This window comes from Rhodanobacter sp. KK11, assembly GCF_033345435.1.
GTDB lineage: Bacteria > Pseudomonadota > Gammaproteobacteria > Xanthomonadales > Rhodanobacteraceae > Rhodanobacter.
In genome coordinates, this window is record NZ_JAWPMI010000005.1 from 113,521 (window position 1) to 228,863 (window position 115,343).

The 115,343-nt window shown below is 66.5% G+C and carries 97 protein-coding genes, 1 pseudogene and 1 riboswitch (2 of these 99 only partly in view); of the genes and pseudogenes, 52 read left to right on the forward strand and 46 right to left on the reverse strand.

Annotated elements, in window-relative coordinates:
* Positions 1-292: the 3' end of a GTP-binding protein gene (locus tag R5H19_RS14010; protein WP_318159641.1), read on the forward strand. 1,073 nt of this gene lie to the left of the window's left edge; the window shows 292 of its 1,365 coding nt (coding positions 1,074-1,365); the start codon falls outside the window, past its left edge; it ends in the stop codon at positions 290-292.
* A gap of 118 nt (positions 293-410) precedes the next feature.
* Here the strand turns inward: R5H19_RS14010 and R5H19_RS14015 are convergent, their stop codons facing one another.
* Entirely contained in the window at positions 411-641 is a 231-nt protein-coding gene (locus tag R5H19_RS14015; protein ID WP_318159642.1) for a glutaredoxin family protein, read from the reverse strand.
* A 77-nt stretch (positions 642-718) separates the two neighbouring features.
* Here R5H19_RS14015 and R5H19_RS14020 point away from each other — a divergent pair, with 77 nt between their 5' ends.
* The 8 genes from R5H19_RS14020 (at position 719) to R5H19_RS14055 (ending at position 11,139) form a co-directional block, all read left to right on the forward strand.
* On the forward strand, positions 719-2,101 hold the full coding sequence (locus R5H19_RS14020) for an L-serine ammonia-lyase (RefSeq protein ID WP_318159643.1): 1,383 nt from the start codon (positions 719-721) through the stop codon (positions 2,099-2,101).
* A 118-nt stretch (positions 2,102-2,219) separates the two neighbouring features.
* Positions 2,220-5,315, forward strand: coding sequence for a type I restriction endonuclease (locus R5H19_RS14025; RefSeq protein ID WP_318159644.1), 3,096 nt, complete (start codon positions 2,220-2,222; stop codon positions 5,313-5,315).
* Between the two features lie 73 nt (positions 5,316-5,388).
* Complete coding sequence (locus tag R5H19_RS14030; RefSeq protein WP_318159645.1) at positions 5,389-5,658, forward strand: YlcI/YnfO family protein; 270 nt, start codon at positions 5,389-5,391, stop codon at positions 5,656-5,658.
* The gene (locus R5H19_RS14035; protein WP_318159646.1) at positions 5,655-5,954 is read left to right on the forward strand and encodes a type II toxin-antitoxin system RelE/ParE family toxin; all 300 of its coding nucleotides are present in this window, start codon (positions 5,655-5,657) and stop codon (positions 5,952-5,954) included. The genes R5H19_RS14030 and R5H19_RS14035 overlap by 4 nt, the downstream gene beginning before the upstream one ends.
* Before the next feature lie 28 nt (positions 5,955-5,982).
* Positions 5,983-7,635 (forward strand): class I SAM-dependent DNA methyltransferase, encoded by a 1,653-nt coding sequence (locus tag R5H19_RS14040; protein ID WP_318159647.1) that lies wholly within the window; start codon positions 5,983-5,985, stop codon positions 7,633-7,635.
* Complete coding sequence (locus R5H19_RS14045) at positions 7,628-8,800, forward strand: restriction endonuclease subunit S (RefSeq protein WP_318159648.1); 1,173 nt, start codon at positions 7,628-7,630, stop codon at positions 8,798-8,800. Before R5H19_RS14040 ends, R5H19_RS14045 begins: the two co-directional genes overlap by 8 nt.
* Entirely contained in the window at positions 8,797-9,354 is a 558-nt protein-coding gene (locus tag R5H19_RS14050) for a hypothetical protein (protein WP_318159649.1), read from the forward strand. Before R5H19_RS14045 ends, R5H19_RS14050 begins: the two co-directional genes overlap by 4 nt.
* 120 nt (positions 9,355-9,474) lie before the next feature.
* Positions 9,475-11,139: an APC family permease gene (locus tag R5H19_RS14055; RefSeq protein ID WP_318159650.1), complete on the forward strand. Its 1,665-nt coding sequence runs from the start codon at positions 9,475-9,477 to the stop codon at positions 11,137-11,139.
* Positions 11,140-11,193: 54 nt separating this feature from the next.
* On the opposite strand, the gene R5H19_RS14060 is transcribed toward R5H19_RS14055, so the two are convergent.
* Positions 11,194-12,783 (reverse strand): hypothetical protein, encoded by a 1,590-nt coding sequence (locus R5H19_RS14060; RefSeq protein WP_318159651.1) that lies wholly within the window; start codon positions 12,781-12,783, stop codon positions 11,194-11,196.
* 34 nt (positions 12,784-12,817) lie between these two features.
* Entirely contained in the window at positions 12,818-13,267 is a 450-nt protein-coding gene (locus R5H19_RS14065) for a DUF3574 domain-containing protein (RefSeq protein ID WP_318159652.1), read from the reverse strand.
* 294 nt (positions 13,268-13,561) lie between these two features.
* Between R5H19_RS14065 and R5H19_RS14070 the strand changes: the two genes are divergently transcribed.
* Positions 13,562-16,021, forward strand: a complete 2,460-nt coding sequence (locus R5H19_RS14070) for a TonB-dependent receptor (RefSeq protein ID WP_318159653.1) — start codon at positions 13,562-13,564, stop codon at positions 16,019-16,021.
* 196 nt (positions 16,022-16,217) lie between these two features.
* Positions 16,218-16,823, forward strand: coding sequence for a YceI family protein (locus tag R5H19_RS14075; RefSeq protein WP_318159654.1), 606 nt, complete (start codon positions 16,218-16,220; stop codon positions 16,821-16,823).
* 108 nt (positions 16,824-16,931) lie between these two features.
* On the opposite strand, the gene R5H19_RS14080 is transcribed toward R5H19_RS14075, so the two are convergent.
* The 3 genes from R5H19_RS14080 to R5H19_RS14090 form a co-directional block, all read right to left on the reverse strand.
* The gene (locus tag R5H19_RS14080; protein WP_318159655.1) at positions 16,932-18,014 is read right to left on the reverse strand and encodes a homoserine dehydrogenase; all 1,083 of its coding nucleotides are present in this window, start codon (positions 18,012-18,014) and stop codon (positions 16,932-16,934) included.
* Positions 18,011-19,204, reverse strand: a complete 1,194-nt coding sequence (gene metB / locus R5H19_RS14085; protein WP_318160199.1) for a cystathionine gamma-synthase — start codon at positions 19,202-19,204, stop codon at positions 18,011-18,013. The genes R5H19_RS14080 and metB overlap by 4 nt, the downstream gene beginning before the upstream one ends.
* Before the next feature lie 133 nt (positions 19,205-19,337).
* Positions 19,338-20,366, reverse strand: a complete 1,029-nt coding sequence (locus tag R5H19_RS14090) for a homoserine O-succinyltransferase (RefSeq protein WP_318159656.1) — start codon at positions 20,364-20,366, stop codon at positions 19,338-19,340.
* An 88-nt stretch (positions 20,367-20,454) separates the two neighbouring features.
* Positions 20,455-20,570: riboswitch (SAM riboswitch) on the reverse strand.
* A gap of 352 nt (positions 20,571-20,922) precedes the next feature.
* Here R5H19_RS14090 and R5H19_RS14095 point away from each other — a divergent pair.
* From R5H19_RS14095 to R5H19_RS14115, 5 genes are all read left to right on the forward strand, one after another.
* Entirely contained in the window at positions 20,923-21,642 is a 720-nt protein-coding gene (locus R5H19_RS14095) for a 2OG-Fe dioxygenase family protein (protein WP_318159657.1), read from the forward strand.
* Positions 21,643-21,685: 43 nt separating this feature from the next.
* On the forward strand, positions 21,686-22,048 hold the full coding sequence (locus tag R5H19_RS14100; RefSeq protein WP_318159658.1) for a DUF1304 domain-containing protein: 363 nt from the start codon (positions 21,686-21,688) through the stop codon (positions 22,046-22,048).
* Positions 22,049-22,062: 14 nt separating this feature from the next.
* On the forward strand, positions 22,063-22,737 hold the full coding sequence (locus tag R5H19_RS14105; RefSeq protein WP_318159659.1) for a M24 family metallopeptidase: 675 nt from the start codon (positions 22,063-22,065) through the stop codon (positions 22,735-22,737).
* A 72-nt stretch (positions 22,738-22,809) separates the two neighbouring features.
* Positions 22,810-24,939 carry an elongation factor G gene (gene fusA / locus R5H19_RS14110; protein ID WP_318159661.1) on the forward strand — a complete coding sequence of 710 codons (2,130 nt, stop codon included), beginning with the start codon at positions 22,810-22,812 and terminating at the stop codon, positions 24,937-24,939.
* Between the two features lie 181 nt (positions 24,940-25,120).
* A complete protein-coding gene (locus R5H19_RS14115; RefSeq protein ID WP_318159662.1) occupies positions 25,121-28,045 on the forward strand; it encodes a TonB-dependent receptor in 2,925 nt (974 codons plus the stop codon).
* A 67-nt stretch (positions 28,046-28,112) separates the two neighbouring features.
* On the opposite strand, the gene R5H19_RS14120 is transcribed toward R5H19_RS14115, so the two are convergent.
* On the reverse strand, positions 28,113-28,679 hold the full coding sequence (locus tag R5H19_RS14120; protein ID WP_318159663.1) for a manganese efflux pump MntP family protein: 567 nt from the start codon (positions 28,677-28,679) through the stop codon (positions 28,113-28,115).
* Positions 28,680-28,983: 304 nt separating this feature from the next.
* Here R5H19_RS14120 and R5H19_RS14125 point away from each other — a divergent pair, with 304 nt between their 5' ends.
* The 8 genes from R5H19_RS14125 to R5H19_RS14160 all read left to right on the forward strand — a co-directional run bounded on the left by R5H19_RS14125 (position 28,984) and on the right by R5H19_RS14160 (position 38,556).
* On the forward strand, positions 28,984-30,381 hold the full coding sequence (locus R5H19_RS14125; protein ID WP_318159664.1) for a M20/M25/M40 family metallo-hydrolase: 1,398 nt from the start codon (positions 28,984-28,986) through the stop codon (positions 30,379-30,381).
* A gap of 152 nt (positions 30,382-30,533) precedes the next feature.
* Complete coding sequence (locus tag R5H19_RS14130) at positions 30,534-30,899, forward strand: DUF6516 family protein (protein WP_318159665.1); 366 nt, start codon at positions 30,534-30,536, stop codon at positions 30,897-30,899.
* Complete coding sequence (locus R5H19_RS14135) at positions 30,896-31,246, forward strand: helix-turn-helix domain-containing protein (RefSeq protein WP_318159666.1); 351 nt, start codon at positions 30,896-30,898, stop codon at positions 31,244-31,246. The genes R5H19_RS14130 and R5H19_RS14135 overlap by 4 nt, the downstream gene beginning before the upstream one ends.
* Positions 31,247-31,405: 159 nt before the next feature.
* Complete coding sequence (locus R5H19_RS14140) at positions 31,406-31,903, forward strand: hypothetical protein (RefSeq protein ID WP_318159667.1); 498 nt, start codon at positions 31,406-31,408, stop codon at positions 31,901-31,903.
* Positions 31,904-32,044: 141 nt separating this feature from the next.
* Complete coding sequence (locus R5H19_RS14145; RefSeq protein WP_318159668.1) at positions 32,045-33,646, forward strand: peptide chain release factor 3; 1,602 nt, start codon at positions 32,045-32,047, stop codon at positions 33,644-33,646.
* A gap of 51 nt (positions 33,647-33,697) precedes the next feature.
* On the forward strand, positions 33,698-34,600 hold the full coding sequence (locus R5H19_RS14150; protein WP_318159669.1) for a type II CAAX endopeptidase family protein: 903 nt from the start codon (positions 33,698-33,700) through the stop codon (positions 34,598-34,600).
* A gap of 54 nt (positions 34,601-34,654) precedes the next feature.
* The gene (locus R5H19_RS14155) at positions 34,655-37,489 is read left to right on the forward strand and encodes a response regulator (RefSeq protein WP_318159670.1); all 2,835 of its coding nucleotides are present in this window, start codon (positions 34,655-34,657) and stop codon (positions 37,487-37,489) included.
* 74 nt (positions 37,490-37,563) lie between these two features.
* Positions 37,564-38,556 carry a diguanylate cyclase gene (locus R5H19_RS14160; RefSeq protein ID WP_318159671.1) on the forward strand — a complete coding sequence of 331 codons (993 nt, stop codon included), beginning with the start codon at positions 37,564-37,566 and terminating at the stop codon, positions 38,554-38,556.
* Positions 38,557-38,575: 19 nt separating this feature from the next.
* Here R5H19_RS14160 and R5H19_RS14165 read toward each other — a convergent pair whose 3' ends face one another.
* Genes R5H19_RS14165 through R5H19_RS14175 form a run of 3 tightly spaced genes read right to left on the reverse strand, consistent with a single transcriptional unit; the run spans position 38,576 to position 42,472 of the window.
* Positions 38,576-39,049, reverse strand: coding sequence for a hotdog fold domain-containing protein (locus R5H19_RS14165; RefSeq protein WP_318159672.1), 474 nt, complete (start codon positions 39,047-39,049; stop codon positions 38,576-38,578).
* A 57-nt stretch (positions 39,050-39,106) separates the two neighbouring features.
* A complete protein-coding gene (locus tag R5H19_RS14170) occupies positions 39,107-41,557 on the reverse strand; it encodes an acyl-CoA dehydrogenase (RefSeq protein ID WP_318159673.1) in 2,451 nt (816 codons plus the stop codon).
* Positions 41,558-41,566: 9 nt separating this feature from the next.
* Positions 41,567-42,472, reverse strand: a complete 906-nt coding sequence (locus R5H19_RS14175) for an alpha/beta hydrolase (protein WP_318159674.1) — start codon at positions 42,470-42,472, stop codon at positions 41,567-41,569.
* A gap of 140 nt (positions 42,473-42,612) precedes the next feature.
* Here R5H19_RS14175 and R5H19_RS14180 point away from each other — a divergent pair, with 140 nt between their 5' ends.
* The 5 genes from R5H19_RS14180 to R5H19_RS14200 all read left to right on the forward strand — a co-directional run bounded on the left by R5H19_RS14180 (position 42,613) and on the right by R5H19_RS14200 (position 47,157).
* Positions 42,613-43,191, forward strand: a complete 579-nt coding sequence (locus tag R5H19_RS14180; protein WP_318159675.1) for a helix-turn-helix domain-containing protein — start codon at positions 42,613-42,615, stop codon at positions 43,189-43,191.
* 61 nt (positions 43,192-43,252) lie between these two features.
* Entirely contained in the window at positions 43,253-45,103 is a 1,851-nt protein-coding gene (locus tag R5H19_RS14185) for a phosphoenolpyruvate carboxykinase (GTP) (protein ID WP_318160200.1), read from the forward strand.
* A 139-nt stretch (positions 45,104-45,242) separates the two neighbouring features.
* Complete coding sequence (locus tag R5H19_RS14190) at positions 45,243-45,788, forward strand: RNA polymerase sigma factor (protein WP_318159677.1); 546 nt, start codon at positions 45,243-45,245, stop codon at positions 45,786-45,788.
* Positions 45,785-46,237, forward strand: a complete 453-nt coding sequence (locus R5H19_RS14195) for a hypothetical protein (protein ID WP_318159678.1) — start codon at positions 45,785-45,787, stop codon at positions 46,235-46,237. Before R5H19_RS14190 ends, R5H19_RS14195 begins: the two co-directional genes overlap by 4 nt.
* 17 nt (positions 46,238-46,254) lie before the next feature.
* A complete protein-coding gene (locus R5H19_RS14200) occupies positions 46,255-47,157 on the forward strand; it encodes a DUF4097 family beta strand repeat-containing protein (protein WP_318159679.1) in 903 nt (300 codons plus the stop codon).
* 72 nt (positions 47,158-47,229) lie between these two features.
* Here the strand turns inward: R5H19_RS14200 and R5H19_RS14205 are convergent, their stop codons facing one another.
* Positions 47,230-48,141, reverse strand: coding sequence for a hypothetical protein (locus tag R5H19_RS14205; RefSeq protein ID WP_318159680.1), 912 nt, complete (start codon positions 48,139-48,141; stop codon positions 47,230-47,232).
* Positions 48,142-48,396: 255 nt separating this feature from the next.
* Between R5H19_RS14205 and R5H19_RS14210 the strand changes: the two genes are divergently transcribed.
* Positions 48,397-51,294, forward strand: a complete 2,898-nt coding sequence (locus tag R5H19_RS14210) for an EAL domain-containing protein (RefSeq protein WP_318159681.1) — start codon at positions 48,397-48,399, stop codon at positions 51,292-51,294.
* 6 nt (positions 51,295-51,300) lie between these two features.
* Here the strand turns inward: R5H19_RS14210 and R5H19_RS14215 are convergent, their stop codons facing one another.
* Positions 51,301-52,203 (reverse strand): Hsp33 family molecular chaperone HslO, encoded by a 903-nt coding sequence (locus tag R5H19_RS14215; protein ID WP_318159682.1) that lies wholly within the window; start codon positions 52,201-52,203, stop codon positions 51,301-51,303.
* Positions 52,204-52,301: 98 nt separating this feature from the next.
* On the opposite strand from R5H19_RS14215, the gene mtgA reads away from it, so the two are divergent.
* Positions 52,302-53,045, forward strand: coding sequence for a monofunctional biosynthetic peptidoglycan transglycosylase (gene mtgA / locus R5H19_RS14220; RefSeq protein ID WP_318159683.1), 744 nt, complete (start codon positions 52,302-52,304; stop codon positions 53,043-53,045).
* Positions 53,046-53,143: 98 nt separating this feature from the next.
* Positions 53,144-53,572 carry a CBS domain-containing protein gene (locus tag R5H19_RS14225; RefSeq protein ID WP_318159684.1) on the forward strand — a complete coding sequence of 143 codons (429 nt, stop codon included), beginning with the start codon at positions 53,144-53,146 and terminating at the stop codon, positions 53,570-53,572.
* Between the two features lie 26 nt (positions 53,573-53,598).
* Here R5H19_RS14225 and R5H19_RS14230 read toward each other — a convergent pair whose 3' ends face one another.
* Positions 53,599-54,861 (reverse strand): MFS transporter, encoded by a 1,263-nt coding sequence (locus R5H19_RS14230; protein ID WP_318160201.1) that lies wholly within the window; start codon positions 54,859-54,861, stop codon positions 53,599-53,601.
* A 117-nt stretch (positions 54,862-54,978) separates the two neighbouring features.
* Here R5H19_RS14230 and R5H19_RS14235 point away from each other — a divergent pair, with 117 nt between their 5' ends.
* Positions 54,979-56,577: a choline dehydrogenase gene (locus R5H19_RS14235; RefSeq protein ID WP_318159686.1), complete on the forward strand. Its 1,599-nt coding sequence runs from the start codon at positions 54,979-54,981 to the stop codon at positions 56,575-56,577.
* An 88-nt stretch (positions 56,578-56,665) separates the two neighbouring features.
* Here R5H19_RS14235 and R5H19_RS14240 read toward each other — a convergent pair whose 3' ends face one another.
* The gene (locus tag R5H19_RS14240; protein ID WP_318159688.1) at positions 56,666-58,558 is read right to left on the reverse strand and encodes a M48 family metallopeptidase; all 1,893 of its coding nucleotides are present in this window, start codon (positions 58,556-58,558) and stop codon (positions 56,666-56,668) included.
* Positions 58,559-58,605: 47 nt separating this feature from the next.
* A complete protein-coding gene (locus R5H19_RS14245) occupies positions 58,606-59,193 on the reverse strand; it encodes a LemA family protein (protein ID WP_318159689.1) in 588 nt (195 codons plus the stop codon).
* Between the two features lie 55 nt (positions 59,194-59,248).
* Between R5H19_RS14245 and R5H19_RS14250 the strand changes: the two genes are divergently transcribed.
* Positions 59,249-60,559 carry a serine hydrolase domain-containing protein gene (locus R5H19_RS14250; RefSeq protein ID WP_318159690.1) on the forward strand — a complete coding sequence of 437 codons (1,311 nt, stop codon included), beginning with the start codon at positions 59,249-59,251 and terminating at the stop codon, positions 60,557-60,559.
* A gap of 71 nt (positions 60,560-60,630) precedes the next feature.
* On the opposite strand, the gene R5H19_RS14255 is transcribed toward R5H19_RS14250, so the two are convergent.
* The 7 genes from R5H19_RS14255 to R5H19_RS14285 form a co-directional block, all read right to left on the reverse strand.
* Positions 60,631-61,677 (reverse strand): energy transducer TonB, encoded by a 1,047-nt coding sequence (locus R5H19_RS14255; protein WP_318159691.1) that lies wholly within the window; start codon positions 61,675-61,677, stop codon positions 60,631-60,633.
* Between the two features lie 369 nt (positions 61,678-62,046).
* On the reverse strand, positions 62,047-62,583 hold the full coding sequence (gene metJ / locus R5H19_RS14260) for a met regulon transcriptional regulator MetJ (RefSeq protein WP_318159692.1): 537 nt from the start codon (positions 62,581-62,583) through the stop codon (positions 62,047-62,049).
* A gap of 691 nt (positions 62,584-63,274) precedes the next feature.
* The gene (gene gcvH / locus R5H19_RS14265; RefSeq protein ID WP_318159693.1) at positions 63,275-63,670 is read right to left on the reverse strand and encodes a glycine cleavage system protein GcvH; all 396 of its coding nucleotides are present in this window, start codon (positions 63,668-63,670) and stop codon (positions 63,275-63,277) included.
* A gap of 91 nt (positions 63,671-63,761) precedes the next feature.
* Positions 63,762-64,862, reverse strand: coding sequence for a glycine cleavage system aminomethyltransferase GcvT (gcvT, locus tag R5H19_RS14270; protein WP_318159694.1), 1,101 nt, complete (start codon positions 64,860-64,862; stop codon positions 63,762-63,764).
* A 75-nt stretch (positions 64,863-64,937) separates the two neighbouring features.
* Complete coding sequence (cysC, locus tag R5H19_RS14275; RefSeq protein WP_318159695.1) at positions 64,938-66,803, reverse strand: adenylyl-sulfate kinase; 1,866 nt, start codon at positions 66,801-66,803, stop codon at positions 64,938-64,940.
* A complete protein-coding gene (gene cysD, locus R5H19_RS14280; protein WP_318159696.1) occupies positions 66,803-67,720 on the reverse strand; it encodes a sulfate adenylyltransferase subunit CysD in 918 nt (305 codons plus the stop codon). Before cysD ends, cysC begins: the two co-directional genes overlap by 1 nt.
* 175 nt (positions 67,721-67,895) lie before the next feature.
* Positions 67,896-69,293 carry an amidase gene (locus R5H19_RS14285; protein ID WP_318159697.1) on the reverse strand — a complete coding sequence of 466 codons (1,398 nt, stop codon included), beginning with the start codon at positions 69,291-69,293 and terminating at the stop codon, positions 67,896-67,898.
* Positions 69,294-69,461: 168 nt separating this feature from the next.
* Between R5H19_RS14285 and R5H19_RS14290 the strand changes: the two genes are divergently transcribed.
* Positions 69,462-71,072: an electron transfer flavoprotein-ubiquinone oxidoreductase gene (locus tag R5H19_RS14290; protein ID WP_318159698.1), complete on the forward strand. Its 1,611-nt coding sequence runs from the start codon at positions 69,462-69,464 to the stop codon at positions 71,070-71,072.
* A gap of 18 nt (positions 71,073-71,090) precedes the next feature.
* On the opposite strand, the gene R5H19_RS14295 is transcribed toward R5H19_RS14290, so the two are convergent.
* Together R5H19_RS14295 and R5H19_RS14300 are read right to left on the reverse strand one after the other, a co-directional pair.
* Entirely contained in the window at positions 71,091-72,089 is a 999-nt protein-coding gene (locus R5H19_RS14295) for a glycosyltransferase family 2 protein (protein WP_318159699.1), read from the reverse strand.
* Positions 72,022-73,008: a glycosyltransferase gene (locus R5H19_RS14300; RefSeq protein ID WP_318159700.1), complete on the reverse strand. Its 987-nt coding sequence runs from the start codon at positions 73,006-73,008 to the stop codon at positions 72,022-72,024. The genes R5H19_RS14295 and R5H19_RS14300 overlap by 68 nt, the downstream gene beginning before the upstream one ends.
* A 292-nt stretch (positions 73,009-73,300) precedes the next feature.
* Between R5H19_RS14300 and R5H19_RS14305 the strand changes: the two genes are divergently transcribed.
* Both R5H19_RS14305 and R5H19_RS14310 read left to right on the forward strand, forming a co-directional pair.
* On the forward strand, positions 73,301-74,047 hold the full coding sequence (locus R5H19_RS14305; protein WP_318159702.1) for an electron transfer flavoprotein subunit beta/FixA family protein: 747 nt from the start codon (positions 73,301-73,303) through the stop codon (positions 74,045-74,047).
* 79 nt (positions 74,048-74,126) lie between these two features.
* Positions 74,127-75,071 carry an FAD-binding protein gene (locus tag R5H19_RS14310; RefSeq protein WP_318159704.1) on the forward strand — a complete coding sequence of 315 codons (945 nt, stop codon included), beginning with the start codon at positions 74,127-74,129 and terminating at the stop codon, positions 75,069-75,071.
* 88 nt (positions 75,072-75,159) lie between these two features.
* Here R5H19_RS14310 and R5H19_RS14315 read toward each other — a convergent pair whose 3' ends face one another.
* The 8 genes from R5H19_RS14315 to R5H19_RS14350 form a co-directional block, all read right to left on the reverse strand.
* Positions 75,160-77,295, reverse strand: a complete 2,136-nt coding sequence (locus tag R5H19_RS14315; RefSeq protein WP_318159705.1) for an LTA synthase family protein — start codon at positions 77,293-77,295, stop codon at positions 75,160-75,162.
* Between the two features lie 331 nt (positions 77,296-77,626).
* Positions 77,627-78,898 (reverse strand): glycosyltransferase, encoded by a 1,272-nt coding sequence (locus R5H19_RS14320; protein WP_318159706.1) that lies wholly within the window; start codon positions 78,896-78,898, stop codon positions 77,627-77,629.
* A 72-nt stretch (positions 78,899-78,970) separates the two neighbouring features.
* Positions 78,971-82,585, reverse strand: a complete 3,615-nt coding sequence (locus R5H19_RS14325) for a polysaccharide pyruvyl transferase family protein (protein WP_318159707.1) — start codon at positions 82,583-82,585, stop codon at positions 78,971-78,973.
* The gene (locus R5H19_RS14330; protein ID WP_318159708.1) at positions 82,582-83,931 is read right to left on the reverse strand and encodes an ABC transporter ATP-binding protein; all 1,350 of its coding nucleotides are present in this window, start codon (positions 83,929-83,931) and stop codon (positions 82,582-82,584) included. Before R5H19_RS14330 ends, R5H19_RS14325 begins: the two co-directional genes overlap by 4 nt.
* A complete protein-coding gene (locus tag R5H19_RS14335; protein ID WP_318159709.1) occupies positions 83,931-85,175 on the reverse strand; it encodes a glycosyltransferase in 1,245 nt (414 codons plus the stop codon). Before R5H19_RS14335 ends, R5H19_RS14330 begins: the two co-directional genes overlap by 1 nt.
* Positions 85,159-85,728: an acyltransferase gene (locus R5H19_RS14340; RefSeq protein ID WP_318159710.1), complete on the reverse strand. Its 570-nt coding sequence runs from the start codon at positions 85,726-85,728 to the stop codon at positions 85,159-85,161. The genes R5H19_RS14335 and R5H19_RS14340 overlap by 17 nt, the downstream gene beginning before the upstream one ends.
* Positions 85,729-85,776: 48 nt before the next feature.
* Entirely contained in the window at positions 85,777-86,553 is a 777-nt protein-coding gene (locus R5H19_RS14345) for an ABC transporter permease (RefSeq protein ID WP_318159711.1), read from the reverse strand.
* Positions 86,554-86,602: 49 nt separating this feature from the next.
* Positions 86,603-87,769: a cystathionine gamma-synthase gene (locus tag R5H19_RS14350; RefSeq protein WP_318159712.1), complete on the reverse strand. Its 1,167-nt coding sequence runs from the start codon at positions 87,767-87,769 to the stop codon at positions 86,603-86,605.
* Between the two features lie 179 nt (positions 87,770-87,948).
* Here R5H19_RS14350 and rfbB point away from each other — a divergent pair, with 179 nt between their 5' ends.
* The 5 genes from rfbB to R5H19_RS14375 are packed head-to-tail and all read left to right on the forward strand — an operon-like array spanning position 87,949 to position 92,806.
* Positions 87,949-88,998, forward strand: a complete 1,050-nt coding sequence (rfbB, locus tag R5H19_RS14355) for a dTDP-glucose 4,6-dehydratase (RefSeq protein WP_318159713.1) — start codon at positions 87,949-87,951, stop codon at positions 88,996-88,998.
* Positions 88,995-89,891, forward strand: coding sequence for a glucose-1-phosphate thymidylyltransferase RfbA (rfbA, locus tag R5H19_RS14360; protein ID WP_318159714.1), 897 nt, complete (start codon positions 88,995-88,997; stop codon positions 89,889-89,891). The genes rfbB and rfbA overlap by 4 nt, the downstream gene beginning before the upstream one ends.
* Positions 89,888-90,445: a dTDP-4-dehydrorhamnose 3,5-epimerase gene (gene rfbC / locus R5H19_RS14365; RefSeq protein ID WP_318159715.1), complete on the forward strand. Its 558-nt coding sequence runs from the start codon at positions 89,888-89,890 to the stop codon at positions 90,443-90,445. The genes rfbA and rfbC overlap by 4 nt, the downstream gene beginning before the upstream one ends.
* Positions 90,442-91,383 carry a dTDP-4-dehydrorhamnose reductase gene (gene rfbD, locus R5H19_RS14370; RefSeq protein ID WP_318159716.1) on the forward strand — a complete coding sequence of 314 codons (942 nt, stop codon included), beginning with the start codon at positions 90,442-90,444 and terminating at the stop codon, positions 91,381-91,383. Before rfbC ends, rfbD begins: the two co-directional genes overlap by 4 nt.
* Positions 91,384-91,393: 10 nt before the next feature.
* Complete coding sequence (locus R5H19_RS14375; protein ID WP_318159717.1) at positions 91,394-92,806, forward strand: mannose-1-phosphate guanylyltransferase/mannose-6-phosphate isomerase; 1,413 nt, start codon at positions 91,394-91,396, stop codon at positions 92,804-92,806.
* 98 nt (positions 92,807-92,904) lie between these two features.
* Here R5H19_RS14375 and R5H19_RS14380 read toward each other — a convergent pair whose 3' ends face one another.
* A complete protein-coding gene (locus tag R5H19_RS14380) occupies positions 92,905-93,888 on the reverse strand; it encodes a methyltransferase domain-containing protein (protein ID WP_318159718.1) in 984 nt (327 codons plus the stop codon).
* Between the two features lie 138 nt (positions 93,889-94,026).
* Here R5H19_RS14380 and R5H19_RS14385 point away from each other — a divergent pair.
* Positions 94,027-94,367 (forward strand): annotated as a pseudogene (locus tag R5H19_RS14385) (cupin domain-containing protein); the annotation flags it as partial.
* A gap of 176 nt (positions 94,368-94,543) precedes the next feature.
* Here R5H19_RS14385 and glmS read toward each other — a convergent pair.
* From glmS to R5H19_RS14410, 5 genes are all read right to left on the reverse strand, one after another.
* Complete coding sequence (gene glmS / locus R5H19_RS14390) at positions 94,544-96,373, reverse strand: glutamine--fructose-6-phosphate transaminase (isomerizing) (protein ID WP_318159719.1); 1,830 nt, start codon at positions 96,371-96,373, stop codon at positions 94,544-94,546.
* A gap of 129 nt (positions 96,374-96,502) precedes the next feature.
* Positions 96,503-97,873: a pyridoxal-phosphate dependent enzyme gene (locus R5H19_RS14395; protein WP_318159720.1), complete on the reverse strand. Its 1,371-nt coding sequence runs from the start codon at positions 97,871-97,873 to the stop codon at positions 96,503-96,505.
* 160 nt (positions 97,874-98,033) lie between these two features.
* Positions 98,034-98,261 (reverse strand): YdcH family protein, encoded by a 228-nt coding sequence (locus R5H19_RS14400; RefSeq protein ID WP_068095161.1) that lies wholly within the window; start codon positions 98,259-98,261, stop codon positions 98,034-98,036.
* A gap of 353 nt (positions 98,262-98,614) precedes the next feature.
* On the reverse strand, positions 98,615-99,256 hold the full coding sequence (locus R5H19_RS14405; RefSeq protein ID WP_318159721.1) for a hypothetical protein: 642 nt from the start codon (positions 99,254-99,256) through the stop codon (positions 98,615-98,617).
* Positions 99,253-99,813 carry a DUF4398 domain-containing protein gene (locus R5H19_RS14410; RefSeq protein WP_318159723.1) on the reverse strand — a complete coding sequence of 187 codons (561 nt, stop codon included), beginning with the start codon at positions 99,811-99,813 and terminating at the stop codon, positions 99,253-99,255. Before R5H19_RS14410 ends, R5H19_RS14405 begins: the two co-directional genes overlap by 4 nt.
* A gap of 85 nt (positions 99,814-99,898) precedes the next feature.
* Between R5H19_RS14410 and R5H19_RS14415 the strand changes: the two genes are divergently transcribed.
* Positions 99,899-101,011 carry a PilT/PilU family type 4a pilus ATPase gene (locus R5H19_RS14415; protein ID WP_318159724.1) on the forward strand — a complete coding sequence of 371 codons (1,113 nt, stop codon included), beginning with the start codon at positions 99,899-99,901 and terminating at the stop codon, positions 101,009-101,011.
* 91 nt (positions 101,012-101,102) lie between these two features.
* Here the strand turns inward: R5H19_RS14415 and maiA are convergent, their stop codons facing one another.
* Positions 101,103-101,777 (reverse strand): maleylacetoacetate isomerase, encoded by a 675-nt coding sequence (gene maiA, locus R5H19_RS14420; protein WP_318159725.1) that lies wholly within the window; start codon positions 101,775-101,777, stop codon positions 101,103-101,105.
* 172 nt (positions 101,778-101,949) lie between these two features.
* Between maiA and R5H19_RS14425 the strand changes: the two genes are divergently transcribed.
* Both R5H19_RS14425 and R5H19_RS14430 read left to right on the forward strand, forming a co-directional pair.
* Positions 101,950-103,134: a phosphoglycerate kinase gene (locus tag R5H19_RS14425; RefSeq protein ID WP_318159726.1), complete on the forward strand. Its 1,185-nt coding sequence runs from the start codon at positions 101,950-101,952 to the stop codon at positions 103,132-103,134.
* Positions 103,134-103,772 (forward strand): HAD hydrolase-like protein, encoded by a 639-nt coding sequence (locus tag R5H19_RS14430; RefSeq protein ID WP_318159727.1) that lies wholly within the window; start codon positions 103,134-103,136, stop codon positions 103,770-103,772. The genes R5H19_RS14425 and R5H19_RS14430 overlap by 1 nt, the downstream gene beginning before the upstream one ends.
* Before the next feature lie 99 nt (positions 103,773-103,871).
* Here the strand turns inward: R5H19_RS14430 and tkt are convergent, their stop codons facing one another.
* Positions 103,872-105,881, reverse strand: coding sequence for a transketolase (tkt, locus tag R5H19_RS14435; protein ID WP_318159729.1), 2,010 nt, complete (start codon positions 105,879-105,881; stop codon positions 103,872-103,874).
* A 224-nt stretch (positions 105,882-106,105) separates the two neighbouring features.
* Here tkt and R5H19_RS14440 point away from each other — a divergent pair, with 224 nt between their 5' ends.
* From R5H19_RS14440 to R5H19_RS14450, 3 genes are all read left to right on the forward strand, one after another.
* Positions 106,106-106,738 carry a porin family protein gene (locus R5H19_RS14440; protein WP_318159730.1) on the forward strand — a complete coding sequence of 211 codons (633 nt, stop codon included), beginning with the start codon at positions 106,106-106,108 and terminating at the stop codon, positions 106,736-106,738.
* A 173-nt stretch (positions 106,739-106,911) separates the two neighbouring features.
* Positions 106,912-107,511: a porin family protein gene (locus R5H19_RS14445; protein ID WP_318159731.1), complete on the forward strand. Its 600-nt coding sequence runs from the start codon at positions 106,912-106,914 to the stop codon at positions 107,509-107,511.
* A 178-nt stretch (positions 107,512-107,689) separates the two neighbouring features.
* Entirely contained in the window at positions 107,690-108,268 is a 579-nt protein-coding gene (locus R5H19_RS14450) for an outer membrane beta-barrel protein (RefSeq protein WP_318159732.1), read from the forward strand.
* An 85-nt stretch (positions 108,269-108,353) separates the two neighbouring features.
* Here R5H19_RS14450 and R5H19_RS14455 read toward each other — a convergent pair whose 3' ends face one another.
* The 4 genes from R5H19_RS14455 to R5H19_RS14470 form a co-directional block, all read right to left on the reverse strand.
* Complete coding sequence (locus tag R5H19_RS14455; RefSeq protein WP_318159733.1) at positions 108,354-109,358, reverse strand: class I fructose-bisphosphate aldolase; 1,005 nt, start codon at positions 109,356-109,358, stop codon at positions 108,354-108,356.
* Positions 109,359-109,495: 137 nt separating this feature from the next.
* Complete coding sequence (locus R5H19_RS14460) at positions 109,496-109,936, reverse strand: energy transducer TonB (protein ID WP_318159734.1); 441 nt, start codon at positions 109,934-109,936, stop codon at positions 109,496-109,498.
* 116 nt (positions 109,937-110,052) lie between these two features.
* Positions 110,053-111,525: a pyruvate kinase gene (gene pyk / locus R5H19_RS14465; protein WP_318159736.1), complete on the reverse strand. Its 1,473-nt coding sequence runs from the start codon at positions 111,523-111,525 to the stop codon at positions 110,053-110,055.
* An 86-nt stretch (positions 111,526-111,611) separates the two neighbouring features.
* Positions 111,612-112,430 carry a S1/P1 nuclease gene (locus R5H19_RS14470; protein WP_318159737.1) on the reverse strand — a complete coding sequence of 273 codons (819 nt, stop codon included), beginning with the start codon at positions 112,428-112,430 and terminating at the stop codon, positions 111,612-111,614.
* A 163-nt stretch (positions 112,431-112,593) separates the two neighbouring features.
* Between R5H19_RS14470 and gap the strand changes: the two genes are divergently transcribed.
* Positions 112,594-113,601, forward strand: coding sequence for a type I glyceraldehyde-3-phosphate dehydrogenase (gene gap, locus R5H19_RS14475; RefSeq protein WP_318159739.1), 1,008 nt, complete (start codon positions 112,594-112,596; stop codon positions 113,599-113,601).
* 153 nt (positions 113,602-113,754) lie between these two features.
* On the opposite strand, the gene fdxA is transcribed toward gap, so the two are convergent.
* On the reverse strand, positions 113,755-114,078 hold the full coding sequence (gene fdxA / locus R5H19_RS14480) for a ferredoxin FdxA (RefSeq protein WP_318159740.1): 324 nt from the start codon (positions 114,076-114,078) through the stop codon (positions 113,755-113,757).
* 142 nt (positions 114,079-114,220) lie between these two features.
* On the opposite strand from fdxA, the gene azu reads away from it, so the two are divergent.
* Positions 114,221-114,667 (forward strand): azurin, encoded by a 447-nt coding sequence (azu, locus tag R5H19_RS14485; protein ID WP_318159741.1) that lies wholly within the window; start codon positions 114,221-114,223, stop codon positions 114,665-114,667.
* A 103-nt stretch (positions 114,668-114,770) separates the two neighbouring features.
* On the forward strand, positions 114,771-115,178 hold the full coding sequence (locus R5H19_RS14490; RefSeq protein ID WP_318160202.1) for a group III truncated hemoglobin: 408 nt from the start codon (positions 114,771-114,773) through the stop codon (positions 115,176-115,178).
* 53 nt (positions 115,179-115,231) lie between these two features.
* Here the strand turns inward: R5H19_RS14490 and tpx are convergent, their stop codons facing one another.
* Positions 115,232-115,343, reverse strand: partial view of a thiol peroxidase gene (tpx, locus tag R5H19_RS14495; RefSeq protein WP_318159742.1) — the 3' portion only. 389 nt of this gene lie beyond the right edge of the window; the window shows 112 of its 501 coding nt (coding positions 390-501); the start codon falls outside the window, past its right edge; its stop codon occupies positions 115,232-115,234.

Below are 115,343 nucleotides of genomic sequence, written 5' to 3' on the forward strand. Positions count from 1 at the left end.
GGCCGCGCTGATGGGCGCGATCTGGGGCATGCAACTGGTCGCCTCGGCATTGAAGGGCATCAGCGCCGGCCTGTCCGTCGTAGTCACCGCCGCCGCGCAGGGCGCGCTGGGCTGGTACGCCACCGTGCTGATCGGCCGCGCCGCCGAACGCTACCTGGTCGGCGGCAAGTCCTGGGGCGAAGCCGGCGCCAAGCGCGCCGTCGCCGACATCGTCGCCGGCCTCGACCGCGACTCGATCCTGCGCGAGGCGCGCGAGGAAATCCTCAAGCGGCTGAAGTCGCGCCGCGCATAGCTCCATGTCCTCCCCCTGCTCGCAGGGGGAGGGCAGGAGGGGGTAAGGCTGTTGACCTTCAATCAAGATCAAGAGCGAACCCCACCCCGGCCCTCCCCTGCTGCGCAGGGGAGGGAGTTCATTTTCCCAGGAACGCGCGCACCGCCGCGGCGTCGAACGGCCAATCCAGTTCGCGCCCGTCGCGGACATCGCGCAGCACCGGCACGCGCGTGCCGTAGCGCTGCTCCAGTTCGTCCGCATCGTCCACCCACACGCTGTCGAACTCCGGCGCGCGCGCCTCGGCCATCACGGCCAGCGCGAGATCGCACAGGTGGCAGTAGTCGCGCTGGTACAGGATCAGGTCGGACATGCGCTTGCGAATGGACTGCCAAAGACAAGGGTGCCGCGTAGAATAACCGGTTCGTCTCCTTCCCCAGCAGTGCAGCCATGGCCGTCAGCGTATTCGACCTGTTCAAGATCGGCATCGGGCCGTCTTCCTCGCACACGGTGGGGCCGATGCGCGCCGCCGCGCGTTTCGCCGAACACTGGCTGGAGGAGAAGGGCGTACTGGAGCGCGTGGCCCGCGTGCGCGCCGAGCTGTACGGCTCGCTGGCGATGACCGGCCGCGGCCACGGCACCGACAAGGCGGTGCTGCTGGGCTTCGAGGGCCAGCATCCGGACACGGTCGACCCCGACGCGATTCCCGCCACGCTCGAACGCATCCGCGGCACGGGGCGCGTCCGCCTGCTGGGCAAGCACGAGATCGCCTTCGACGAGAAGGTCGACCTGGTGTTCAACAAGCGCCAGAAGCTGCCGTTCCACACCAACGGCATGCGCTTCACCGCCTACGACGCTGACGGCAACGAACTGGCCAGCCGCGATTACTACTCGGTCGGCGGCGGCTTCGTGGTCAACAACGACGAGGCCGCAGAGGACCGCATCGTCGCCGACACCACCGTGCAGCCCTACCCGTTCACCACCGGCGACGAGCTGCTGGCGCTGTGCGAGAAACACGGCCTCAGCATCGCCCAGGTGATGCTGGCCAACGAGTCGGTGTGGCGCCCCGAGGCGGAAACGCGCGCCGGCCTGCTCACCATCTGGAAGGCCATGGCCGACTGCGTGAGCCGCGGCCTGCGCTCGCCCGGCACCCTGCCCGGCGGCCTGCACGTGCAGCGCCGCGCCCCGGCGATGGCCGAGGAACTGCGCAACCAGCCCGAAGCGGCGCTGAAGGACCCGCTGACCATCCTCGACTGGGTGAACCTGTACGCGCTGGCGGTGAACGAGGAAAACGCCGCCGGCGGCCGCGTGGTCACCGCCCCCACCAACGGCGCCGCCGGCATCGTGCCCGCGGTCGGCCACTACTACCTGCGCTTCTGCCCCAAGGCGGACGAGAACGGCATCATCGACTACCTGCTCACCGCCGCCGCCATCGGCATCCTGTACAAGGAAAACGCCTCGATCTCCGGCGCCGAAGTCGGCTGCCAGGGCGAAGTCGGCGTGGCCTGCTCGATGGCCGCCGGCGGCCTCACCGCCGCGCTCGGCGGCAATGTGCTGCAGGTGGAGAACGCCGCCGAGATCGGCATGGAACACAACCTCGGCCTCACCTGCGACCCGATCGGCGGCCTCGTGCAGATCCCCTGCATCGAACGCAACGCGATGGGCTCGGTCAAGGCGATCAACGCCAGCCGCATGGCATTGAAGAGCGACGGCAAGCACCGCGTCAGCCTCGACAAGGTGATCAAGACCATGCGCGACACCGGCCGCGACATGAAGGACAAGTACAAGGAAACCTCGCGCGGCGGCCTCGCGGTCAACGTCATCGAGTGCTGATGCGGGTCGCGGGGTTTGCGCTGACGGAAGCACTTGGGGCATAAACTGTCGGGGACGCACGCCGCAGCGACGTCTCCACCGATGATCGCAACGATCCGTCCCAGGGCAGGAACCGGTCTTGACCACGTTCAACGAAGATTCGCGAGTCAAGATTCCGGCTCTGCTGCATCTGTCTCGGCTGGGCTACGACTACCTGTCGCTGAAGCAGGCGCGTCGCGATGAGCGCAGCAATATTTTTCCAGAGATTCTCGAAGCAGCCCTGCTGCGCATCAACCCCGACCTGCACCGCCAGGACCTGTCCAGCCTGCTCGATGAAATCCGCCTGGACCTGCAGAACGAAGACCTCGGCAAGGCGTTCCACAAGCGCCTCGCCGCACGCTCGGGTGTACGCCTGATCGACTTCGACAACCTCGACAACAACAGCTGGCACGCCGTCACCGAACTGCCGTTCGAGAACGGCGAGGACAACTTCCGCCCTGACATCACCCTGCTGGTCAATGGCCTGCCGCTGGCCATCATCGAGGTGAAGAAGCGCATGAATCCCGGCGGCGTGCTCGAGGAGCGCCGGCGCATGGATCGCCGCCACGCCAACCGCAAGTTCCGCCACTTCTTCAACCTGATCCAGCTGCAGGCGTTCTCCAACAACATGGAGTACGACGAAACGCAGGTTGATCCGGTGCAGGGCGCGTTCTACGCCGCGTCCACCTACGGCGAAGCGCACTTCAACTACTTCCGCGAGGAACGTGCGGCGGAACTGGCTCCTTCGGTAGGCCCGCTGGACGGAGTCGTCGAGAATTTCGTCCTCACCGACACCAACCTGGTCAGCATCAGGGGCACGCCGGAGTTCGAGCGCAACAAGGCCGCCGACACGCCGACCCACCGCCTGCTCACCTCGCTGTTCAGCCGCCAGCGACTCGCCTTCGTCCTGCAATACGCCTTCGCCTGGCTGGACGAGGAAGAGGGCATCCAGAAACACGTGATGCGCTACCCGCAGCTGTTCGCCACGCTGGCCATCGCCGAGCGTCTTGCGGCGGGCGTGCGCAAGGGCATCGTCTGGCACACCCAGGGCAGCGGCAAGACCGCGCTTGCCTATTACAACGTCCACTTTCTCACTGACTGGTTCCAGCGGCGCGGCCAGGTGCCGCGCTTCTATTTCATCGTCGACCGGCTCGATCTGCTCAGGCAGGCGCGCGACGAATTCCGCCTGCGCGGCCTCACCGTGCACGTGATCGACAGCCGCGACGCGTTCGCCCGCGACATCAAACAGAGCGGAGCCGCCCGCAACGACCGTGGCACCGCCGAGATCACCGTGGTCAACATCCAGAAGTTCAAGGACGATCCGGACGTCGCCGCCGCGCAGGACTACAACCTCGCCGTGCAGCGCGTGTACTTCCTCGACGAGGTGCACCGCAGCTACAACCCCAAAGGCAGCTTCCTCGCCAACCTGGAACAGTCCGATCGCAGCGCGATCAAGATCGGCCTCACCGGCACGCCGCTGATCGGCGAGCAGCTGCAGTCCAAGGCGCTGTTCGGCGATTACATCCACAAGTACTACTACAACGCTTCCATCGCTGACGGCTACACCCTGCGCCTGATCCGCGAGGAAATCGCCACCCGCTACAAGATGCAGCTGCAACAGGCACTGGCGGCGATCGAAGTGCAACAGGGCGGCATCGAGCGCAAGGCGCTGTACGCCCACAAGCACTTCGTCGGCGCCATGCTCGACTACATCCTGCGTGACTTCATGCAGTCCCGGATCACCTTCGGCGACGACAGCATCGGCGGCATGGTGATCTGCGACAGCGCCGAGCAGGCGCGCGAGCTGCACCGCCAGTTCCAGCAGCTCATGCAGCAGGAGGCACGGCCCAGCGTGGCCGAGCCGGCCAACGACGCGGCCTACCGGCAGGATCGCGTGGCCGAGGATGCCGCCCGTTACGCCAGGCAGCCGCTCAGCGCCGCGCTGATCCTGCACGACGAAGGCGACAAGCAGTCGCGCGAGGACCAGGTCAAGGCCTACAAGAAGGGCCGGATCGACCTGCTGTTCGTCTACAACATGCTGCTCACCGGCTTCGACGCGCCGCGGCTCAAGAAACTCTACTTCGGCCGCGTCATCAAGAACCACAACCTGCTGCAGGCACTCACCCGGGTCAACCGCCGCTACGGCCAGTTCCGCTACGGCTACGTGGTGGACTTCGCCGACATCCAGGCCGAATTCGACAAGGCCAACCGCGACTACTACGACGAGCTCACCGCCGAACTGGGCGACGAGATCGAGCACTACAGCCAGCTGTTCATGAGCGAGGCCGAGATCCGCGCCAGTGTCGAGGCCATCCGCGAGGCACTGTTCGCCTTTTCGCTGGACGACGCCGAGCTGTTCTCGCAGCAGGTCGGCCAGATCCATGACCGCCGGCAACTGCTCGCCATCGTCAAGGCGCTCACCCAGGCACGCGAGCTGTACAACCTGATCCGCCTCGGCGGCCACGGGGAACTCGCCGGCCTGCTCGACTTCCGCAAGCTGCGCCAGCTGCACATCGAGGCGCAGAACGCGCTGGCCGCGCTCAATCTCAAGCACCAGCTGGAACATGCCGATGACACCACCGGCCTGCTCAACCAGGCGCTGGAGGACGTGATCTTCAAGTTCGAGAAAATCGGCGAGGCAGAACTGAAGCTGGCCGACGAGCTGAAGGACATCCTGCGCCGCACCCGCGAAACCCTGGCTTCCACCCAAGACCCGCAGGACCCGGCGTGGATCAGCCTCAAGGACGAACTGGAGCGCCTGTTCAAGGCCAAGAAACTCAGCGAAGTGAGCCAGCAGGAGATGCAGGCGAACATCACTGCGCTGCGCGACATCGAACAGCACGCCCGCGCACTCAACCAGGCCAACGCCAACCTGGCCGCCCGTTACGGCGGCGACGGCAAGCTGATGCGCGTGCACAAGCGCCTGCTGGATTCGCACCGCCTGGGCGACAACCAGACCCGCCTGCACGCTGCGCTGGTCGGCATCAAGCGCGACATGGACGGCGCGGTGCTGGGCAACCGCGAACTGCTGGGCAACCCGGCGTTTTTCGAGCGCAGCGTGATGCCCATCGTGATGCGTCACTTCCAGGACAAACCGCCCGAGCCGGATGCCGATACCCGCCGCCTGATCCAGCGGCTGCTGGTGGGCGAATACCTGGGCGAATCCCAAGGACGGCTGCCGTTCGAGCGGGGATGAGTCCCCTTTGCTGGCGGCCCGGCGCTGACCGTGCTAGCGTTGCATCGCAAATGCTATGCAAGAGGATGCCACCATGAAAACCGCCACCTTGCCGCCCCTGCGTGTCGCTCCCGAGCTGCGCCAGGCGGCCGAATCCGTGCTGCGCGAGGGCGAGACCTTGTCCAGTTTCATGGAACAGTCCCTGCGCGACGAGGTGAATCGCCGCCACATGCAAGCCGAGTTCATCGCCCGCGGCCTGGCCGCGCGGGAAGACGCCAAGCACACAGGCGTGTACTTGACGGTCAATGAATCGCTCGCGGGCCTGGACGCCATTCTCGCCAAGCACAAGCCTGACGCCCGGTGAGTTTCCGGGTCCGGATCAGCCAGGCCGCGCAGCACGATCTCGAACGCCTGCTGGATTTCCTCGCACCCGTGGACTACCCCGCGGCCTTGCGCGCACGCGCGGCGATCGAGCGCGGCTACGCGTTTCTGGCGGACACGCCGTTTTCCTGCCGCAAGGTGGACGACGCCAACCCCTTCCTGCGCGAGCTGGTCATCCCTTTCGGCCGCGCCGGCTACGTCGCCTTGTTCGACATCGAAGACGAGCACACCCTCACCATCCTCGCCGTCCGCCACCAGCGCGAAGACGACTACCACTGAAACCGAACCTTCGACATTCCCGGACCCGATGAACCCGCCCAGCTACCAGCAGCAAACCCGCGACCTGATCGACGGCCTCAAGGCCGTGTGCGCCAGCGCCGGCCTCGGCAACGACGGCAACGAATACAAGATCATCGTGCAGACCTTCCTGTACAAGCTGCTGTGCGACAAGTTCGCCTACGAGATGAAGCGCGCTTGCCCGGCGCTGGCCGGCGTGGATGACTGGATCGTCGGTTGGCAGGCACTGCCCGAAGAGGCGCAGCAAGACCTGCAAGACATGCTGCCTGCGGAAACGCCACGCCTCACCGTCGACCAGTTGATCCCCAGCCTGTTCAACCGCCAGAGCGAACCCGGCTTCGCGCGGCTGTGGGATGACACCCTGATCGCCATCGCCGTGGCCAACAACGAGATCTTCGCGGTGCAGACCGACGACGGCGAGAAGGTGCCGCTGTTCGACCGCCTCAGCGAATACGTCACCGGCAGCCTGGAGAAGCGCGACGGCTTCGTGCGTGCGCTGTTCAACAAGCTGGTGGGGGTGAGCTTCGAGCGCCTGTTCGAGCAGAAGTACGACTTCTACGCCGCCCTGTTCGAATACCTGATCAAGGACTACAACAAGGACAACGGCGGCAAGTACGCCGAGTACTACACCCCGCACGCGGTGGCCACCATCATGGCCGACATCCTGGTGCCCGAGGATCAGCGCGGCACGGTGAAAAACGCCGCCTGCTACGACCCGGCCTCGGGCTCGGGCACCTTGCTGATGGCGCTGGCCCATGCCATCGGCGAAGACCATTGCAGCATCTGGTCGCAGGATATCTCGCAGAAATCCTCCAGCCTGCTGCGCCTGAACCTGGTGCTCAACAAGCTGGTGCACTCCATTCCGCACATCACCCAGGGCAACACCATCCTGCACCCGGTGCACAAGGTCGGAAAGTCGCTGCGCCAGTTCGACTACATCGTCTCCAATCCGCCGTTCAAGATGGATTTTTCCGATTTCCGCGACGACCTGGAGAGCGACGCCAACGCCACGCGCTTCTTCGCCGGCATCCCCAAGGTGCCGAACAAGGCCAAGGACAAGATGGCGATCTACCTCTTGTTCATCCAGCACATCATCGCCAGCCTCAAACCCGGCGGCAAAGCCGCCGTGGTCGTGCCCACCGGTTTCATCACCGCCGCCAGCGGCATCGAGCTGCGCATCCGCCAGAAGCTGGTGGACGAGCAGATGATCGCCGGCGTGGTCTCCATGCCCAGCAACATCTTCGCCACCACCGGTACCAACGTGTCGATCCTTTTTCTTGACAGGCCCGCACTGGACACCACGAACCGCGACGGCGTGGTGCTGATCGACGCCTCTGCGCTGGGTGAGAAGGTCAAGGAAGGCAAGAACCAGAAGACCCTGCTGAGCCACGCCGAGGAACAACGCATCGTGGCCACCTTCAACGCCCGCGAGGCGGTGGAGGATTTCTCGGTGGTGGTCGATCACGCGGCGATCGCGGCGAAGAATTATTCGCTGAGCGCGGGGCAGTATTTTGAGGTGAGGGTCGAGTACAGCGACCTGACGCAGGAGCAGTTTGCTGCAAAGGTTGCTGCGTATCAGACGAACCTGACAGAAATGTTCGCGGAGTCACGGAAGCTGGAGCAGAGCATGGCTTCCCAGCTGGAGGGATTACGCATTGGCTGACGTAACGACTCTCGCCGAAGCTTGTCGAATATCGACAGGCAAGCTCGATGCGAACGCGGCAGTGCATGGCGGAAGCTATCCGTTCTTCACTTGTGCTGAAACGCCGTCAAGAATTGATAGCTACGCTTACGACGGCTGCGTAATTTTAGTTGCTGGCAACAACGCTCAAGGTAGGTTTCACGTTAGTCGATACGACGGCAAGTTCAATGCATATCAGCGAACTTACATTCTTGAACCACGTTCGGGTTTTGAGCGCGATTACCTGTACTACTCATTGAAATTGGCACTAACGGGGCTACGCGGTAGCGCACAGGGTTCGCAGACAAAGTTTCTGACGATGCCAATACTCACCAGTCTCGCTGTAGCAAAAAGAAATTTGACTGAACAGCGCCGCGCTGTTGCGATCCTCTCGGCCCTCGACGCCAAGATCGACCTCAACCACCGCATCAACGCCGAGCTGGAGGCGCTGGCGAAGACGATCTACGACTACTGGTTCGTGCAGTTCGACTTCCCCGACGCCCACGGCCGCCCCTACAAGTCCAGCGGCGGCGCGATGGTCTGGAACGACACCCTCAAGCGCGAGATTCCGGCGGGGTGGGAGGCTGCTCCTTTGAGTCGCCTTGTCGAGGAGGTCAAAGACGGCGTTACCCCAAATGCTTTCGACACCACGACGCCGTACATCGGACTTGAGCACATCGCGAGAAAAAGCATTGTGCTGTCAGCCTGGGCAACCGCCGACAGGGCAACTAGCAACAAAATCACATTCCGCAAGGGCGATATTCTGTTCGGCAAGATTCGGCCGTATTTCCACAAGGTGGCGCTGGCCATGATGGAGGGCATCGTATCCACGGATGCCATCGTTATGCGGCCGCGGCAACGCGGGCTAGCTGCCTTTGCGCTAGAAACTATTTTTTCGGATCGCTTCGTGGAAACTGCTACAGCGTCAAGCACCGGCTCGAAAATGCCCCGCGCAGACTGGAAGGTGATGCGTAACTACGGCGTCGCGATTCCGGGAAAGTCATCGTCGGTTGCAGACGGCTATCAGAAACTGTTCGATGGAATCGCGAGCAAGATCGAGAACAATGTCCGGCAAAATCGCGAACTCACCCAACTCCGCGACTGGCTCCTCCCCCTGCTGATGAACGGCCAGGTGCGCGTGGCATGACCGTACTGCGCTGCACCGCCAAGCTGCTCAAGCGCCTGAAGCAGCCGGCCAAGCCAGCGGAACCCGCGCCCGGGGCGAACCCGCTGGGCGAGTGGTATGCGGACATCGAGGTCTGGCGCCGGCAGCCGTTCGTGGTGCTGCTCAACGCCGCCACCGGCGCGCTGCTGGCGCTGCCGGGCAACGCGGCGAACCTGCGCGTGCTGCACGAGCGCGCGCTGCTGCAGTTCGCTGCCATCGCCGAGCATCACGGCCTGCGTGGGCCGGGCGTGGATGCGGAGCTGCACGGCTTCAACGCCGGCTTCGCCTTCGCCGCTACCCGCGACCGCAGCCTGGTTTCCTCGCTCAACCAGCGCAAGTTCGAGCTGTGGATGACGCTGGAACACAGCGACCGCTCCCTGCCCGAAGCCACCGCGCGCGACTGGAACGGCCTGTTCAAGCACCCCGCGCTGGGCCGCAACACGCGCCATGACATGGCATACCACCGCCCGCTCGACCTGCTGCGCCAGCGCCTGCTGCCGGCCGCGCAGATACTTCCCTTCGACCGCGCGTCCTGAGCGACAGGGCCAAGGAGTGCCCACCAGGTCTCCATGACCGCCGGCAGGTGACAGCCGCGGCCCGATTCTGCAACCATCGGCCCCTTCACGGCGCGCTCCGCGCCGATACGGGAACCCTCCATGACCCAAGAACGCGCGATCCGCCGCGACGTCGGCCCGTTCGCCCTGATGCTCACCGGCCTGGGCTCGATCATCGGTTCCGGCTGGCTGTTCGGCGCCTGGCGCGCGGCGCAGATCGCCGGCCCGGGCGCGATCTGGGCGTGGGTGATCGGCGCGGCGGTGATCATGGCGATCGCGCTGACCTACGCCGAGCTGGGCGCGATGTTCCCCGAGTCCGGCGGCATGGTGCGCTACGGCCACTACTCGCACGGGTCGCTGGTGGGCTTCATCGCGGCATGGGCGAACTGGATCGCGATCGTCTCGGTGATCTCGGTGGAAGCCGAAGCCTCGGCGCAGTACATGTCGTCGTGGAAGTGGGCGTGGGCGAAGGACCTCTACCATCAGGCGCCCGGCGGCCACGGCGAGCTGAGCACGCTCGGCCTGGCCATTGCCGCCGCGCTGGTGATCATCTACTTCCTGCTGAACTTCTGGAGCGTGAAGCTGTTCGCGCGCTCGAACACCGCGATCACCCTGTTCAAGCTGGTGATCCCCGCGCTCACCGCGGTGCTGCTGATGATGAGCGGCTTCCATCCGGAAAACTTCAGCGTCGGCATCCACGGCGAGGCGCACTCGACCGATTTCGCCTCGGTGCTCACCGCGGTGGCGATCGCCGGCATCGTGTTCAGCTTCAACGGCTTCCAGAGCCCGGTGAACCTCGCCGGCGAGGCGCGCAACCCCGGCAAGAGCATCCCGTTCGCGATCGTCTGCTCGATCGCGCTGGCCACGGTGATCTACGTGCTGCTGCAGGTGTCGTTCATCGGCGCGGTGCCGCGCGAGATGCTGGCCAACGTGGGCTGGCACGGCATCAACTTCAGCTCGCCGTTCGCCGACCTGGCGATCATCCTCGGCCTGCAGTGGCTGGCCACGCTGCTGTTCATCGACGCGGTGATCAGCCCCAGCGGCACCGGCATGACCTATACCGCCACCACCGCGCGCATGCTCTACGGCATGGAGCGCAACGGCACGCTGCCGGCGATCCTCGGCCGCGTGCACCCGAAGTGGGGCGTGCCGCGCCCGGCGATGTGGGTGAACCTGGTGGTGTCGTTCCTGTTCCTGTTCTTCTTCCGCGGCTGGGGCACGCTGGCGGCGGTGATCTCGGTGGCCACGATCATCTCCTACCTGACCGGCCCGGTCAGCGTGATGACCCTGCGCCGCACCGCGCCGGGCCTGCACCGCCCGCTGCGTCTGGCCGGCCTGCCGCTGCTCGCCGGCGTCGCCTTCGTGATGTCCACCGAGCTGCTGTACTGGGCCAAGTGGCCGCTGACCGGCGAGATCATCCTGCTGATGGTGGTGGCGCTGCCGGTGTACTTCTACTACCAGGCCAAGGCCGGCTGGCACGACTTCGGCCGCCAGATGAAGGGCGCCTGGTGGCTGATCGCCTACCTGCCGACGATCGCCTTCGTGTCCTGGGCCGGCAGCACCACCTTCGGCGGCAAGGGTTACCTGCCCTACGGCTGGGACCTCGTGGTGGTCGGCGTGATCGGGCTGGTGTTCTACCTGTGGGGCGTGCGCTCGGGCTGGCGCACGCCGTCGGTGGAAGCGGCCGAGCTGGAAGCGGGCGCGCATCCGGACTCGCCGCTGGTGCCGCCGGACGAGGAGATCGCCGAGCGCATCACCGGGCGTTGAGCCGTCGGCGCCGATGCCATGAAACGCGCGGCGACGAGCCGCGCGTTTTTGTTTTCAGCCAACGGCCGCCCGCTCGCGACCGCCCAGCGACAGCAGCGCCAGCACCATCGCCAGCACCGCGTAGGCCCCGGCGAACTGCCACACGATGTGGCGCGAGACGGCATCGAGCAGCCACGGCAGGTAGATGCCGCCGGAGGGCTCGACCGAGTGGATCACCCCGAACAGGCTGAGCGCGCCGCCCAGCAGCAGGATCAGCGCGGCGCGGCGCGGGCGGTGGTCGATCAGCGCCACCACGAAGCTGGCCCAGACCATCGCGGTGATGATGAAGCCGTTGCCCAGCACGGTGATCACCGCCAGTTCGGAAATGCCGTGCGTGCCGTCGTTGAACAGCTGCGCGAAATGCTCGGGTGACACGTACGCCGGATCGCTCAGCTTGATCGTGAGCATCCGCGCGATCGCCGGAAAGAAACTGAACACCACCGCCGCCGCGTAGCGCATCGGCGTTGCCTCGAACGCCTGCACGGTGATGCCGATCGCCACGAACACCAGGATTGGCGCCAGCACCGGCAGCGGCAGCAGCTCGACCAGATTGGACAGATAACCGAACACGCCGCCCAGCCCGACCACGATGCCGGTGAGCAGGGTGTAGCCGCTGCGCGCGCCCATCGCCTTGTACGACGGCTGGCCGATGTACGGCGTGGTCTGCGCCACACCGCCGCAGAAACCGGCCGCCAGCGTGGCCAGCGCCTCGACCAGCAGGATGTCGCGGGTGGAATAGTCGTCGCCGGCGGCGCGTGCGCTCTCGGTGACGTTGATGCCGCCGACCACCATCAACAGGCCAAACGGCAGGATCAGCGGCAGGTACGGCACGATGTGCGCCAGCCCGTCGACCCATTGCAGGGTCGGCCACGGCAACGCGAAGCGCCATTGCCACGCCGCCGGCGCGTGGTAGCCCGCACCCAGTCCGCCCAGCGGACCGAGCCCGTAGTACAGCAGCGCGCCGACCACGAACGCCACCAGCACGCCGGGCAGGCCGAACGGCATGCGCGCGTGCGCGACCAGCGCGTACAGCACCACGCCGAGCCCGGCGAAACCCACCACCGGCAGCTTGAGGATCTCCACCAGCGGCAGGAAACCCATCAGCACCAGCGCGATGCCGGCGATCGAGCCGAGCAGGCCGGCGCGCGGCACGTGCCGCTGCACCATCGCGCCGAAGAACGACAGCACGAACTTCAGCACGCCCATCACCACCAGCGCGGCCATGCCCAGCTGCCAGGTGGCGATCGCCGCAGCGTGCGGGTCCATGCCGTCCTGCTTGAAGCCGAGGAAGGCGGGCCCAAGCACCAGCAGCGCCATGCCGATGCTGGTCGGCGCATCCAGCCCCAGCGGCATCGCCGTCACATCGTCGCGCCCGCTGCGCCGGGCCAACCGGCGCGCCATCGCGGTATAGGCCAGATTGCCCAGCAGCACGCCGAACGCGGTACCCGGAAACATGCGCATGAACACCACGTCGGCGGGGAAGCCGAAGATGCCGATCAAGGCCGCGGCGAGGAAGGCCATGATGGACAGGTTGTCCACCACCAGGCCGAGAAAGCCATTGAGGTCGCCGGCGGCGAGCCAGCGTCGGGTGCCAGGAGTAGTCACGTCGGGAGTGCGCCGGTGCGGGAGAGAGGGCAGTTCAGAATGACACGTCGGCCGGCTGGGTCACCCGCAGCACCGACTGGTCGCCGGTGCGCTGCTTCCACGCCGCGCGAATCGCCTCGACCTTGGCCCGGTTCGCCGGCGTATCCGGGTAGTCGATCACCAGCATCTTCGAGCGCAGCCGCTCCGGACGGATCTGCTGCTTGCCCTGCCACTGGCCATACACGTCGATCACGCTGAGCCCGTCGGGGAAGCGCGTGCTGACCTCGCTGTCGAGGAATTCCCGCCACGTCTGTTCGCTGACGCCATGCTCCGGCTGGTCGGCCAGGCCCAGGCCGAAATACAGCCTGGTGTCGACCCAGCCCACGGTTTGCGCCGGATGGGCCGCATCGCCATGCAGCACCGCTCCCGGCCGGGTCGTCGGCATGACGCAGCCGACCAGCAGTGCGGCGAGGAGAACCAGCGGAGCCAGCGGTCGCACATTCATCAAGTATCCCTTGTTATGTTTGGACTTCTAGACGTATAGATTGCCATACGAAAGAAAAGTATTGACAGAATCCTGTGGCAATGCAACAAATAACCAAGCAGCACGCCACCATGCGGCACGCCTCAGGGAACCGCCACACCGTGAACGTCGACAACCGCATGAACCCGCCATCGCTCCGGAGCATGCCTCCGCGGCGATGTTGTTGTCGCTAGTCGCCGCCTTTCCGCGTCATACCCGCCATTTTTCGCCATCCGCCCTGTTGCGGACGGCACCGTATCACTCAAGGAAACCTCCATGTCGTTCGATGCCCTTTCCGCGCGTCACAGCCGCCTGTACTCCGCCTTGTTGCTGGCCGGCCTTGTCGCCCTGCCCGCGCAGGCCCAGCAAGCCACCGACAGCGACCAGGCCAGGACCCTGCAGCAAGTGGTGGTCACCGGCGTGCGCGCCAGCGGCCGCACCGCCCTGGAGTCGCCAGTACCCATCGACGTGCTCACCCCGGACGACCTGCGCGCCGCCGGCGCGGTGAACGGCGAGCTGGGCCAGGCGCTGGCCACCCTGCTGCCATCGTTCAATTTCCCGCGGCAGTCCAACTCCGGCGGTTCGGACCATGTGCGCGCCGCGCAACTGCGGGGGCTGTCGCCCGACCAGGTGCTGGTACTGGTCAACGGCAAGCGCTTCCATACATCGGCTCTGGTCAACACCGACACCAAGATCGGCCGAGGCACCACGCCGGTGGATTTCAACGCGATCCCGATCAGCGCGATCAAGCGCATCGAGGTGTTGCGTGACGGCGCCGGCGCGCAGTACGGCTCCGACGCGATCGCCGGCGTGGTCAACATCATCCTGGACGATGCCGCGGAAGGCGGCGAAGTGGTGACCAGCTACGGCGCCAACCACACCTCGTTCACGCCCACCGACCGCACCATCACCGACGGTCAGAGCAGCTACGGCGCGGCCAAGTTCGGCACCCGGCTGGGCGAGACCGGCTTCCTGCGTGCCGGCGTGGAGGTGACCCGGCACGCCGCCACCAATCGCGCCGGACTGGACACCGTGCCGGGCTGGCTGGCCGACCCCACGCCCGCCAACCTGGCGTTGCGCGGCCAGCGCAACTACACCGCCGGCGATCCGAAGAGCGAAAGCTACAACGGCTGGCTCAACAGCGAAGTGCCGCTGAGCGCCAACGCCACGCTGTACTGGTTCGGCACCTATACCCGGCGCCACACCATCGGCAGCAACTATTTCCGCTACCCCGACAGCAGCGCGAACATCGCCTCGGTCTACCCCGCCGGCTATCGGCCGGAATCGCTCGGCCACAACCGTGACGTGCAGACCGCCGCAGGCGTCAAGGGCACCGCCGCCGAATGGAGCTACGACGCCAGCCTCGACTGGGGCGGCAATGCGTTCGACTACGACCTGCGCCATTCGCTCAACGCCTCGCTGGGCGCGGACAGCCCTACCGCGTTCCACATTGGCAGTTACCGCTTCAACCAGGGCAGCGCCAACCTCGACGGCAGCCGCGAATTCGCCGTGGGCGAACGCGCGCTGACCCTCGCCGTGGGCGGTGAATTCCGCCGCGAGAGCTTCGTCACCCATCCCGGCGATCCGTCCTCGTACGCGGTCGGCCCGGTGCTCGGCGCACCGGCCGGCGCCCAGGCCGGCGGCGGCCTGCAGCCGCAGGACGCGGCCAATCTCTCGCGTCACGTCAAGGCGCTGTACGCCGAGGTGTCCAGCGACCTGACCGATCACGTGTTCGTCGACGCCGCCACCCGCTACGAGCACTACAGCGACTTCGGCGGCAACTGGAGCGGCAAGCTCAGCGGCCGCTGGGAGTTCACGCCCGGCTTCGCCCTGCGCGGCGCCGCCTCCAACAACCTCCGCGCGCCGGCGCTGAGCCAGATCGGCTACGAATCCACCAGCACCGGCTACGGCGCCGACGGCAAGCTGGTCACCGGCCGCATCCTGTCGGTGAACAACCCGATCGCGCGCGGCTTGGGCGCGGTGCCGCTGACGCCGGAGAAAGCGCGCAACCTCAGCCTCGGCCTCACTGCCCGGCTCGGTGGCGGCTTCGACGCCAGCCTCGACATCTACCAGATCAGCATCGGCAACCGCGTCACCCTGTCGCAGACCATCCGCAGCGCCGGGCTGGAGAATCACATCCTGCAGCAGTTCGGCGTGCCCGGCGTGCAGAGCGTGGCGTTCTTCACCAATGCGGTGGACACCCGTACCCGCGGCGCCGAACTGGTCGGCAACTACCGCACGCCGCTGGCCGGCGGCCAGCTGCTGCTGACTGCGGCGTACAGCCACAACAAGACCGACATCCGCAAGGTGCGCGCCACGCCAGCCCAGCTCACCGCGATCGGCGCCGACAATGTGCTGTTCGGCGACGAGGAGCGCAACACGCTCACCGACGCCGCCCCGCGCCAGCGCGGCTCGTTCACCGCGCGCTGGGATGCCTCGCGCTGGTCGCTGCTGGGCCGCACGATCCGCCAGGGCGCCACCACCCGCGTGTTCGACTTCGGCGGAGGCTACGTGCCACGGCAGACCTACGCCGCGCGCTGGCAGCTCGATGCCGAGGCGGAGTTCCACGCCACCCCGCGGCTCGGCCTCGCACTGGGCGGCTACAACCTCACCAACCAGTACCCGACCCGCTCGAACGACGACATCAACTATGCGGAGAATTTCCCGTACGACGTGATCTCGCCGATCGGCAGCAACGGTGCGTACTGGTACGGGCGGGTGCGCTACACGTTCTGAGCGCGCGCCCAAGGCGACGGAGCGGGCTCCGCCGCCATCACGAAACGCGCGACCCGCTGCCGCGCGTTTCTTTTGGGCGGCATCTTTACCGGAAACAGATCGGCAGATCCATGTCGAAGGCGCGCGTCCCCGTTCGTCGCCTTTGCGAGCGTCACACCCTGGTCGGCGCTCCATCACCTCATCAAAGGACATCGGCATGGCACGCACCACCCGCTTCGCAGTTCCCGCACTCGGCCTGACCGCCCTGCTGTCGCTCGCCGCAGGTGCCGCTTGCGCCGCCACGGTCAACTACACGATCGACCCGGACCACACCTATCCCAGTTTCGAAGCCGACCACATGGGCGGCTTGTCGGTGTGGCGTGGCAAGTTCAACCGCACCAGCGGCGCGGTGACGCTGGACAGGGCCGCCGGCAGCGGCAGCGTCGACATCAAGGTGGACATGCGCAGCGGCGACTTCGGCCAGGACGCATTGAACAAGGGCGCCCAGGGCAAGGAGCTGTTCGAGTCGGACAAGTATCCGACCGCGACCTACAAGGGCACGCTGGCCAGCTTCGTCGACGGCGCGCCGACCGAGGTGGTGGGCGAACTGACCCTGCACGGCGTGACCCGCCCGCTGACGCTGAAGATCAACAGCTTCAAGTGCATGCCGCACCCGATGCTGAAGCGCGAGGTTTGCGGCGCGGATGCGCTGGCCACGTTCCAGCGCGACGCGTTCGGCATGGACGCCGGCAAGGACTACGGTTTCGACATGACGGTGACGCTGCGCATCCAGGTCGAGGCGATCGCCGAGCCCGCCGCCTGAGTGGACACGGGTAGGTTGGGGTGAGCGCAGCGAACCCCAACGCTTGACGTCGCCGCGATGTGTTGGGGTTCGCTGCGCTCACCCCAACCTACGGGAACCGGGCGGTGCTCAACCCAGCGCCAGCACGTCGCCCAGCAGCGCCTGCGCAGTCACCTCGGGGCCGGCGCCCGGGCCCTGGATCACCAGCGGCTGCGCGTGGTAGCGGGTGGTGGTGAGCGCGAACTGGTTGTCGGTGCCGTACAACCGCGCGGCCGGATGGGTGAATGGCACCTCGGCCAGCCCGACCCGAGCCTGTCCGCGCTGGTTGAGTCGGGCCATGAAGCGCAGCACACCGCCGCGCGAAGCGGCAGCGGCGTGACGCGCGGCCAGTGGCGCGTCGAGTTCCTCCAGCCGCGCCAGGAACGCTTCGGTACCCAGCCCGCGCAGCGCCTCGGGCACCAGGCCTTCCACCTGCACTTCGTCGGTGCCCAGTGCGAAGCCGGCGTTGCGGGCGAGGATCAGCAGCTTGCGCGCCACGTCCTCGCCGGACAGGTCCGAACGAGGGTCCGGTTCGGTGTAGCCGAGCTGGCGCGCCTCGCGCAGCAGTTCGGAGAACGGGCGGCTGCCGTCGTACTGGTTGAACAGCCACGACAGCGAACCGGAGAACACGCCCTCGAGCGTGAGCAGGCCGTCGCCGCAGCGGCGCAGCCGGCGCAGGGTGGACAGCACCGGCAGCCCGGCGCCGACCGTAGCCGAATCGCCATAGCGGCCGCCGTTCGCCAACGCCGCCTGCAGCGCGCGCCAGCCCGACAGCTCGCCACCGGCCAGCGTCTTGTTCGCGGTGACCACGTGGTAGCCGCGCGCCAGCCATTCGGGGTGGCAGGCCGCCAGCGCCGCGCTGGCGCTGGCGTCGACGATCACCTTCGCCGCCGCGCCGCTGGCGTCCAGCGCGGCGAGCAGGTTGGCGTTGTCGCGCGGTGCGCCGTGCCGGTTCAGCTGCTCGCGCAGGTTGCGCCGGGCCAGACTGACCGGGTCGGTCTGCTGGCGGCGCGAGTTCGCCGCACCGACCAGTTGCAGCGAACCGGCCGCCGCGGTGTCGAGCAGCTTCAGCAAGGCACCACCGACCACGCCGGTGCCGAGCAGCACGATCGCGATGGTGGCGGATGCTTCGCTGCTGGCGTTCGCCGTGCGTTCGGCCGGCACCGCATTCATGCCAGCACCCGGCGCTTGGACGTCTGCACGGCTGCGGCGCGGGCCAGCGCCGCGTCGAGATCGCGCAGCAGGTCGTCACCGTCCTCGATGCCGATGGACAGGCGCAGCAGGCTGTCGCTGATGCCGGCGGTGCGACGCGCCTCCGGCGCCATCGACGCATGCGTCATCGTGGCCGGATGCGCGACCAGGCTTTCCACCCCGCCCAGCGATTCGGCCAGCGAGAAGTACTGCAGGCCGTCGACGAAGGCCTCGATCTGTGCCACGCCGCCATCCAGCTCGAAGCTCAGCATGGCGCCGAAACCCTGCTGCTGGCGCGCCGCCAGCGCATGACCGGGATGGCTGGCCAGGCCGGGGTAATGCACCTTGCGTACGGCGCCGTGCGCGTCCAGCCGCTCGGCGATGCGCGCGGCGTTCTCCTGGTGCTGGCGCAGCCGGACCGACAAGGTGTGCAGGCCGCGCAGGGTGAGGTAGCTGTCGAACGGCGCGCCGGCGAGGCCGTTGCAGTTGGCCCACCACTTCAGCTGCTCGGCCAGCGCGGCGTCGCGTGCCACCGCCGCGCCGCCGACCACGTCGCTGTGGCCGTTGATGTACTTGGTGGTGGAGTGCACCACCACGTCGGCGCCGAGCTGCAACGGCTGCTGCAGCGCCGGGGAAAGGAAGGTGTTGTCCACCGCCAGCAACGCGCCGACGGCATGCGCGCCCTGCGCCACGTGGCGGATGTCGGTGATGCGCAGCAGCGGGTTGGACGGCGTTTCCACCCATACCAGCGCGGGCCCGGCAGCGAGGCCCGCAGCCAGCGCGGCCGGATCGGTGAGATCGGCGAACGCGACCCGGAAGCGGCCTTTCTTCGCCCACGCGTCGAGCAGGCGCCAGGTGCCGCCGTAGCAATCGTGCGCCGCCAGCACCAGCGCGCCGGCCGGCACCAGTTCCAGCGCCACCGCCACGGCCGCCATGCCGCTGGAGGTCACCACCGCGCCGGCGCCCTGCTCCAGCTCCGCCAGCGCGCCGCCGAGCAGGTCGCGGGTCGGGTTGCCGCTGCGCGAGTAGTCGTACGCGCGCTTGCGGCCGAAGCCCGCGAAGCTGTAGCTGGTCGACAGGTGCAGCGCGGGCACCACGGCGCCGTGCTGGGTGTCGCTCTCGATCCCGGCGCGCACGGCGCGGGTACAGGGGGCGGGTTCGGTCATCTCAATCTCCAGGTCTTTCGTCAGTCTGTGAATGCAGGCTCTTGTGTAGGGCGGGCACTGCCCGCCGGCTCTTCGACGACACATCACAGCCCCAAGAGCGGCGGGCGGTGCCCGCCCTACGAAACCGGAACGCCCGTTCCTAAGCGAGCGCTTCGCGCAGCAGGGGGGCGAGTTGTTCGGGTTCCTTCAGGAAGGCGTCGTGACCGTAGGGCGACTCGACCACTTCCAGCGTGGCCGGGCCATGCAGGCGGCGCTGCAGTTCGCACAGGTCGGCCAGCGGCACCAGCCGGTCGGAGGGAAAGCCGATCAGCGTGGCCGGGACGGGAATCCGCTCGGGCTGCACGTCGTGCAGGTCGATCGACTCGGACAGCGCGAGGAAGCGGTTCGCGTCGAAGCGCTCGACGAAGCGGCGGCCCTGGTGCGCCAGGTAATCCTCGACCGGGAAATGGAAGCGATCCTCGCGCCACTCCGGGCCGCCGGCGAAGCGCCGGCCGAACTCGGCGCTGCCGCGGTAGGTGGTGACCGCCAGCTGACGCGACAGCGCCAGCGCTTCGTCCACCCGGCCACTGGCCTGGCCCAGCCGCACGATGCCGCGCTGCACGCTGCGCTGGGCGGTGCTGAGCGGGTGCGGCCGGTGCGCGCCGGCCAGCAGCAGCAGGCGCCCGACGGCGCGCGGATAGCGCGCGGCGAACGCCAGCCCCACCATCGCGCCGTAGGAGGAACCGACGAAGGCATGCGCCTGCGCGATACCCAGTTCGCCGAGCAGCGCGGCCAGCGCGTCGGCCTGGTCCTCGCTGGAGACCGAGCCGGCGCCGAGCCGGTCCGGCGCGAGCCAGTCGATCGACAGCACGCGCCAGCGTTCAAGGTCCACCGCCGCGCCGTGGGCAACCAGCGCCTGCCACCAGCCGGGTCGGTCATCGTGGCCCGCCGCAGTGACGTCGCGGTCGGCCGAGATGCCGCCCTGCACGATCACGGTGGGCGCGCCCGGCGCGCCGCACCACAGGTAATCCACGTCCACCTGGCGCGGGCCGCTGCCGTACTTCGGATCGAGCCGCAGCCGGCGCGTGCCGCGCTGGGCGGCAAACGGCGTGGCGTACGCCGACGCGGGCGCGGCGCCGGTCCCGGACGGGCGGGGCTCGATGGAGCGGGTTTCGGGCTGCAGCGTCATGGATCTCTCTCCGGTCGACATCGCCCTGCGACGGGCCGGAGAGGTCGCCAGTCCCGCTGTCGGCCGTAAAGCGCCGCAAGCCGGATGACGCCCATCTTCCGGCGGATGCCGTGGCATCCCCGCAGGAGTTGGCACCGTGGCGGAAACGCTCCGCAGGTTGCCCCGGCTTCAAAGGGCCTGTCCCTCAGCCGGTCTCGATGAGTGGGCGGATAGTGAAGCCTCGCCGAAGGCTTTGTCAATAGACGTCTAAACGTCTAGACGTACATATGATCAACCGTACAAGACGCCTCGCGCCAACGGGCAGGAGCCCGTGGCCGGGGATATCGGGCGCTGCGGCGATCGCGTCGACGGCTCGTCCGTGCCGTCGCCCCGGCCACACCGTCATCAGCGTGCTCGCCGACACCGCCACACGTCGCCGGACCAGGCCGTGCAGCCCGCCCCCTGCACGGAAAAGGCACACCGGCACCGGGATGGCTGCCGCGCGCCCCCGCGCAGGACGGCACCGTCCGCCCTGCCAGCCATCGCCGCTTCAGGCGCGTCCTGCTAACGTAGCCGGATGCCCCCTCTCCCCGACACGCCCGCCCTGCACGCCCAGCTGCAGCGCGACGGCTTTGCCTTCGTCACCGCCGAGACCATGCGCCGCCTGCTGGACGCCACGACGCTGGGCGACTGGCCCGCCTTCGTCGCCAGCTGGAACGACCTGGCAGCGGACACCTATCTCGCCGCCAGCGGCCGCCACCGGCGCCGCCGGCATGCCACGTTCTCCGCCGACACCGCCGGCATCCGCCGCGAGCCGCACCAGCCGCACTTCCAGAGCCTCAGGTACAACCCGCTGCAGGGCGACATCCAGCGCTGGTTCGAGCCGGTGCTGCCGGCGATCGGCGACGGCGCCAGCCTGCGCCGCATCCTCGGTTTCTGCCACGACTGCTTCGGCGCGCTGGCCCCGGCCGTGCGCCGCTGGCATGTCGAGGTGCACCAGTTCCGCATCGAGGCGCGCGCGGGCGAGGCCGGCGAGCCCACCCCCGAAGGCGTGCACCGCGACGGCGTGGACTACGTGCTGGTGCTGCTGATCGACCGCGAGAACATCGAGCGCGGCACCACCACCATCCACGCCCCGGACGGCCACGAGCTGGGCAGCTTCACTCTTACCCGCGCGTTCGACGCGGCACTGGTCGACGACCATCGGGTATTCCACGGCGTCACCCCGGTCACGCCGCTCGACCCGCAACAGCCGTCGCACCGTGACGTGCTGGTGGTGACGTTCAAGGCGGCTTGACCTGCGCTACGCTGACAAGTGCCTCGACCACACCGGAGTTCGCATGTCCGTCGCCGCCAATATCGTGATCGGTCTGATCGCGCTGCTTCACGTCTGGTTCCTGATCCTGGAGATGTTCCTGTGGACGCGGCCCTCCGGCCGCAAGGCGTTCGGTACCTCGGCGGAGTTCGCCGAGCAGTCGAAGGCGCTGGCCGCGAACCAGGGCCTGTACAACGGCTTCCTCGTCGCCGGCCTGGTGTGGGGGCTGCTGCTCGGCAACGGCGGCGCCGGCTTCAGCGTCAAGCTGTTCTTCCTCGCCTGCGTGCTGCTTGCCGGCGTGTTCGGCGGGCTGACCGCGAGCCGGAAGATCCTGCTGTACCAGGCCTTGCCGGCGGCGGTCGCCATCGTGCTCATCCACCTCGCCTGAGCGTGCCCGCCGCCATGGGCAGCCCTTCGCGCGAAGCGGTCGGAGCGGCTTTCGATGCCGCCCTGATGCAGCGCGCCCGCGAGCGCAGCTGGGCCGCGCTGCACGGCATCCGCGCGCGCATGCATCCGGGCATCGGCGAGGACGAGGCGAAAATCGTCGCGCATGAAGTGTTCCGCGAGCTGGGCTGCGAGCGGCTGTGGCATCCGGTGCTGATCCGCATCGGCGCGAATACCACCAGGACGTACCGGCAACGCTCCGATCCGGACGTGCGGCTGGGCGAGAACGACAGCTACTTCATCGATCTCGGCCTGGTGTTCGACGGCCATGAGGGCGACGTGGGCGACACCTTCGTGGTCGGCCACGCGCCCGAGCGGCAGGCCTGCGCGGACGCGGCGCGCACGCTGTTCGGCGAAGTGGCCGCGGCATGGCGCTCGCAAGGGCTGAGCGGCCAGGCGCTGTACGCGTTCGCCGGCGAGCGCGCCGAGGCGATGGGCTGGCGGCTCAACCATGCGATCAAGGGCCACCGCGTCGGCGACTTCCCGCACGCGATCCACCAGGGCGGCGATCTCGGCGACCTGCAGGCATCGCCATCGAGCGGACTGTGGATCCTGGAAATCCAGATCGCGCACCCGACCGAACCGTACGGCGCGTTCCACGAGGATCTGCTGTTCGCGCCACCCGCACATTGAAAAATCCCGTGCAAGAGAGCATCTGATCGGCATCCCCGCTGCCTTGGCGCAGCCCTCTCCGGAGTCCCGCCCGTGGCCCGCAAGAAAGCCCTGACCCTGTACCGCAACATCGGCATCATCGCGCACATCGACGCCGGCAAGACGACGACGACCGAGCGCGTGCTGTACTACACGGGCCGGAAGCACCAGATCGTCGACACGCACGACACCAAGGACGGCAAGGGCTCCACCACCACCGACTACATGGAGCAGGAGCGCAAGCGCGGCATCACCATCCAATCGGCGGCGGTCACTGCCGAATGGAAGGGCCACCAGATCAACGTGATCGACACCCCCGGACACGTCGACTTCACCATCGAGGTGAACCGTTCGCTGCGCGTGCTGGACGGCGCCGTGGTGGTGTTCGATGGCGTCGCCGGGGTGGAGCCGCAGACCGAGACCAACTGGCGCCTGGCCGACCAGTACCACGTGCCCCGGCTGTGCTACGTCAACAAGATGGACCGCATCGGCGCGAACTTCGCGCACTGCGTGCAGGGCATCCGCGAACGGCTGGGCGCCCACGCGCTGCTGTGCCAGGTGCCGCTGGGCAGCAGCGACGAATTCGTCGGCATGGCCGACCTGGTCGCCGGCATGGGCTATGTCTGGGCCTCCGACGACAAGGACGCCGTGTGGGAAAGCGTGCCGCTGGAACAGCTCGCGCAGCGTCTGCACTTCGCCTCGAACGCCGACAACGAGTGGATCGCCAACCTGCCGAAACTGCGCCAGGATCTGCTGGAAACCGCGCTGGCGCTGGACGACGACGCCTTCGAGCGGCTGCTGAACACCGGCGAGTTCGACCCGGCCGTGCTCAAGCGTTGCATCCGCCTGGGCACCGTCACCGGCGCGCTGGTGCCGGTGCTGTGCGGCTCGTCGTACAAGAACAAGGGCGTGCGGCAGTTGCTCGACGCCGTGGTCGACTACCTGCCCTACCCGGGCGAGAACGGCGGCATCGCGCTGGTCGACGAGGACGGCAACGTCGTCGGCGAGCAGGCGGTGACCGACGACGCGCCGGCGCGCGCGCTGGCGTTCAAGGTGATCAACGACCAGTTCGGCACGCTCACCTTCTGCCGCATCTACTCCGGCGTGATCCGGAAGGGCGACACCCTGCTCAACGTCACCCGTGGCCGCAAGGAGCGCATCGGCCGCATCGTCGAGGTGCAGGCCGACGACACGAAAGAGATCGAGGAAGTGCGCGCCGGCGACATCTGCGCGTTCGTCTCGATGAAGGACACCGAGACCGGCGATTCGCTGGCCGACCCGGCGCACCCGGCGCTGCTCGAGCGCATGCGCTTCCCCGACCCGGTGATCAGCGTGTCGGTGGAGCCGAAGAACCGCAACGACGTCGACAAACTTTCCGGCGCGCTCTACAAGATGGTCAAGGCCGACCCGTCGCTGCAACTGGAGGTGGACCAGGAAACCGGCCAGACCGTGCTCAAGGGCATGGGCGAGCTGCACCTGGAGGTGACCATCGACCGCATGCGCACCGAGCTGGGCGTGGAAGCGAACATGGGCAAACCGAAGGTCAGCTTCCGCGAGGCGTTCGGCAAGACCGTCGAGCACACCTACACGCACAAGAAGCAGACCGGCGGCTCCGGCCAGTTCGCCGAGGTGACGATGATCTTCGAGCCGGGCGCAGCGGGCTCGGGCGTGGTGTTCTCCGACGAGGTGGTCGGCGGCCGCGTGCCGCGCGAATACATCCCGGCGGTGGAGCATGCGGTGAAGGTCGAGGCGCAGGAAGGCCAGGTCGCCGGCTACGAGGTGGTCGACTTCACTGCACGCCTGATCGACGGCAAGTACCACGACGTGGACTCCTCCGCGCTGGCCTTCGAGATCGCCGCCCGGCAGTGCTTCCGCGAGGCGCAGAAACTCTCCAAACCGAAGCTGCTGGAGCCGATCATGCGGCTCGAAGTGGTGATGGAAGCGGACTACCTGGGCGACGTCATCGGCGACATCAACCGCCGCCGCGGCACGGTCAGCGACCAGGGCCAGAAAGGCAGCTCCGCCTTCGTGCAGGGCTTCGTGCCGCTGGCCGAGATGTTCGGCTACATCAACTTCCTGCGCTCGGCCACCCGCGGCCGCGGCACCTTCAGCATGGAGTTCGACCACTACCAGGACGTGCCGGCCGGCATGGTGGAGAAGCTGATGGAGAAGGAAGCGAAATAGCGAGAGCCGCGATGCTGCACCGCAACGGTCGTTGCCTACTCCTCCGCACATGTATGCAGAAGAAACGGGGCTGTGCACCACGGCCCGGCCCGGCAGTAGCATAAGCCGGCCTGCCGGGCCGCCCTCGCAGGCACCCGGGTGCCGGGTGGGGCACTCGCCTGTCTTTCGATAGGGGATTTCCATGAGCTCTTTCCGCATGTCGCAGGCATTGCTTGCGCCGTCCGTGCGTTTCCGTCCGCGGCCGCTGGCCGCCTCCTGTGCCGTCGCGCTGCTTGGTCTGGCGCTGGCCAACCCGAGCCCGGCCCAGCAGACGCCGCCGACGCCGCAACCGACCGACAGCCAGGCCACGCCAGCCAGCCCGAACGCCAGGACCAGCGACAAGAAGAACAAAAAATCCGAGGGTACGGTGAGCAACCTCGACGCCGTCATCGTCACCGGCATCCGCGCCAGCATCGAGAACTCGCTGAAGGCCAAGCAGAACTCGGACAACATCATCGAGGCGATCTCGGCCGAGGACATCGGCAAGCTGCCTGACGCCAGCATCGCCGAAAGCCTGTCGCGCGTGCCGGGCCTGGCCACGCAGCGCCTGAACGGCCGCGCCAACATGATCTCGATCCGCGGCCTGGACCCCGGTTTTGCCGGCACCACATTGAACGGGCGCGAGCAGGCCACCATCGGCGAGAACCGCGGCGTCGAATACGACCAGTACCCGTCCGAGCTGATCAGCGGCGTGGCGATCTACAAGACGCCCGACGCCAGCCTGATCGGCCAGGGCCTGTCCGGCACCGTCGACCTGCACACCATCCATCCACTGGACCTGCCCGACCGCGCCTTCGCGGTCAACCTGCGCGGCGAGCACACCACCAACGGCAAGCTCAACCCTGGCAGCGGCGTCGGCGACATGGGCCACCGCGCCAGCATCTCCTACATCGACCAGTTCTTCGACCACACCCTGGGCGTGGCGGTGGGCTTCGCCCACCTCGACTCGCCGATTCAGGAAAAGCAGTACCAGGCCTGGTGGTGGAGCATGAACAACGGCCCGGGCAGCGCCGAGGACAACTGGGGCGGCCCGCATACGCCGGGCCTGCCCGACGGCGTGATCTCGCAGGAAGGCATGCAGCTGCGCGCGCAGTCGCTGAACCAGAAGCGCAGCGGCCTGATGACGGTGCTGGAGTGGGCGCCAGGCGACCACTACCACTCCACGCTCGACCTGTACCACTCCATCTTCGGCGAGAAGAAGTTCACCAACGGCGCACAGTGGTCGAGCAGCCCGTGGGACAACGTCAGCTACTCCAACGTGGGCGTCACGCCGGCGCAGCCCTACCCGATCGTCACCTCCGGCACCATCGACGGCATCGCGCCGATCCTGCAGAACCAGTACACCAAGGAACACGACAAGCTGTTCTCCGCCGGCTGGAACAACCAGTACGACTTCGACAACGGCTGGACCGCCACCGCCGACCTGTCCTATTCCAGCGCGAAAAAGAAACTGCACGATGCCTACCTGTTTACCGGCCTGGCCGGCGGCGCGTTCACCAGCGTCGACTTCCGCACCCCGCTCGGCAACGGCTACCCGGACTTCTCGCCGGCGGTGAACCTGGCTGACCCGTCGCTGGTGGTGTTCACCGACCCGGACGGCTACGGCTACAACGGCCGCCAGGAGTTCGACACCCAGAAGGACACCATCAAGGCGGTGCGCCTGGAAGTGAGCCATCCGCTGGGCTGGATCTTCAGCAGCATGAACCTGGGCGTGAACTACTCCGACCGCACCAAGACCAAGCAGGCCGACGTGCAGTTCGCGTGGCTCAACGGCAACGGCTCCACCCAGGGCACCTACGACAACCACTTCAGCGCGCCGGTGAACCCCGGCTTCCTGTGGGCGCCGACCACGCTTGGCTACGGCGGCATCCCGGGCGCACTCAGCTACGACGTGCTGGCCGCGCTGGCCAACCAGTTCTACCTGACCGAGCGCAACGGCCAGGGCGACTGGAGCCGCAACTACACGGTGGAAGAGAAGGTCCCGGTGGCCTACGCCAAGTTCAACATCGAGACCACGCTAGGCAACGTGCCGCTGACCGGCAACGTGGGCGTGCAGTTCGTGCGCACCGACCAGTCCTCCACCGCGCTGCAGACCAACGGCGACACCCTGGTCGGGCGCATCAGCGACGGCGCGAAGTACAACAACGTGCTGCCCAGCCTGAACCTGGTGGCGCACCTCGCCGACCGCCAGTACCTGCGCTTCGGCTTCGCCAAGACCATGGCGCGCGGGCGCATAGACGACGAGAAGGTGGCCACCTCGGCCGGCCTGTCGAAGGTGCAGGACGGCCCCGCCGCCGGCCAGGTGCTGTGGTCCGGCAGCGGCGGCAACCCGAAGCTGAAGCCGTACGTGGCAGTGGGTACCGACCTCTCGTACGAGTTCTATTTCGGCAAGTCCAGCTACTTCGCCGCCGCGGCGTTCAACAAGAACCTGCTGAACTACATCTACAACCAGACCACGCTGGATTACGACTTCTCGCACTACACCAACAACGACCCCACGCTCACCCCGAGCAGCAACATCGGCTCGTTCACCCGGCCGGCAAACGGCACCGGCGGCAAGATGCAGGGCCTGGAGCTGTCCGGTGCGCTGGAAGGCGGGTTGCTAGCCGATGCGCTGGACGGCTTCGGCGTGCAGGCCAACTTCTCGCTGACCAACAGCAACATTCCGAAGAACTCGATCTCGTCGATCCCCGGCGGCCCGGCCACGCTGCCCGGACTGTCGCGCAAGGTCGCCAACCTCGCGCTGTACTACGAGAAGTACGGCTGGTCGGTGCGCGTGGCCGAACGCTACCGCTCGTCCTTCACTGGCGAGGCAGTGGCGCTGTTCGACCAGCTCGGCTACACCAAGATCCTGGCCAACCGGCAGACCGACTTCCAGCTCGGCTACGCCTTCTCCGAGGGCAGCCTGAACGGCTTGTCGCTGCTGCTGCAGGTCAGCAACCTCAGCAACACGGCGGACAAGAGCGTGCAGATCTCCGGCCTGCCCAACGGCGTGCAGGTGACGCGCCCGCTGGAGTACGACACCTGGGGTCGCACCGTGATGCTCGGGGTGAACTACAAGCTGTAGGCCGCCCAGCCACGCGGCAAGCCCATGGAACCCGGGGAGCGATCCCCGGGTTTTTCATGGGCGCCCGTCAGGCGGAAAGATGCTCGTACAGGATCACCGTGCCCACCCCGATCAGGATGAGGCCGCCGATGATCTCCGCGCGCCGGCCGACCATCGCGCTCAGCACGTGGCCGAGCATGATGCCCAGCGTGACCATGCCGAAGGTGCACAGGCCGATCACCAGCGCCACCACCGCGATCGGCGTGTCGACGAAGGCCAGCCCCACGCCCACCGCCAGCGCGTCGATGCTGGTGGACAGGCCGGTAATGGCGAGGCCGACGAGGCCGTGCTGCTTCGCCTCGTCGACCGGCTCGTCCGCTTCCGGCGTCAAGGCGTTGCGGATCATGAGCAGGCCCAGTACCAGCAGCAGGCCGAACGCGATCCAGTGATCCCAGGCCTCGATGTAGCGCGCCGCGCCCTTGCCCAGCAGCCAGCCGACCACCGGCGTGATCGCCTCGATCACGCCGAAGATCAGGCCGGCGCGCATGGCCTGGCCGAGTCGGGGTTTGGTCATCGCCGCGCCCTTGCCGATCGCCGCGGCGAACGCGTCGGTGGACATGGCGAAGCCGAGCAGCAGGATGGAGATGGGATTCATGGGTGGCCAGGTCGGTCGGGCAAGGCGCAACGGCACGACGGCGCGCCCGACCGTCGTGGCGCCGTCTGCCGTTGGTCTCGCCAACCAGGATCGGTGTCTTCGCCACGGCGGATGGACGCCGAGCATGTTGACGAAGACGCCTCGTCGCAACGAGGCAGGCTACTCCCCAAGGGGTGATGCACTGCCGGCACAGCCGCCAGCGCGGCGGCAAGGTTAGCACAGTGGCGCAACCAACCCGGCATGGCAGGCACGCGAGCCGTCGCGCATACTCGGGCTTCGTTCAAGGCATGCAAGGGGATCCCGAATGAGAGCATCACGAGCGCTTGGTTCCGCCGCGGCGGCCTCCCTGGTCTTCTGCACCGGCATCGGGCTGGCCCGCGCCGACACCGCCACCGGGACACTGCCCGAGACCATGGCCATGCTGAAACATGCCGTCAGCATCCGCACGGTCGATGGCGAACGCCAGGTGCCGATACTGGCCGCGTACCTGGCCGGCAAGCTCAAGGCCGCCGGCTTTGCCGACGGCGACGTCGAAATCATTCCGGTGGACGACACCGCCGCGCTGGTGGCGCGCTACCGCGGCACCGGTGAAGGCAAGCCGATCCTGCTGTCCGGGCACATGGACGTGGTGGCGGCGAAGCGCGAGGACTGGACCCGCGACCCGTTCACCCTGGTCGAGGAAAACGGCTACCTCTACGGCCGTGGCGTGGCGGACATGAAAGCCGCGGCGGTGGTGCTGGTCGAGACGCTGATCCGCTTCAAGCGCGAAGGCTTCAAGCCGCGCCACGACCTGATCCTGCTGCTGTCCGGCGACGAAGAGACCGCCATGGCTTCCACCATCGAGTTGGCGAAGCGCTATCACGACGCCGAATTCCTGCTCAACGCCGACGCCGGCGGCGGCACCCTCGACCCCGCCACCGGCAAGCCCTTGCTGTACCAGATCCAGGCCGCCGAGAAGACCTATGCGGACTTCCAGATCGCCCTGACCTCGCCCGGCGGGCACTCCAGCGAGCCCAACGCGGACAATGCGATCTATCGGCTGGCGCGCATCATCGACCGCGTCGCCGCCCACCAGTTTCCGCCGGAGAGCAACGAGATCACGCTCGCCTCGCTGCGCGCCCTCGGCGCCCACACCCCCGGCCCATTGGGCGCGGCGATGACCCGCTTCGCCACCCATCCCGACGATGCTGCCGCCGCGGCCACCATCTCCGCCGACCCCGCCTATGTCGGCCAGATCCGCACCACCTGCGTGGCGACCATGCTCAACGGCGGCCACGCGGTCAACGCGCTGCCGCAGAGCGCCAGCGTCAACATCAACTGCCGGATCTTCCCAGGCACCTCGGTCGACAGCGTGCGCGACACCCTGGTCAAGGTGATTGACGACAAGTCCGCCAGCGTGACCCGGGTGTCCACCTCGCCAGTGCCCAACGCCGCCTCCCCGCTGCGCCCGGACGTGATCGCCGCCGTCACCGCCGCCGTGCACCAGCGTTTCCCGGGCGTGGACGTGGTGCCGAGCATGTCCGCCGGCGCCACCGACAGCAAGCACTTCCGCGCCGCCGGCGTGCCCAGCTACGGCATCGATGCCGCCTTCACCAAGCCCGACGACACCTTCGCCCACGGCCTCAACGAGAGGCTGCCGGCTTCGGAGGTCGAAGCCGGGCTGGAGTTCTGGCATCGGGTGCTGATGCAGCTGGCGAAGTGATGTAACAGGCAGAGCCGGCGTAATGCCGGCTCCCGATCTTGGACAAATGTCGGAACGGCCAAACCTGACTCCGTTCTCATGGTGCGGCATGTGACCAGCCGCCACGAACCCTGGCGGGATTCATTCAAGTTATCATCGGATGATATATAGTCATGTCAAAGGAAGACGTGGGACTGGAAACGCTGCTGTTGCTCAACGGCGAGATCTACGACCAGGGTAACGGTTGCTGGATCAAGATCGAGGCATGGCGTATCGAGGCGAACGAGCATGTGCCGCACGGCATACGCTACGCGCTGACATTGCATGATCGCTACGGCACGCGGTTACTCGGTTTCGACAACGCGCATGCCGTCAAGCCACCGAGGCGCAAGCGTCATGCAGGTCGTCGCCTGGCCTACGACCATCGACATCGTCACGCCAGCGACAAGGGTGTGCCGTACGAATTCACCAGCCCGCAGCAATTGCTGGAGGACTTCTTCAACGAAGTCGATCGCGTACTCGAGGAAACGAAGTCATGAAAAAGCTGGTCATCGGCATCGCCTCCCAACAAGCCATCCGCGCCCGCGCGCTGGCCATTGCGCGCGGCGACCATCAGCCACGCCCCAACGAGCCGAAGATCTGGTTCACCTCCATGCGCTCGCTGGCCGAAGTACTGTCCGACGACAATCGCGCGTTGCTGCGCGTCATCAGGGAACGGAAGCCCGAATCACTGAGTCAGCTCGCGGAGCTCACCGGACGCGCGCCCAGCAATCTTTCGCGTACGCTCAAGACGATGGAACGCTACGGCCTGGTCGAGATGCGCCGCACGCTGCGCAACGTGCAGCCCGTCGCCACTGCCAGCGAATTCGTGATTCGGGCGGCGTGAGGTCGACGATTTAAATGACCTTGGCCCCTTTATTTTCTACTTGTTCCAATCAATCCTGCCCAAGGCATTACCGAGTCTCTGTTTCTACCGTTTGAAAGCGCCCGACATTGAGGACGGTGGCAGCAAAGCCCCCTAATTCACGAACCCGAGCGGTTCGAAATGTTCACAGACATTGCAGTCTGCAAGGTAGCTGAGCTGCCGAGAGGGTTGGCGCATCAGCCGCTGAATCTTTCTCTGCGTCCTTTCGGTGAGGGGGAGATGACATACACAATTGGATATGCGGAAATGCAGGATTTCCCGATTCAAATCGCTCAAGACGGCAGTCTGACCACACCATCTCTTCAGAGAGAAATCTTCGTGTCTGTGGGACCGGCTGTGCAGTCCTATCCAGAGAACCATCTCCGAAAGGAAGTACCTACACCCGGGCCCTGCTTTGATTACAGAGCAAAGGTACCGGGAAAAATGAGCGACGCCCCCATTTTTGGAGGGGATGGGACTGTGGTGAGAGGCATCGTCAGCCGCAGCTTCTCGGGAGAGAAGCATGCATTCGGGGCGATGCTCGGGCCCGCTATGCGTCTTCCCTTGGCCAATGGCCGAACGCTCAACGACTTGATGGGATCCGCGAGTGAAGGAATGCCCAATATCCAAGGGATTTAGCACGCCTCTCTCTGTCGCAAGCCTTCAATCGCCTGCTCCTGACTGCTCTTGGCTATACGCGAACATCGAGGCCCCCAGTAGGAGGCTATCGCCCGATCCACGCTACAATTACCGGCTCGCGCTCCCGCCGACCCGCACCCCATGCCCACCCATCTCCAAGAAACCCGCCGCCGCCGCACCTTCGCCATCATCAGCCACCCTGACGCGGGCAAGACCACGCTGACCGAGAAGCTGCTGCTGTTCGGCGGTGCGATCCAGATGGCCGGCTCGGTGAAGAGTCGCAAGACGTCGCGCAGCGCCACCTCGGACTGGATGGCGCTGGAGAAGGAGCGCGGGATTTCGGTGACCTCGTCGGTGATGCAGTTCCCGTACGAGGGCAAGATCGTCAACCTGCTCGACACGCCGGGCCACGCCGACTTCTCCGAGGACACCTACCGCGTGCTGACCGCGGTGGACTCGGCGCTGATGGTGATCGACTGCGCCAAGGGTGTCGAAGAGCGCACGATCAAGCTGATGGAAGTGTGCCGGCTGCGCGACACGCCGATCATGACCTTCATCAACAAGCTCGACCGCGAGGGCCGCTCGCCGATCGAGTTGCTGGACGAGGTGGAGTCGGTGCTGGGCATCGCCTGCGCGCCGCTGACCTGGCCGATCGGCATGGGCAAGCGGCTGAAGGGCGTCTACCACCTGGCGCTGGACGAGGTGCACATCTTCGAGCAGGGCAAGAACTTCACGCGGCAGGACTCGACCATCTTCCAGGGCCTCGATGCGCCCGGCCTGGCCGAAAAGATCGGCGCAGAGGCGATGCGCGAGCTGCGCGAGGAACTGGAGCTGGTGCAGGGCGCCGCACCCTCGTTCGACCTCGACGAATACCTGGCCGGCCGGCAGACGCCGGTGTTCTTCGGCTCGGCGGTGAACAACTTCGGCGTGCAGCTGCTGCTGGATTTCTTCGTCGAGCACGCGCCCAGCCCGCGCCCGCGCGCCACCACCACGCGCGAGATCCAGCCGGAAGAGGAGAAGTTGTCCGGCTTCGTGTTCAAGATCCAGGCGAACATGGACCCGGCGCACCGCGACCGCGTGGCGTTCATGCGCGTGTGCTCGGGCACCTACAGCGCCGGCATGAAGATGATCCAGACGCGCACCAACAAGGAAGTGCGTATTGCCAACGCGCTGACCTTCATGGCCAGCGACCGCGAGATCGTCGAGACGGCTTACCCGGGCGACGTGATCGGCCTGCACAACCACGGCACCATTACCATCGGCGACACCTTCACCGAGGGCGAACTGGTCACGTTCACTGGCATCCCGAACTTCGCGCCGGAGCTGTTCCGCCGCGCGCGGCTGCGCGATCCGTTGAAGATGAAGGCACTGCAGAAGGGTCTGGCGCAGTTGAGCGAGGAAGGCGCCACCCAGTTCTTCCGCCCGCTGATGTCGAACGATCTGATCCTGGGCGCGGTCGGCGTGCTGCAGTTCGAGGTGGTCGCCTACCGCCTGAAGGACGAGTACAACGTCGACGCCAGCTTCGAGCCGGTGACGGTAAGCACCGCGCGCTGGGTGCATTGCGACGACGAGAAGAAGCTGGCCGAGTTCCGCGAGAAGAATGCGATGCACCTGGCCATCGACGGCGCCGGCGAGCTGGTCTACATCGCGCCGACGCGGGTCAACCTGCAGCTGGTGCAGGAGCGCTGGCCGCAGGTGCGCTTCGCCAATACCCGCGAGCATGCCGTGGCGGTGGAGCTATAGCCGCCGCGCGACGCCGCTGCTAACGTGCGGGTCTTTGCCAGGGGCCCGAGCATGCACGACCAGACCATCGCCTTCACCACGCCGCCCGCGGCGCCACGCTGGAAGCGCTGGCTGCTGTTCTCGCCGCTGGCGCGGATCGTGATCTTCATGCTGATGTTCTTGGCGCTAAGCTTCGCCACGGGCAAGCTGATGCATGCGCTGGGCTGGCTCGGCAAGGATGCCCCGGCCACCATTCACGGCCTGGCACAACTCCTGATGCGCGCGCTGCCGGCGCTGCTTGCCTATCTGCTGCTGGTGCGGCTGGTCGAACGCCGCGCGGTCACGGAACTGGCACCGCGCCGGCTGCTGCCGGACGGAGCCCTCGGCACGCTCGCCGGCCTGCTGCTGTTCAGTGCGGTGGTCGGCGCGCTGTACCTGCTTGGCAGCTATCACGTCACCGGCACCAACCCGGATGTGCCATGGGTCCCGGCCCTGCTGATGGTGGGGCTGGGCGCCGGCATCGGCGAGGAGATCATCTGCCGTGGCGTGCTGTTCCGCATCGTCGAGGAAGGCCTGGGCAGCTGGTGGGCGCTGGCGATCTCGGCGCTGTTCTTCGGCGCGGCGCACATCGGCAACCCCGGCGCCACGCTGTGGAGTTCGGCCGCCATCGCGATCGAGGCCGGCCTGCTGTTCGGCATGATCTACCACCTGACCCGTTCGCTGCCGCTCTGCATGGGCCTGCACGCGGCGTGGAACTTCGCCCAGGGCACGATCTACGGCATCCCGGTGTCCGGCACTCCGGCCAACGGCTGGCTGGTGTCCACCCGCAGTGGCCCGGACTGGCTCAGCGGCGGCGTGTTCGGCGCGGAGGCATCGGTAGTCGCGCTGGCCCTGTGCAGCTTGTGCACGATCGGCCTGCTGCTCGTGGCGCGGCGACGCGGCTCGATCGTGCGGCCGGCCTGGCGCCGCCGCTGAGCCGACGGCCGCCCAGGACATGCGACGGGCAGTGCAAGCTGCGATGATCTGTGCATGCCTACGACGCGCTCGCCCAATACCTGGCTGGCCGACCGGCCGCTGCAGCACAAGATCGTGCTGGCCATCGGCCTGCTGCTGGGGCTGTTCCTGCTGGCCAGCGCGATCAGCCTGCACTCGCTGCGCCAGCAGGAGAGTGACCGTGACGGGTCGATGCACACCTACCAGGTGCTGCTGCAGCTGGACCACGTCCTGCAGACGGTCCAGGCCAGCCAGGTCGCCGCCCGCGGCTACCTGCTGACCCAGGATGCCGCGCAGCGCGACGCCTTCGAGAGTGCCAACCGGGAGCTGCACACCCATCTGACCCGACTGCGCGAACTGATGTCGGACAGCCCGCTGCAGCTGTCGCGCATCGACAAGGTCGAGGAGATGGCGGCGCTGTGGCAGCGCGAGTTCCGCAGCGAGGTGATCGGCGCCCTGGCCGGCCCGGGCACGACCGACCCGGCGCAGGCTGCACTGCAGCGGCTGCACATCCAGTCCGATTACCTGAAACACCGCAGCATCAGCGTGAAGGAAATCAACGGCGTCATCAACCGGATGACGCTCGACGAGAACCGGCTCCTGACCATGCGCAACCAGCGCCTGGACCGGACCATCGCCGTCACCCGCGTGGTCAACGTGGCGGCGGCCCTGCTCGCCATCCTGCTCGGCCTGGCGATCATCCGGCTGACCTTGCGCCTGGTCACCCACCCGTTGCGCGGCCTGACCGACCAGCTGACCCGGCTGGCGAACCACGACCACGATTTCGAGATCCGCCGGCTCGACCGCCGCGACGAGATCGGCGAGATCGCCCGCGCCCTGCAGGTGTTCAAGCGGATGTCGATGGAGACTGAAGCGCAGAGCTGGATCAAGGAACAGGTGTCGGGCATCTCCCACTTGCTGCTGCAGGCCACCACGCACAAGGAGTTCGCGCAGTGGCTGACCAGTGCGCTGGCGCCGCTGTGCAAGGCCGGCGTGTGCCTGTTCTACTCGTACGACGATGCGCGCCACCGGCTCGACCTGATCGGCAGCTACGGCCTGCGCCTGAACAACCGTTCGGCCGACCAGTACCTGCCTGGCGAGGGGCTGGTCGGGCAATGCGCGCTCGAGCGCAAGCCGATCATCCTGGACGACGTGCCGGCCCATTACCTGCACATCGACTCCGGCAGCGGCGAGGCGCTGCCCGGCCACCTGGCGATCCTGCCAGTGCTCTACCGCGACACCCTGATCGGCGTGCTGGAACTGGCCAGCTTCACTCCGCCGCCCCCGCTGACACGGCAGCTGCTGGACGAGTTGCTGCCGCTGGTGGCGCTGAGCCTGGAGAACCTCAACCGCACGATCAGCGTGGAAGACCTGCTGCTGCGCACGCAGGAACAGGCCGACGAGCTGCGCGTGTCCGAGCTGGTGATGCGCCAGCAGAAGGAAGTGCTGCGCGACAACAACGACGCGCTGCAGGCGAAGACGGAGGAACTGGAGGAACAATCCCGGCGGCTGATCGCCTCCGAAGAGGAACTGCGCATCCAGGCCGGCGAGCTGCAGGCATCGAACGAGGAATTGCGCGAGATGACTGAAAGCCTCAACCGGCAGAAGTACGTGCTGGAGGACCTGCAGCAGGAAACCGCCGACAAGGCCGCCGAACTGGCGCGGGCCAACCAGTACAAATCCGAGTTCCTCGCCAACATGTCGCACGAATTGCGCACGCCGCTGAACAGCCTGCTGATCCTGTCGCGCGACCTGGCCGACAACGCCGGCGGCAACCTGGACGCCGAACAGGTCGAGTCGGCGCGGGTCATCCACGACGCCGGCAACAGCCTGCTGCGCCTGATCAACGACATCCTCGACCTGTCCAAGATCGAAGCCGGCAAGATGGAGCTGGTGATCGATGAACTGCCGCTGGCCGAGCTGGGGCGGCGGCTGCGCCGCACGTTCGCCCACGTCGCCGCGCAGAAGTCGCTGGGGTTCGCTCTGGAGATCGAACCCGACCTGCCGGCGACCCTGCGCACCGACGGCGCCCGGCTCGAACAGATCGCCAACAACCTGCTCGGCAATGCCTTCAAGTTCACCGCCGAGGGTGCGGTGAACTTGCACATCGGCCGCCCGGACGGCGAGACCGAGGTACCCGGACCGCTGCGCGGCCAGCCGCTGCTCGCACTGACGGTCAGCGATACCGGCATCGGCATTCCCGCCGACAAGCTCGAGCGCATCTTCAACGCCTTCGAGCAGGTGGACGCCGGCACCAGTCGTCAGTTCGGCGGCACCGGCCTGGGCCTGGCCATTTCGCGGCGGATGGCGAGGATGCTGGGCGGCGACCTGGTCGCGCGCAGTGAACTGGGGCGCGGCAGCCGCTTCACCGTGCTGTTGCCGCAGACGCCGCCGGCGATCGCGCCGGCCGACCTGGCGCAACCGGGCGCCGTGCCCGACCGCCAGGCTGCCCTGCCCCGCACCACGACCAGCCATCCGGTGGCGGCCGGCGGCGAACTGGCCGGTCGTCGCGTGCTGCTGGTCGACGACGACATGCGCAACCTGTTCGCGCTGTCCAGGGTGCTGCGCGGCTGGGGCATGCAGGTGAGCCTGGCGCAGGACGGCGCCAAGGCGCTGCGCATGCTGGCCGACGAGGCCGTGCCGGAACTGCTGCTGATCGACATCATGATGCCGGGCATGGACGGCTACGAGTTGATCCGCACGATCCGTGCGCAACCGCGCTACGGCGCCCTGCCGATCATCGCGCTGACCGCCAAGGCAATGCACGGCGATCGCGAGAAGTGCCTGGCCATGGGCGCCAGCGACTATCTGTCCAAGCCGATCGACCTCGACCGTCTGGCAACCACTCTGCTGGCCTGGCTGCGACACTGAGTCCGGCGGCATTCACACCCGCCGCCGGCCGCAAAGGTTAAGGTAGGCCCGAGCCCGCCCGCCTGGTAAACACGATGCTGCCGAAGATCCTGGTCGTCGACGACACCGCCGCCAACCTGGTCGCCATGCGCCGACTGCTTGCCCACAGCGGCGCCGAGCTGTTCGAGGCGCGCAGCGGCAACGAGGCGCTGGCGCTGTGCCTGGACCACGAGTTCGCGCTGATCCTGCTCGACGTCAACATGCCGGACATGGACGGCTTCGAGGTGGCCGCGCTGCTCGGCGAAGCCGAGCAGCTGCGCGACACCCCGATCATCTTCGTCACCGCCGCCTACGTCGACGACATCAACCGGCTCAAGGGCTACCGCTCCGGCGCAGTGGACTACATCGCCAAGCCGATCAACGACGTGATCCTGCAGTCGAAGGTGCGTGTGTTCCTGGAGCTGTACGCGGCGCGCATGAAGTTGCGCGAGGCGATGGCCGAACTGGCCGAGCGCAACGAGGAGCTCACCCGCGAGATCGCCGAACGCAAGCTGATCGAGGCGATGGTGCGCCACCAGGCCAGCCACGACCCGCTGACCGGCCTGCCGAACCGGATCCTGTTCCGCGACCGTCTGCACGGCGCGATCCAGCGTGCCAACCGCCACTACGTCCGCTTTGCACTGGCCTGCATCGACATCGACGGCTTCAAGGGCGTCAACGACAGCCACGGCCACGCCGCCGGCGACGCCCTGCTGCAGGAGATCGCCGCGCGGCTGTCGGCGCACCTGCGCAGCAACGACACGGTGGCCCGGCTGGGTGGCGACGAGTTCGCGCTGGTGCTGGAAGAGCTCGACGATTCGCGGACGGCGCTGCAGTTGTGCGAAAAGCTCTGCGCCGCACTGAGCGAGCCGTACAGCCTGCGCGTCAACGGCGAGCCGGTCGAGGTACGCGTCGGCGCCAGCATCGGCATCGCGCCGTACCGGCCGAACGGGCACGCCGACGTCGACGAACAGCTGCTGCAGGCGGCCGACCACGCCATGTACGAGGCCAAGCGCGGCGGCAAGAACCGCTGCGTGCTGGCGGGCTGAGCGCGCGCAGACAATGCGCTCAGCCGCGCTTGCGCGGCGACACCCACATCAGCACGCGTGCCCGGAACACCGTCTCGCCGGCATGGTCCGTCACCTCCACCCTGACCGGCCACTCGTGGGCGGCGGCCGCGACGGGCGCCGAGGTTTCGGGCGTGGCGACGCCATGCAGCGTGCCGACCGCCTTCTTCAGGTATTCCACGCTCATGCCCTTGGGAATCCAGCGCATGTCCGCCGGGACGGTCGCGTCGGTCATCACCCCGGCGCTCAGCTCGGCCAGGTTGCACAGCGCGATCGCATGCACGGTACCGAGGTGGTTGTGCACGCGGCGACGGTCGCGGATGCGCACCTCGCAGCGGCCCGGCACCAGCGCCACGAAGCGTGGCGCGATGGTGGCAAAGTACGGCGCCTTCAGGCAGACCAGCCGCGAGAAGAGCCAGTGGCCCGCCGGCCAGCGCGTGATGCGGCGGTACAGCGACAACACCGGGGCACTCATCTTTCCACCCTCCGGAAAAGCACCGGCCCGCGAGGCGGGCCGGTCGGTCGATTCGATCTACGCGGCGTCCGCCCGCGTCTTGAACGCGCGCAGTTCGTCGGTATCGAAGTCATCCACCGAGATGAACTCGAACACGCCTTCGCGCACGCGCCGGAGCAGGTCGGCCTCGGCTTCGGAGATCACCCCGGCCTGCTGTGCCTCGGCGAGCTGGCCCAGGTAATCGTGCGCCTTGAACTGGCCCGCCTTCAGCGCCTTGCCGAACTTGCGGTCGACCGGCTCGGCGGCGATCACGTCCGGCAGCAGCGCCTTCATGCGGCCGATCGTGTTGTTCGGCGTGGGCGTGGTGTAGACCCAGTCGGTGAGGCGGTCGAGCGCGTCGTTCGGCGCGGTGAGCAGCGCGGCGACGCGACGGCCCAGGCGATCCGACGGCGGCACCTCGCGGCGGCCCAGCGGAAACACCAGCGCGCGCAGCAGCCACGCCACCGGACGCACCGGAAAGTTGCGGATCGCGCCGTCCAGCGCGTTCTGGATCCGCCACATGCACTCGTGGAAACCCCAGGCCAGTAACGGCCGGTCCGCCTCCGGTCGGCCGGTGTCCTCGTAGCGCTTGAGCATGGCGCTGGCGATGTACAGGTAGCTCAGCACGTCGCCCAGGCGTGCGGAGAGTTTCTCCTTGAACTTCAGTTTGCCGCCGAGCACGCCCATGAACACGTCGGCGCACAGTGCCAGCGCGGCCGAGTAGCGGCCGAGCTTGCGGTAGTAGCGGCGGGTGTAGGCATCGCCAGCGGCCTCGCCGAGGCGCGCGCCGCTCACGCCCATCGCGAAGCTGCGCACCGCGTTGGAGATGCCGAAGCCGAGGTGGCCGAACAACAGCCGGTCGAAGGTCTTCAGCTGCTCGCCGCGGTCGGCGATCGACAGCGCCTGCATTTCCTTCAGCACGTACGGATGGCAGCGGATCGCGCCCTGACCGAAGATCATCAGGCTGCGCGTCATGATGTTGGCGCCTTCCACGGTGATCGCGATCGGCACCGCCGACCAGCCGCGGCCGGCGTAGTTCTTCGGGCCCAGTTGCACCGCCTTGCCGCCGTGCACGTCCAGGGTGTCGGCGGCGATCTGCCGCGCCCACTCGGTAGCGTGGTACTTGGCGATCGCCGACGGCACCGCCGGCTTCTCGCCGCGGTCGACCGCCGCCGCGGTGGCACGCGACAGCGCGGCAGTGGCGTAGGTGAGGCCGCCGATGCGCGCCAGCGCTTCCTCGACGCCCTCGAAACGCGCGACCGCCAGGCCGAACTGCTTGCGCATGCGCGCGTACGCGCCGGTGGCCAGCGCCGAAGCGCGCATGCCGCCGGTGGCGTTGGACGGCAGCGAGATCGCGCGGCCGACCGACAGGCACTCGACCAGCATGCGCCAGCCGTGGCCGGCCATGTGCGGGCCGCCGATCAGCACCGACAGCGGCGCGAACACATCCTTGCCGCGCACCGGACCGTTCTGGAACGGTATGTTGAGCGGGAAGTGGCGGCGGCCGATCTCCAGCCCCGGCGTGGAACGCGGCAGCAGCGCCAGGGTGATGCCGAGGTCCTCCTTGTCGCCGAGCAGGTGCTCGGGGTCGTACATGCGGAAGGCCAGGCCGACCACCGTGGCGATCGGCGCCAGCGTGATGTAGCGCTTGTCGAAGGTGAGCCGGATGCCCAGCGTCTCGATGCCGTCGACCATCTGCCTGCAGACGATGCCCACATCGGGGATCGAGGTGGCGTCGGAGCCAGCGTAGGGGCCGGTCAGCGCGAAGCAGGGAATCTCCTCGCCCACGGCCAGGCGCGGCAGGTAATGGTTCTTCTGCTCGTCCGAGCCGTAGTGCAGCAGCAGCTCGGCCGGCCCGAGCGAGTTCGGCACCGCCACCGTCGAGGCCACCGTGGCCGACATGCTGTTGAGCTTCTGCAGCACCGCCGAATGCGCCAATGCGGAGAACTGCAGGCCGCCGTACTGCTTCGGGATGATCATGCCGAAGAAGCGGTTCTTCTTGATGAACTCCCACACGTTCGGCGGCAGGTCGGCCAGCTCGTGGGTGATCTGCCAGTCGTCGATCATCGCGCAGAGTTCTTCCACCGGGCCGTCCATGAAGGCCTGCTCCTCCACCGAGAGCTCGGGCCTGGGCTGCTTCAGCAGTTCGTGCCAGTCCGGCTTGCCGGAGAACAGCTCGCCCTCGAAGCCGACGGTGCCGGCCTCCAGTGCGGTCTGCTCGGTCTCCGACAGCTTCGGCGTGACCTTGGCGAACAGCTTCAGCAGCGGCAGGCTGATCTGCTGGCGACGGAAGTCCACCAGCAGCAGCGGCACGGCGATGGCCAGCTCGACGATCAGCAGGATCGCCATCGTCCACGGCGCATGCAGCGCCAGGCCGGCCACCAGCGTGGTGGCGACCGTGGCGATCGCCCAGGTACGCAGGCTGCTGCGGTGGTAGGCGCAGGCGCCGGTGGCGATCAACGCTGCCAGCAGGGTCAGTAACACGGACATCTCAACACCTCATTGCGTTTGAACGGCGCCGGCGACGCGCCGGCCGGCGGGTAGCGGATCGAGACTCTGCACGAAGCGCACAACTTCGCGCGTGAATGCGTCATTGGCGTCGCCCGCCACCATGTGCGTGGCGTGCGGCAACTCCACGTGCCGTGCGTGCGGCACCAGATGCAGGAATTCGTCGACGGTGGCGCGCGACACCACGTCGCTGCGCGCGCCCGACAGCAGCAGCACGGGCACGTCGATCTTCGTGGCGGCGGCCTGCAGGCGAGGCTGATAGCGCTCGCTTTCCTGCACCAGGCCGCCGGCCAGCAGGGCTGGGTCCCAGTGCCAGCGCAGCCGGCCGTCGGCACTTTCGCGCAGCAGCGGGCGCAGTTGCTGTTCGCTCTTGCGCTCGCGCCGCTGCGGCAGGTAGGAGGCGATCTGTTCGGCCGCGTCGGCATAGCTGGCGAAGCCGTCCGGGTGCGCCTGCATGAAGGCGAGGATGCGTTCCACCCCGGCGGTTTCCCAGCGCGGCGTGATGTCCACCAGCACCAGCGCGCGGAACGGCGACGGGCGCAGCTCGCCGGCCAGCACGATACCGAGCAGGCCGCCCATCGAGGCGCCGACCAGGATCGGTGGCTGCGGCTGCGCGGCGGCGAGGCGCCGCAGGTCGTCGGCGAACTGGTCCATGTGGTAGCCGCCGCCCGGTACGCGGTCACTTTCGCCGTGGCCGCGCGCATCGAACATGACGCAGCGGCAACCCGCCTGCGCCAACGCCAGCGCCGTGCCGCCCCACGCGCCGCGGGTCTGGCCGAAGCCATGCGCGAACAGCAGTGCCGGACGGCCTTCCGGGCGGCGCGTCTCCACCGCCAGGCTCAGGTCGGCGGCGGGGAAACGGCTGATCGCAGGGGAAACGTGGGCATCGTTGACCATACGGATGAGTATGGATTGCCTCGGCAAGCGCCGTCAACCACACCGCTGCACATCCCCCGGCCGGGCAACGAATTGCTCGGCCACTCAGGCAGATGGACGCCACACATTACAAATGCACAGGGTGTGGCTACCATACGCACATGAATGTCAGTAGCAAGCCAGAACGTACCCGGCTGTCGGCCGAGGATTGGGAACTTGCCGCCCTGCAGATGATTGCCGAACACGGCGTCGGCGCACTGGCCGTGGAAGCCCTGGCGCGCCAGCTGGGCGTGACCAAGGGCAGTTTCTACTGGCACTTCCGTACCCGCGAAGCGCTGCTGCATGCCGCGCTGGAGCGCTGGGAGCAGTACGGCGAACGCGAAGTGCTGGGCCAGATCGAACAGATCAGCGACCCGCGCAAGCGCCTGCCCGAACTGTTCCGCCGCGTGGCGCACGAACTGCAGCCGCACCGGGTGTATGCCGCGCTGCTGAAGGCGCTGGACCATCCGCAGGTGGTGCCGGTGATGGCGCGCGTGTCGCAGCGACGCGTGGAATTCCTCACCACCGCCTACCGTGAAGCCGGCCTGGCCCCGGCGCAGGCGCTGAACCGGGCGCGGCTGACCTACGCCGCCTACGTCGGCTTCCTGCAGTTGAACTTCACCCTGGGCTTGCCGCGGCTCAATCACGAAGAGTTCGACGCCTACGTCGAACACATGATCACCACCCTCATCCCGGCCTGACCGAGCCTGTTGGAAATCCCCGAACGGCGCCCTCCGGCGCCGTTTTTTGTTGCATGCAACCTTGCAATACCAGTGCACGCAAACTACCGTTTCCGGTCACTTTTTCCAAAAACCTCAAGAGGACACGATGGCCAGCAAGCTGGAAGCGCTCGAACAGTGGGTCGACCAGACGGCGGCACTGACCCGCCCCGCGCGGATCCACTGGTGCGACGGCTCGGACGCCGAATACCAGGCCCTGGTGCAGCAGATGCTGGCCGACGGCACCCTGATCGAGCTCAACCAGCAGACCCATCCCGGCTGCTACCTGCACCGCTCGCATCCGAAGGACGTGGCCCGCGTCGAGCACCTCACGCTGGTCTGCCATCCGGACAGGGAAGACGCCGGCCCGAACAACCACTGGATGGCCCCGGCCGAGGCGCACGCCAAGATCGACGCGCTGTTCGACGGCTGCATGGAAGGCCGCACGATGTACGTGATCCCGTACTGCATGGGCCCGATCGACTCGCCGCTGGCGCGCTGCGGCGTGGAAATCACCGACAGTCCCTACGTGGTCGCCAACATGAAGATCATGACCCGCATGGGCGCCGCCGCCCTGGCGCGCATCGAGCGCGAGGGCACGTTCGTCAGGGGCCTGCATTCCAAGGGCGAACTCGATCCCGAGCGCCGCTGGATCATGCACTTCCCGGCCGAACTCACGATCAAGTCCTACGGCTCCGGCTATGGCGGCAACGCGCTGCTGGGCAAGAAGTGCCACGCGCTGCGCATCGCCAGCAACCAGGCCCGTGCGGAAGGCTGGCTGGCCGAGCACATGCTGATCGTGGGCATCGAGAACCCGCAGGGCGAGACGCACTACATCGCCGCGGCGTTCCCCTCCGCCTGCGGCAAGACCAACCTGGCCATGCTGATTCCGCCGGATGGCTATCACCGCGACGGCTGGAAAGTATGGACGGTGGGCGACGACATCTGCTGGATGCGTCCGGGCGCGGACGGCCGCCTCTACGCCATCAACCCCGAGGCCGGTTTCTTCGGCGTGGCCCCGGGCACCAGCAACGACACCAACCCGAATGCACTCAAGAGCATCTCGCACGACACCATCTTCACCAACGTCGCCGTCACCGCCGACAACCAGCCGTGGTGGGAAGGCTTGCCCGGCACGCCGGTCACCGACTGGCAGGGCCGCCCGTACGACCCGGCCAACGGCCCGGCCGCGCATCCCAACTCGCGCTTCACGGTCAGCGCGAAGCAATGCCCGACCTGGTCCGAGAGGGCCGAGGATGCGCAGGGCGTACCGATCAGCGCGATCGTCTTCGGCGGCCGCCGTCCCTCGCTGCTGCCACTGGTGATGGAAGCGCGCGACTGGAGCCACGGCGTGCTGATGGGCGCCGCGATGGGCTCGGAAACCACCGCTGCGGCCACCGGCGCGGTCGGTGTGCTGCGCCGCGACTCGATGGCAATGAAGCCGTTCTGCGGCTACCACTACGGCGACTACTTCGCGCACTGGCTGTCGTTCGACCGGCCCGGCGCGAAGCTGCCGAAGATCTTCCACGTCAACTGGTTCCGCAAGGGTGCCGACGGCAAGTTCCTGTGGCCGGGCTTCGGCGACAACCTGCGCGTGCTGGAATGGATGATCAACCGCGCCGAAGGCCGCGCCAGCGGTGTCGAGACGCCGATCGGCATCCTGCCCGGCGAGGGTGAGCTGAAACTGGACGGACTCATGCTCGAACGCGCCAGGCTCGACGAACTGCTCGACGTGGACCATGCCGGCTGGCAGGCCGAACTGGCCGCCATCGGCGAATACCTCGACAGCCTGGCCCCGCGCCTGCCCGAGCGCCTGCGCCGGGAACAGCAGCGCGTGGCGCAGGCGCTGCAGGACAACGCCAGCCAGTCGCGCCGCGAAGCCGTCGCCTCCTGAACCCGTCATGGGCAGGCCGCAAGCGGCCTGCCCATGACGCCTGCACGGGCGCCACCGCGGCCGCCGTTCAAACCCTTTCGCGCGACACCGCATCCAAGCTGGCAAGATGAGCGCTGCCTGCCCTGCCCTTGGAAGTTCCATGTCGTCTGCCCCAGCGGGAGCCAACGACAGCGATGACGTACGCGCGGCGGCCGCCGGCGACCGCCGCGCGTTCCAGCGGCTGTACCGGTTGCACGTCGGCCGCGTTTATGGCGCGCTGTACCGGCTCGCCGGCTACGACCATGCCCGCGCCGAGGACCTCACCCAGGATGCGTTCGTCCGCGCCTGGCAGAAACTGCCCGGCTTCCGCCACGAAAGCGCGTTCGGCACCTGGCTGTACCGGCTAGCGGTGAACGTGGCGCTGATGGACATCCGCGCGCGCGGTGCCGACCCGGTCAGCATGCTCGACGACGAACACCTGCCCGATGCCGGCGAAACGCCGTTCTGCGCCGCCGAGCGCGAGGAGCTGGAACGCGCCATCGGCCAGTTGCCGCCGCGCGCACGCGCCGTGCTGGTGCTGCACGACATCGAGGGCTGGCGGCACGAGGAGATCGGCGGCGAGCTGGGCATGGCGGTCGGCACGTCGAAAGCGCAGCTGCATCGGGCCCGTGGCCTGCTGCGCAAAGTATTGGGAGAAAGCTCATGAACGAATTCGAATGGCGCCGCCAGTTGCGCGACCTGCGCCAGCCGCTGGCGCCGCGGCGCGACCTGTGGGATGCGATCGATGCCGCGCTGGACGACGTCGAACGCACGCAGGCCGCCGCGAACCCGGTGTGGCGCGAGCCGTGGCCGGCACCTCGCCGGCGCTGGCTCGCCGCTGCTCTCGCCGCCTCGCTGCTGCTCGCCGGTGGCATCGGCTGGCGCGTGCTGCAGGCGCCGACGGCCGCACCGCTCGCCGGCAACACGACGTCCCCGACTCGATGGAAACCGTCCGACCCGCGCCTTGCCGGTGCCGCGGTCGAACTGGACGCCGCGCAGATGGAACTGCACCTGGCGCTACAGCAGGCACCGCACTCTCCGGCGCTGCAGCGCCTGCTGGATCGCACCGAACAGCAACAGGCGCAACTGCGCCAGCTAGCCATCCAGGCCGGCTGATACCACCAGGAACGATCATGAAGACCACCCGCTATCTTCCCCTGCTGCTGTGCTTCTGCATCGGCCAGGCCCTGGCCGACACGCCGATCCAGTTGCGCCACGACGCCACCCCGACCGCCCGCATCAGCATCGGCAACATCGCCGGCACGGTGAGCGTCAACGCCTGGGACCGCAACGAAGTACAGGTCACCGGCCGGCTCGGCGACGGCGCCAAGCCGCTGGCGATCGCCGGCAGCAACGGCGACCTGGAGATCAAGGTGGAGCCGCAGGGCGGCTCCGGCTGGTTCAACTGGGGCGGCGACAGCAGGATGGCGCCGACCACGCTGGAGCTGCACGTGCCCAGGGCGGCCTCGCTGGACGTCAACGTGGTCAGCGCGCCGCTGGTCATCGACGGCATGGACGGCGGCAGCATCCAGATCAACACGGTCAGCGGCAAGGCGCGCATCAACGCACGCACGCCATCGCTGAAGGTGGACAGCGTCAGCGGCAACATCGAACAGGCCGGGCACGCCGAGCAGGCTGCGCTGCAGACCGTCAGCGGCGACATCCTCGCTCCCGCGCTGGGCCGCGAGGTCGAGCTGCAGACCATCTCCGGCCGCATCCAGGCCCATGGCGGGCCGTGGCGCAAGCTCACGCTCAGCACGGTATCCGGCGACGTGCAGCTGGGCGGCGCGCTGGCTTCCGCCGGCAGCATCGGCATCGACAGCATGAGCGGCAACGTGCAGCTGCAACTGCCCGCAAACACTTCCGCCAGCCTGCATGCGAGCAGCTTCAGCGGCGATCTGCGCAGCGACTTCGGCACTGCGAAGAAACCCGAGCACGGTCCCGGCAGCTCGCTGGACGCCCGCCTCGGCGACGGCGACGGCAGGATCAACATCGAGACCTTCAGCGGTGACCTGCGCGTGCGCAGGCAGGACTGAAGCGCTGCCGCCGCAACGAAAAACGCCGTCGCATGGGCGACGGCGTTTTCATGACCCATCGGAAGGGAGCGGTCAGAGATCCTGGTGATACTGCACGTACGGCGTGCGCGACTGGTCCGGCTCCGGGCCTGCCGGCGTGTTGGCCGGCGTGCCGGACGACCACAGGTTCTGCGCGCCGACGCTCAGCGAGCCGCGCCACGGCAAGCGCCAGGTCACGCCAAGGTCGATGCTGTTCCAGCGCCGGTCCGCATTGAGGCCGCCCGGAATGCCAGCCTGCGGCTGCATCGTGCGGCCGGTCAGCACACCACTCAACGGGCCGTGGTCGACACCGAAGCTCAGCGCCTTCTGGTCCAGCGTGTCGACGCCGAGCAAGTTGCCAGGCAGCAGGTGGATGCGACCCACGCTGGCGCCCAGGTCGATGCCGCTCTTGCTGCCCAGGGCCAGCCGGCCGTGCGCATTGAGCTGGGCGCTGCTGTCGAAGCTGGACAGGCCATCCACGCCGGGCGCAGCGCCCGGCAGCACGCGCGGCAGCATGTCGCGCCGGTTCGGTGCGGTGCTGGTGCCGACGCTGACGCCCAGGCTGTAACGGCCCGCCTCATAGGTGGCGCCCACTTCGCTGCCCAATACGCGCAGGCCCGGGCTCACCCACGACTGCTCGCTGACTTCCGCATGCGCTTGCAGCCGCGGCCCCAGCCCGTATTCCACGCCGGTCGTCATCACCGTGGAGGCGTCCACCACCCGCAATGCCAGCGGCGCATTCTTGCGCAGGGCCTCGGCACCGGTGCTGCGATCCGCCTTGATCGCCAGCAGGCGACCATCGGCGCCACGCCACAACGGCACCACCACGCCATGCCCGACATCGGCGGTCTGGTCCGGCGGTTGCGCCAGCAGGCGCTCCGCCATGCCGTTGTCGCCGCCCGCAGACTGCCCGGCCGCGGCGAGCGGCAGCAACAGGATCAGCAGCAGGGCAGACAGGCGACGCATGGCAATGGACCGATGACTCGCTCGATGGAGGATACTTGGGGTCCAGTATACCCGGTTTTACGTTTTACTAACACCCGGGAAACCCGTCACAACGCACAAAACGGCGACATCCGCTTTCCATTTCGACCACCTCGCCCGCTGCGGGTTCCCGCCCCGGAAAACTGGCGAGGGGGCGAACTTACACGATATAAAGGTACGCCCACCAAGGTACATCACGTCGATCCTGCCAGGTCGCCCGGAAGCAGCCGTAGCCCCATGAGCGCCACACCGACGATCCGTTCCTCCCAGCCACCGCCGGTGGCACGGGATCTTGCGGCCCTGCATGCGGCGGTCGAGCGGCTGTTCGAGGCTCCCGATGCCGCCGGCGTGATGGAAGTCTGCGAGCTCATGCTGGACAACTTCGGCATCCGCGGCCGGCTGCGCTGGCGGCGCATGGACGAGCAGCCCGCCCCGTTGGCCGGGCAGATAACCCTGGCCGAGGATCCGCAGGGCCCGCGCACCCTGATGCTCGAGTGGGCCGACTTGCCGCTGCCCGGGCCCGTGCGCGACGAACTGGACTGGCTGGGCCGGCTGGCCGGCATCCGCCTGCGCCAGCTGGCCGAGACCAGCCGCCTGTACGAGGCGATCTCGCGACTGGCGCTGGCCGAACGGCTGCAACGCGCCCTCTACGCGATCGCCGAGCAGGCCGGCGCCGAACACGACATGCCCGAGATGATGCGCTCGCTGCATGCCATCGTCGGCAGCCTGATGTACGCGGAAAACTTCTACATCGTGCTGTACGACGCCGCCACCGACACCGTCCGCTTCCCCTACTACGTCGACATCGCCGATACCGATCCGCCGCCGCCGGACCAGAGCCTGCCGCTGCACGACATGCTGCACAGCCTGACCTGGAACCTGCTGCAGGAAGGCCGCCCGCTGATGGGTTCGTTCGAGGAGCTGAAGCAACAGTTCGGCGACCGTTTCGTGCCGATCGGCCCCAGCTGCGAGCACTGGCTGGGCGCGCCGCTGCTGCGTGCCGGTCGCGTCGTCGGCGGCATCGTGATGCAGAGCTACCGCGCCGACACGCACTACTCGCGGCACGACCTGGAACTGCTGAACTACGTGGCCCAGCACGTGCAGACCGCACTGGAACGGCGCGAGGCGCACATCGAGCTGGGCCGCCGGGTGACCGACCGTACCGCCGCACTGCGCGAAGCAAACCGCGTGCTGCGCCAGCAGGTGCTGCAGCGCCAGCGCGGCGAACGCCTGCAGGCGGCGCTGTTCCGCATCGCCGAGCTGGCCAACACCTCGGACAGTCTGGACAAGTTCTACGCGGCCATGCACCAGGTGATCAGCGGCCTGCTGTACGCGCGCAACTTCTACATCGCCCTGGTCGACGAAGAAAACGGCCACCTCACCTTCCCCTATTCGGTCGACGACGTCGACCACGTGCGCCCGCCGCGCGCGCACGGTCGCGGCGCCACCGAATACGTGCTGCGCCACGCCAAGCCGCTGCTGGCCACGCCGGCGGAGATCGACCGGCTCAGCGCGCAGGGCGAGATCAGCCATTTCGGCGCGCGCTCGGTGTGCTGGCTCGGCGTGCCGCTGATCTGGGGCGGCAAGGCGATGGGCGTGCTGGCGCTGCAAAGCTACTCGCCGGAGCACACCTACAGCGAGCGCGACCAGGAGCTGCTGACCTTCGTCAGCTACCACATCGCCAACGCGCTGCAACGCAAACAGGCCGCGGCGGCACTGAAGCAGGCCTATGCCGGGTTGGAACGCCGCGTCACCGAGCGTACCCGCGCGCTGGCGCTGGCCAACCGCGACCTGCGCGAGCAGATCGCCGAGCGCGAGCGCGTCGAGCGCCGGCTGAAGTACGAGACCCTGCACGACTCGCTGACCGGCCTGCCGAACCGCACCCTGCTGCTGCAACGGCTGGAACAGGCGATGCTGCGCTACACCGCGAACCCGGACGAACAGTTCGCCGTGCTGTTCATCGACCTGGACCGCTTCAAGGTGATCAACGACTCGGTCGGCCACCTGGTCGGCGACGACCTGCTGTTCCAGGTCGGCGGCCGCATCCGCGCCTGCCTGAAGACCCGCGACGTGGTCGCGCGCCTGGGCGGCGACGAGTTCGCGGTGCTGCTGGAGGGCATCGTCGACACCAACAAGGCGACGCTGATCGCCGAGCGCATCATCAGCGAGCTGCAGACGCCGTTCCGGCTCGGCACCAAGGAGATCTTCACCTCTGCCTCGATCGGCATCGCGCTGGCCAGCCCGCACTACCGCCAGCCGGAGGAACTGCTGCGCGACGCCGACGCGGCGATGTACAACGCCAAGGACGGCGGCCGCCACCGCGCGGCGATGTTCGACGACCGCCTGCGCCGCGAGGCGCTGTCGCTGCTGGACATGGAAAGCGACTTGCGCCACGCGCTCAGCCGCAACGAGTTCGAACCGTTCTACCAGCCGATCGTGGAGCTGGCCGACGGCCGCGTGGTCGGCTACGAGGCGCTGCTGCGCTGGCACCATCCCGAGCGCGGCCTGCTGCCGCCGCACGACTTCTTGCTGATCGCCGAGGAGTGCGGCTGCGCCGAGGCGATCGACTGGCAGATCTTCGAGCAAGTCTGCACCCAGGCCGTGCGCCTGATCGGCACCGACGGCTTCATCAGCATCAACGTGTCCGGCCGGCATTTCCGCTCGGCCGACCTCGACCAGCGGCTGCTGGCACTGTTCGACCAGTACGCGGTACCGACGCACTGCATCCGCATCGAGGTCACCGAGCACGCGCTGCTGGAGAACCCGACCCAGGTCAAGCAGATGCTGCGGAACCTGCGCGAGCGCGGCGTCGGCATCGCGCTGGACGACTTCGGCACCGGCTACTCCTCGCTCAGCTACCTGCACCAGTACCCGTTCGAGACGCTGAAGGTGGACCGCTCCTTCATCACCGAACTGCCGCCCGACGAAACGGAGACGCAGGGTCTGGCGCTGGTGCGCGCGATCCAGGTGCTGGCCGATTCGCTGCGGATGAAGGTGATCGCCGAAGGCATCGAGGAAGAGTCGCAGCGACAGGCGCTGCTGCGCGTCGGCTGCCGCTACGGCCAGGGCTTCCTGTTTGCCGAGCCACAGCCCGCCAGCACCTGGCTCGGCGCGGACAAGCCGCTGCCGGCCTGAACCGCCTCACTGCGCCGCCGAGCCCGCGGCGCCGGGTGCCGCGCCGGTGCTTAGCAGGTGCTCGGCGTCGATGCGGTCGAAGTGATAGCGCTGCGCGCAGAACTCGCAGACCACCTCGATTTCGTCGCCGTGGGCGGCCAGCGCCGCCTCCACTTCCTTGCGGCCGAGCGAGCGCAGCATCGAGGTCACCCGTTCGCGGCTGCAGCTGCAGCCGAACGCCAGCGCGCGCGGCTCGAACAGGCGCACCGACTCCTCGTGGTAGAGCCGGTACAGCAGTTGCTCCGGCGCGGTGGCCAGCAGCTCCGGTGCCCCCAGGGTGGCGGTCAGGTGCAGCACGCGGTTCCACGCGTCGTCGTCCTGCACGGCGTCACGGCCGCCCTCGCCCGGCATCTTCTGCAGCATCAGGCCGACCGCCTGGCCGCCGTCGGCGGCCAGCAGGATGCGCGCCGGCAACTGCTCGGACTTCGTGAAGTAGCCTTCCAGCGAACCGGCCAGGTCGGCGTGCCGCAGTTCGACCAGGCCCTGGTAGCGCTGGCCGCGGTCCACGTTGCCGATGGTGATCGCCATGACTGCGTCGGCCAGCGCGTCCAGCGCCAGCGGCGCGGGCAGCGGCTCGTTCCAGCGCGCCAGTCCGCGCAGGCGACCCTGGTCGCTGCACTCGGCAAACAGCAGACGCAAGGCGCCCGAGCCCTTCAGTTCGATCGACAGTGCGCCGTCCAGCTTGATGCTGCCGGTCAGCAGCGCACTGGCGGCCAGCGCCTCGCCCAGCAGGGCGTGCAGCGCCGTCGGATAGTCGGCACGGCCGGCCACCTCGCGCCAGGCCGGCCCCAGCCGCACCAGGGCGCCGCGCACCCCGGCGCGTTCCAGCAGGAAGCGATGCAGCACGTCGTCGACAGGCAGGTTTTCCACGGCAGGAGGTCTCGTTGAGGTCAAGCGGCACAGATGGGGGCGCGCTGGCTTGCGGACAACGCCCCTTATACTGGCTGTGTCTTCCCGCGCACATTGCCATGCCGCATCCGTTTCGACGACACCCTCGCCTGAGCCGCCTGTTGCGCGCGCTGGCGATCCTGCTGCTGGGGTGGCTGGCGCTGAGCTGGCTGGTGGTGCTGGTGCTGCGCTTCGTGCCGCCGTGGACGTCGGCCGTGATGCTGGAGCGTCAGCTCGGCGCCTGGGTCCACGGCGAGAAGGATTTCCGGCTGCGCCAGCACTGGGTGCCGTGGGAGCAGGTATCGGGCTGGGTGCCGCTGGCGATGGTGGCCGGCGAAGACCAGAAATTCCCGTACCACCACGGCTTCGACCTCGACTCCATCCAGGACGCGCTCGACGCCGCCGACGACGGCCGCCGCCTGCGCGGCGCCAGCACGATCAGCCAGCAGACCGCCAAGAACCTGTTCCTGTGGAACGGCCGCAGCTTCGTGCGCAAAGGGCTGGAAGCGTACTTCACCGTGCTGATCGAGCTGACCTGGCCGAAGCGGCGCATCCTCGAGGTTTACATGAACGTCGCCGAGCTGGGCAACGGCATCTACGGCGTGGGCGCGGCCAGCGAGGCGTATTTCCACACCACGCCGGCGCAGCTCGGACCGGCCCAGGCTGCCCGTCTCGCCGCGGTGCTGCCCAGCCCGCGGCGCCTGCATGCGGATCGGCCCAGTGCCTACGTGCTGCGCCGTGCGCAGTGGATCCAGCGACAGATGTACCAGCTCGGCGGACCCGGCTACATCGAAGGCCGCGTGCCGCCGCATGCCGCGCGCTGAGCACCGCGCGGCCGCTTTACAACTCCACTACACGCCGGCCCGGCGGCGGCGCTAGACTCGCTGCAGACGGCCCGTCCGGGCCGCTGGGAGACCCAAGCATGAGCCAGGTCAAACATCTGCTGCAGGGCAAGGGCAACGCGATCTACAGCATCGAGCCGGATGCACCCGTACTCGAAGCGATCAAGCACATGGCCGAACACCGGATCGGTGCGTTGCTGGTGATGCGCGGCGAGCAGCTGGTCGGCGTCATGTCCGAACGCGACTACGCACGCAAGGTGATCCTGCAGGGCCGCTCCTCGTCGCAGACTGCCGTGTCCGACATCATGAGCGGCACCCCGCTGACGGTGAGTCCGGACACCGACGTGTTCGACTGCATGCGCCTGTGCACCGACAGTCGCGTCCGCCATCTGCCGGTGGTGCAGGACGGCAAGGTGGTCGGGGTGATCTCGATCGGCGACCTGGTCAAGGCGGTGATCGACGCGCAGGCCGAGCAGATAGAACACCTGCAGCGCTACATCACCAGTTGAGGTTCGGGATGCGGGAAAGCATCGGCTCAAGCCGATGCTTTCGTGCCCTCGCCGACGGGCACGTGTTCGTCCGGCGCCAGGTCCGGCGACCAGCCGGCGCGCCTGGCCACCACCGCCGCCAGCGCGGCGACGCCGGCGCCGGCCAGGGCCAGGCCGCCGATGCCCCAGCCCAGCAGGCGCAGACCGCTCACCGCGCTGGTCACCACCACGTCGCCGAAGCGCCACACCGCGGTCTCCACGAAGTTCTTGCCCTTGTAGCGCGTCTCGCGCGGCACCCGCGTGTACAGCGCATCCACCGCCGGCTTGGTCATGCCGTAGGCGAAGCCGCGCGTGATCACCTGCATCATGGCCAGCAGCGGCACGCCATGGCCCCACAGCCACACGTTGCCGTCGCCGAGCCATGCGATCGCCCCGAGCAGCATCACATTCACCAGCGCCGGCAACAACAGACCCCAGCCCGGGCCGTGGCGGATCAGCAGCCAACGGGTCAGGCTCACCTGCATGACCGCGCCAAAAATGTTCGTCACCAGATCGAGGTTGCTGTAGAACGCGGTGCGCGCCACGGCATCGGTGAAGTTCGCCTTGGCGTAATCGGCCACCAGCGCATAGGTCAGCGTGCCGATACCGTCGCCGAACAACATCAGCAAGGCCATGTAGCGCAGGAACGGGCGCGACCACAGTTCCTTGATCCCGGCCCACAATGAACCACCGACGGCCTCTTCGCCGTGACTGCCCGGTTGGCGGGCGTGGCTTGCCGAAAGGCGGAGCAACAAGGCCAGCGACAGCGACAGCGACAGCGCCGAGACCAGCAGCAGCGGCGCCACGCCGATCAGTTGCACCAGCAGCCGGGACAGCCCCGGGCCGAACACCGCCCCGCCCATGCCGCCCAGCGCAACCAGCGAGAACACCCGCCGCGCCTGGCCGCTGGTGAAGATGTCGGCCATGAAGCTCCAGAACAGCGACACCACGAACAGGTTGAACACGCTGACCCAGACGAAGAACAGCACGCCCAGCTCGCGCGCGCCGATGCGCTCCTGCGCCATGAACGCAGGCACGAACGCGAGCAGGCACAAAATGAAGAAACTGTAGCTCCAGCCCAGCAATTGCCGCCGCCGGAAGCGCGCCACCAGCATGCCGAACAGTGGCGTCAGCAGCAGCATCACCACGAACACCGCGCCATAGAACAGCGGCAGCGACTGCGAACCGACCGCACCGCTCAGCTGGTCCCTGACCGGTCGGATGATGTAGTACGAAGTCATCACGAAGAAGAACGCCAGCGCGGACAACATCGGCGCGGTGGCTTGTTCCACTGATGGCGGGCGGGGCAAACTCACGGGAGCATCCGGCGTGGGGCGCGGCAAGCCTAGCATGCGGCCCCACCGATCCAGTCAAGCGCGGGGAACGCCTTGGACAACTACGACTACATCATCGTCGGCGCCGGTTCGGCCGGCTGCGTGCTGGCCAACCGGCTCAGCGCCGACCCGGCCGCACGCGTGCTGCTGCTCGAAGCCGGCCCTTCGGACTGGAACCCGCTGATCCACATGCCCGCCGGCATCGCGCGGCTGGCCAACAACCGCGCGCTCAACTGGAACTACCGCACCGAAGCGGAGCCCGCACTCGAGCAGCGCCGGCTGTGGTGGCCGCGCGGCAAGACGCTGGGCGGCTCCAGTTCGATCAACGCGATGTGTTACGTGCGCGGCGTGCCCGCCGACTACGACGGCTGGGCCGAGGCCTGCGGCGATCCGCGCTGGTCGTGGCGCGAAGTGCTGCCGTGGTTCCTGAAGAGCGAGGACAACAGCCGCGGCGCCAGCGCGCTGCACGGCGTCGGCGGTCCGCTCGGCGTCGCCGACCTGCGCCACCACAACGTGCTGTCGGCCGCGCTGCTCGACGCGGCTGCGAGCGCCGGCTTCCCGCGCAACGACGACTTCAATGGGGAACGGCAGGCCGGTTTCGGGCTGTACCAGGTGACCCAGCGCGATGGCGCGCGCTGCTCCAGCGCCACGGCGTTCCTGAAGCCGGTGCGCGAGCGCGCGAACCTGCAGGTACGCACGCATGCGCTGGTCGAGCGCGTGCTGATCGAGCACGGCCGCGCCGTCGGCGTGCAGCTGCGTCGCGGCCGGCATGATGCCGAGCGGATCACGGCGAACGAGGTGATTCTCGCCGGCGGTGCGATCAATTCGCCGCAGCTGCTGATGCTGTCCGGGCTTGGCCCGGCCGACCATCTGCGCGAGCACGGCATCGCGGTGCTCGCCGACCTGCCCGGGGTCGGCGCCAACCTGCAGGACCACCTGGACATCTGCACACTCGACGGCAACCCGAACCGCGTCAGCTACGACCACCTCAACGAACTGGCCGCCGGCTGGCGCTGGCTGCGCCACCGCGACGGGCCGGGCAGCTCCAACGTGGCCGAAGCCGGCGGCTTCGTGCGCAGCCGCTACGCCGTCGACGCGCGCTGCGACCTGCAGTTCCATTTCGTGCCGGCGCTGCTCGACGACCACGGCCGCCACCGCCTGCCCGGCTACGGCTACACCCTGCATGCGTGCTACCTGCACCCGCACAGCCGCGGCCGCTTGCGCCTGCATTCGGCCGACCCGGCGCAGCCGATCGCGATCCACGCCCATTACCTCGGCGATCCGGAAGGCCACGACCTGAAGCTGATGATCGAGGCCGCGCGGTTGTCGCGCGAGATCCTCGACCAGCCCGCATTCGCGCCGTTTCGCGGCGCGCCGGTGTTTCCCGAGCGGCGCATCGGCAGCGACGCGGAGTACGTCGACTTCATCCGGCGCAAGGCGGAAACCATCTACCACCCGGTCGGCACCTGCCGCATGGGCAGCGACGATCGCGCGGTGGTCGACAGCGAGCTGCGCGTGCGCGGCGTGGACAGGCTGCGCGTGGTCGATGCCTCGATCATGCCGAGCCTGCCCACCGGCAATACCAACGCGCCCACCATCATGATCGCCGAGCGCGCCAGCGCGCTGATCCGCGGCGAAGGACGAAGCCTGTAGGAGCGCACTTCATGCGCGATGCTCTTCGTCACGTGACGAAAGGCATCGCGCGCGACCGAAGGACGTCCTTCGTGGACGAAGTGCGCTCCTACAATGGCAGCGGGCAATGCAGGCTGGCGCAGATCACCCGCAGCAGTTCCGCCTCCTCCACGCTGACCTGGCCATCGGCGTGGACCGCGCGCAGCAGGGCCTGGATCACCAGCTCCTTGGCGGTCGGACTCAGGCCGTCCAGATCGTCCAGCGCACGCTCGAACGGCGCCTGCCAGGCGGCCGGCGGCGGCGTCCACTCGATGGCCTCGCCGGGGAACGCCTGCTGCATGGCAAACAGCCATGCACGCCTTGCGCCAGCCTGGTCCGAACAACCGGCCGCGGCGACGACGGTGCAGACCAGGATCACGCTGTCGCGCGCCGCCGGAAGCTTCTTCATGCCATCGACCGGCGCGCGGCGCGGCGCACGCGCCTCGCTCAGCTGAATGCGCAGCAGCCGGGCCAGGCAGTATTCGTTGAGGTCGACCCGGCCATCCACCTTGACCAGATCGTCGAGCGCGCGCAACAAGGTCTGCTGGCGTCCGTCGGGCAATTGCCGGAGGGCGGGAAACGCCAGCGAGACCAGCGGCAGGCGCGCGATCGGCGCCAAGGCGGCGAGAACGGAAGTCTGCGCCTGCACGGCGCGCTGCACGTCGTCGCCAAACGCATCGGCGACGATCCGGCGCTGTGCCGGCTGCAGCTCCGCCTCCGATGACAGCGCCAGCGCCAGCATCACCGTCAGTGCCGACTCGGGCTGCTGCACGGCTTCGTTCAGGCCCGACGGCAGCGTCTGCTGCACGGCCGCCGCACGCTGGAACGACGGAACGGCCGCGGCCACGCCGCCGGCCAGCACGCCCGTCAGCATCGGTGGCAACGGCGACCCCGACCTGCGCGGCGCGTCGGAGGCGGCGGCCGCGGCGTTCGCCCGCGCAGGCGGTGGCGACGCCGCTTCGCGCGGCATCCCCGTCGCCATGCGCGCCAGGTCGGCCTCCTTGAAGCCTGGCTCCAGCGCGCGGATGCGCTCCAGCAGGGGCGGATGGGTGGCGAACAGCGCGTTGAAACTGCCGGCCTCGCCGAACAGCATGTGCGCCACTTCCTGCCTGTTCGCCACCTGCAGGGCGGAGCCTTCGACGTCGATCGCGATCTTCTTCAGCGCACCGGCGAGACCGTGGGTCTGGCGGGTGAACTGCACGGCCGAGGCATCCGCCAACGCTTCGCGCGAGCGCGCCACCGCGGCCTGGATCAGGCGCGCGAAGAAATGGCCGATGTAGCCGACCACCATCAGCGCGGCGCCGATCAGCAGCAGCTGGCTGCCGCCGCGACGACTGCCGCGGCCGCCGAACTGCAGCAGCTTGCGCCCCGCCACCGCCAGCACCAGGATGCCGAACAGCAGGCCCATCAGGCGGATGTTGAGCCGCATGTCGCCGTTCAGCACGTGGCTGAATTCGTGCGCCATCACGCCCTGCAGCTCGTCGCGGCTGAGCTTGTCCAGGCAACCTCGGGTCACGCACACCGCCGCATCGGAGCTCGAGTAGCCGGCGGCAAAAGCGTTGATGCCTGGTTCGTCGGCCATCAGGTAGATGTCCGGCACCGGCACGCCCGACGCGATGGCGACTTCCTCGATCACGTTGCGCAGTCGGCGCAGTGACGGGTCGCGGGTATCCGGCGGCACCGCCACCGCGCCGACGCTTTCGGCCACGGCCTTGCCGCCGGCGGACAGACTGATGATGCGGAACAGCGAGCCGAGCCCGATCCCGGCGATCACCGCGACGCTGCTGACCAGCAGCAACGGCAGGTTCGACGCGGCCGGCTCGCCGTCAGCCGGATGATGGCCCAGGGCGAGCCACACCACCGCGTCGATCGCCGCCACGATCGCGACCACCGCCAACGCGAACAGCGCCACCAGACGCCGACTGCTGCCGCGCACGCGCGCCTGTTGCGCAAAGAAATCCATGCAAGCTCCCGGAATGCGCCGCGGCGTGCGGTGCGGCGCGGCGGCGATCAGCCGAAGGAGACCTTCGGCGCCTCGCGCACGGCCGGGTTGTCGATCGCGAGCGGCTCGGCCGCGGCAAAGCCGAAGCCGTTCGCCACGAACGAGGCGGGGAAGACCTCGCGCTTGTTGTTGTAGGTCAGCACCGAATCGTTATAGGCCTGCCGCGCGAACGCCACCCGGTTCTCCGTGGATGTCAGCTCCTCGGAGAGCTGCATCATGGTCTGGTTCGCCTTCAGATCGGGGTAGGCTTCCTGCAGCGCGAACAAATGGCCCAGGGTCTGGGTCAAGGCGTTTTCGCTGCTGGCCAGCTGCTGCATCGCGGACGGGTCGCCCGGCCTGGCCTTCGCGCCGGCCAGCCCGCTGACCGCCGCATTGCGTGCCTGCACCACTGCCTCGAGGGTGCCGCGCTCGTGCGCCAGGTAACCCTTGGCCGTCTCGACCAGGTTCGGAATCAGGTCGTGGCGGCGGGTGAGCTGCACGTCGATCTGCGCAAACGCATTCTTGTAGCCGTTGCGCGAAGTGACCAGTCCGTTGTAGATCGCCACGAAGTACAAGACAATCAGAACGACGACTATCAGAAAAACGATCAGGCCCATCGTCAGGTTCCCCATTCCCACGGCGCATCCCCACGCCGAACCACGCCAGAATACCATGCAGTTTCAAAAGATCTTCCTGCTGATCGCCGGCACACTGGGGCTGGTCTGCCTGCCGATCCGGACCGCCGCGTCGCCCGCCTCCCCCGCTCCCGCCATGCTGACGACCAGCGTCGACAGCGCGCCGGAGAAGCTTCCGTCGCAGCGTGTCAAGCAGACCCTCGCGGACTACCAGCGCTGGTTGAACCGCATCGCCCAGCGTGACGCGGTGGCCGGTCTGGCCACGGCGGTGGTGATCGACGGCAAAGTGGTCTACGAAGGCACCGTCGGCTACACCGACGCCACCACCAAGCAACCGGTCACGCCGGATACCGTGTTCCGCCTCGCCTCGCTGTCGAAGGCGTTCGCCGCCACCATCGCCGGCCTGCTGGTCGACGACGGCAAGCTGGGCTGGGACACGAAGCTCGTCGACGTGCTGCCGTACTTCAAGCTGAAGGACATGCAGGCCGCCGCGCAGGCCACCGTCGGCGACATCCTGGGGCAGCGGCTGGGCCTGCCGCGCAACACCTACGACAACATGCTCGAGGGCGACACTTCGTACGAAGAGCTGGTGCGCAAGCTGGACGAAGTCGACATGGTCTGCGGCGTGGGCCAGTGCTACGGCTACCAGAACGTCGCCTTCAGCATGATCGGCGACGTGGTGCTCGCGCGCACCGGCGACTTCTTCTACCACCAGGTCGACAAGCGCATCTTCTATCCGCTGGGCATGGCCACCGCCAGCTACGGCCGCGCGGCGCTGGAATCCAGCAAGAGCTGGGCGCGCCCGCACCGTGCCAGCAGTCGGGGCTGGGTGCCGTTCGAGCCGAACGAAACCTACTACCGCGTCGCGCCGGCAGCCGGCGTCAATGCCAGCTTGCGCGACATGGAGAAATGGCTGATCGCCCAGATGGGCGGCCGTCCGGACGTGCTGTCCACCTCGCTGCTGGACATGCTGCACACCCCCGGCGTCGCCACCCCCAGCGAATTGCACGCCACGCCCTGGCGCCGCGAGCGGTTGAGCAGTGCGTACTACGCGCTCGGCTGGCGTGTCTACGAATACGGCGGCGAGACCCTGATCTACCACGCCGGCGCCGTGGCGGGTTATCGCACCATGATCGGCTTCTTCCCGAAGTACCGGGCCGGCGTGGTCACCCTGTGGAACTCCACCGGCCCCACGCCCAGCGGATTGATGCCGATGGTGTTCGACGACCTGCTGGGCCTGCCGCACGTGGACTGGGCCAACCTCGACCGCGCCGCCAAGCCGGCGGCGGCAAAGCCGAAGGCAAAGCCGAAGGCGCGCGCGCAGCGCCGCGCGCCGCGTCACCGTTGAGCCGCAATCGGCCATGAAAAAGGCGGCGCATGCGAGACATGCGCCGCCGGGTTGTCGCCGTCACGCCGGAATCAGAGCTTGAACTCGATCCGCTGCTGCTTGACGCTGGACACGGCCACGCCGTCCTTCATCGCCGGGTTGAAGCGATAACGCTCCACTGCGTCGATGGCGGCACGATCGAAGACATGGCGCGGCTGCGACTCGACCACCTTCACGTCGCTGGTCTTACCGTCGGGATCGACGGTGAACGACACCACCACCCAGCCCTCCTGGCGTGCCCGCATCGCGGCCGTGGGGTAGCGCGCCGCCGCCCCCTTCACCAGCACCGCCGCCACGTTTGCGCCAGCCGCACTGCCGCCGTCCGCCGCCGGGCTGCTGCCGTCGCCCGCCGCCGTGTTCGCCGCCGTGTTCGCCGAAGCCTGCTGGCGCGATGCCTGCGCAAGGCGTGCCTGCTCCGCCCTCTGCTGTTCGGCCAGCTGGGCCTTCTGCTGCTCGGCCAACTGCTCCGCCGCCTGCTTGTCCGCCGCCGCCTTCTGGGCGGCCAGTTGCGCGGCCTTTTCCTGATCGAGCGCCAGTTGCTGTTGCTTGTCCAGCGTCTTGCGCTGCGCATCCAGCTTGGAACGCAGGATGGTCAGGGTGAAGTTGGCCGGATCGGCTTTTGCCAGCAGGTCGATCTGGCGTTGCGCTTCGCTGAAATCGCGCGAGTTGATCGCCTGCTCGGCCGAGGTGGCCGCGAACGGGAACGTCTCGCGCAGCGCATCGGAAGCCACCTTGTTGCCGGGCTCCTTTTCCAGCACGCGCAGGTAGAACTCGAACGCGTTGTTGCCGGTCGGCGCCAGGTAGCGCTGCTCGTTCATCGCGGTGCGCGCCTCGGCCAGCAGCTGGTTGACGTCCATCGCCCCCACGTTGGCCGGCGGTGGCGCCGTCCGCGTCGCGACGGCAACCGGCGTGGACGGATGGCCGCCGGAGTCGGCCAGGACCAGTTCCTGGTGCGGCTGGATGATCAGAAACCATGCGCCTGCGGCGAGCAGGGCGAAGATGGCGATGATGGCAATGACCAGCGGCCGAACGGCCCCGCGCGCATGCCGATGCGTAACAGATATGTATCGGGTATCCATGGTCTCTCACTGAGTGTCGACAGATACCCGCGCTTTTTCCCCCTGTCGATCCAGGAGCGGCAAATCCCCGGATTCGCCGCGGCGCGGATGTGCAGAAGGTAACTCCAACCACGCAGCACGGCAAATGACACGCATGCCTGCGGCGACCGGCAGAAATCCGTCGCCGGAAGCCGCCGCGCGGGGCGCCGGAAAAACGGGGCGGACGGGCAAGGGGAGGTACGGCGCGCGGCGCGAAAGGATTTTCCGTCCCCTGAAACGAAGCGTCCCGGCCAGGCCGGGACGAAGGCTTCTCGAAGTGCTCTCCCCGCGCTGGGCACCGCGGGGAGAGAAGTCGACGGCTTGTCTTATTGTAGGGTGTTGCGTGTCGCCTTACTTCTTCGCTTTGGCCTTCGCGGTCTTGGTGGCCTTCACCACCTTGGCCGGTGCAGCTTTCTTGGCGGCAGCCTTCTTCGGCGCAGCCTTCTTCGCGACCTTCTTCACAGCAGCCTTCTTGGCGGCCGCCGGCTTCTTGGCGGCCGCTTTCTTGGCGGCCGGCTTCTTCGCAGCAGCCTTCTTGGCGGCCGGCTTCTTGGCAACCGGCTTCTTGGCGGCGGCCTTCTTCACGGCGGGTTTCTTGGCGGCGGCCTTCTTGGCAGCCGGTTTCTTTGCAGCGGATTTCTTGGCAGTGGCCATGGTTCGTCTTAGCTCCTCATCAGTTGGCAGTGGTTGCCCAGTAAAAGCGTGCAGGAACGCCTCGACCAACACATCGCTGTTGGTGGCGTGCCGAAGGTTGTTCACTTGGCGGTGAGTGCGCAAATCGGAAAGCCGCCGCAGCACATGCAGCGGAATCGAGACAGTGATCTTGCGTACTGCATTGGCCTTTTCACCGTGCTCGACATACGGCTTGATGAATTTCGTTGTTGCCATAAAACGCATTCCCCGTGATCTGTTGCGAAAGCTATCCCCGAAGATTTCGGCTGTCAATTGATTTCAGTCATTAAATCAACCCGCCCCGCCCCGCCCCGAACCGGCCCAAAGCCTGCCGCAACAAGGCTTCCGGGGCAATTTGGCATATCATCAAATAGACGTCTAAACGTCTAAATAGTTTTTTATCGAAAATATGGCATAACCCGGAAACCCTTGGCACACAAGGGTTTCAAGGCATGCGCCAGACGACAAAGCACAAAGCGACCAACACAAGCCACCTTCCGCGCAAGGCGAATCCCACCCCGAAAGACGGCTCTCGGCAGATGAACGGAACACGACCGAGCTGGGCCGGATCGCATCCCGGAACGGACAAGAAATTTTTTCCCGCGGCCCATGCCCACGCCCCGGCGAAGGCGCGAACGGGACGTGCGGCGCCTCCGCCCACTCTCCCTTCAGAGCATCGATACGACGTCATTCCACGCGCGCCTGCATCGACGAAGACGCACCTGGGTGACGCGTGCGTCGAGGTGATTTCATCGGGACGCGCGGCAGCGCATCTGCGGGCAACCAGCCACGGCATGCGCGGGAGGGAAATACCCGAACGCACGACGCAGACGACGCATCGCGCTCCCCGGAAACGGCGCCGGCCGCACTGGGCGGCCGGCAGGGTCGAACATGATCGTGGGTGAGCTCAGTGGTCTTCGTTCTCGATCAGCTCTTCGTACTCGTTCGCGTCGAGCAGCTCGTCGAGCTCGGCGCGGTCGCTGGGACGCACCAGGAAAATCCAGCCTTCGCCGAAGGCGTCCTCGTTGATGGTCTCGGGCTTGTCGTTGAGCAGCTCGTTGACCGCGACGACCTCGCCGGAAACCGGCGAGTAGATGTCCGAGGCCGCCTTCACCGATTCCACCACGGCCGCGCCGCTACCCGCCTGCACGGCGGAGCCGACTTCGGGTAGTTCGACGTAGACCAGGTCGCCGAGCTGGCCCTGCGCGTGGTCGGAGATGCCCACCCGGACCAGGCCATCGTCTTCGGCGCGGGCCCATTCGTGGGACTTGAGGAATTTCAGATCGCCGGGAATCTCGCTCATGATCGGGGTCCAGTCGTTGGGTTGGTTCGGGTTACCGGCGTGATTCTAGCGACATCCGCCGGGGGAAGAATGTACCGCGACGCGATGCCGCTCAGATTCCTTCGCAGGGTTTGCCGTCGCGCACGAACGGGTATTTCACCAGGCGCACCGGCACGTCGCGGCCGCGGATGTCGACATGCACCTCGCCCGGCTCGCCGGCCGGGATGCGCGCAAACGCCACCGCCTTGTTCAGGGTCGGCGCGAAACTGCCGGAAAGGATCTCGCCCTCGCCGTTCGCGGTCAGCACCTTCTGGCCGTGGCGCAGCACGCCTTTCTCGTCCAGTACCAGGCCGACCATCACGCGCGGCACGCCGGCGGCCTTCTGCTGCTCCAGCGCGGCGCGGCCGATGAAGTCGCGGCCTTCGTCCAGTGCGACGGTCCAGCCGAGGCTCGCCTCCCACGGCGTGACGCTCTCGTCCATGTCCTGGCCGTACAGGTTCATGCCGGCCTCCAGCCGCAGCGTGTCGCGCGCGCCGAGACCGGCGGGCGCCACGCCCGCGGCGGCGAGCGTTTCCCACAGTGCGACGGCATGCTCGACCGGAACCATGATCTCGAAGCCGTCCTCGCCGGTGTAGCCGGTGCGCGCCACGAACAGTGGCATGCCGTTCGGACCCTGCGCCGCCGCGGCGGTGAACTTGCCCAGCTTCTCGATGCGCGCGCGATCCACCTCGTGCAGCAGGCCCAGCACTTTCGCGCGCGCATGCGGGCCCTGCACCGCGATCATGGCGAACTCGGGACGCTCCTTCACCTGCACGTCGAACGTCTTCGCCTGATTTTCGATCCAGGCCAGGTCCTTGGCGCGGGTGGCGGCGTTGACGACCAGCCGGAAGAATTCCTCGCCGAGGTAGTACACGATCAGGTCGTCGATCACCCCGCCGCGCTCATTGAGCATGCACGAGTACAGCGCCTTGCCGTGCACCTTCAGCTTGTCGATGCTGTTGGCCAGCAGGTGGCGCAGGAACTCCCGGGTGCGCGTGCCGTGCAGGTCGATCACGGTCATGTGCGAGACGTCGAACATGCCGGCATCGCGGCGCACCGCATGGTGCTCCTCGATCTGCGAGCCATAGTTGATCGGCATGTCCCAGCCGCCGAAGTCGACCATGCGCGCGCCGAGCGCACGATGGGTGGCGTTGAGTACGGTCTTCTCGGTCATCGCGGGGCGCCTTGCGGGTGGGAGTCACGCATTATCGCCGCCGGCAGCGGGCAATCCAAGCTGCGCCGCGGCGGTTCAGCCCGCCACGGCGGCCAGTACCCGCGCCACGACCTGCTCGGCCAGCTGTTCGGCGCGCAGCCTGCCGCCCGGCAGGTGGATCTCCGGCGCCTCGGGCCGCTCGTACGGCGCGTCGATGCCGGTGAAATTGCGGATCGCGCCGGCGCGCGCCTTGCGGTACAGGCCCTTCGGATCGCGCCGCTCGCACTCTTCCAGCGGCGTGTCCACGAACACCTCCATGAACTCCGCCGCGGCGAACAGCTCGCGCGCCGAGCGCCGCTCGCTGCGATACGGCGAGATCGCGCTGACCAGCACGATCAATCCGGCATCCACCATCAGGTGTGCCACCTCCGCGATGCGGCGGATGTTCTCCACGCGGTCCTGCGGGGTGAAGCCCAGGTCGCGGTTGATGCCGTGGCGCACGTTGTCGCCGTCGAGCAGGTAGGTATGGCAGCCCAGTGCGTGCAGACGGCGCTCGACCAGGTTCGCGATGGTGGACTTGCCGGCGCCGGACAGGCCGGTGAACCACAGGCACAGCGGCTGCTGGCCCTTGCTGGAGGCGCGCACGCCCTTGTCGATGTCGAGATGCTGCCAGTGCACGTTGGCCGAGCGGCCCAACGCGAAATCCAGCATGCCGCAGGCCACGGTGGCGTTGCTCTGACGGTCGATCAGGATGAAGCCGCCCAGCGTACGGTTGTCCGCGTACGCCTCGAACGCGATCTCCTCGTCCAGGCCCAGCGTGCAGTAGCCCACCTCGTTCAGCAGCAGCTTCCGCGCGGCGAGTTTCGCCTGGCTGTCGACGTCCACCTTGTGCTTGATCGACATCACCCGCGCGTTGACGGTGCGCGTGCCGAGCTTCAGCCAGTAGGTGCGGTTCGGCAGCAGCGCGTTGTCGCCCAGCCACAGCAGGTGGCAGGCGAACTGGTCGGCCACCGGCACCGGGTGCAGCGCGTCGGCGATCACGTCGCCGCGGCTCACGTCGATCTCGCGGTCCAGGCACAGCGTCACCGCCTGGCCGTCACCGGCGCTGTCGAGGTCGCCGTCGGCGGTGACGATGCGCGCGATGCGCGCGCGCTGCACGCCGGGCTGCACCAGCACCTCGTCGCCCCTGGCCACGCGGCCGCCGCAGATGGTACCGGCGTAGCCGCGAAACGACTGATCGGGCCGGTTCACCCACTGCACCGGCAGGCGGAAATCGCCGTCGCGCAGCGGCGCGGCGTCGGCCGACTCCAGCAGTTCGAGCAGGCTGGGGCCGGTGTACCAGGGCATCCGCGACGAGCGCGTGCCCACGTTGTCGCCGTCCGGCGCGATCACCGGCAGGCACTGCACCTCGGCGATGCCCAGGCTCTGCGCCAACTCGCGGTAGGCTTCGGTGATGCCACGGTAGACCGCCTCGTCGCAACCGACCAGGTCCATCTTGTTCACCGCCAGCAGCACCCGGCGGATGCCCAGCAGCGCACATATATAGGTATGCCGGCGGGTCTGCGGCAGCAGGCCCTTGCGCGCGTCCACCAGCACCACCGCCAGCTCGGCGTTGGAGGCGCCGGTGGCCATGTTGCGGGTGTACTGCTCGTGGCCGGGGCAGTCGGCCACGATGAAGCTGCGCCGTGCGGTGTGGAAGTAGCGGTAGGCGACGTCGATGGTGATGCCCTGCTCGCGCTCGGCGTCCAGGCCATCGGTGAGCAGGGCGAAGTCCAGCGCGTCGCCGGCGTCGGGGTGCAGCCGGCGACTGTCGCGCGCGAGTGTGGCGAGCTGATCGTCCGGCACCGTGCCGGCGTCGTACAGCAGGCGGCCGAGCAGGGTGCTCTTGCCGTCGTCCACGCTGCCGCAGGTGATGAAGCGCAGCAGACCGCGGCTGGCTTCGGTGGCGGTGCTGCTGGCCATCAGAAGTAGCCCTCCTGCTTCTTGCGCTCCATCGAGGCGGCGGGGTCGTGGTCGATCACCCGGCCTTGCCGTTCCGAGCTGCGCGACTCGGCCATCTCGGCGATGACCTCGTCCAGCGTGGCGGCGGACGATTCCACCGCGCCGGTGAGCGGGTAGCAGCCCAGCGTGCGGAAGCGCACCAGGCGTGTTTCCACTGCCTCGCCCTCGCGCAGGGTGAAGCGCTCGTCGTCCACCATGATCAGCGCGCCGTCGCGCGCCACCACCGGGCGCGGCGCGGCGAAGTACAGCGGCACCACCGGGATGCTCTCGCGGCGGATGTACAGCCAGACGTCCATTTCGGTCCAGTTGGACAGCGGGAACACCCGCACGCTCTCGCCCTGGCGTATCTGCGTGTTGTACGTGTGCCAGAACTCCGGGCGCTGGCGCTTCGGGTCCCAGCGGTGCTGGCCGTTGCGGAACGAGAACACGCGTTCTTTCGCGCGCGACTTCTCCTCGTCGCGGCGCGCGCCGCCGATCGCCGCGTCGAAGCCGTGCTGGTCCAGCGCCTGCTTCAGCGCCTGGGTCTTCATCACGTCGGTGTGCACGGTGGCGCCGTGGGTCAACGGCGAGATGCCCTGGCGCACGCCGTCCTGGTTGATGTGCACCAGCACCTGCACGTCACCGGCCGCCGCCACCCGCTCGCGGAACGCGATCATCTCGCGGAATTTCCAGGTGGTGTCCACGTGCAGCAGCGGCAACGGCGGCTTGGCCGGGAAGAACGCCTTGCGCAGCAGGTGCAGCAGCACCGAGGAATCCTTGCCGATCGAATACAGCATCACCGGGTGGCGGAAGCCGGCCGCCACCTCGCGGAAGATGTGGATGCTCTCCGCCTCGAGTTCGTCGAGGTGCGAGCATGCTGGTGCGTTGTCTGTGCCCATGCGCGGAACCGTGGCTGGCCTTGCGCGGCGCGCCATCGCGCGTCGGTCATCTGGTCATGTTACGTGATTCCCGCCGAGGTTCCGAAATGACTTCGACGCGTCGCGCGGCGCCTGCATGGCATATGCGCAGCGGCTCTCCCCTCCCCTGCGCGCAGGGGAGGGGGCGCGACGCAAGTCAGGCAATGGCGGGATAGACCGGATCGGCATCCAGCGTGGCCGCGCACACCGCGGCCAGCTCCAGCAGGCGCAGGTCCGAACCGCGCGCGCCGACCAGTTGCAGGCCCACCGGCAGGCCGTTCGGCAACGTGCCCATCGGCAGGCTCACCGCGGGGCAACCGGCCAGGCTGGCGAAGCTGGTCAGGTCAGCCTGCGAGTCGGGCACCGGACCATCCAGCGGGAACGCACCCTGCGGCGTGGTCGGCAACACCAGCACGTCGACCTGGGCGAACAGCCGGCGCATCTTCAGCGTGGCCGCATCGAGCACGCGGTCGGCCACCGCGTAGTCGGCCGCGCTCTTGCCGGCGGCGTAGCCGAGCAGGCGACGGAAACGCTCCGACACCGGGCGCTCGGTATTGGCCAGGTCCGCGGCGAAGGTGCCGAGCATCTCCGCCTCCATCAGCAGCAGGCCGGCGCGACGGGTGCGCGCGAAATCCCAGTCGGCGAAATCGACCGTGCGGCGATCGCCCAACGCATGCGGCAATTTCGCCAGCGCCGCCTCGAACACCTCGATCACCTCCGGTTGCACGCCGAGCGCGGCCAGGTCCGGCAGCAGGCCTGCGCGCAGGTTGCCCGGCTCCCAGTCCGGCAGCGCGAACGCAACCCGGCGCCGGCGCGAGCGCGCGTCGTCGGCGTCGTAGCCGGCCAGCACCTGCAGCAGCACGGTGAGGTCGTCCGCGCTGCGCGCCAGCAAGCCGACCGCGTCGAGCCGACGCGCCGCCGGCACCATGCCGCGCGCGGAGATCTCGCCATGGGTGGGCTTCAGCGCGTACACGCCGCAATAGCTGGCTGGGATGCGGATCGAGCCGAGGCTGTCCGAACCCACGGCGGCCACCGCCAGGCCGGCCGCCACCGCCGCCGCGGCGCCACCGGAGGAACCGCCGGCGGTATAGCCGTGCCGGTGCGGGTTGTGGGTGGCGCCGAAGTGCGGGTTGTCGGTGACCGCGCCCAGTGCGCCCTCGTCCATGTTGGTCTTGCCCAGCAGCACCGCGCCGGACGCACGCAGTCGCGCCACCACGTGCGCATCCTCCTGCACCGGCTTGTTGCGGCCCGGCAGGCCGACCCGGGTCGGCCAGCCGGCGATGTCGAAGTTGTCCTTCAGCGCGATCGGAATGCCGTCCAGCCGCCCGATCACGCCGTCGCGGCGGCGGCGGTCGGCCAGCTGCGCCTGGTCCTGCAGCAGGCCCGAACGCTGGTCGACATAGGCATGGAGTTGCGGATCGATCCGTTCGATCGCCTGCTGGTAGGCATCAGCCAGCGCCTGCGGCTGCACCCGACCCACCGCCAGCCAGTGCAACAGCTGGCACAGCGAGGCGCGGCGCAGGTCGAGATCGGCGATCGGCGGCATCGAATTCATGGACACTCCCTTGGATTGGCCCGATTATCGCCGCCCCCGGTGAAGCGATTGCAAGCGGTGGCGCAGCACGCGTTGCCGCACGACGCCCGAAAACGGACAATGTCGGTTCGACCCATACCCGCACGCACGGCAACCGCCTGCGCCTGCCCCAGCAACAGGGAGTCCGCCATGAGCGAACGCGAAACCATGGAATACGACGTCGTCGTGGTCGGCGCCGGTCCGGCCGGTCTGTCGTTCGCGATCCGCCTGAAGCAGCTGAAGCCGGACGTGGGCGTGTGCGTGATCGAGAAGTCATCGACCATCGGCGCGCAGATCCTGTCCGGCGCAGTAATCGAACCGCAGCCGCTGGATGCCCTGCTGCCCGGCTGGCGCGACAACCCGCCGCCGATCTGTGTGCCGGCCGGCGAGGACGAGTTCTGGCTGCTGTCGAAAACCGGCGGGCGCAAGATGATGGTGCCGCCTGGCATGAGGAACCACGGCAACTTCATCGTCTCGCTGGGCGCGATGTGCGCATGGCTGGCGCCGCAGGCCGAGGCGCTGGGCGTGGACGTATTCCCGGGCTTCGCCGCCGCCGACAACATTTATGACGAGCACGGCGCGGTCGCCGGCGTGCGCATCGGCGACATGGGCGTGGCGAAGGACGGTTCGCACAAGGCCGGTTACACCCAGGGCATCGACATCAAGGCCAAGGTCACCGTGCTGGCCGAAGGCGCGCGCGGCAGCCTGACCAAACAGCTGATCAAGCGCTACGCCCTGGACAAGGACAGCGACCCGCAGGGCTATTCGATCGGCATCAAGGAGCTGTGGCAACTGCCCGCCGGCCGCGTCACCCCCGGCAAGATCGTGCACAGCTTCGGCTGGCCGGCCGACAGCCACACCTACGGCGGCAGCTTCATGTACCACCTGGACCAGGACCGCATCGCGCTCGGCTACGTCAGCGGGCTCGACTACAGCGACCCTAAGTACCAGCCGTGGGAAGCGTTCCAGCAGTGGAAGAACCACCCGCACGTGAAGGGACTGCTGGAAGGCGGCAGCATCCTCTCCGCCGGCGCACGCGCCATCGTCACCGGCGGCTGGCAGTCGCTGCCGAAGTGCGAGATGCCCGGCGCGCTGCTGATCGGCGACACCGCGGGCCTGCTCAACGTGCCCAAGATCAAGGGCACCCACCAGGCGATCCGCAGCGGCATGCTGGCCGCCGAGCACCTGGCGGCCAACGCGCTGGACCCGGCCGGCTTCGATGCGAAACTGCGCGGCTCGGCCGCGATGGCCGAGCTGAAGAAGGTGCGCAACATCAAGCCCGCGTTCAAGAAGGGCCTGTGGTTCGGCATGCTCAACGCCGCCTGGGAAACCGTCACCGGCGGCCGGTCGCCGTGGACGCTGAAGAACAAGCCCGACTGGTCCAGCCTGCACAAGCTCGGCGAGTACGAAGAACCAAAGCGCGACTACGTGCAGCGCACCCTGCCGCCGCGCGACCGCCTGGCCGGCGTCTACTTCGCCGCCACCGAGCACGACGAGGACCAGCCGGTGCACCTGCACGTGGCCGACACCGACATCTGCGCCACCCGCTGCGTCGAGGAATACGACAACCCCTGCACCCGCTTCTGCCCCGCCAACGTCTACGAGATGGTGGCCGACGAAAGCGCCCCGCACGGCAAGCGCCTGCAGATCAACTCCGCCAACTGCGTGCACTGCAAGACCTGCGACATCAAGGACCCGTACGAGATCATCACCTGGGTCACGCCGGAAGGCGGCTCCGGGCCGAATTACCAGAACCTGTAGGCCGCTGTAGCCCCGTACTCAACCGCGCGCGGACAACTCGTCCGGGCACGCCCCGCGCCGCCCCCGCAAGCCGTCTCGCAGGCCACGCAGCATATAGCGCAGGTTGCGCAGACGCGGACCGACCAGTACGCCGAACAGGAACAGCTTGGCCAGCACGCGTGGCAAATCCTGTGCAATCCATGTTCGCGGCGTATGCGGCAATCGGTACAGCAGCAGGCGATTGCGCATCATGTAGTACAGCCGGGGCGGGCCATGCACCACGATCTGCCCACGACCGAACGGCAGCGTACGACGAGCGTCACCGAGGCGATGGTGCATCGTCGCCGCGCACACGCCATGCAGAGTGTAACCCCGAGCCCTTGCGCGAAAACCCCATTCCAGATCCACATTGTCGATGAACAGCCCCGCATCCATCGGGCCAACCTCGTCGAGCACGGCCAGCGGGATCAGCGCTCCGGAACTGATCAGGAAATCACAGGGAATGGATTGCGTATCGGCGTCGCACCACAGTTTGCGGTTCAACGGGAAGGCAACCCGCACGAAGGGCGCATCACGATGTTCGCGCAGGTCCTGGAAACGCGGCCCCACCGCGGCCACCATGCCTGCCGCGGACAGCGTCCGCCACGCCTGCAACAAGGCGGCCACCATGCCGGCATCGGGCTCGCTGTCCTGATCCAGCAGCAGCACGTGGCGAAAGTCGTGCGCACGCGCCCAGTCGATGCCGACGTTCTGCGCCGCAGCCAGCCCGATATTGCGCGGCTGGCCCAACAGCGCCCCGCCATGGCCCGCCAACAGTTCGCCAATGGCCGCCTGCCAGCTGCCAGCGCTGGCGTTGTCGACCAGCACCACGGCGCCGACCTGCGGCATCATCCGCCCGAGCAGATCGGCGATCGCCGCCGGATCAGGCTGATAGCTCACGATCACCGCGCAGACGTCGCTGGCGAAAGTCTCAGTCATGCCGCAACAAGTCCTGCAACATCGACCGACTACCCGTTCCGTAGCGGCGGTAGCAACCACTGCATGCCTCCCGCACGATCGCCGGCAAGCGCTGCAGCCGCGGCAAGCGGCCGATCGCCGCTCGCCGTTCGAAATGGCTGCGCTTGTGGCGTAGCTGTGCAGCACGCTCAGCGCTACCGTGGAATTCACCCCGGGCCAGGAATGCCTCCAGTTGCTGCACACGCAGAGCCTCGTCGGACAACAGGCGGCCACGCGGAAGCAACAGGCCACGCCATTTCATCGCCAGCGTGCGCCTGCGCATGCCGACCTGGTTGCCACGATGCTGGCGGTAATCGATCAGCGGCTCGTCGATAAAGTCGACCCCACCGGTCGCTGCCGCTACCGCAGCCAGCCATTCATCGTGGATCCAGCCTGTCCCCACCGGCAGCGCCTGCTCGACCAGCCTGCGCCGCAGCGCTGCGGTGGCACCGGTCACGAAGCTACGCCGCAGAACCACCTCGAACGCGCGGCCAGCATGGATCGCCTGCTTCTCCTGCGGCGTCATCTGCAGCGCATCGAACAGCGAACACTGCAGTGAACGGCCATGGGCATCCACCAACCGTGCATCGCTATGCAGCAGCAGCAACGAGGGATCCCGCTCAAAGCGGTCGACCATCCGCGCCAGCTTGTCAACGCGCCACACATCGTCCTGGTCGCACAGGAACAGCAGCTCGCCCTTCGCCGCACGCAAGCCCGCACAGAAGTTGCCGACATAACCGATGTTTTCCCGACGCCGCAACAGCTGCACCGCGATACCGGCATCCCGTGCCTGCCCCGCGAATGCCTGCAGCATGCCCATGCTGGCATCAGTCGATCCATCATCACCGATCACGATCTCATCGGGCAGGCAGGTCTGCGCCAACAGGCTGGCCAACTGCGGTTGCAGGTAGGCAGCGCCGTTGTAGGTGCAAAGCACGATAGAAAGGAGGGGGCGCGTCATGGTCACTCATTGTCGCAGGCGGCCCTGCCCAAGCCAGATACCGCCGGAGCACCAGGGATATCGCCGCGTGCCGGGCCAACGGGCGCCGCCGCATCATACCGGAATGGACGACCAGCGCCGGCAACTTCACCCCGGCCGGCCTGCTCGGCCTCGCCAAGCCGGGGCCCGCTTCGACCATACGCGCGACGCGGCGCAGCGCCGCAGGACCGCCTGTTTCGTACGATTGTTCGATGCCGGGTAGAATGGCGATTTCGCGCCCCTGCCGGGGCGGCCAACGAGACAGGAATCGCAAATGAAAATTCTGGTCGGCTACAAGCGCGTCGTGGACTACAACGTGCGCATCCAGGTCAAGTCCGACGGCAGTGGCGTGGTCACCGACGGCGTCAAGCTGTCCGCCAACCCGTTCGACGACATCGCGCTGGAAGAGGCGCTGCGCCTGCGCGAGAAGGGTGTCGCCGAGGAAGTGATCGTGGTCGGCATCGGCCCGGCCGATCTCACCGCGCACCTGCGCAACGGTCTGGCGATGGGCGCGAACCGCGCCATCCACGTGGTCACCGGTGACGCCGTGCAACCGCTGACCGCCGCCCGCGTGTTCCTCAAGCTGATCGAGAAGGAGCAGCCGGGCCTGGTGATCCTGGGCAAGCAGGCGATCGACGACGACGCCAACCAGACCGGCCAGATGCTCGCCGCGCTGTGGGACCGCCCACAGGCCACCTTCGCCAGCAAGGTCGACATCGCCGACGGCAAGGCCACGGTGACCCGCGAGGTCGACGCCGGCCTGGAAGTGATCGAGGCCGAGCTGCCGGCCGTGATCACCACCGACCTGCGCCTCAACGAGCCGCGCTTCATCAAGCTGCCCGACATCATGAAGGCGAAGTCCAAGCCGATCGACACGATCGAGTTCGGCTCGCTCGGCGTCGAGTCGCACGACCACCTGAAGACCACCCATTACGCCGCGCCGGCCAAGCGCAGCAAGGGCGTGATGGTGAAGGACGCGGCCGAGCTGGTCGCCGCACTGAAGCAGAAAGGGCTTTTGTGATCATCCCTGATCAACCCCCGGCCATCCATGGCTGGACTCCCAAATGAAAGCCGCCAAGTCCCAAGTTTGAGGAAACCCCATGAGCAAGATCCTGGTCATCGCCGAACACCTCGGCGGCAAACTGAACTCCTCCACCGCGCGTGCCGTGAGCGCCGCCATCGCGGTGAAAGGCGAAGCGATCGACCTGCTGGTGCTGGCCGATAGCGTCGACGCGATCGCCGCCGAGGCGGCCAAGATCGACGGCGTCAGCCGCGTGCTCACCGTCGCCCGGCCCGAGAACGCCCATCCGCTGGCCGCCGTGCTGGCGCCGCAGATCGCCAAGGCCGCCGCCGGCTACAGCCACGTGTTCGTGCCCTCCACCACCTTCGGCAAGGACGTCGCCCCACGCGTCGCCGCCCTGCTCGGCGTGGCCCAGGTCAGCGACGTGATGAGCGTGGAAGGCGCACACACGTTCAAGCGTCCGATCTACGCCGGCAACGCGATCATCACGGTCGAGGCCGACGCCAGCCACATCGTCGTCGCCACTATCCGCTCGGCCTCGTGGCCGGCCGCTGCCAGTGGCGCGAACAATGCCCCGGTCGAGGCATTGTCCATCGACGCCGCCCTGCCCATGCACACCCGCTACGTCGAGCTGAAACAAGGTGCCAGCGACCGCCCCGACCTGCAGAGCGCCAGCAAGGTCGTCTCCGGCGGCCGCGGCGTCGGCTCGAAGGAAAACTTCGACATCATCTTCAAGTTCGCCGACAGGATCGGCGCCGCCGTCGGCGCCTCGCGCGCCGCGGTGGACGCCGGCTACGTGCCCAGCGACCTGCAGGTCGGCCAGACCGGCAAGATCATCGCCCCCGAGCTGTACATGGCCATCGGCATCTCCGGCGCCATCCAGCACCTCACCGGCATCAAGGACGCCGGCACCATCGTGGCGATCAACAAGGACGGCGAGGCGCCGATCTTTGAAGTGGCGGATTTCGGATTGGTGGGGGATCTGTTCAAGATCATTCCGGAAATCGAAGCAGCAATCGGCTGATCACCTGGCAACACGCAAGCGCTGGAACATCACCGCTTGCCTAAGCTCCTGCTCATGAACCGTAGGTATGCCCTGATCATTCAGGGCATCATCCCTCGTGGATCTGCACACCATAGCTTTTCGCCACCTCGCCATTCAGCAGCGTCTCCACCTGATAGCGGCCTGGGACGAGCTTCGCCCCCTCGCGGAGGTCCAGGTTGGCCTTGGTCCAGCCATCCACATCTACCCGCACGGAAGCCTCTCGGAAGACAGTCTGTTTCCGGTCCTTCAAGAACACCTGAATGGAAAGTCCGTCAGCCTTACCCGCAAGTTTTACTTGCGCGAACAGCGGCGAGTCCACCGCAAAGTCGTTGGCAACGCCTCCGACCTCGTACTCCGGCGTCACATAGGCGCCCAGTACGCTGTCCGAGACCCGCACGGGATCACCACCTTCAATCGCATCGGTGACTTTTCCGAAATCGTCCGACAGGCGGAGTCTGTCAACCTGCGCCAGACGGAAAAAAACATCCGCTTCCTTCGCATCCGCTTGAGCGGTATCCGTCTTGGTCCACGGCGAATGGGTGAAGGTAGCCAGATCACGCGGCAGCATGCGCTTGAGCGTAAAAAATATATCGTCATTCACTCCTGCCGCATGCAGTACGATGCCGGGCAGCATCCAGGCCACGAGGTCCCCGCTTGGCACACGTAGATCGCCATAGTTGGTGACCATCAGCCAGGGAACCGGTTGGCTCTGCATATCGACGCCGTCGCGAAAGCCCAGTTGACCGAATACAGGCGCTAGAGACGGCAGGTGGTCACCATAAAGGACCACGATCGTGGGACGCGAGGATGCCATGACATGGTTCAGTAATCGGTCGAATTGCATATCGACGTGATTCAAATGATAGAGATAGCTGCGGAAGTCGTAGGCGGCTTGGCCTTCCAGGCCGGACGGCACAGAGATCTTTTTCCAGGCCTCCCAGTCGATGTCGGGCTGTACATCATAGGGCCCGTGGTTTTCGATGCTGATCGCGAAGATGAAACGCGGCGCGTCCGATTCCCGATGTTCCAGATCATCAATGATCTGATCGGTCATCGTTTCATCGGACACATAGAGGCCCTCATAGCGAAGCTTCGCGGAAAAGTCTCTACGCCACGTCCTATGCTTGAAACCGAAGGCCCGGAAGATCGACTCACGATTCCAGAACCCTGCGCCATTGGCGTGGATCGATCTGGTCTCGTAACCATGCCCATTGAGCACGCTCACCAACCCATGCATCCTCGGGTAGGAAAGTTGCAGGTAGGGATACTCAACTGAAGGCAGGCTGGCCAGTGATATGCCGGTCATCACCTCGAATTCGGTGCGAATGGTGCCACCGCCAAACGCGGGCACATACAACCGCCCGCTCGCACCACGTGCCTGCCATTCATGGAAACGGGAAAGGACACTCCCTGGGTCTACCTGGTTCAGCACAGACGGATCAAAGAATGCCTCGCTCTGGATGATCACGATGTCCGGGTGCTGCCCCTCCTCCGTGACCTGATCGAGACCCGCCTGGATTTGTCCGGCGTAGTGTTGCAATAGCTTTCGCGCCTCGGGCACGGAGGGCGGCGGGACCCTTCCTGCATCGCGGTACGCGAGGTACGAAGCCGCCAGTTCGTTGAACAATCCTGATTGGCGGTTGGTCTCCAGCGGCGACCACACGCTCACCTTGAAGTACGAACCACTGCCATACAGGTGACGCCAGCCATTGCCGATCGGACCCAGTGCGAGCAACACGCAAGCCAGCAGGATGGTCGGCGCCGCTCGTCCCTTCAAGCTGCCACTAAACAGCGGCTCCTCCAGGAAAAACAGAAGAACGCTGAATGCAATCACCGCCGCCAGGCCAGCAGCCACCAGCAGCAAAGACCCCGCGTAGGCGCCAAACAGATCGATCGAGTTGGCGTCTATCATCCGCAGGAAGCTGATATCCTGTGGCAACAATGGAGTTCTCAGGTTGGTGATCTTGATCTGGTTTATGTTCTCTAGTGCGCCGTAAACCATGGCGGCTAACCAGAAAGAAAGCAGCACACGTCTGCTCATGATCATGATCGACCATGCAAGGAGCACCCCCGGAAGCGCATTGAGAATGATCGGCCAGGGCCGATCCCACGCATTGGCCAAATTAAGGTCAATGGCATCGCTCATGAACGTGACGGCCACGATGAAAAGGGCTGCCAACGACAGGAACCAGAGCGTGCGCAACAGCTCGCTCCGATACATGGGTGATGGGCCTAGACATCCGCGAAATTTGATGGGCATATCCACCCAGCGGTTAATTTGCCATAGCAGGGCCAGAAGCGAGCTGTCGTTCGGATCACGACGATAACGGCCCCTGGTCCGCAGTGTCCAGACTTCGCCCTTGAATGCCGCGGGTCGCAATTATCGACAGCGTTGCTCAGCATGGCGATAACAGATTGGCAGCCATGTCTTTGCCATGGTCTTCGCCGGCTCTAAGCTGTCTCTGGCCAAACGACAATGCTCCGAACTGCACATGCTGCCCGGGTGCGGCAATCGGCATGTCCGGTGGACTGACTCAACGCCCGAGAACCAGCCTCGTCACTTGGCGCCCGACAGTGGGCCGCGCATACTTCTCATGCAGGTAGGCGAGGCCCAGTGCCGACCTTCTTGCCCACAATCCATCATCTTCGATCAGCTCAACGAGTGCCTCCGCCAACCGTTTCGGATCATCCGACGGATCCAGCACCGACGTTGCTGCGGACAAGCCCTGCGCGGCAGCCGTCGTGGCAACACAAGGCACCCCATGCGCCATCGCCTCGAGTACTTTCCCCTTGACACCACCACCATAGCGCAGGGGTACCAAGGCGACCCGAACACGCGTGTAGAGCGACTCCAATGCCGTCTCGTCGAGCCAGCCGAGTATCTGGGTTGATGAATCGGCGGCGGGTAGCTTGTAGCGCTCCATGCCGGACCCCGCTACGTATACGGTGTCGTGACAGCCCTGCGCGCGCACCCGCGGAAGGATCTCAGTAAAGAACCAGTCCAGGCCATCCACGTTGGGGGCATGAGCATGACTTCCAACAAACAGCATCCCGCGTCGGTGAGCAGCCGGCTGCGGCGGCGGCGACGTTTCGGGCACACTCCACAGGGGCATTAGGGCGGCATTGGCGGGCATGCCGAGCGCGGACCGGTAGGCGTTGACGACAGCCACCTCCTCCTCGGAGGGATAAAGAACGACATCCGCCCTGCGCCAGTTTTCCCGCTCTATCCTGGTCATGCACATCAATTCGAAGGCGGATCCCTTGCCACCGACAACCTGACGCATGGATTGCAGACGCCGGTAATGGATATCGTGGCCGTAATACAGACAACGATCACTGCCGAGCAGCTGCGCATCCCGACTATACGTCGCCATGATCAGGGGACGACTGAGCACCACGGCATCGAAAGGCTTCGCGCGACGTCTTGGACCAATCCATCGCGAGAGATCGCAGTCGCGCTTCCGCGCCGCCAGCTCGACACCCAAACCGGAAAGACAGGCACGCCCGCGTGACGAGGGAGAGCATGAGGCAGACCAGAAAGTCACCCTCACTCCATACTCCACCAGGAGTTCAACGAAATGGAAGATCGCTCTCGAACCTGCGTCTAGGGTAGGGTCCGGGAAATCATGATCTACCACCAGTACTTTGGGTGAGTCATCCGACCGGGCAATTTCGGAACTAGGGTTCCGTAGCAGCTTCCGTCCTGCTCTGGACAGTCGCCCCCCTCTAATGAAACGTAGGTAGAAACCAGGTAGAAAGGCCAGCAACGCGTTCAGCGCCATGACTTTCGCCGTATACAGCTTCATCTCAGCGCTTCCCTACTGGCATGAACGACCCGTAGCTAACCTATGTCGTGGCGGACGACGCCCGCCTCACCGTCAGGTTGAATAGTCGACAAAGAATTCCGGATGATCGGCCCATTTCCGGCGGAAATATTCCGCGTTGCGGTTGAAAAGCTTTCTGTATCGTTCGCTGCCTGCACTCGCTCCCGTGGTCTGGTGAGGCTGATGCCTTATGCCGGCAAGATCGCGCAATACCACCGCATAACCTGCTTTCTTGATCTGGAAGCAAATGTCGGTGTCCTCGAAACACGTGGGATCATAGAACGTATCAAAACCATCGATCCGGTCGAACAAATCCCTCCGCATGAACATTCCGCTCGTACCCAGGAAACCGATATCGTCGCGATAGCCCTTCGCATGGGCGGCTGCATTCATGCCCCGCATGGGTACGTAGTCGGAAATGGCCCCCCCCAGATCGCTTCGTGTGGCATCGAACCAGCCAGCATTCCATCCGATCGCGCCGACATTCTCCCCCGCCTCGAGAATATGGATTGCCTCGGCGAAGCTGGACGGCGCGGTCAACCACTGGTCGGAATCGAAAAACGCGATGTATTTCCCATGTGATTCCTTCACACCAAGGTTGCGCCCCGAAGAACAACCGTTTTCGGAATTGCGGACCAGCTTGACCTTGGGATGCCTGCCATACAGTTCTTCCACCAGTTCCGCCCCACCATCGGAGGACTGGTTGTCGACCACTACGATCTCGCACAGCCACTTTCCACAGTGCTCCAGCATGGTGGAGAGGCAACGCTCGATGATGTTGCGGTTGTTGTGGATCAATACGATCACGCTGACCGATAACGGGAACTCCCCACGCATCAATTCCTCCACCCTGCCCAACCAGCAGTTGCGGGAAACGAACTGATAATCCTCGTGCGTCTGGCTCGATGCCGCTGCCACCGGCCAGGACATCTGTCCGAGCGGGTGCAGGTTTTTCGACAACAGGCCATCGAACTGCGCATCGGTGACTACTCGGCGCTCGAGCAGCAGCGCCGCATTCACCAGAGCTCGCAGCTCGAGCGAAGCCACTTTGCCTCCGTTGGCCACCAGCACCACATCGGCAGCGGCCAGCAGGCTGGCCAGCCGGGACTGGGTAAGGGTAATCGCTCTCACCAGTCCGCTGTCTATCTCTGCCCCACCCGCCACAAGAATATGGTCGTGGGGCAGCTGGCTGGCCAGTTCGCGCACTATCGGCTGCGCGTCGACCTCGTCGACAACGAGCAGGATATTTCTGCGTCGCTTTCGATACTCCTCAGGATAAGGGTATGTTTTGTAGGAATCGAATTCCTCGTTGTCGCCAGCGTCCAGCAAACGGCTTATCTCCAGCCCGTCCAGATGCGGGATGCGCGTGCCATCTCGGGAAACCGCACGGGACACCTTTGCCGATATAGCTTCGAGTTGCCCGGCATCGAGCATGGACAAATCGACGGAAGACAGATCAAGGATGATCTCCGCTCCACGTGCGTTGGCGATCTGCGCCGTCGCCAACGCCTCTGTCGCGAGGCTGGCAAGCAGGATACGGGTGCCGGCACCGCGCACCTCCTGCAGCAGACCGACGTCGGTTGTCAGTAGGCGCGCCAGACGAGGCTCACTTGCTGCCGGCTCTGTTGCCGACCCTACCTGCCAGACGCGGACGAAGAAACCCGCCCGGTCGCCCGCCATCGCAAGCGAAGCGGCACGACTCGGCCAACCACCTTCTTCCTGCAACATGTCGCCAATGATCAGCAGGCGCTCTGCCCTTGCCGGTCGCACCGTGAGCGAACCACCGGCAACCTCTGCCATCCCGAGTGTTTCCGTCCCCCTTCTACCTAGGGTACTCATGCGCCACAAGGCCTGCTGCAAGGCAACGCGCAGCCCATGCCTGCGCCAAACTCTGACGAGTTTGAACGGTGCCACAGCAACCCGAATCACGCCCCGGCGCACGACAGAGAAAAAACCCGTCACTCGCGGCCATGTTTTCCGTGCCGCAGCCAAGTCAGTTTGAGTCTGCGCCAGTTCAACTTCCAATTGGGCGACACGCGACACCAACTGGGCTATGTAAATCTCCTTGTCCTCGATGTAGCTGTCCTTGTGCCGGAGTTCGTCGACACTTTCCTGCAATTGGATTTGCAGAGTGCGCATTTGTTCACCAAGCGCGGCAAGGTCCCTTTCCAACATGTTCAGATCTCCTTTCTGACGCTCACACAGTAGGTCTTTCTCGGTCATCTGGTCCTGAGTGGACTTCCGGTAACCATCGAACGTGTGCTGCAATCGTTCCACGGAAGCTTCCGCCTGTGTCAGCTGTTCCTGAAGTTCGGCCGCCCTTGCAGCTTCCCGGTCCAGCTCGGCAATGCGGGCCTTGGCCGTCTCAAGCTGGATGCCACGCTCGGACAGCTCATAGTCGCGGTAGGCGAGAAGATCATGGGCCCGCTGGCTTTTCAGCTTGGTCGCTCTCAAGTCGGCAAGCGACTGTTGCAGCCAGGTTCCAAGCCAATCATAGTGTCCTGCGCTCCATCGCTTCGATCCGCCGCCGAACTCCCGCAGGGTATCGAGCAGCTTCAGGTGAACAGTCGCCTGATCTTCCAGCGAGACAATCCGCTCCTCGGAGGGCGACCACGCACCGTCATCAAGCAGGGCCACCATCGCCTGTGTGTAACGTTCGACAGGATCACCCACGGCTACCCTCAATACCGACGGCATGCCTGCCATGGCATGAGCACGTGCCATCTTTTCATCGTATTCGAGACCGGCGACGGGTTTCCTCGCCGACAAGCCGAGAATGCTTGCATGCAGCCGCATTGACATGATCGCATCAGCATCGGACAGGATGGCCCATGCCTCATCCGGCGTGGTCGGCGTCAGCAACTGCCCCTTTGCCCAAGCCGGTGCACGCTCGCGCAACTCTTCGAGGATGGCTAGATCCGAGGTCGCACCACTCTCGCTGATATTGGCCTGGAAGGCGACCCACATAATCGACCAACTATCCGGCGTCATGCTCTGGATGGCGTCCACCAGTTTATCTTTCCAATCGCCACCCCATTCGCGAACCACCAATGCAAGGGTCTTCTTCCCGCACTTATCTTTTCCCGGTTGCAACGTGTCGCGCTGCGCGCAATACCGCGCGTACAGCCAGCCGGGATCCGGACCGACCTCGACTGCACGATCGACTCCGATCTCCCGCAGCAACTGCAGCGACTCGTCGTCGCGCACTGACACTGCCGTGGCACCATTGAACACATCGCGAACCACGTCGCGCGAATCGGGCTTTCGAAGCGGACCCACGCCGTGCCCCCAGATCACCACCGGCACACCGAACTGGCGCGCCATGAGAACCGGGCGTGCATAGGCCGCAATGTCGCTCAACACAGGGTCGTAGATTCCCTGCAAACGGAACGGGTGGTGATCCTGGAAGATGCCGCCCCCACCCATGACCAACACATCTGCCCATTGCAACGCGCCAGCGATCTCGCCGAGGTTGTTGAAGTCGACGGCATCCGTCCCGTGCATCCTGCGCGTGAGTGCAGGATCGGCGCTGACAACCATCAGGGTGCCGCCCAGTTCGCCGATCCGACGCTTTAGCACGGTCAACAGCACTTCATCGCCCACATTTGGAGCGCCATACCAGCCTACGACAAGAGCCTTGACCCCTGATGCTGTGTGATCACGATTCATTTTCGATACGACTCGCCATCAAGGACAAACAGCGGCGTGGGAGCCAACCACCCATGGCCCGAATGCGGCTGCGGCAGGACATCCACGTGCCCAGCATAGGGAATGCGCGAATGACGGCGATACTCACCGCTGTCCGTATCGCCGATACCCACTGCGATGACGTAGCGGTTACCCGCAAAATCAAGCCCGAGTTCCCATCGGAAGGTATAGTCCCCAGGTTCCGTCGGACCAACATCCAGTTGCATGTTCTGCGTAGTACCGGCCCATAGGGCAATGTCGTCGACGCTCTTGATCTGCACGCCATAACACGGCGCCTCGATACGACGATGGACACGGATCCGCACCATGACGACCAATCGCTCGCCATAGCTGAAGGTCGTACGTGTCTTGCCCAGAACATCCCGCAGCTCGACTGATACGATCTCGCTGGCTGCACCATTGTTCACAGCAGCTGGCTCCAACACGGATTCAATGATCTGCGCACCATCCGCGCGTTCATTCGCGCGCATCGTCGCAGCCTCATCGTCCATGTTGATGACCGCCCCGCCTTCTTCATCGACCAAATCGTCAGCGTAACGCTTGACCACGTCCCTACAGGCGCCATCGAGGACAACTCTTCCCTGTCGTAGGTAAATGCCCCTGTCACAGTACTCGAGCAGCGTATTGGTGGAGTGCGTCACCAGGATGATGCTGACACCTTCCGACTGCATCTTGCGGATACGGGTAAGGCATTTCGTCTGGAAAGCCGTATCGCCCACGGCCAAGGCCTCGTCGACCACAAGGATATCGGGCGAAACGTGTATGGCGGTCGAAAAAGCCAAGCGCACGTACATGCCGGAGGAGTACGTCTTGACCGGCTGGTCGATGAATTCGCCGATGTCGGCGAACTTTTCAATGACCGGCATCAGCCGGTCCATTTCACTAGCGCTCATCCCGAGAATTGCACCGGCAAGGTGGACATTCTCTCGCCCGGTGAACTCCGGGTTGAAGCCAGCACCAAGCTCGAGCAACGCCGAAACCCTGCCCTTGACTTCCACCACACCTTTACTGGCCCGCAACGTTCCCACGATGATCTGCAGCAACGTCGACTTGCCACTGCCATTGCGACCAATGATGCCCACGGTCTCACCCGATGCGATGTCGAAGCTGACATCACGTAATGCGTGGAACAACCTGGGTGGGCGCGGCGGCAAGCCGACGAATCGGCGAATGCGGTTCTTGATGGGCTGCACCAACCTTTCCAGTGGCTGGCCAAATATCCTGAAGACCTTGTCGACGGATCGCACCGAGACGACGGGTGCCGGTGCAACTTCATTACCGTGGGCTTGGATCGGCAGGGCAGCCATCAGAGCACACCCACCTGTTCGTAGGCCCTCCGCTTGGCGGTCAGGCTCGCCGACTCAGAATAGCGAGCAGCCATCAGGCGCAGCCCAGCAGCGGAAAGCGCACTCATCCGCGACGGATCCCGAGCTGCTTTAACGATCTCCTCAGCAAACGCCCCGGGCTCGTCACGAATGATGATGTCCCGTCCATCCTCTGCTCCGATGCCATCGCACCCCTTGCTGGTACTCAACACTGGCACACCGGCGGACATGGCTTCGATGATCTTTACCCGGATGCCTCCACCCGAGCGCAACGGGACGATCAGCAGATGGGCATCCCGCAGCACCCCGTCGATGTCGTCCACAAAGCCATGAACGAACACACGGCTGCCGTCATGCAATGCCCGTAGTTCATCCGGCGGATTGCTACCGCAGAAATGCAGGACGATGTTGTCGGGCTCCAGATGATCGCGAACGGCGGGAAAAATCTCTCTGGCGAACCAGATAACGGCCTCGGCGTTGGGGTACCAACCGAACCCCCCCATCCACAGCACATTGAAATGCGTTTGCGACTTTTGCCCGTAGGGGACCGCCCGCTTGTTGAAATGCAGCGGCATGAGGTACTTGGGCACATCTGCCACAACGCGTTCCATGTCATTGGGCGAAATGAAGGTCATGGCGGAAAAGCCGAAGCCATTTTCGATTTCTACGCGATGTGCAGCGCGTCGACTGCGCCTGGCGACCCACTCCACAAACTTGAGCTTCCAGCCCTGCAACCCCGCCGGCAGCCAGAACGGGAAGATATCGGACTCGATGTTGTGACTGATCAGCACCGTCGGCAGATGCAGGTACTTCTTGAAAAAAGCCAAATGCGAGGAATTGATCTCAAGTGCGTCTATCCGATGCCTGCGTACGATCCTCCTGGCCGCGGCAAGCGCGGAACGGCTGTAATAGCTGGCATCAATGAAAGGCAATCCGCGAATGGCCTGGCTGAAAAGATGGATTGCACGCCGCATCCTAGGCATCTGGAAAGGCATCAGCGGCCGCTGCTCGAGATGGACTGACCTAAAGATCTGGCCATACAGTTCGCGGTGCACAGCCACCTTCCTCACGTCCTCGTCGCCACTGGCGAAGCAGAACAGGTGATAGTCGATGTCCTTTGCGAATGGAAGCAGTGCATTGACGGCGTATATGTCGCCACCCGCCACGGCGGGCAAGGGCGGCGCCAGCATGAAAACCAGAACCTGCTTCCTAATTTGAGCTTTCATCGAAAATATCAGTGTCGAAATAGGGTGAAAAGCTGGTGAGATACTGGATGTCACGATTGCGCTCGCCGATCTTCCTGGCGGGCACCCCTCCGACGACTTCGTATTCACCCACATCACGATTCACGACTGCCCCTGCTGCCACGACCGCCCCCTCGCCGATGGTGACGCCGGGCAGGATAATGGCCCGCGCACCGATCCAAGCATGATCATGGATCGTCACCACTCCGCCGATAGCCGGGAATGATGGCAGGTTATGATCGTGATGCAGGCTCAGAATACATACCTGAAAAGAGACGTTGACGTTGTTGCCGATGACGACACCGACCCGGCCATCGAGGTAAGTCTCGCGATTGATCACGCAATTGTCGCCGATCCGGACATTGGCTCGCACCGGATATCCCGTAACAAAGACCCGCATGCTCACGTGAGTTTCCTTGCCCAGCGCGACCCCCAGTATCCGCTGCAGATAGCAGCGACGAACCCATTCGTTCGGAAAACGGGCGAAGAAATTGTTTCCCAGGTAATACTTCAAGCCCATCAGCGCATAGAACAACCGTCGATTCTTGAGCCAGCGCTTTATCCCATTCATAGGCAACGGCTCTCAAAGCACATCGGCAAAGCCACGCTTGCTCATACTGAACCATCCATAGCCAACAGCGCATACCACCAGTGCAACCAGTACTTGCAGCATCAGACTGTTCCAGTCCGGCTGCTTGCCAAAGACAAGTACAGCACGCGCCTGCTCGATGATGCCCGTCAACGGATTCGCGCGGAACACACCCTGATAAGCCGCTGGTATCTTCGAAGCGGGGAAAAAAACCGGCGACATGAACATGAGCACCTGCGAAAACACGCCAACCACTTGACTGATATCGCGGACGAACACCCCCATCGCCGCGAGAATCCACCCAAGGCCAAGGCCATAAAGCACCAACGGCACCATGACCGGAACGATCAGGAGTGCGGTTACTGGCACGCCATTACCGAAAAATATCAGTGCCAGTATCAGCACAAGCATGCTGATCGCCCAGTGAAACAGGGCAGAACCACAGGAAACCACCGGCAAGATAGCGAGCGGGAAAACCACCTTTTTGACGTAATTCACGTTGCCGATAATGAGACCGGGCGCGCGATTGATGCATTCGGCGATGAAACCATACATCACCAAGCCGACAAACAGCAGGATCGCGAAGTCGGACTTGCTCTCGTCGTTCAGGCCCCACTTGATTTTCAGGATCACCGAAAAAAACATGGTGTAAACGAAGAGCATCAGCAGCGGGTTAACGAAGGACCAGAAAATGCCGAGCATCGACCCCTTGTAGCGACCTACCACTTCTCTTTTTGTTAGCTGGTAAACGAGCCTGAGATGATTCGCCACGACGTTCTATCCTTCTCGGCCCGGACCGGATGAGGTTCGGTCAACTTGATTACGCCAACGCACGACGAACGTCCTCGACGAGGTCGTCGAGCAGCTCCACCCCGACGCTCAGTCGTACCAGCCCACCCACGATACCCAGCTCTTCGCGACGCGCCAGCGGCACCGAGGCATGGGTCATGATTGCCGGATGCTCGACCAGGCTCTCGACGCCACCGAGGGATTCGGCCAGCGCAAAAAGATCGCAGCGCTCTAGCATGCGACGCGCCTTTTTCAAGCCACCTTTGAGCTCGACCGTGACAATGCCGCCGAAACCGTGCATTTGTCGACTTGCCAACGCATGTTGTGGATGACTCTTCAGTCCAGGATAGATGACGCGTTTGACGTCGGGGTGTTTTTCCAGCCACTTAGCCATGCCCATCGCGTTCCGGCAATGAGCGTCCATACGCAAGTGCAGTGTCTTCAAGCCTCGCATTGCGAGGAAGGCGTCGAACGGGCCCGCCACCGCACCCACCGAATTCTGCAGGAATGCCATTTGCTCAGCCAAATCCTGGCTGCCGGCGACCACGATGCCGCCGACCATGTCGGAGTGGCCGTTGATGTACTTGGTAGCCGAATGCAGCACCAGGTCGGCGCCGAATTCCAGCGGCCGCTGCACCATCGGCGAGCAGAAAGTGTTGTCCACGACCAGGATCAGGCCGTGCTTCTTCGCGAACGCGGCGACCTTGGCCAGGTCGACCAGTTTGAGCATCGGATTGGTCGGGGTTTCGGCCCAGATCATCCGCGTGTTTGGTCTCAGTGCTGCTTTCAGCGCCGCCGTATCGTTCAAGTCCACGAAGCTGAAGTCCAGCCCGGCCGAACGCCGGCGCACCCGCTCGAACAGACGGTAGGTGCCGCCATAGAGATCGTCCATCGCGATCACATGGCTGCCCGAGTCGAGCAGGTCCAGCACCGTCGACGCCGCAGCCAGGCCTGAGGCGAATGCGAAACCGGCCACGCCGCCTTCAAGATCCGCCACGCAACGCTCGTAGGCCATGCGCGTGGGATTTTGCGTGCGCGAATACTCGTAGCCCTTGTGCTTGCCCGGGCTCTCCTGCACGTAGGTGGAAGTGGCGTAGATCGGCGTCATGATCGCGCCGGTCGAAGGGTCGGGGTGCTGACCGGCGTGGATCGCACGCGTCCCGAGTCCGTGACTGGCAACAGGCGTCTTCTTGGGCATGGCAGGTACCGCAGGCAGGGTGGCACTGGCAAAGCCGGGCGCCAATGAGGGATCACGCATTGTACCTGCGTGGCCCTGCTTTGCCTTAACGCCAACCGTTGCCCGGAAAGCCCGCCGGCCGCCGCCCGCGACCGCCGTGCAACAATAAGCGCCTTGCTACCCGCAGGGATATGCGATTCATGAGAACCCTTCTCGTCACCGGCGGAGCCGGTTTCATCGGCGCCAATTTCGTGTTGCAGGCCGTGGCGGACGGCCTGCGCGTGGTCAACCTGGACAAGCTCACCTACGCCGGCAACCTCGACACACTGGCCTCGCTGCAGGGTGATGCGCGTCACATTTTCATCCACGGCGACATCGGCGACCGCGCCCTGGTGGCGAAGCTACTGGCCGAGCACCATCCCGACGCGATCGTCAATTTCGCCGCCGAGTCGCACGTCGACCGCTCGATCGACGGTCCGGCCGAGTTCGTGCAGACCAACGTGGTGGGCACGCTGGGTCTGCTGGAATGCGCCCGCGACTACTGGCGCGGCCTGGAAGGCGCCGCCCGCGAGGACTTTCGCTTCCTGCACGTGTCCACCGACGAGGTGTACGGCTCGCTCGGCGCCGAGGGCAAGTTCACCGAGACCACGCCGTACGCGCCGAACTCGCCGTACTCCGCGTCGAAGGCCGCCTCCGACCATCTGGTGCGTGCGTTCCACCACACCTACGGCCTGCCGGTGCTCACCACCAACTGCTCGAACAACTACGGGCCGTTCCAGTTCCCCGAGAAGCTCATTCCGCTGGTGACCGCCAAGGCGCTGGCCGGCGAATCGCTGCCGGTCTACGGCGACGGCCTGAACATCCGCGACTGGCTGTACGTGGGCGACCACTGCAGCGCGATCCGCCGCGTGCTGGAAGCCGGCCGTGTCGGCGAGACCTACAACGTGGGCGGCAATGCCGAGCGCACCAACCTCACCGTGGTGAAGACGATCTGCGCGCTGCTCGACGAACGCTGCCCGCTGGCTGGCGGCCGCCCGCGCGAATCGCTGATCACCTACGTGAAGGACCGCCCCGGTCACGACCGCCGCTACGCGATCGACTCCAGCAAGCTGCAGCGCGAGCTGGGCTGGAAGCCGTCGCAGACTTTCGAGAGCGGCATCGCCGCCACGGTCGACTGGTATCTCGACCACCAGCCGTGGGTGCAACGTGTGCTTGACGGCAGCTACCGCTTGGAGAGGCTGGGCGCATGACCACGACCAACGCACGCAAGGGCATCATCCTCGCCGGCGGTTCCGGCACCCGGCTGCACCCGATCACCCGCGCCATCAGCAAGCAGCTGCTGCCGGTGTACGACAAACCGATGATCTACTACCCGCTGGCCACGCTGATGCTGGCCGGCATCCGCGAGGTGCTGGTCATCAACACCCCGCACGAGCAGGAGATGTTCCAGCGCCTGCTCGGCGACGGCTCGCAGTGGGGCATCGCCATCCACTATGCAGTGCAGCCCTCGCCCGACGGCTTGGCGCAGGCATTCACCATCGGCCGCGACTTCGTCGACGGCAAGCCGAGCTGCCTGGTGCTGGGCGACAACATCTTCTACGGCCACGGCTTCACCGAGCGACTCAAGCGCGCCGCCGCGCGCGAGCACGGCGCCACCGTGTTCGGCTACTGGGTGAAGGACCCAGAGCGCTACGGCGTGGCCGAGTTCGACGCCGCCGGCAAGGTGGTCGGACTGGAGGAAAAGCCGGCCCGGCCGAAATCGAACTACGCCGTCACCGGCCTGTACTTCTACGACGGCCGCGTATGCGACTACGCCGCCGCGCTGAAACCCTCGCCGCGCGGCGAACTGGAGATCACCGACCTCAACCGCTGCTACCTCGACGACGGCTCGCTGCACCTGGAGCAGCTCGGCCGCGGCTTCGCCTGGCTCGACACCGGCACCCACGAATCGCTGATGGAAGCGGGCAACTACATCGAGACGATCGAGAACCGGCAAGGCCTGAAAGTGTGCTGTCCGGAGGAGATCGCCTACGTCAGCGGCTGGATCAGCTCCGAGCAGTTGTTGGCGCTGGCCGCACCGCTGGCCAAGACCGGCTACGGCCAGTACCTGCAACAGCTGACCCGACAAGGCCACGTGCAATGAAAGTGATCGAAACCGCGTTGCCCGGCGCACTGATCATCGAACCGCAGGTGTTCGGCGACTCCCGCGGCTTCTTCTACGAAAGCTACAACAAGGCCAAGTGGATCGAGGCCGGCATCGACGTCGACTTCGTGCAGTCCAACGTGTCGCGCTCCGCCCGCGGCGTGCTGCGCGGCCTGCATTACCAGTGGCCGAACCCGCAGGGCAAGCTGGTCAGCGTGCTGGAAGGCGAGGTGTACGACGTGGCGGTGGACATCCGCCGCGGCTCGCCCAGCTTCGGGCAATCGGTGGGCGTGATGCTCACCGCCGAGAACCACCGCCACTTCTGGATACCGGAAGGTTTCGCGCACGGCTTCTGCGTGGTCTCCGAGTTCGCCACTTTCTGCTACCAGTGCACCGCGCTGTACGACCCGAAGGCGGATGCCGGCATCCGCTGGAACGACGCCGCGCTCGGCATCGACTGGCCGGTCAGCGCACCGCTGTTGTCGGACAAGGACGGCAGGACGCCGCTGCTGGCCGAGGTGCCGCCCGAGTGGTTGCCGGTCTACGCATCGTGAGGATTCTGCTGCTCGGCGCCAACGGCCAGCTCGGCCGCACGTTTTTTGACCAGGGTGGCCTGGCCGCCCGCGGTGGGCTGACCGTCGCCAGCCGCGACGGCTTGCTGGCCGCCGGCGGCAACGGCGAGATCGCCGACCTGTCGGCTCCCGAATCGCTGCCCACCCTGCTCGACCGTGTGCGCCCGGACGTGATCGTCAACACCGCCGCGTACACCGCGGTCGACCGCGCCGAACAGGAAGAAGCACTGGCCACCCGCGTCAACGGCGAGGCGGTGGGGGTGCTCGGCCAATGGGCCGCGGCGCATGGCGCGCTGGTGATCCACTACTCCACCGACTACGTGTTCGATGGCAAGCAGTCCCGGCCCTACGCAGTCGATGCACCCACCGGCCCGCTCAGCGCCTATGGCCGCAGCAAGCTGGCGGGCGAACAGGCGCTGCGCGACAGCGGCGCCGACCACCTCACCTTCCGCACCGCGTGGGTCTACGCCACGCACGGCCACAACTTCCTGCGCACCATGCTGCGCCTGGGCGCCGAGCGCGACGAGCTGCGCGTGGTGGCCGACCAGCACGGCGCGCCCACCGACACCGGGCTGATCGTGCACGGCACGCTCACCGCGCTCGATCGCTGGGCGCAGGCCGACGCAACGCAGCGGCGCACGCTGGCCGGCACCCATCACCTGGTTGCCAGCGGCGCCACCAGCTGGCACGGCTTCGCCAGCGCGATCTTCGAGGAAGCCGCGGCGCTGGGCCTGCTGGCACGCTCACCCCGCGTGGTCGCGATCGGCAGCGCCGAATTCCCCACACCGGCCGTGCGCCCGGCCTGCTCGTTGCTGGACAATGACGGCTTCCGGCAGCATTTCGATTTCCCGTTGCCCGACTGGCGGCATGGCCTGCACGAGGTGATGTGCCGGCTCGCCGCATCCGGGCACCAAACTTAAGGATCAAGCCATGTTGATTCCCCTCATCCTCAGTGGCGGTAGCGGCACCCGGCTGTGGCCGGTCTCGCGCAAGAACCTGCCCAAGCAATTCCTGGAGCTAGCCGGCAAGGGCACGCTGTTCCAGCAGACCATCGCACGCACCCGGCAATTGCCGGAGGTTGCCGCACCAGTCGTGGTGGCCAGCGAAGATCACCGCTTCCTTGCCGCCGACCAGTTGCTGGAAGCGGACATCGAAGACGCCACCATCGTGCTGGAGCCGCTGGCGCGCAATACCGCACCGGCGATCGCGCTGGGCGCACTGCAGGCGTTGCAGCGCGATGCCGACGCCGTGCTGCTGGTGTTGCCGGCCGACCACCTGATCGGCGACACCGGTGCCTTCGTCGAAGCGGTGAAGCAGGCACTGCCGCTGGCCACGCAGGGCTGGCTGGTGACGTTCGGCATCCGCCCGGATCGCCCGGAGACCGGCTTCGGCTACATCCGCCGCGCCGAGGCGATCGACGGCCACGGTTTTCGCGTGGAGCAGTTCGTCGAGAAGCCGGACCTGGCCACCGCCGAGTCGTACCTTGCCGATGGCGGCTACGACTGGAATTCCGGCATGTTCCTGTTCAAGGCAGCGCGCTACCTGGAAGAACTGGCCGCACATGCGCCGGCGATGCTGGCGGCAGTGCGCGAGGCGCACGCGAAAGCCACCGCCGACCTCGACTTCGTGCGCATCGATCGCGACGCGTTCGCCCAGGTACCGGACGACTCGATCGACTACGCGGTGATGGAGAAGACCCGGCGCGCCGCTGTGGTCCCGGTCAGCTGCGCATGGAGCGACATCGGTTCGTGGTCGGCGTTGTGGCTCACCGGCGACAAGGACGCCGACGGCAATCTGCGCGAGGGCGACACCCTGGCGGTGGACACGCGCAACTCGCTGCTGCGTTCGCACGCGCGCCATCTGCTCGCCACCGTCGGCGTCGACGACCTGATCGTGGTGACCACCCCGGACGCCACCCTGGTGGCGCATCGCGACGCGGCGCAGGACGTGAAGAAGATCGTCGAGCAACTGAAGGCCGCCGGCCGCAGCGAGCATTCGCTGCACCGCGTGGTGTACCGGCCGTGGGGCAGCTACGACTCGCTGGAGGAAGGCGAGCGCTTCCAGGTCAAGCGCATCGTGGTCAAGCCCGGCGCTGCCCTCAGCCTGCAGAAGCATCACCACCGCGCCGAGCACTGGATCGTGGTTTCCGGCACCGCCGAGGTCACCTGCGACGACAAGGTGTTCCTGCTCGGTGAGAACCAGAGCACCTACATCCCGCTGGGCAGCAAGCACCGCCTGCGCAACCCCGGCAAGCTGCCGCTGGAGCTGATCGAGGTACAGTCCGGCAGCTACCTAGGCGAAGACGACATCGTGCGCTACGACGACGTCTACGGCCGCGCCTAATGACTGGCATGAGAAATAGCATGACGCTCGCCCCAGAGTTTCCACTCTGATTTCGTAACTCTCGAAGCGATGCACCCTAGGTCGACGCCATGAAGGCGTCAGTAAGATTTCATACGCTGGATAGTACTTTTCGGCCAGAGTCGATGACGTGCTTTGGCCATCAACATCTGACTAGACAGCGACCAGCGTCGTTTTATGGATGGAGCGGGCGGTTCCTTGCGCGGCAGATTGAGACTATGAGGAATGGCCTCAATCGAATCATCTTTCTCAATCACGATGAATTGATCGTCACCGCGATCGCTCGTGCTGAATGAAGCCTGCTTGAGAAATTCGGTTATATGCGAAAAATTCCATAAATGCCATACGAATTCCGTGTTGTGCACGACGAGCCTCAGTCCACCGATACTCTCAACGATCTGCTTCATTTCGTGGACGGTGAATTCTCTGAAGTGCCATTCATACATCATGGGAGACTGCCCCAAGAGAGCCGCCTGGAGCGCCCATAGGCTGGCGGCATTAGGCGTCGTAATCAACATTCGCCCGCCTTGTTTGAGAACCCTCTTCGCTTCATTGAGGAAGAAGAAGACCCCGCTCAGCGTGGTCGCCTGCTCGTAGCATATGTCGGATATGTGTTCGATAACCTCAGTGCATATGATGTTGTCGACAAAATTGTCAGGAAACGGCATAGGACTGCGACGAAGATCGTGCCGAGTACCTACCAGATTCACTGCATCGAAGCAGCTCCAAATAACTTTCGAGGAAAGATATTTCAGGCTCCCGATCTCAACACAAAATCCCGTGGACAAGCCATGACGACGAATGTACTCGATCGTTATGGCAATACGTCTCGCATCGAACACATCGCCACCTCCGCCGATGCCCTTGTCTGCGTGGGCCGAGTGAATGGCATCAATGACCGAGGCCATGGTTCTTTCGTCGAAGTATTCGGTACTGAAAAACTCATGCATCGGGTCGTTTTCCACCTCTTCCTCCAACAATCGTTTATGCGGATAGGCTCTGAAATTAGTAAATCCGATCCTGCGGCGCTTTATTGCAAAGGATGGCTCAATAGCCTGTTTCATTGCGCGGAAGCATAGCGCGCTGTTGCGTCTGGTGGACACACAATTCCCCTGTCGCGCTCGCACGATCGCCGCCTGGTCGTCACCGTCAGCGTCGACGATCTGCTCGTGATGACCACGCCGGACGCCACGCCAGTGGTGCATCGCGTGGTGCATCGCCCGTGGGGCAACGATGCCTCGCTGGAGGAAAGCCGGCGTTTCCTGGTCAAGCGTATCGTGATCAAACCCAGCGCGGCTTGAGCCTGCAGAAACATCACCACCGCGCCGAGCACTGGATCGTGGTTTCCGGCACCGCCGAGGTCACCTGCGACGACAAGGTGTTCCTGCTCGGTGAGAACCAGAGCACCTACATCCCGCTGGGCAGCCGGCACCGCCTGCGCAACCCCGGCAAGCTGCCGCTGGAGCTGATCGAGGTACAGTCCGGCAGCTACCTAGGCGAAGACGACATCGTGCGCTACGACGACGTCTACGGTCGCGCCTGAAAGCCAGGAAGAAGTGGGAAGCGCGAGAAAGGCAGTGAAGCTCTTGCTCGTTTCTCACTCCTCTTCCCTCATTTCTCGCCCCGCTCCACAGCTTCGTAGGGCGGGCAATGCCCGCCGCCCTGGCCGCAACGCATCGTCGACGACGAAGAGCCGGCGGGCGGTGCCCGCCCTACGGGTTATTCGACGGTCACCGACTTGGCCAGATTGCGCGGCTGGTCGACGTCGGTGCCGCGCAGCACGGCGACGTGGTAGGCGAGCAGCTGCAGCGGCACGGTGAACACGGCCGGGGCGATGAAGCTGCCGCCAGATTCCACCCTCAGCATGACGCCGGTGCCGGCCATGTCGTCCATGCCGGCGGCGCCGTCGGCGAACACGATCAGGCGGCCGCCGCGGGCGCGCACTTCCTGCAGGTTGGATTTGAGCTTGTCCAGCAGCGGACCGTTCGGCGCCACCGCGATCACCGGCATGTTCTCGTCGACCAGGGCCAGCGGGCCATGCTTGAGCTCGCCGGCGGCATAGGCTTCGGCGTGGATGTAGGAGATCTCCTTGAGCTTCAGCGCACCTTCCAGCGCCACCGGATACTGCACGCCGCGGCCGAGGAACAGCGCATGCTGGCGCTGGATGAACTCGCCGGCCAGTTCGATGATCGCCGACTCCAGCTGCAGCGCGTTTTCGATCGCGCGCGGCAGGCGCTGCAGCTCGGCGCACAGCGCCGCGTAGCGATCGTCATCAAGGCCGTTGCGACGGGCCAGTTCCAACGCCAGCAGGGCCAGGCCGGCCAGCTGGGTGGTGAAGGCCTTGGTCGAAGCCACGCCGATCTCGGGGCCGGCGCGGGTCATCAACTTCAGGTCCGCCTCGCGTACCAGCGAGGACTCGGGCGAATTGCAGATGACCAGCGTGCCCAGGTAGCCCCGACGGCGCGATTCGCGCAGTGCGGCCAGGGTGTCGGCGGTTTCGCCGGACTGCGAGATCGCCACGAACAGCGTGCCCTCGGGCACCACCGTCTCGCGGTAGCGGTATTCGCTGGCCACTTCCACCGCCACCGGCAGCTTGGCGTACTCCTCGATCCAGTACTTGGCGACCAGGCCGGCGTGATAGCTGGTGCCGCAGGCGACGATGTGCAGGCCGCGGGTGGCCTGCAGCAGCGCGCCGCTGTCGATGCCGAAGATGTTCGGCAACACGCCGTGCGCGCCGATGCGCGCCTCCAGCGTATCGGCCACCGCACGCGGCTGCTCGAAGATTTCCTTCTGCATGTAGTGACGGTATTCGCCGCGCTCCACCGCGTCGGTGGACAGCTCGCTCTCGTGCACGGCGCGCTCGACCGGCGTGCCGTCGAGGCCGTACACCTGCACGCTGTCGCGGGTGATCTCGACCACGTCGCCCTCGTCGAGATAGATCATCCTGTTGGTGACCTGGACCAGCGCCTGGGCGTCGGAGCCGAGGAAGTTCTCGCCGATGCCCACGCCGACCAGCAGCGGCGCGCCGCGGCGCGCGCCGACCACGTGGTCGGGCTCGTCGCTGCTGAGCACCGCGATCGCATAGGCACCTTCCAGTTCGCGCACGGTGGCCAGCACCGCCTCGCACAGGTTCAGGCCCTGGCTGATGCGCCGGTCGATCAGCGCAGCCATCACCTCGGTGTCGGTTTCCGAAGTGAACACGTGGCCGCCCGCCTGCAGCTCGGCGCGCAGGCCGACGTAGTTCTCGATGATGCCGTTGTGCACGATCGCCACCCGGCCGGCGACGTGCGGATGCGCGTTCGCCTCGTTCGGCACGCCGTGGGTGGCCCAGCGGGTATGCGCGATGCCGGTGCCACCGGGCAGCGGGGCGGCCTGGTACAGCGCCTCCATCTCGCGCACCTTGCCCTTGGCGCGCACGCGGCGGATCGCGCCGCGGTCGAGCACGGCCACGCCGGAGGAGTCGTAGCCGCGGTATTCGAGGGCCTTAAGGCCGGCAATCAGCAGCGGGGCGACGTCACGCTGGGCAACGGCAGCAACAATTCCGCACATCGGGGCAGCTTCCTTTGATGGGTGACAGAACCTCGGGCCCCGTCACGGGCAAGCGATTTTGGCCGGACTGCATTGACGCAACCTTTCGCGGACCGGACCGCCACATCGACACGCGCAGCGCCGGATCGTTCAATCCACCTTGCGGCGCAGCCAGTTCAGCAGATCGATGCGGGTGATCAGGCCGAGGAAATCGTCGCCGTCGACCACGATCGCCACGTGGCCGCGCTCGAACACCGGCAGCAGCGATTCGACCGGCGAGCGCACGTCGAGTTTCTGCAGGTTCGTCATCATCGCGGTCGACACCGGGTCGCGGAAGCGCGCGCCGTCGACGTGCACGTGGATCAGCACGTCGGACTCGTCGACGATGCCGACCAGCTTGCGGCCGTCCATCACCGGCAGCTGCGACACGTCGTACAGCTTCATGCGGTTGTAGGCGGTGATCAGCAGCTCGTTCGGACCGACCACCACGGTGTCGCGCTGGGCGAACGGGCGCAGCAGCAGGTCGCGCAGGTCGCCGTGCTGCTCGCGCTCGATGAAGCCGTTGTCGAGCATCCAGTAGTCGTTGTACAGCTTGGACAGGTACTTGTTGCCGGTGTCGCAGACCAGGGTCACCACGCGCTTGCGATGGGTCTGCTCGCGGCAGTAACGCAGCGCCGCGGCGACCAGGGTGCCGGTGGACGAGCCGCCCAGGATGCCTTCCTTCGCCAGCAGTTCGCGCGCGGTGAGGAAGCTCTCCTTGTCGGGGATCGCATAGGCCTTCTTGACCCGGGTGAAGTCGCTGATGCTGGGCAGGAAATCCTCGCCGATGCCTTCGACCATCCAGCTGGCGGACTTGGTCGAGAGCGTGCCCTCGTTGATGTACTGCGCCAGGATCGAGCCGACCGGATCGGCCAGGATCAACTCGGTCTGCGGGGAATGTTCGGCGAAGAACTTCGACAGGCCGCTGAGCGTGCCGGAGGAGCCGCAGCCGACCACGATCGCGTCGACCTTGCCATCCATCTGCTCGAGGATTTCCGGACCGGTGCTGGCGATGTGCGCGGCCGGGTTGTCGGGGTTGCCGAACTGGTTGATGAAGTAGGCACCGGGTGTTTCGCGGGCGATCCGCTCGGCCATGTCCTGGTAGTACTCGGGGTGGCCCTTGGCCACGTCGGAGCGGGTCAGCACCACCTCGGCACCCATCGCCTTGAGGTTGAAGATCTTCTCCCGGCTCATCTTGTCCGGCACCACCAGGATCAGCCGGTAGCCCTTCTGCTGCGCGACCAGCGCCAGGCCCAGGCCGGTGTTGCCGGCGGTGCCTTCGACCAGGATGTCGCCCGGGCGGATGCGACCATCCTTCTCGGCGCCCTCGATCATCGACAGGCCGATGCGGTCCTTGATCGAGCCGCCGGGGTTGGCGCTTTCCAGCTTGAGGAACAGCGTGCACGGCCCGGTGTCCAGGTGCTGCGCGCGCACCATCGGGGTATGTCCGATCAGTTCGAGGACACTCTGGTGGACCGTCATGGGGACTCCGTCGCTGGGGCAGCCGCGGAAGAGGCCGCCGCTGCGGGACCATCATGATAACCGCTCGCCCCGGGCGTACGCCGCAAACGCGGCGGCCCCGGCGCCCTTCCCGATACGCTAAGGAAGAGCCCGGGGCCGCGTTGGCGTGTGAAGCAGCGGGTCAGTGGATAAGGTGCGCCCGATCCGCCCACATGCGTTCGAGTCGCGCCTTGGCCAGCAGTTTCTCCTTTTTCATGCTGGCAAGGGTGACATCGTCGATGGGCAGTACGCCGATGTCGGCGTCGTGCACCTTGCTGTCGAGTTCGCGGTGATGCTGGTAGAGCCGCCGGAATTCGGCGTCGGCCTTCATCAATGCCTCGACATCATCACGCTGCTGGTTTTCAAACATGATCCGACCTCCTCGCGAGTTGACGTGCGGATGCGACAGGAAGCACCCGCAGACGATGAACACACGCGCGCACCCACGCCCCACGCCGGTCCAACGGAACGCAGGAGGAGTTGGGAAACGTGGAATAAGCGCATGGTCCGGGTCAGTTGCCCACGGAGCCTGGATGCCCCGTGGGACTTTGACCCTACTCCCCCGCCGGGGGGGGCTGCAAGCCTTTCGGAGGCTCTTCACGAAACCCGGGAGTTCGCGTGAAAAAGCTGTCAGAACAGTATTTTACATTTAGCTAACCAGGCACGGGCGAGCCCCGTGCCGGACCATGGCAGGGCGCCAGACACGCCCACGCCGGCACCCCTCTAAGGATGTTGTTTGGACGCGTCCGGATTCGTCTCGGTCGGCTTGTCGGTGCCTTCCATCTGCGAACGCATCGCCTTGGCCGCCTGGGCAGCCAGCTCGGCCTGGCGCTTGGCGGCCTTGGCCACCCGGCTCTGCGCCGCCGCCAGTTTTTTCGCCCGCTCGGCCTCGGCGCGCGCCTGCTCGGCCGCCTGCGAGTATTCCTGCCCCTGCGCCTGCAGCCGGGCCGCCTCTTCCTGCGCCAGTTGGTATTGCAGGCGCTGGCGCTCCAGTTCGCGCCGCGCCAGTTCCGCATCGCGCCGGCTGTTGTCGAGCAGGATCTGGTCATGTTCACGATCGAGCTGGGTCAGCTTGATCTGGGCGTCCTGCAGCTGCGCGGCAGTCTTGGCCAGGTCGACCCGGCGTTCGGCCAGGTACAGCACATGCGGGCGGTCGCGCGAGCTGGCCTGAGCCAGCCGGTTGATCGCGTCGCGTGCGCGCGCCTGCTCGGCCTGTGCGTAGTTGCCCATGCCGGGGTCGTTGGCGAGCTGGTTGAGGCTGCCGGTCAGCCGACTGATGTCGATGTCGTCCTTCCGGGCGTGCGCCGGGCCGAGGCTGGCCAGCGCCAACGCGATCACGGCAAGGGTGGCGGTGGAGCGCTTCATGGCTGGCCTCCCTGGGGGTCATTCGCCGCGGGCTGCTGGACGGTATCAGGTACGGTCTGGAAGCCCTCGGACGGCGGCGTGGACAGGATCGACGAGGACGGCGCCGGCATGTCTCCGGTCGGCGGCACGTCGGACGGGGCCGGCGCCGGCGGCGCCTGGGCGGCCGCCGCGGCCTGTTCGCCCTGCTGGCGCAGGCGGGTGTTTTCCTGCAGCTTGCTCTGGATCTGCGCCCGCGCCGCGCCCAGTCGGGCCTTGGCCTGGGCCAGCTCGGCATCGGCCCGCGACTCCTCGGCCAGGTTCGCCGCGTCGGCATACTTGCGCTCGGCCATGGCCGCCTGCGCCAACTGGAACTTGTCCTGCGCGAAACCCAGGTCGACCGGCGCATAGTCCGCCGCACCCGCATCGCGGGCCATCTGCAGCTGGGCCTGCGCCAGGTTCATCGAATCGTTCGGCGGCGGCACCGAGGCGCAGCCGGTCAGGATCAGGGCCAGGGCCAGCACCGGGATAGCCGCGCGGATGCGGCGCAGGGATCCGGCCGGCGGGGAAAAGATGTACATCACATTCCTCTTAGTGTGTCGCAGCGTATTGTGGGCGGGCATAATCCATCATTGCAACGCGCATTTCGCAAACCAGGGGTCATTCGTGGACATCGGCTACTTCCTCAAGCTTATGGTAGACAAGGGCGCGTCGGACATGTTCCTGTCCACCGGCGCCCCGGTGAATATCAAGGTCGAGGGCAAGCTGTATCCGCTGGGCAACACCGGCCTGCCCGGTGGCATGGTCAAGAAGATCGCCTATTCGCTGATGGACGAGGGCCAGGTGCCGCAGTTCGAGCGCGACCTGGAACTGAACATGGCGCTCGCGGTGAAGGAAGCCGGCCGCTTCCGCATCAACGTGTTCAAGCAGCGCGGCGAGGTCGGCATGGTGATCCGCGCGATCAAGAGCGAGATCCCCAGCATCGAGCAGCTGCAGCTGCCGACGATCTTCCGCGACCTGATCATGGAGCCGCGCGGACTGATCCTGGTGGTCGGCGCCACCGGCTCGGGCAAGTCGACCACGCTGGCGGCGATGCTCGACCACCGCAACAGCAGCTCGCCCGGCCACATCCTCACCGTCGAGGATCCGATCGAATACCTGCACCGGCACAAGAAATCCATCGTCAACCAGCGCGAGGTGGGCCTGGATACCCACAGTTACCACGAAGCGCTGAAGAACGCGATGCGCGAGGCGCCGGACGTGATCATGATCGGCGAGATCCGCGACACCGACACGATGGAGGCGGCGATCGCCTTTTCCGAGACCGGCCACCTGTGCCTGGCCACGCTGCACTCGAACAATGCCGACCAGACACTGGAGCGCATCCTCAACTTCTTCCCCGAATCGGCGCACAAGAACGTGCTGATGAACCTGGCGCTGAACCTGCGCGCGGTGATCAGCCAGCGCCTGGTGATCGGCAAGGACGGCCGCCGCATCCCGGCCGCCGAGGTGCTGCTGAACACCCCGCTGATCCGCGACATGATCCGCCGCGGCCAGATCCACGAGATCAAGGAAGCGATGGACCGCAGCCTGCAGGAAGGCATGCAGACCTTCGACCAGTCGCTGTACAAGCTGTACAAGGAAGGCCGCGTGGAACTGGAAGAGGCGCTCAACAAGTCCGACTCGCGCGACGGCCTGGCGTTGAAGATCCGCCTCGCCGAAGGCGGTTCCAATGACCCGGAACTGGCCGGCAACGACCCTTACGGGATGGGCTTCTGAAGAGCCGGGGTAGTGGGCGAAGGGGAGTGAGAAGCGAGGGACGGCACAACCCGCCTCACTTCGGGCTCTCTCCCAGCGCACTCCTCTTCACTCACTGCTCGCCTTGCGGCGCGTCCGGTTGGACCTCCGGCGCCGCGCGCCGGAACGCTTCCAGCTCGCTGCAGGCGCGGTAGATGCGCGCGATGGTCGGGTAGTCGTCCAGCGGCAGCTTCCAGCGCAACGCGTTGTAGACCTGGGGGACCAGGCAGGCGTCGGCCATGCTCGGCGTTTCACCATGGCAATAGCGGCCGGTCGCCACGCTGTCGCCCAGCATCGCCTCGATCGCCTGGAAGCCCGCGCCGATCCAGTGCCGCGACCACGCCGCGCGCTGTTCCTCGCTGGCGCCGAACGTGGCCTCCAGATGCTGCAGCACGCGCAGGTTGCCCAGCGGGTGGATGTCGCAGCACACCGCCATCGCCAGCGCGCGCACCTGTGCGCGCCCACGCGCATCGACCGGCAGCAGGGCCGTCTCCAGCTCCGGATGCATCTCGTCGAGGTATTCCATGATCGCCAGCGACTGGGTGATCACCCGGTCGCCGTCGAGCAGGCAGGGCACCATCTGCTGCGGGTTGAGTGCGCGGTAGTCTGCCGCGTGCTGTTCGCCGCCATTGCGCACCAAGTGCACCGGCCGCGTCTCGTACTCGAGCCCCTTCAGATTCAGCGCAATGCGCACCCGATACGCGGCACTGGAACGCCAGTAGCCGTAGAGCACCAAACCGCTAGCCATGAACCATCCCCCCTGACGGACAACCGCAGTTTGCCACAGTGTGGACCGGGCACATGGCGCGCCGCAACGCACTGCGCCGGCCCGCCCGTTTGCATCGACGCCCAGGCAGCCGGACAATAGGCGGTTACCGCCCTTCAGGGGCCGTTCCAGTCCATGAGCCGGGAGTGCCGCCGTGTCCGTCATCCGCATGAGTGACCTCGATCTGCGCGACCAGCGCGTGCTGATCCGCGAAGACCTGAACGTGCCGATCGACGACCACGGCCGGATCACCTCGACCCAGCGCCTCGACGCTGCGCTGCCCACGATCCGGGCCGCCCGCGACGCCGGCGCGAAGGTCATGGTGATGTCGCACCTGGGCCGGCCGAAGGAAGGCCAGTTCGATGCCGAATCCTCGCTGGCGCCGGTGGCGCTGTGGCTGAGCAGCAAGCTGGACCAGCCGGTACGACTGGTGGCCAATTACCTGACCGACGGCGTCACGGTAGCGGCCGGCGAGGTGGTGCTGCTGGAAAACTGCCGCATGAACGTCGGCGAAGGCAAGGACGACGACGCGCTGGCGAAGAAATATGCCGCGCTGTGCGACATCTTCGTGATGGACGCGTTCGGCACCGCGCACCGCGCGCAGGCCTCCACCCACGGCGTGATCAAGTACGCCCCGGTGGCCGCCGCCGGCCCGCTGCTGTCCGCCGAACTGGATGCGCTGGGCAAGGCGATGGAACACCCGGCGCACCCGCTGCTGGCCATCGTGGCCGGCTCCAAGGTCTCCACCAAGCTGACGCTGCTGGAAAACCTGATCGGCAAGGTCGACCAGTTGATCGTGGGCGGCGGCATCGCCAATACCTTCATCGCCGCGCTGGGCCATTCGGTCGGCAACTCGCTGGTCGAGCCGGACCTGGTCGACGCCGCGAAGAAGGTGCTGGCCGACGCCAAACGCCGTGGCGCCGAGGTGCCGATGCCGGTCGACGTGGTGGTGGCGCCGGCGTTCTCGGCGCAGGCGCCGGCCACGATCAAGCCGGTCGACCAGGTCGGCGCGGACGAGATGATTCTGGACATCGGTCCGCAGACCGCCGAACTCTATGCCGCGCTGATCGCCAAGGCCGGCACGGTGGTGTGGAACGGTCCGGTCGGCGTGTTCGAGTTCGACGCGTTCGGCAAGGGCACCGAGACGCTGGCGCGCGCGATCGCCGCGTCGAAGGCGTTCTCCATCGCCGGCGGCGGCGACACCCTGGCCGCGGTGGACAAGTACGGCATCGCCGACCAGGTCTCCTACATCTCCACCGGCGGCGGCGCGTTTCTGGAGTTCCTCGAAGGCAAGGAGCTGCCCGCGGTGGCCGCGCTGAAGGCCCGAGCCACGAAGTAATGCTCTGCCTGTTCGACCTCGACGGCACCCTGATCGATTCCGAACACGGCATCACCGCCTGCGTGAAACACGCACTGCTGCGGCTGGACGTGCCGGTACCGGCGCCCGAGGAACTGCGCCGCTGGATCGGCCCGCCGCTGCGGCACAGCTTCGCGCCGCTGCTGGGCCACGACGCCGAACGCATCGAGGCCGCGGTGGCGTACTACCACGAACGCTTCGACAGCCACGGCTGGCGCGAACATCAGGTCTATCCAGGCATCGAACTGCTGATCGAGCGATTGCGCGGCGCCGGCCACCGGCTCGCCGTGGTCACCAGCAAGCCGCACCGGCACGCCGCACCGATCATCGCCCACCTGTCGTTCGGCGCGGCGTTCGGGCGCCTGTACGGCCCGCACCCGGGCAGCGCGCACAGCGAGAAGGCCGCGATGATCGCCGAGGCGCTGGCCGACTTCGGCGCCGACCCGGCCGACGCGGTGATGATCGGCGACCGCCACTTCGACATCGACGGCGCAATCGCCAACCAGGTGCGCGGCCTCGGCGTGCTCTGGGGTTTCGGCGACCGCGAGGAACTGGAGCAGGCCGGCGCCCACGCCATCGCGGCGGCGCCGGACGAACTGGCCGACTTGCTGCTTGGCTGAACCGTCACTGTAGGAGCGCACCCTGTGCGCGAATGCTTTCCCGTCACGTGACGAAGAGCATACGCGCACAGGGTGCGCTCCTACACGGGACATTCCGCTTTACTTGATGGTGCGCTTCACCGCGTCGACCACGTGCGCCACGGTGAAACCGAAGTGCTCGAACAGCTGCGGCGCGGGCGCCGACGCACCGAACGAGGCCATCCCGACCACTTCGCCGTCCAGGCCCACGTACTTGCACCAGAAGTCGGCGCTGGCCGCTTCCACCGCCACACGTGCACGGCACCAGGAAGGCAGCACGCCCTCGCGGTATTCCAGCGGCTGCGCGTCGAACACCTCGGTGCACGGCATCGACACCACGCGCACGGCCACGCCCTGCTGCGCCAGCGCGCGCGAAGCTTCCATCGCCAGCTCCACTTCCGAGCCGGTGGCGATCAGGATGGCCTGGAACTTCGCGTCCAGCGGATCGGACAGCACGTAGCCGCCGCGCGCGATGTCGGCCACCTGCTGCGCGCTGCGCTGCTGGTGCTTCAGGTTCTGGCGCGAGAACACCAGGCACGACGGCGCACCCTTGCGCTCGATCGCCGCCTTCCACGACACCGCCGATTCCACCGCGTCGCACGGGCGCCACAGCTGGTTGTTCGGGATGTAGCGCAGGCTGGCCATGTGCTCGACCGGCTGGTGGGTGGGGCCGTCCTCGCCGAGGCCGATCGAGTCGTGGGTGTAGACGTGGATCGCGTGCGCCGGGATCAGCGCGCTCATGCGCACCGCGTTGCGCGCGTAGTCGGAGAACACCAGGAAGGTGGCGTCGTACGGGATGAAGCCACCGTGCAGGGCCAGGCCGTTGGCGATCGCGGTCATGCCGAACTCGCGCACGCCGTAGTAGACGTAGTTGCCCTTGCCGTCCGCGCTGTTGCCGGTGGCGGCGTCGAGGCTGCCCTTCCACTTGGTGAGGTTGGAGCCGGCCAGGTCGGCCGAGCCGCCGATCAGTTCCGGCAGCAGCGGCGCGAACGCCTCGATGCTCATCTGCGAGGCCTTGCGCGAAGCCACTTCGGGGCCATCGGCCTGCAGCTTGTCAATGAATGCCTGCGACTTCGCCGCCCAGTCGGCCGGCAGCTCGCCGCGCATGCGGCGCTTGAACTCGGCGGCCAGTTCCGGATGCGCGGCGGCGTACCTGGCGAACGCATCGTTCCAGGCCTGTTCGGCGGTGGCGCCCTTGGCCTTGTGGTCCCAACCGGCGTAGATCTCGGCCGGGATCTCGAACGGCGCATGGTTCCAACCGAGCTGCGCGCGGGCGGCGACGATCTCGTCCTTGCCCAGCGCGGCGCCGTGGCTTTCCTCCTTGCCCTGCTTGTTCGGTGCGCCGAAGCCGATGATGGTCTTCGCGCAGATCAGGGTGGGCTTGTCGTGCTGTGCGGCGGCCTTGGCGAGCGCCTGCTTGATCGCCTCGGCATCGTGCCCGTCAACGCCGCGGATCACGTTCCAGCCGTAGGCCTCGAAACGCGCCGGCGTGTCGTCGGTGAACCAGCCGTGTACCTCGCCGTCGATCGAAATGCCGTTGTCGTCGTAGATCGCCACCAGCTTGCCCAAGCCCCAGGTGCCGGCGAGCGAAGCGACTTCGTGCGAGATGCCCTCCATCAGGCAGCCGTCGCCGAGGAAGACGTAGGTGTGGTGATCAACCACGTCGTGGCCGGGGCGGTTGAAATGCGCCGCCAGCACCTTTTCCGCCAGCGCGAAGCCGACCGCATTGGCCAGGCCCTGGCCGAGCGGTCCGGTGGTGGTCTCCACGCCGGGGGTTTCGCTGGCTTCGGGGTGGCCGGCGGTCTTCGAATGGAGCTGGCGGAAGCGCTTCAGCTGCTCCATTGGCAGGTCGAAGCCGCTCAGGTGCAACAGCGCGTACTGCAGCATCGAGCCGTGGCCGTTGGAGAGCACGAAGCGATCGCGGTTGAACCATTTCGGGTTGGCCGGATTGAACTTCAGGAAGTCGTTCCACAGCACCTCGGCGAGATCGGCCATGCCCATCGGCATGCCCGGGTGACCGGACTTGGCCGCCTCCACGGCATCCATGGCAAGGGCGCGCACGGCATTGGCGAGTTCGCGGCGGGTGGTCATCGGGCAGCCTCCGAAGGTGCAAAAACATGCATTGTCGCCGATCTGGCCACCGGCTGTCGCTCGCGACCAGCGAATTAATCGCCGCTTAACCCCGGACCATACGGTTCAGCGGGCTTCAGCCTCGCCCCCTTATCACTACGCCCCGCGGTGCCATCCCCAGGCGCCGCCCGACCGCGCGTCCTTTCGCAGAACCGCCGGCCCGGCTCAAAAAAGAGGAGTACCCCATGAGAAAGACTTTGTTCGCCCTTGGCTTCGCTTCCGCCGCCCTGTGCTCCCTGCCCGCCTTCGCGCAGGACAGCCAGGCCACCCCGGCCGCAGGCGGCGACTTCCAGCCGTCCCAGCCGGTCGGCAGCGGCAACTGGTTCATCAACGGCAGCGTCGGCCAGGCACACATGCGCGTGAGCCCGTACGACAACCACCCGACCACTTACGCGCTCAGCGGCGGTTACCGCTGGAAAGTCGGCCCGGACCTGGGCTTGGGCGTAGAAGCCGGCTACAACGACCTGGGCAACTTCAAGTTGAAGAACGCCTTCAACAGCAACGACGTCAATCTGACCTCGCAGCGCCAAGCACTGCGCGGCTGGACCGCCGGCGTCAACGGCAAGATCAACGTGTGGCAGGGCCTGTACGTCAGTGGCCGCACCGGCGTGTACGGCTGGCGGGGTCACGGCTACGCCAACCAGGACATCAACCGGCACAAGCTGGACCGGGTCGATTGGTATGCCGGCGTGGGTACCGGCTACGACTTCAGTGAGCACTTCGGCCTGGGCCTGTCGTACGACTACTACCGGGCCAACAAGGACCACATCAAGCTGAGCACCGATACCGCCTCGTTGACTGCCGAATACCGTTTCTGAACCCGCCGGCCCCGGATTAACCCCGGCTTAATACTGAACTGATCGGTATTGAATCTTCCGGACCGCAACCCATCTAACTAACCAGATGCCGCCGGCCGTACGGGCGGGGCGTCGCCAGCAGCGGCCATTCCCCCTCAGGACCGCTGCCAAGACAACAACCGGAGAAACACCCCATGAAAATGAAAAAGACCCTGCTCGCCCTTGCCTTCGCTTCCGCCGGCCTGATGGTCGTTCCCGCCGTGTTCGCGCAGAGCGCCTCCACTGACAAGGGCGGCTGGTTCATCAACGGCAACGTCGGCCAGGCCTCGCTGAACCATGGCCCGTACGACGACACCACCACCGGCTACGGGGTCAACGGCGGCTACCGCTGGGCGGTGAACCCGTCGGTCGCGCTGGGCGTCGAGGCGGGCTACAACGACCTGGGCAACATCCACCCGAAGAACATCTTCAACAGCCAGCCGGTGGTCGACCGCGGCAAGTCGAACCTGCATGGCTGGACCGCCGGCGTAAACGGCCACTTTAACGTCAGCCCGAACTGGTACGTCAGCGCACGCACCGGCCTCTACGGCTGGAAGGGCCACGGCCTCAGCAATGACGTCAACCCGGTCCGCAAGGGTCTGGACGACACCAGCTGGTACGCCGGTGCCGGCGTGGGTTACGACTTCAGCAACAACGTCAGCGTCGGCCTGAACTACGACTATTACGACGCGAAGAAGGACCGCGTGAACCTGAGCACCGACATGGTCTCGGTCAGCGCGGAATACCGCTTCTGAGCCAACGGTGAATTCCGACGCCACGTCGGGATGTTCGCTTACAAAAAAGGAGACGCCCCAGGGCGTCTCCTTTTTTGTGCGCAATATGCGCCGCCCAAACACGGGCGGCTGATGCCGCGCCATCGCGGCGCGACAAGACATCAGCAGGAAAGATCAAAAACCAAAACAGGGGGTTCCGATGAAAAAGACACTACTGACGCTGGCCATGCTGGCCGGTTCGACGCTGGGTGCCGCCAGCGTGCAGGCGAAGGATCTCACCGGCGGCTTCGTGAACCTCGGTGCCGGTCGCGTGAGCTACCACGCCACGTTCGACAGCTACGACCTCGGCAGCGATCATGGCACGGCGGTCATCCTCAACGCCGGCTACCGCACCCAGTTCATCGGTTTCGAGGCGGGTTACACCAACCTCGGCAGCGTCAGCTACCGCGATGCCACTACCTACGCGAAGCTCTCCGGCGACGGCTGGACCGCAGGCATCAATGGGCATTTCAACCCGACCGACGCCTGGTACGTCTCCGCTCGCGGCGGCGCCTTCGTCTGGAAACTGCACGCCAAGCTGCGCTCCAGCGACCCGGCCTACCCGTTCGACGACCGGGCCAGCAGGCAGTCACTGGGCTGGTATGCAGGCGTCGGCACAGGCTACGACATCAACAAGAGCTGGAGCATCGGTGCGAACTTCGACTACTACAGCATCTCCAAGGAGGGGCTGGACATCGGCAACCGCATTTACACGGTGAGTGCCGAGTACCGCTTCTGACATCCGGCAGGAACCGGTTGCGTGAAGCAAAGAGGGCGCCCATCAGGCGCCCTCTTCCACTAGCTGACCTCGCGCTCCAGCGCGGTCAGCCGTTCCACTGCCCCAGCGCGGCCAGGCCGTTGTCGCGCGCGCGGGCGTACACGGTCTTCTGCGCTTCGGCGTAGTTCGCCTTCATGTCCTTCGACCACAGCTTCAGCGCCGCCTGCTGCATGGCACGGCCATAGGAGAACGACAGTGGCCACGGATGCGGACCGATCTGGTTCATCGCGTTGAGATGGGCAGTGGACTGCTGGTCGGTCTGGCCACCGGAGAGGAACACGATGCCCGGCAGCGAGGCCGGCACGGTGGACTTCAGCACGCGCACGGTGGCTTCGGCGACCTCCTCGACATCGGCCTGTTCGTCGCAGTCCTTGCCCGGAATGACCATGCTGACCTTCAGGATGGTGCCTTCCAGCATCACGTTCTGCTCGTACAGCGCATTGAACAGGCTGCGCAGCACCGCTTCATGCACCTCGTAGCTGACCTCGATGGTGTGGTCGCCATCCATGATCACTTCCGGCTCGACCATCGGCACCAGGCCGGCTTCCTGGCACAGCGCGGCGTAGCGGGCCAGCACGTGGCAGTTGGCCTCGATCGCTGTGGAGCTGGGGTTTTCCTCGGAGATGTTGATCACCGCGCGCCACTTGGCGAACTGGGCGCCCAGCTTCGCGTACTCCTGCAGGCGCTCGCGCAGGCCGTCGAGGCCTTCGGTGACCACGTCGCCGGGGAAGCCGGCCAGCGGCTGCGGGCCCTTGTCGACCTTGATGCCGGGGATGATGCCGTGCTTCTTCATCACCTCGGTGAACGGCACGCCATCCCTGGTCTTCTGGCGGATCGTCTCGTCGAACAGGATCGCGCCGGAGATGTGCTCGTTCAGGCCCGGCGTGGTCAGCAGCAGCTCACGGTAGGCGCGGCGGTTTTCCTCGGTGTTCTCGATGCCGACGGCCTCGAAGCGCTTGCGGATGGTGTTGGTCGACTCGTCGATGGCGATGATGCCCTTGCCGGGCGCGACCATCGCCAGGGCGATGCTTTCGAGATCTTCAATACTCATGACGACTCCGTGGTGCCGGACGTGGCTTGCCGGCACGTGGTTGAAGCCGCCTCGGGGCCGAAGCGGCGCGATCCAAAACGGCGATTATAGGCCAGATCGGCGGCCACAGGCGCCAGCCGCGGCGCGGCCGGGCCGGCTCAGGGGACGTAGCCGGGCAGCTTGCACTGGTCCAGCAGTTGCTGGCGCTGGGCCGGGTCCTTGGGCGCGTTGAACGGCACCACGTAGTAGGTGGCAACCGGCTCGCTGATACGGTTGGTCAGCGACGGGCCATAGCGGAAATTGGAGACCGCGCTGCGCGCCGCCGGGCCGAGATCGCTCTTCGGCGCCACCTTGGCCACCTGCACATTCATCGGCACGCCATCGGAACCGATCGTATAGGTCACCGCCGCGCAACCGGGCTTGTCCAGGTTCAGGCCGCTGTTGGGCACATCCATCTTCACCTGGGTATTGAGCAGGATCCAGTAACGGTACAGGTCCTGCTGGTCGATCCTGCGCACCTGCGCCGATGCCGGCGCGACGAAACCCAATGCCAGGAACAACGGCAGGCTCTGACGAAACAGGCGGGACGCGGATTTCATGGGACAACTCCTCGACCGGACGGGACGGGAGGAAGTGTAGCGGCATTGCCGCCCGGCACCAGTCGGGGCCCGTTGGCCGGACAGCCGAGCGTCAGCCATCCGCGCCTGCCCGCGCCTCACAGGTCGCGCGGGCTCTCGATCGTGCCGTCGGGGCCGACCCAGAGCAGCTTCAGCGTGTTGGTGCCGCCGACATGGCCGACGCGATCGCCGTAGGTGATCACCACGCTGTCGCCCTCGACCAGCTTGCCCTGCTCGAACAGCAGTCGCACCGCGGCGCGGGTGGAGGCGGCCATGCTCTGCTTCTCGCCGTGGCTGAACGCCACCGGATGCACGTCGCGCAGCACCTGCATGCGGCGGCGCGCAGCGGCGGACGGCGACATGCCGTAGATCGGCACCGCACTGCGGTAGCGCGACAGCCACTGGGCGGTGGCGCCGGATTCGGTCAGCGCCGCGATCGCGCGTACGCCGAGCTGGCCGGCCAGCACCATCGCGGCCAGCGCGATCGCCTGGTCGGTACGCCTCATCTGATGGCTGGCGCCGGCCAGGTCTTCCTTGGACTCGAACTGGCGCTCGGCACCGAGGCAGATCCGGCGCATCGCCGCCACCGCCTTGTCCGGGTGCGCGCCGGCCGCGGTTTCCTCCGACAGCATCACCGCGTCGGTGCCGTCGATCACCGCGTTGGCCACGTCGAGCACTTCGGCGCGGGTCGGGATCGGCGAGCGCACCATCGACTGCAGCATCTGCGTGGCGGTGATCACCGCACGGTTGCGCTGCACCGACTCGCGGATGATCTTCTTCTGCAGGCCAGGCAGCTCGGCGTCGCCGATCTCCACGCCGAGGTCGCCGCGCGCCACCATCACCACGTCGCTGGCGTCGATGATCTCGCCCAGCACCTGGATCGCATCGGCGCGCTCGATCTTCGCCACCAGCGCCGCGCTGCCGCCGGCCTCGTGCAGCAGGCGGCGGGCCTGATGCATGTCCTCGGCCGAACGCACGAACGACACCGCGAGGAAATCGGCGCCGATCTCGGCGGCCAGCCTGATGTCGGCCTTGTCCTTGTCCGACAGCGCCGTCACCGACAGTCCGCCGCCCTGCCGGTTGAGCCCCTTGCGATTGGACAACCTGCCGCCGACCAGCACCTTGCAGCGCACTTCGGCGCCAGCCACTTCGTGCACGCTCAGCGCTATCAGGCCGTCGTCCAGCAGCAGCACGTCGCCGGCGTGCACGTCGTGCGGCAGGCCGTAGTAGCTCACGCCGACGCGGGTCGCGTCGCCGGGCGGCGCGTCGGGACGGCAATCCAGCACGAACGACGCGCCCTCGACGAGCTCCACCGGACCGTCGGCGAACGTCTCGATGCGGATCTTCGGCCCCTGCAGGTCGGCCAGGATGCCGACTTCGCGCCCCGTCGCCAGCGACGCGGCGCGCACCGCGCTGGCTCGGGCACGGTGATCGTCCGGCTGGCCGTGCGAGAGATTCAGGCGGGCGACGTTGACGCCTTCGGCAATGATCCGTTCAAGCATGCCCGGCACGTCAGTGGCGGGGCCGAGGGTGGCGACGATCTTGGTACGACGCAGGGGATTCTCGTTCATGTGTCGAGGCTAGCAGATGCTGCGCGGCACGCCATCGCACTGCATTCGTATGCATGCCGCCAGTGTGCGCAGCTGCGCAGATGCAGCTACTTCGCCAGCGCGAGGTTGAGTACCGCCGCCAGCCGTCGCCCGGCCTCACGCAGACGCTGCTCGGCGACTGGCCGCCACGCCGCTGCGTAGTCCTGACCGAGCTTGTGCCCGGCCGGATAGAAGCCGGTTTCGGCGGTGATCCGACAGGACTCCTCCGCCCATTGCGCGTAGGGGTCGTCCAGCGGCGCGATCGGCGCCGGCAGGCGCACCGGCGGCGCCGCATCCAGCACCTGCGCATAAGCCCGCCAGTCGAGGCCGCGGCTCGACAGCAGGCCCGAGTCCCATACCCTGTGCAGGTTGCTGCCCTTGCCGTCGAACTGCACCTGATGGTTGTTGCCGCCCTTGTCGTCGCGATAACCGGCGTGCAGCGGCTGGTGGATGTCGCCGACGAAATGCACCACGAACTTCAGCGCCTCGCGTCGGGCGGCGTCCGGCTGGCGGCGATCGGCCAGCACGTCCACGTAATGCTGCAGGCCGCCCACCACGCAGCGACCGTCGCGGCAGTCGCGCGGCGGCACGTAGTCGCAGGCGCTGCCGCCGCGGAAATTGACGTAGTGCTGGCCGCGGGTCTGTTTCCACAGCGCCGCCTGTGCCGGGTCGTTCTGGATCTGGTCGGGCCAGTTGGCCACGTCGGCCAGCGCGCGCGTGTGCTCCGGCGCCAGCAGGCGTTCCACCTCGGCCTCGGCAGCCGGGCTCAGGTGGCGCTGCGCCAGTTCGGCCACGACGCTGTGGCCGAGCGGCCCCCAGGCACGGGCCATGGGCGCGACCATGACCATGGCCAACGCGAAGACAAACGGACGGATCGAAACAGGCATGCTGACTACCGGCGCAAATAGCCGCAGTCTGCCATAGCGGCGCCCGGACGCGGGCGGCCCGGGCGCATTCATTGTAAGATTCGACGGTTGAAATACGGCACCGCGGCCCGCGGTTGCCATCCGCCATCGCAATATCCCAATCGCCCCAGGAGGACGTTCCCCCATGACCATCAAGGTCGGCATCAACGGCTTTGGCCGCATCGGTCGCAACGTGCTGCGCGCAGCCGTGCAGAACTTCGGCAACGAGATCGAGGTCGTGGCGATCAACGACCTGCTGGAGCCGGACTACCTGGCCTACATGCTGAAGCACGACTCCGTGCACGGCCGCTTCGATGGCGAGGTGGAAGTCGACGGCAACCACCTGGTGGTCAACGGCAAGCGCATCCGCCTGACCCAGGAACGCGACCCGGCCAACCTGAAGTGGAACGAGGTGAACGCCGAGGTGGTGATCGAGTCCACCGGCCTGTTCCTGACCAAGGAAGCGGCGCAGAAGCACATCGACGCCGGCGCGAAGAAAGTGATCCTGTCGGCGCCGTCCAAGGACGACACGCCGATGTTCGTCTACGGCGTCAACGACAAGACCTACAAGGGCGAGGCGATCATCTCCAACGCCAGCTGCACCACCAACTGCCTGGCGCCGGTGGCCAAGGTGCTCAATGACAAGTGGGGCATCAAGCGCGGCCTGATGACCACCGTGCACGCCGCCACCGCCACGCAGAAGACCGTCGACGGCCCGAGCAACAAGGACTGGCGCGGCGGCCGCGGCATCCTGGAGAACATCATCCCCTCCTCCACTGGCGCGGCCAAGGCCGTCGGCGTGGTGATCCCCGAGCTCAACAAGAAGCTCACCGGCATGAGCTTCCGCGTGCCGACCTCGGACGTGTCGGTGGTCGACCTGACCGTGGAGCTGGAGAAGCCGGCGACCTACGAGGAAATCAAGGCCGAAATGAAGTCGCAGAGCGAGGGCGCCCTCAAGGGCATCCTGGGCTACACCGAGGACAAGGTGGTGGCCACCGACTTCCGCGGTGACGCACGTACCTCGATCTTCGACGCCGACGCCGGCATCGCGCTGGACGACAGCTTCGTCAAGCTGGTCAGCTGGTACGACAACGAGTGGGGCTACTCGAACAAGTGCCTGGAAATGGTGCGGGTGGTGGCGAAACAGGCCTGACCCGTCACGACACGAAAAAAAAGCCGGGCACTGCCCGGCTTTTTTTGCCCCCTCTGCAGGAGCCCGCTCGCGGGCGACGCTGCTGATCCCGCGATTCCCGATTCCCGGCTTCAAGAGCATCGCCCGCGAGCGGCTCCTACAAGGGCAGGCAATTCAGCGCTGCAGCAGCGGCAGCTTGTCCGGCACGCCGTCCCACTTGTCGGCGTCTTCCATCGACGGGATCTTGCTGGTCAGCACTGGCCATTCCCTGGCCAGTTCGGCGTTGATCGAGAGGAACACCTCCTGCCCCGCCGGCACGTCGAGTTCGGGGAAGATCGCGCCGACCGGGCATTCCTCCACGCACAGCGTGCAGTCGATGCATTCGTCCGGATCGATCACCAGGAAATTCGGACCCTCGTGGAAGCAGTCCACCGGGCACACTTCGACACAGTCGGTGTGCTTGCAGTTGATGCAGTTTTCGGTGACGACGTGCGTCATCGTGCCTCCTTCCACGGCCTCACCGCGGTGACTACAGTGTCCGCGGCAACCGCTGCCGCGGCCATGACCCAGATCAGTGTGCCACCGTCGCGGCCCACGCAGAATTCTCCCGAATCCCACGTCCCCTCCAAGGAGCGACACCATGCGCAAACTGATTGCCCTCGCCCTGCTCGGCCTGCTCTCCACCCCGCTGATGGCCGCCGAGTGCGCCACCACGGTCGAAGCCAACGACGCCATGCAGTTCAATACCAAAACCATCACCGTGCCGAAGACCTGCAAGACCTTCAAGGTCACCCTGAAGCACACCGGCAAGCTGCCGGTCACCGCGATGGGCCACAACTGGGTGCTGTCGCACAGCGCCGACGAGTCCGGCGTGATCGCCGACGGCATGAAGGCCGGCGCCGCCAACAGCTACGAGAAGCCGGGCGACGCCCGCATCGTCGCGCACACCAAGCTGATCGGCGGCGGCGAATCCGATACCGCCACCATCGACGTGGCCAAGCTCAAGGCGGGCGAGCAGTACGCCTACTTCTGCACCTTCCCCGGCCATGCCGCGCTGATGAAGGGCACGCTGAGCCTGGGCAAGTAAGCCTCTCGGACTACTGACGCATCCGGCTGCTCGTGGCCGGATGCGTTTTTTTGTTGCCGGCAAACTTGCACATCGTTCCGCGCACGGATCCACAATGTCCCGCATGAACCCGTCATCACCCCTGGACGAGCCGGCCATCGCCAGGCTGGTCGACCGCTTCTACGAAAAAGTGCGGCACGACGCCCAGATCGGGCCGATCTTCAACGCCGCCGTGCACGACTGGGACGAGCACAAGCTCCTGCTGACCTCGTTCTGGGCCTCGGTGGCGCTGCGCGCCGGCAGCTACCGCGGCAACCCGATGGGCGCGCACCGGCCGCACCCGATCCGCGCCGAGCACTTCGACCGCTGGCTGGCGCTGTGGCGCGAGACCACCGCCGAGGAACTGGACGAGGCCAGCGCCGCACTGATGCTGGGATACGCCGAACGCATCGGCCACAGCCTCAAGCTGGGGCTCGGCCTGCACCCGCAGGCGCAACCGTTCGGCGTGCCGATCGTGGGTATCCGCCGCTGACGCGGGATGGCACGCACCGCAGGGCGGGCACGGCCCGCCCTACGAAATGGGCATCAGGCCAGAACCTTCAGCGCCGCGTCGTAATTCGGCTCGTGGCCGATCTCGCTGACCAGCTCGGCGTGCAGCACCTTGTCGTGGCCGTCCAGCACCAGCACCGCGCGCGCG

What these genes read in the sequence shown, in the direction of transcription:
- R5H19_RS14015 (WP_318159642.1), bottom strand. Translation starts at nt 641, where the DNA reads ATGTCCGACCTGATCCTGTACCAGCGCGACTACTGCCACCTGTGCGAT.
- R5H19_RS14020 (WP_318159643.1), top strand. Translation starts at nt 719, where the DNA reads ATGGCCGTCAGCGTATTCGACCTGTTCAAGATCGGCATCGGGCCGTCT.
- R5H19_RS14030 (WP_318159645.1), top strand. Translation starts at nt 5,389, where the DNA reads ATGAAAACCGCCACCTTGCCGCCCCTGCGTGTCGCTCCCGAGCTGCGC.
- R5H19_RS14040 (WP_318159647.1), top strand. Translation starts at nt 5,983, where the DNA reads ATGAACCCGCCCAGCTACCAGCAGCAAACCCGCGACCTGATCGACGGC.
- R5H19_RS14050 (WP_318159649.1), top strand. Translation starts at nt 8,797, where the DNA reads ATGACCGTACTGCGCTGCACCGCCAAGCTGCTCAAGCGCCTGAAGCAG.
- R5H19_RS14055 (WP_318159650.1), top strand. Translation starts at nt 9,475, where the DNA reads ATGACCCAAGAACGCGCGATCCGCCGCGACGTCGGCCCGTTCGCCCTG.
- R5H19_RS14065 (WP_318159652.1), bottom strand. Translation starts at nt 13,267, where the DNA reads ATGAATGTGCGACCGCTGGCTCCGCTGGTTCTCCTCGCCGCACTGCTG.
- R5H19_RS14070 (WP_318159653.1), top strand. Translation starts at nt 13,562, where the DNA reads ATGTCGTTCGATGCCCTTTCCGCGCGTCACAGCCGCCTGTACTCCGCC.
- R5H19_RS14075 (WP_318159654.1), top strand. Translation starts at nt 16,218, where the DNA reads ATGGCACGCACCACCCGCTTCGCAGTTCCCGCACTCGGCCTGACCGCC.
- R5H19_RS14080 (WP_318159655.1), bottom strand. Translation starts at nt 18,014, where the DNA reads ATGAATGCGGTGCCGGCCGAACGCACGGCGAACGCCAGCAGCGAAGCA.
- R5H19_RS14090 (WP_318159656.1), bottom strand. Translation starts at nt 20,366, where the DNA reads ATGACGCTGCAGCCCGAAACCCGCTCCATCGAGCCCCGCCCGTCCGGG.
- R5H19_RS14095 (WP_318159657.1), top strand. Translation starts at nt 20,923, where the DNA reads ATGCCCCCTCTCCCCGACACGCCCGCCCTGCACGCCCAGCTGCAGCGC.
- R5H19_RS14100 (WP_318159658.1), top strand. Translation starts at nt 21,686, where the DNA reads ATGTCCGTCGCCGCCAATATCGTGATCGGTCTGATCGCGCTGCTTCAC.
- R5H19_RS14105 (WP_318159659.1), top strand. Translation starts at nt 22,063, where the DNA reads ATGGGCAGCCCTTCGCGCGAAGCGGTCGGAGCGGCTTTCGATGCCGCC.
- R5H19_RS14115 (WP_318159662.1), top strand. Translation starts at nt 25,121, where the DNA reads ATGAGCTCTTTCCGCATGTCGCAGGCATTGCTTGCGCCGTCCGTGCGT.
- R5H19_RS14120 (WP_318159663.1), bottom strand. Translation starts at nt 28,679, where the DNA reads ATGAATCCCATCTCCATCCTGCTGCTCGGCTTCGCCATGTCCACCGAC.
- R5H19_RS14125 (WP_318159664.1), top strand. Translation starts at nt 28,984, where the DNA reads ATGAGAGCATCACGAGCGCTTGGTTCCGCCGCGGCGGCCTCCCTGGTC.
- R5H19_RS14130 (WP_318159665.1), top strand. Translation starts at nt 30,534, where the DNA reads ATGTCAAAGGAAGACGTGGGACTGGAAACGCTGCTGTTGCTCAACGGC.
- R5H19_RS14135 (WP_318159666.1), top strand. Translation starts at nt 30,896, where the DNA reads ATGAAAAAGCTGGTCATCGGCATCGCCTCCCAACAAGCCATCCGCGCC.
- R5H19_RS14140 (WP_318159667.1), top strand. Translation starts at nt 31,406, where the DNA reads ATGTTCACAGACATTGCAGTCTGCAAGGTAGCTGAGCTGCCGAGAGGG.
- R5H19_RS14145 (WP_318159668.1), top strand. Translation starts at nt 32,045, where the DNA reads ATGCCCACCCATCTCCAAGAAACCCGCCGCCGCCGCACCTTCGCCATC.
- R5H19_RS14150 (WP_318159669.1), top strand. Translation starts at nt 33,698, where the DNA reads ATGCACGACCAGACCATCGCCTTCACCACGCCGCCCGCGGCGCCACGC.
- R5H19_RS14155 (WP_318159670.1), top strand. Translation starts at nt 34,655, where the DNA reads ATGCCTACGACGCGCTCGCCCAATACCTGGCTGGCCGACCGGCCGCTG.
- R5H19_RS14160 (WP_318159671.1), top strand. Translation starts at nt 37,564, where the DNA reads ATGCTGCCGAAGATCCTGGTCGTCGACGACACCGCCGCCAACCTGGTC.
- R5H19_RS14165 (WP_318159672.1), bottom strand. Translation starts at nt 39,049, where the DNA reads ATGAGTGCCCCGGTGTTGTCGCTGTACCGCCGCATCACGCGCTGGCCG.
- R5H19_RS14170 (WP_318159673.1), bottom strand. Translation starts at nt 41,557, where the DNA reads ATGTCCGTGTTACTGACCCTGCTGGCAGCGTTGATCGCCACCGGCGCC.
- R5H19_RS14175 (WP_318159674.1), bottom strand. Translation starts at nt 42,472, where the DNA reads ATGGTCAACGATGCCCACGTTTCCCCTGCGATCAGCCGTTTCCCCGCC.
- R5H19_RS14180 (WP_318159675.1), top strand. Translation starts at nt 42,613, where the DNA reads ATGAATGTCAGTAGCAAGCCAGAACGTACCCGGCTGTCGGCCGAGGAT.
- R5H19_RS14190 (WP_318159677.1), top strand. Translation starts at nt 45,243, where the DNA reads ATGTCGTCTGCCCCAGCGGGAGCCAACGACAGCGATGACGTACGCGCG.
- R5H19_RS14195 (WP_318159678.1), top strand. Translation starts at nt 45,785, where the DNA reads ATGAACGAATTCGAATGGCGCCGCCAGTTGCGCGACCTGCGCCAGCCG.
- R5H19_RS14200 (WP_318159679.1), top strand. Translation starts at nt 46,255, where the DNA reads ATGAAGACCACCCGCTATCTTCCCCTGCTGCTGTGCTTCTGCATCGGC.
- R5H19_RS14205 (WP_318159680.1), bottom strand. Translation starts at nt 48,141, where the DNA reads ATGCGTCGCCTGTCTGCCCTGCTGCTGATCCTGTTGCTGCCGCTCGCC.
- R5H19_RS14210 (WP_318159681.1), top strand. Translation starts at nt 48,397, where the DNA reads ATGAGCGCCACACCGACGATCCGTTCCTCCCAGCCACCGCCGGTGGCA.
- mtgA (WP_318159683.1), top strand. Translation starts at nt 52,302, where the DNA reads ATGCCGCATCCGTTTCGACGACACCCTCGCCTGAGCCGCCTGTTGCGC.
- R5H19_RS14225 (WP_318159684.1), top strand. Translation starts at nt 53,144, where the DNA reads ATGAGCCAGGTCAAACATCTGCTGCAGGGCAAGGGCAACGCGATCTAC.
- R5H19_RS14230 (WP_318160201.1), bottom strand. Translation starts at nt 54,861, where the DNA reads ATGTTGTCCGCGCTGGCGTTCTTCTTCGTGATGACTTCGTACTACATC.
- R5H19_RS14240 (WP_318159688.1), bottom strand. Translation starts at nt 58,558, where the DNA reads ATGGATTTCTTTGCGCAACAGGCGCGCGTGCGCGGCAGCAGTCGGCGT.
- R5H19_RS14245 (WP_318159689.1), bottom strand. Translation starts at nt 59,193, where the DNA reads ATGGGCCTGATCGTTTTTCTGATAGTCGTCGTTCTGATTGTCTTGTAC.
- R5H19_RS14250 (WP_318159690.1), top strand. Translation starts at nt 59,249, where the DNA reads ATGCAGTTTCAAAAGATCTTCCTGCTGATCGCCGGCACACTGGGGCTG.
- R5H19_RS14255 (WP_318159691.1), bottom strand. Translation starts at nt 61,677, where the DNA reads ATGGATACCCGATACATATCTGTTACGCATCGGCATGCGCGCGGGGCC.
- metJ (WP_318159692.1), bottom strand. Translation starts at nt 62,583, where the DNA reads ATGGCAACAACGAAATTCATCAAGCCGTATGTCGAGCACGGTGAAAAG.
- gcvH (WP_318159693.1), bottom strand. Translation starts at nt 63,670, where the DNA reads ATGAGCGAGATTCCCGGCGATCTGAAATTCCTCAAGTCCCACGAATGG.
- gcvT (WP_318159694.1), bottom strand. Translation starts at nt 64,862, where the DNA reads ATGACCGAGAAGACCGTACTCAACGCCACCCATCGTGCGCTCGGCGCG.
- cysC (WP_318159695.1), bottom strand. Translation starts at nt 66,803, where the DNA reads ATGGCCAGCAGCACCGCCACCGAAGCCAGCCGCGGTCTGCTGCGCTTC.
- cysD (WP_318159696.1), bottom strand. Translation starts at nt 67,720, where the DNA reads ATGGGCACAGACAACGCACCAGCATGCTCGCACCTCGACGAACTCGAG.
- R5H19_RS14285 (WP_318159697.1), bottom strand. Translation starts at nt 69,293, where the DNA reads ATGAATTCGATGCCGCCGATCGCCGATCTCGACCTGCGCCGCGCCTCG.
- R5H19_RS14290 (WP_318159698.1), top strand. Translation starts at nt 69,462, where the DNA reads ATGAGCGAACGCGAAACCATGGAATACGACGTCGTCGTGGTCGGCGCC.
- R5H19_RS14300 (WP_318159700.1), bottom strand. Translation starts at nt 73,008, where the DNA reads ATGACGCGCCCCCTCCTTTCTATCGTGCTTTGCACCTACAACGGCGCT.
- R5H19_RS14305 (WP_318159702.1), top strand. Translation starts at nt 73,301, where the DNA reads ATGAAAATTCTGGTCGGCTACAAGCGCGTCGTGGACTACAACGTGCGC.
- R5H19_RS14310 (WP_318159704.1), top strand. Translation starts at nt 74,127, where the DNA reads ATGAGCAAGATCCTGGTCATCGCCGAACACCTCGGCGGCAAACTGAAC.
- R5H19_RS14320 (WP_318159706.1), bottom strand. Translation starts at nt 78,898, where the DNA reads ATGAAGCTGTATACGGCGAAAGTCATGGCGCTGAACGCGTTGCTGGCC.
- R5H19_RS14325 (WP_318159707.1), bottom strand. Translation starts at nt 82,585, where the DNA reads ATGAATCGTGATCACACAGCATCAGGGGTCAAGGCTCTTGTCGTAGGC.
- R5H19_RS14330 (WP_318159708.1), bottom strand. Translation starts at nt 83,931, where the DNA reads ATGGCTGCCCTGCCGATCCAAGCCCACGGTAATGAAGTTGCACCGGCA.
- R5H19_RS14335 (WP_318159709.1), bottom strand. Translation starts at nt 85,175, where the DNA reads ATGAAAGCTCAAATTAGGAAGCAGGTTCTGGTTTTCATGCTGGCGCCG.
- R5H19_RS14350 (WP_318159712.1), bottom strand. Translation starts at nt 87,769, where the DNA reads ATGCCCAAGAAGACGCCTGTTGCCAGTCACGGACTCGGGACGCGTGCG.
- rfbB (WP_318159713.1), top strand. Translation starts at nt 87,949, where the DNA reads ATGAGAACCCTTCTCGTCACCGGCGGAGCCGGTTTCATCGGCGCCAAT.
- rfbA (WP_318159714.1), top strand. Translation starts at nt 88,995, where the DNA reads ATGACCACGACCAACGCACGCAAGGGCATCATCCTCGCCGGCGGTTCC.
- rfbC (WP_318159715.1), top strand. Translation starts at nt 89,888, where the DNA reads ATGAAAGTGATCGAAACCGCGTTGCCCGGCGCACTGATCATCGAACCG.
- R5H19_RS14375 (WP_318159717.1), top strand. Translation starts at nt 91,394, where the DNA reads ATGTTGATTCCCCTCATCCTCAGTGGCGGTAGCGGCACCCGGCTGTGG.
- R5H19_RS14380 (WP_318159718.1), bottom strand. Translation starts at nt 93,888, where the DNA reads ATGAAACAGGCTATTGAGCCATCCTTTGCAATAAAGCGCCGCAGGATC.
- glmS (WP_318159719.1), bottom strand. Translation starts at nt 96,373, where the DNA reads ATGTGCGGAATTGTTGCTGCCGTTGCCCAGCGTGACGTCGCCCCGCTG.
- R5H19_RS14395 (WP_318159720.1), bottom strand. Translation starts at nt 97,873, where the DNA reads ATGACGGTCCACCAGAGTGTCCTCGAACTGATCGGACATACCCCGATG.
- R5H19_RS14400 (WP_068095161.1), bottom strand. Translation starts at nt 98,261, where the DNA reads ATGTTTGAAAACCAGCAGCGTGATGATGTCGAGGCATTGATGAAGGCC.
- R5H19_RS14405 (WP_318159721.1), bottom strand. Translation starts at nt 99,256, where the DNA reads ATGAAGCGCTCCACCGCCACCCTTGCCGTGATCGCGTTGGCGCTGGCC.
- R5H19_RS14410 (WP_318159723.1), bottom strand. Translation starts at nt 99,813, where the DNA reads ATGTACATCTTTTCCCCGCCGGCCGGATCCCTGCGCCGCATCCGCGCG.
- maiA (WP_318159725.1), bottom strand. Translation starts at nt 101,777, where the DNA reads ATGGCTAGCGGTTTGGTGCTCTACGGCTACTGGCGTTCCAGTGCCGCG.
- R5H19_RS14430 (WP_318159727.1), top strand. Translation starts at nt 103,134, where the DNA reads ATGCTCTGCCTGTTCGACCTCGACGGCACCCTGATCGATTCCGAACAC.
- tkt (WP_318159729.1), bottom strand. Translation starts at nt 105,881, where the DNA reads ATGACCACCCGCCGCGAACTCGCCAATGCCGTGCGCGCCCTTGCCATG.
- R5H19_RS14440 (WP_318159730.1), top strand. Translation starts at nt 106,106, where the DNA reads ATGAGAAAGACTTTGTTCGCCCTTGGCTTCGCTTCCGCCGCCCTGTGC.
- R5H19_RS14445 (WP_318159731.1), top strand. Translation starts at nt 106,912, where the DNA reads ATGAAAATGAAAAAGACCCTGCTCGCCCTTGCCTTCGCTTCCGCCGGC.
- R5H19_RS14450 (WP_318159732.1), top strand. Translation starts at nt 107,690, where the DNA reads ATGAAAAAGACACTACTGACGCTGGCCATGCTGGCCGGTTCGACGCTG.
- R5H19_RS14455 (WP_318159733.1), bottom strand. Translation starts at nt 109,358, where the DNA reads ATGAGTATTGAAGATCTCGAAAGCATCGCCCTGGCGATGGTCGCGCCC.
- R5H19_RS14460 (WP_318159734.1), bottom strand. Translation starts at nt 109,936, where the DNA reads ATGAAATCCGCGTCCCGCCTGTTTCGTCAGAGCCTGCCGTTGTTCCTG.
- pyk (WP_318159736.1), bottom strand. Translation starts at nt 111,525, where the DNA reads ATGAACGAGAATCCCCTGCGTCGTACCAAGATCGTCGCCACCCTCGGC.
- R5H19_RS14470 (WP_318159737.1), bottom strand. Translation starts at nt 112,430, where the DNA reads ATGCCTGTTTCGATCCGTCCGTTTGTCTTCGCGTTGGCCATGGTCATG.
- gap (WP_318159739.1), top strand. Translation starts at nt 112,594, where the DNA reads ATGACCATCAAGGTCGGCATCAACGGCTTTGGCCGCATCGGTCGCAAC.
- fdxA (WP_318159740.1), bottom strand. Translation starts at nt 114,078, where the DNA reads ATGACGCACGTCGTCACCGAAAACTGCATCAACTGCAAGCACACCGAC.
- azu (WP_318159741.1), top strand. Translation starts at nt 114,221, where the DNA reads ATGCGCAAACTGATTGCCCTCGCCCTGCTCGGCCTGCTCTCCACCCCG.
- R5H19_RS14490 (WP_318160202.1), top strand. Translation starts at nt 114,771, where the DNA reads ATGAACCCGTCATCACCCCTGGACGAGCCGGCCATCGCCAGGCTGGTC.